The sequence below is a fragment of the Hymenobacter cellulosivorans genome (assembly GCF_022919135.1).
GTDB lineage: Bacteria > Bacteroidota > Bacteroidia > Cytophagales > Hymenobacteraceae > Hymenobacter > Hymenobacter cellulosivorans.
The window spans coordinates 5810386-5922743 of the sequence record NZ_CP095049.1 but is presented as its reverse complement, the minus strand read 5'-3'; the positions used below and the strand labels follow the sequence as shown (position 1 = coordinate 5922743).

Below are 112358 nucleotides of genomic sequence, written 5' to 3'. Positions count from 1 at the left end.
AATCAGGGTCACGGCCCGGGTGTCGCTGGGCTCAAAGTAAATTTCGCGCAGCTGCCGCACGCTGGCTTGCACCAGGCCCGACATCACCCGCACGGAATCTTCGGAAATGGCCGCCGGAGCCGCGGCCGTGGACTGCTGGGCCTGGGCCGCCAAAGGGCCCGACAGTAGGCCGCCAAACAGGAGTACTCGAAAAAAGGGACGCATTGGGAGAATCAGAGAATAAGAATCGAAAACGGTTCAACGAATACCAGACGGGCTATTTGGCGGGCTTAATAACGAGTACTTCCCCCAACTTCACGTTGGTGTCAGCCTTGTTATTCCACTCCATCACCTGCTTGATGCTCACGCCATACTTGCGGGCAATGCCATACAGCGACTCGCCGGTTACCACCGTGTGGTTCACCGAGGCCACCGTCGTAGCCGAGGCTACCTCCGCCGTGGTGGTAGCGGAGCTGCTCAGCGCGGCGGCGGGGGGCGTCACCAGTAGCACTTGCCCCAGGCGCAACGCAGGACTGGCGGGTAAATTGTTCCAGGCAATCAGGTCGGCGGGGCGCAGGCCATACTTGCGGGCCACGGCATAGAGCGTTTCCCCTTTTTGCACGGTGTGCTGGCCGTTAGCCGGTACCGGTTCCACGGCGGTGCTCGTCGTTGGTACTGGAGAGGCGGAAGGCAAAGGGCGGGTGGCGGTGCTGGCGGGTGGGGCCGCGGGTTGGGTGGCCGGAGCAGAGGGCTTGGTCGGTGCGGTTGCGGCTGGAGTGGTAGTAGTCACCGGTGCCGGGGCTGGTTTAGGAGCTGCTGGCGTCGCTTTTGCGGGCTCCGCCGCTACGGTTCCTTCCACGGGTTCGTCGGCTACGGCAGCAGCGGTGGGCAAGGGCTTTTTAGGCTGCTGGACAATGAAGTCGTCCTTGGGTGCGGGCTTGGCAGCGGTGGCCTGGGGCAGTTCGTTCAGGTTTTCCATGTGGTCATCCGTCACACTGTCGGCCTGGGTGACCAGGGTTTTGTCGGCATTGGTCGTAGCCGAATCTGTGGCGTCTTCCAGAATCCGATTGGCAGCGGCCGTGGCGCCCGTGTAGGGCTCGGCTTCGTCCTTCACCTTTTCCTTTTTACGGGCGGGCTTGGCGGAAGCAGCGGTGGCTGGTGCCTGTTGCGAGGTTCGTTCGAAGGCGGCCAGGGCGGCGGCATCGTCGCTCTTGGCGTACTCAATGGCTACTTCCTTGGGGCGGGTATGCTGCAGCCACAGAATGCGGCCGGGGCGCAATTCCTCGTTGCGGGGCATGCGGTTTTTGCTCCAGATGGCCTTGGCCCGCACCCCGTATTTCTGCGAAACAGTGGCTACACTCTCGCCCGCCTGAGCCACATGGTATTCCACGGCAGCCTTGTCGCGCTTCTTCTGCACGAAGTAGGGCTGGCCCACCACGATGTTGTCGAAGGCGAACAGGTCGTTGTACTGCATGAACTTGCGCATCTTCATGCCAGCACGCTCGGCCAGGCTTTCCTTGGTGTCGCCGGGCAGGGCAATGATGGCGCGCAGGCCGTTGACTTGCACAAACTCGGCGTTCTGCGGATCGGGTGTGGGCTCGTGTAGGAGCTGGCCCGCGGCGGCCGTCTTCTGCTGAGCGGCCATGGCCGTGAGTTGCAGCGGGTCCGTGACGGGTACCAGAATCGTGTAGGCTTTGTCCAGCGGCACGGGGCCGTCGTTGAGCAGCCAGCGGTTGTGTTTGGCTAGCTCGGCGGGGCTGGTTTGCAAAGAGGCCGCCAGAGCCGAGAGCTGCTGCCCGGCCGCCGCCGGAAATTCGGCCAGCAGCATGGGGGGCTTGGGGTTTTGGCCGCAGGCGGGCTCGAAGGCTACTTTGTGGGCCAGAAAGGTCAGAATGTAGGTGTGGGTCTGCTCCGTGACTTCCATCTCGGTGGCCCCTGGGTCAGTAGGCAGGGTGTAGGGCTTGGCGCCGGTCAAACCCAGGTTGTAGCTGAGCAGGGTGTTGAGCCAGTTGCGGAACGTGTTGTTGTTGCGCAGAAAATACTTGGCTGCCGCCCGCGTCGAGGCCACAATGTGCTTACGCTCGTCCACCACGTCGTTGACCACCACGCCCAGCTCCGTCGCCGACTCCCGCTTGAACTGCCAGTAGCCCACCGCGTCGTGGATAGACTGCGCTTCGCCCTGCAGGCCGCTTTCCTGAAGCACCAGGTAGCGAAAATCCAGGGGCACACCTTCGGTTTGAAACACCCGGTCGATGAGGGGGAAGTGGGCGTCGGCCAGGTTTACGCGGGCCTGAAACGAGGGCTGGTAGCGCCGGATGGCGTCCACTTTTTGTTGGACGGCGGCCCGGCCTCCATCGGTGAGGCGCAGGTGCAGACCGGCAAAATACAGGTCCGCGGGGACCGTCACGCTCTGGGCCGCGGCCAGCAGAGGCAGCAGGCAGAGCAGCGTGAGTATAAGTCGTTTCATAAGAGGCAAACACGGCCATTCTGGCTTCAATCCTACTGAGGACCAGCGCCGACCGTGTACAAAGTAGGCGAAAAAACGCTGGATGCGGCAGCAAAAGCCGTAAAAATGCTCATTTTTCAGGCTGTAGTTCCTTCTTTCAACGGACCGCCAGCGTTGGCCGGTACAAAATTCCGGCAGCAAAAACCCGAACGGGGCCGCCGCTTTTATTAAGCCGCAACCCCATTCGGGCTCTGTTTTTTCTGGGAACAAGTAGAGACGCTTAGCCGCCAAATCCGCTGCCGGGTCCACCACCGCCCCCGGGCGGACGGCCCCCGGGAATGCCGCCAGGAGGGCCAAACGGCCGGTTTCCGTCGCGTGGAGCATCAGTAGGGGCCGCGCCGGAGCCATTGAAGTTGCGCAGGTTGTAGGTAAACATCACCATGAAGTAGCGCTGCAGGATGTTGGTGCGCACGTCCTCGGTATAGGCGTCAGTGATGTTGCGCTGAATGCTGTTGTTCTGGGCCAGCAAATCGAAGGCGTAGAGGCGGATTTCGGCCTGCTGCTTGGGGAGCAGCTTTTTGCCCAGGCTGGCGTTCCAGAGCACGAAGTTCTGGTTGTAGCCGGCCGTCAGACCCGAGAAAGCCACGTGGTTCACTTCCGACTGTAAGGTCACACCCTTGAGCAGAATCCAGTTTAGGCGCAGCGTGGTATTCTGGCGGAAATACTGGCTATTGCTCTGGCTCTGCACCGTGTTGCGGGCATAGGTCTGGCTGGAGTTCGACGAGAGAGTGAAGTCCAGTTCAGGGCTGATGTTGCTGCTCAGCACGGCGCCCGCGCTGAAGTTGGGTGAGCGGTTATAGTTCAGCACCCCGTTCACGAAGCCCGGCGTCTGGCTGAAAGTAGCCCCGGCATTCAGGTTCAGGTTCGACTTGATGAGCTTCAGCGGCAGGGTGTAGTTGGCAAAGGAGCGGAGCGAATATTGGTTGTTCAGGTTGACGGGCCGGATAATGGTACCCCCGGCGGGCACTACCACGCTGGTGCCGTCGATGGCCGTGGGCTGGCGCACAACGGTCGTGCTGTTGGCAATGGAGTTGTTGGTAAACGAGCCGCCAATCAGGGCAAAGAAGGAGCGCGAGGTTTCGGGCTGCGACGAAGAGTAGCGCAGAAACAGGTTGTGCGAGTATTCCTGGGCCAAGTCGGGGTTACCGGTCCGGATCTGAAGCTGGTTGGAGTTATTGACCACGGCCTGCAGCTGGTTGATGCTCGGGTTCTGGGTCCGGGTCTGGTAGTTCAGGCGCAGGTTCTGGTTGCGCGAGAATTTGTATTGCAGCGTGGCGTTGGGCAGAATGCTGGTGAAGGGCCGGTCGGTGGTGGCTACCTGCGGAAACTCCTGCTCGTTGTGCAGCTTGGCATACTGGAACGACGAGCCCACGGCCCATTCCAGCTTCTCGAACTGGTAGCGGTAAGTCAAGCCCGCGGCGTTGGTGACGTAGCGGCTGGTAAACACGTTGCTGAGCTGTTCGTCCAGCTCGCGCTGCTCTCCGCTGAGCAGGTTGTAGGTTTTCTTGTCCGAGTCGTTGGGCGAGTAGTTCAGCGTGTAGTTGAGCTGGAGCTGGCTTTTCAGGCTGATGGGCTCGGTGTAATTGGCCGAGCCGTTCCAGGTCCACCCGATCTGGTCGAGGCGGGAGTACTGGTTGGTTTGGGTTAGCCGGGCCTCGGGGCGGAAGGTGTAGTCGAAGTTGTCGGAATACAGGTAATTATCCGCGTCCCGGTCGTTATAGGTTGTGTTCAGGCCCAGCGAGAAGGTCCGGCCACGCTTGGCGAAGCGGTGGCGGTAGAGCAGCTGGTTAGCGAAGGTAATGCCGTTCTGGGCCGAGTTGTAGCGGCTTAGGTTGGCGCTCTGCACGCTGTCGGGCACGTCGGAAAAGCCGCTCAGAAAGGTATTGCCGTCGAGGTTACTGTCGCTCGAATTCTTCTGCATCGTGAAGCGCGGCTGCCACAGAATGGAGTTGGCGCTGTCGATTTTGTAGTCGAGGCGCAGGTTGAAGCGGTTGTTGATGTTGCGGGACGAGGCGTCCGATACTTCGTCGTAGCCCAGCGTCCGGTCCCGGGTCAGCACATTATACAGGCGGTTGGTGCTGCTGTTGGAGTTGTTGTCGCTCAGGTTGAAGAAGTAGCTGGCCTGCAGGTCTACTTTTTTGCCCCAGGTATCGGAGAAGTTCAGGCCTACGGCGTGGGTCGTGGAAATGCCGCTGGCTTGGTTTACCAGGAAATTGCCCGCGTTGCCGCCGCCCTGCTGCCCACCACCGCCCCGGTTGCCGCCCGGGCCGCCCCGGGCCCCGCCTTGTCCGCCCCGGCCGCCGCCCCCGCCCTGGGCCGAGGTGCCGATAACGCCCAGCAAGTCGTCGGTGCCGAAGTTTTGCTGGTTGACGTTGTTGGACTGGGCCACGATGGAAAAGCGCTGGGCACCCTTGAACGAGTTTAAGTTGCCGCTGACCTGGTACTTGCCGTCGGAGAGGGTTTTGCTGCCGCTGCTGGGGCCGTAGCCGGCCACGATGCGCCCAAACTGCCCGTTGCGGAAGTTGGGCTTGGTTACGATGTTGATGGTTTTCTCGGTGTTGCCGTCGTTGAAGCCCGTGAACTGCGACTGGTCGCTGCGGCGGTCAAACACCTGGATTTTGTCGATGGCCTCGGCCGGCAGGTTTTTCAGCACGGCGTCCGGGTCGCTGCCAAAGAATTCCTTGCCATCCACGGTGATGCGCTGCACCTGCTCGCCCTGAGCCTGTACTTTGCCATCCTGCACCACCACGCCGGGCATTTTGGTAATTAGGTCCTGGGCGTTGGCGTCGGGGTTGGTTTTAAAGGCCCGGGAATCGTACTGGGTCGTGTCGCCTTTCTGCACAGCCGCCGCGGCCTGGCCCACCACTTCCACGCCCTTGAGCTTTACTTGGCTGGTAGCCAGCGTGAGGGCGCCCAGGGCCACGGGGGCATTGGTAACTTCGACCGGGCGCCGCAGCGTGACGTAGCCCAGGAAAGAGGCCGTCAGGATGTAGCGGCCGGGCGCGGCAGCCACCGAAAAGCTGCCCGTGGGGTCTACGGCGGTGCCGGTTTTGGCCGAGTCGGGCAGGCGCACCAACAGCACGTTGGCCCCAATCAGCGGCGACTGGTCGGTAATGTCGACCACGCGGCCGGACACGGGGTAAGTTTGTGCCAATCCGGGAAGTGCCCCGAGCAAAAACAACAGCAGTACAGTTACTTTTCTCATCATCTATTGAGCCTGAAGCTCAATAGACGGGGCTTAAGGGCAAATGTTTAATGGCCCTCGGGAAAATTATCGTTTGCGTACCATCAGCAGTCCGTCGCGCAGGGGCAGAAACACGTTTTCCACCCGCTCATCCTGCTGCACGAAGTCGTTGAAAGCCCGCACGGCGTGGGCATCCTTATCGGCTGGCTTCAGCAGATAAGAAGGCAAAGCTTTGCCGCTCCACAACACGTTGTCAATCAGGATAAAGCCGCCGGCGCGCACCTGGGGCAGCACCAGCTCGTAGTAGCGCGCATTGTTGATTTTGTCGGCGTCGATGAATACCAAATCCCAGTTTTCACGCAACGTAGCCAGCACGGCCGTAGCGTCGCCGATGTGCAGGTGAATCCGCTCGGTAAGACCGGCTTCAGCCACGTAGCGCCGAATGCGGGCCTCCAGCTCGGGGTTTTGCTCTACGGTATGTAGCTCGCCGTCGGGTAGCAGGCCTTCGGCCAAACACAGGGCTGAGTAGCCGGTAAACGTACCCAGCTCGAGCACGCGCCGGGGCCGCACCATATGGCTGAGCATGCTCAGTACCCGGCCCTGCAAATGGCCCGAGAGCATGCGCGGAGCCAGTACCTGCACGTGGGTTTCGCGGTTGAGGCGGCGCAGCAGCTCGGGTTCGGGCGAAGAATGGGTTTCGGCGTAGGCCTGCAGTTCGTCGGGATGCACGGAGAGAAAAGGTAAATTCAAAGAAATCAGGAATCGGTGGCCGCTGCCAGAGCCAGGCGGCGGCGCAGCACGGCAGCAGCCACCAGAATGCCGACCAACCCGGCGCTCATGCCCGTTACCAGCACCGAGTTGGCATCGAAGGGCCAGATATGGGCCGAGTAAATCATAAACGGCCCCCAGAGCAGCACCAGCACGGCCCCGGTGGCCAGCCAGAATGTAAACCGGGTGCGGGTAGGCGGCAGCGGCGGCGTGGGCCGGGCCGGCAGTTGCAGCACATACCACAGAATGCTGCCCAGCCCGATAAACGTGCTGACATACTGCAAAAACTGGTAGAGCGGCCAATTCAGTTTAAAGCCCGGCATTACCTGCCGCAGCCAGGCCCAGTGCATTACCACCAGCCCGTCGTCGTGGGTAAACCAGTCCCAGAAAATGTGCGACAGGCAGCCTAGCACCGCGCCCAGCAGCACCGGACCGGAAACCAGCCGCCGCCAGGGCCAGGGCCCGCCGGTGAGCGGCAGCAGACGGGAGCGAAACATCGTAGGCAGGCACTGCACCAGCGGCACCTTCACCAGATTGTGAAACAGCCCGGCAAAGAGCAGTACCAGGGGCAAATCCATCCAGAAAATCCCTAGCCAGGTGTGCCCGTAGATACCGTCGGGCCGCAGGCGCAGAAAGTACTCGAAGTCGGGAGCCATGGCACCCAGCACCAGGGCCGTAGCCGACAGCCGGCGGTGCCCGGCACGGAGCAACGGTAGAATCAGGGCCGGATGGGCGGGCGTAAACGGCATGCCGCTAGCGGTTCAGAAAAGGAAGTAAGCAACCAGACTGCAAATAACGACAAAGCAAGTCAGGCGCTATGCTTCTGCGGGCAAGGGTTGCAGGGTAAATAGCCAGATGAAGAAGCCCGACCGGCCCCGTACGTACTGTGCCGCCGTAACCTGGTACAGCCCCTCGTAGCGGTACACCAGCGTGTCATCCTCGGCCGCAACCTTGTGCAGCACCCGCACTGGCAGCTGGGTTTCCAGACTTTTATGAAACGCCTGGTTGCGGGGCGTCAGCTCCTGGTCGGCCACTTGATGGCCGGTTTTCGGGTCCCGGCTGCCGTGCCCGGCATAGAGAATCTGGTCTTCGCCAAACACGTCATCCTCGTATTGTCCCGCCAGCACAATCGAGTCGACGCCCTCGGCGGGGGTGCCGCTCACGCCCGCCCGCAGCGGCCGGTGCACGCCCGCCGCACTCAGCGCCAGCCGCGAAGCAAAGGTGTCGCCGGGCCGGTAGGTATTTACATGACCAAAAACGCGCATAGACTACTGGGAGGAATGTACTTGAATGTGGAAAATGTGAAGGAATGTGTCATTGCGAGGCGCAGCCGTGGCAATCCCTCCTTTGCTAGTGACAAACATCCTTTTACCAGAAAGCCCTTTCTCGTTGTGCACGGGAAAGGGCTTTTCACTTTAGGGAGCTCCGTACATTTTAGAGGACGGATTGCCACGGCTGCGCCTCGCAATGACAGAAAGACAACTTACCAGTTCACTAGTTCATCATCTCGCCTATTCCGGCAGATACTGCAGCACGCTCAGGTTGTCTTCGCGCAGCACGTCGTTGGCCAGGTCGCGGAGCTGCTCAGCGGTGATTTGGCGGATTTGACCGAAGACTTCGTTGATGGATTCTACCCGGTTCAGGTCCAGGGTGCTTTTGCCCAGCAGCTGCATCATGCCGCTGTTGCTTTCCTCCGACATAGCCAGCTGACCCATGAGCTGCTCTTTCACTACGTGCAGCTGGTTGGTGGTCAAGGTTTTCTCGCGCAGCAGCTTGAGCTCTTTATTGACCAACGAAATCGTGCGGGCCACCTGTTTTTTCTCGGTGCCGAAGTAAATGCCGAATAGGCCCGTATCGGTGTAGGGGCTGTAGGTCGAGTCGATAGTGTACACCAGGCCGTACTTTTCGCGCACGGCCAGATTCAGGCGGGAGTTCATGCCCGGGCCACCGAGCAGGTTGTTGAGCATGAAAAACGGAATCCGGCGCGCGTCGCCAATGGCGTAGGCCGGCCCGCCGATAATGCAGTGGGCCTGATTGATGGGCTTGCGCTCGGTTAGCTCTACCTGCTGGAAGGCCGTGAAGGGCGTGCGGGGCCGGGCGCCCAGCTTGGCCGAAATCGGGGCCAGGTACTTATCGGCCAGGCGCTTTACTTCCTTGAACGGCAGGTTGCTCACCGAGCTGAAGGCCAGCCGGTCGGTGCGCACGTTGTCGGCCAGAAACCGGTAGAAATCCTGCTGTTGGAAGCCCGACACACTCTCGCGGGTGCCCAGAATGTTGTGGCCCAGGGAATGGTTGGGGAAAATCACGTCGTCGAAGTCGTCCACAATGGCGTCTTCGGGCGCATCTTGATACATGCTCATTTCCTCCAGAATCACGCCGCGCTCCTTCTCGATTTCCTTTTCCGGAAACACCGAGTTGAACGTCAGGTCGGTCAGTAGCTCGAAGGCCCGCTCGAAATGGGTGCTGAGCAGCGAGGCGTAAAAGCAGATTTTCTCCTTCGTCGTATAGGCGTTCAGCTCCCCGCCCACGGTTTCGAGGCGGTTCAGGATATGAAAGCTCTTGCGCTTTTCGGTGCCTTTGAACGCCATGTGCTCCCAGAAGTGAGCCAGCCCGAGCTGGTGCGGCTTCTCGTCGCGGGAGCCAATGTCCAGCAGAAAGCCGCAGTGCGCTATCTTGGTGTGCAGTACTTGTTTATGCAGAACCCGAATGCCGTTGGGCAACTCGTAGAGGTCGTAATCAGACATTGAAGAAGGTCTTGGAGACTAGGAACCGGCCACCCGAAAAAGGTCCGGCCGGAAAAGATACTAACCAGCAAGCCACGCCGCTGGTTTCATCCCGGCAAAGGTAGATTGTTAATGGGCGGAGTTAATGTGAGAAGTGTGGTTGACTGTGGGGTGAATGTGCAAAATGAGAGGAATATGTCCCTGCGAGGCATAGCCATTCCGCGCCAGGAGGCATTCTTCACAGTTCTCACGTTCAATTACATTCGCACATTAAAAACTTTCTGCTTCAGCCAGGGCGCTGAGCAATTGGCTGGTTTCGATGCCGTGGGCGCAGTGAAAGTGGTTGAGGGGGCATTTGCGGTAGCCGTGCAAACCGCAGGGCTTGCAGGCTAGCTCCTCGGGCAGCTCTACTACTCTCGAAAACGGGCTCAGCGGGCCAAACCCGAAAAACGGGACTGTAGAGCAGTAGATGGCACAGGTCGGGGCGCCCTGGGCCGAGCACAGGTGCATGGGAGCCGAGTCGTTGACGTAGTTCAGCACAGCCCCGCGCATCAACGCCGCCGAAGCCAGTAAGGACAGCTTCCCCGCCAGATTCACCACTCCAGCCCGCCCGCTGGCCTCCAGCAGCGCCTCGCACTCGGCTACATCGGGTGGGCCGCCGATGAGAAAAACAGTATACTTCGGCGGCAGGGCCCGTAGCAGCTTCAGCCACTGCTCCCTGGGGAACTGCTTGGTAAACCATACCGACGTGGGCGCAATGCACAGGTAGGGCCCGCCCTGGGCCAGCTCGGCAGCCTGCGCGGCGGCGGCTTCGTCCTGGGCGGTGGGGTAGAGGCGGGGCGGGGTCAGGGGCCCATCGTAGGCTGGGTCGAGCAGGTGCAGATTGCGTGACACCTCGTGCACGCCCGCCCCGATGACGTGCGGGATAGAGCGGGTAAAGCGGAAGGAAAACGGGTTCTTGTCGAAGCCCACCCGCTCGGGGGCGCCCGAAAACGCCGTCAGAAAGCCCGTGGAAGCAAAGCGCTGCAGGGTGATGACGCGCTGGTAGTTGGCCCCGCGGATTTGTTGCAGCAGCTGCCACAGCCCGCGGTACTTGTCCTTTTTCTTGTCCCAAATCAGGACTTGGCGCACGTGGGGGTGGTCTTTTACTAGGCCCTCATTGCCCTTGCGCACCAGAAAGTCGACGGGCGTGTCGGGCTCCGTCGCGTGTAGGCGCTCCAGCAGGGCCGTAGCCAGAATAACGTCGCCGATGAAGGCAGTTTGAATGAGCAGAACGGCGCGGCGGGCAACTGGATGGGACATAGACAAGTAGCAATCTGCAAAGATACCGCGCCCCGGCCCCGGTGCAAATGCCCGGCGGCTACCAGATTTGCATTCCCCGTTTTCAGCCCCCGTGTGGGCATTCTCTTTAACTTGCAGCCGACCCGCCGCCGGTGGGTCTTTGATTCGCACTCTAACCTCATCCCATGCGTTACGGCCCCATCGATCCGCAGCTTTTTATTCAGAATCGCCGCAATTTCGTTCAGCAGCTGCCCCAGGCGTCGCTGGCCATTTTCCACTCCAACGACGTGATGCCGACCAACGCCGACGGCACCATGGCCTTTCGCCAGAACAACGACCTGTTCTACCTCTCTGGTGTCGATCAGGAAGAAAGCATCCTGGTAATTTTCCCCGACGCCAAGCTGCCCCAGTACCGCGAAATCCTGTTCCTAAAGGAAACCAGTGAGCATATCTTGGTCTGGGAAGGCTACAAGCTGACCAAGGACGACGCCCGGGCCCAGTCGGGGGTGCGCACCATCATGTGGCTCGACTCGTTCGAAACCGTGCTGCCGGCTCTGATGAACGAGGCCGAAAACGTGTACCTCAATTCCAATGAACATATCCGGGCCGTGGTGGAGGTGGAAACCCGCGACGCCCGCCTCGGTACAAAGCTGCGCGCCCAGTACCCGCTGCACCAGTACCGTCGCGTGGCGCCCATCATGCATCAGCTGCGCGCTATCAAGAGCGAGGAGGAAATTCGGCTGATGCGCGAAGCCGCCGATATTACCGAAAAAGCGTTTCGCCGCCTGCTCGGGTTTGTGCAGCCCGGGGTGTGGGAATACGAGATTGAAGCCGAAATTCTGCATGAGTTCGTGCGCAACCGCAGCCGTGGCCCGGCCTACGGCAGCATCATTGCCTCGGGTGCCAACGCTTGCATTCTGCACTATGTAAGCAACGACCGGGAGTGCAACGACGGCGACGTGCTGCTGATGGACTTCGGTGCCGAGTTTGCTAACTACGCCGCCGACCTGTCGCGCTCCATCCCCGTGAACGGCACCTTCACCAAGCGCCAGCGCGATGTGTACGAGGCCGTGCTGCGCGTTATGAAACACGCCACCTCCCGCCTGGTGGCCGGCAACAACATCGAGGATTACCACGCCGAAGTGGGCCGCACGATGGAGCAGGAGCTTATCAAGCTCGATTTGCTCAACGAGAATGACGTCAAGAACCAGGACCCGGCCGCCCCGCTCTACAAGAAATACTTCATGCACGGCACCAGCCACTACCTGGGCCTCGACGTGCATGATGTGGGCGCCAAGTACCGCGTGTTTGAGCCCGGCATGGTGTATACCTGCGAGCCGGGCATCTACATCCGGGAGGAAGGCCTGGGCATCCGCCTCGAAAACGACATTCTCATCACCAAAACCGGCAACGAGGATTTGATGAAGAACATCCCGCTCGAAGCCGACGACATCGAGCGCCTGATGCGCGAAGCCCGACGCTAGATTTTGGCTATTGCCAGCATTGGGTCCACAAGAGCCGCCCGTACTCCGGGCGGCTCTTTTTGCGTTTATAACTTCCTTGAAAAATTAAAATATAGGGATTTGTTACAAAAAAGATGCGCGGCCCGGAGTCCTTGAAAAGCAGGTAGAAAGGAGGACGCCAGGGGCCTTTTTGGCGAAAAAGCAGCTGGGCAGGACAACCTTCTCGCATTCGAAAAGTATAGTTCGGTACCTATGTTTGCGGCGTCGCGCCAGTTTGCGACCCTGCTAACTGGCGTTTTTGTCACCCAAATCCGTTCTCATGAAACGTTCTCTAACCTCTTCTCTCGCCCTGGGACTGACGCTGCTGGCGGCGGCCCCCGATGGGCACGCGCAGACGGCTGACCGCAAAACGGCCATCAGCCTGTACGGCAGCGCGTATCAGTATAAGGGTAGCCTCGGCTCCGACTTCTGGAACTGGAGCAACAACCAGTATGGTCCCGGCATCAGCATCAACCGCTACCTCACGCCCGGCCTCGACCTGGGCCTGCAGGGTGCTTATGTAGAATTGAAGGGCACCCAGAGCGCCGCCACGTTTTTCAATACCAACGTGGTGAACGTGAACCTGGCCCTCAAGCTGAAGCTTAACAACGGCTGGGCCCTGAAGGAAGACGCCCGCATTCAGCCCTACCTGCTCGTAGCCCCGGGCATTGCCTACACCAGCCGCGAAGGCTTGGTGCGCGGCGGCCGCATTGATGAGGATAAGACGTATTTCGACGCGTTTGGCGCGGCTGGTATCAACTTCCGCCTCAGCGACGCCGTGGGCTTGTTTGTGCAGACCGGCCAGCACATTCCGCTGAACGCCAACCTAGATGGGGAGCCAATTCGCGACGATAACAAAATTGATGACCGCTACCTGCAGCACACTGTAGGTCTGACTGTAGCTTTCGGCAAAGCCAAGGATACGGACGGTGACGGCGTATCTGACCGCAAAGACAAATGCCCTGACACGCCCACCGGTGTGGCCGTAGATGAGAAAGGCTGCCCGCTTGATGGCGACGGCGACGGTGTTCCAGATTACCAGGACAAGTGCCCCACCGAGAAGGGCCTGACCACGCTGGAAGGCTGCCCCGACCGTGACAACGACGGTGTGCGCGACGGCGACGACGCCTGCCCCGATACCCCCGGTACGGCCCAGATGCGCGGCTGCCCCGATACGGACAAGGACGGCGTAGCTGACCCCAACGATAAGTGCCCCGACACGCCCGCCGGTACGCAGGTAGATGCCAACGGCTGCCCGCTGGTGCTCGACCAGGACAACGACGGGGTGCTCGACAACGTGGATAAGTGCCCCAACACCCCGGCCGGTACCCGCGTGGATGCCAACGGCTGCCCCTTGGTAGTTGACCCCGCCCTGCGGAAGCTGGAAGTGCCCGTGCGCTTCAAAACCAACAGCACCGTCATCGAGCGTAGCTCGTACCCGGCCCTGAACAAGATGGTCGAAGCGCTGAAGACGCGCCCCGAGTACGGTATCCGCATCATCGGCCACGCCGACAGCCGCGGCACCGACGAGTACAACCAGGGTCTGTCGGAGCGCCGCGCCGAGTCGGTGAAGCGTTACTTCACTGGCAAACAGGTCGAAGGCAGCCGCGTCGTGACCGAAGGCCGTGGCGAGGGTGAACCCGCCGCGCCGAACACCTCGAAAGACGGCATGTCGAAAAACCGCCGCGTCGAGTTCAAGTTCGAGTTCTTCGCGCTGCCGCAGCCTTCCATGTAATTCTGGCTTGCTGCTACAGTTAAAAGGGCCTCACCGACTGGTGAGGCCCTTTTTTTATGGACTAAGGTTTAGCCGAGGAGCTCTGGAGCTCCGCTATTTTCTGCCGGGCTTCGGGGAGGTCCTGAAGGCGCAGGGCAGCGGTGTAGTACTGCAGGGCTTTGGCCTTGTCGTTGCGCGCTTCGTAGTAAGCGGCTAGGCTGGTGTGGGCATTATAGCTCTGTGGGTAGTTTTTGAGGTTGAACTGGAAAAACTGGTACGCCTTATCCCAGAGCTTTTGCTGCATGTAGCCCCAGGCATACATATTCAGGGTTTCCTCCGGCGGTAGCACCGTGTAACCATACTGCTGCGGAACCTGTGCGTAATGCCGCTGCACGGCCGCCACTGTGAAGCTTGGGTCGGTGATGGAAGTAGGCAGGGCTAATTGCTTATGCTGGAAAAAGGCGTGCAGCGCATTGTATTCGGTCAGGAGCGACACGGAGAAGTGAGTTTCGCGGGGATAATATTTCCACTGCCACGCCAAGGCACCCGGTTTCCGTCTCCGCAGCAGGTCAACCAAGGCCAGGTTGGTGCGGGTGTGCCGCGTGCTGCCGGTAGTATCGCGCCGAACCTGGGTGGTATCAAGGCCAGGCTTTTCGGTGTGGGCCACGGCCAGAAACAGCTTTTGCCCGGTAAACTTGTGCTGCTGCATGGCGGCTTCCAGCTTCTTCAGCACCAGGGTATTGTCCCACCACAGGCTGGGCTCAATGGCTAGGTATGCATTAAATAGCTTGGGCTTGGTTGCCAGCGTGTTTAACACGGCCAAGCCGCCCAGGGAGTGGCCTACCAGCAGCCGGTAGGGCACCGTGGGATACTTCGCGTCGATATAGGGCAGCAACTCGGTTTCCAGAAACGCCAAGAATTTTTCACCGCCGCCCGACGAGCTTAGCGTGCGGTCTTCGGCCCCGTTCCAGCGCTTGGTCGAGTGCGTGGGCGTCAGGTCACGGGTGCGGGTGGGGTAAGGATGCGGAATCCCGACGACTATCATTTCCGGGCAAACGCCCAGGCCATTCACGGTGCTAAGCTGCTGATTCAGGGCCGTGACGTACGGGAAATGCCAGTCGCCATCCAGCAAGAAAAGCACGGGGTAGCGCTTGGGCGCGTAGCCGGGTTCGGCTGGCGCAGGTGGCACGTAGATCCAGATGCCGCGCTTTTCCTGAAGCACCTTCGAAGTCAGGCTGTCGATATGGCCGATTTCGATTTTGTTTCCCTGAGCCCGGGCCGTGTTTAGGCCCAAGAAGAGCAGTAATAGCAGCCAGCCTAGTTGTACTTTCCAAGTCATAAGTCTTAATGGTTATAGAGGCGCAATACTTGCGCTAATTCAACATTAGGAAGATAAAGTACAGCACATAACGGCATCGTTAGATTTTGCCGCTCCTGGCTGTAGTGCCACAAAAAAAGGCCGCCCGGTAATCGGGCGGCCTTTTTCAGGACTAGAGACAAGAATCTATTTGGACAGCTCCCCGCTGACGCTGGGCAGGAATTTTACCAGCTTATTGACCTGGTCTTGGGTGAAGTCGCCGGAAATGGCCACGAGCATAAACGACTCGGGGGCACCCTGCACGTTGCCGGTAGCCACTACTTCCTTCACCTTATCACCCTGCTGCCGGGTCGAGTAGCGCATCACCGTGGTGCCTGCCTCCGCCGTGACGGGCAGAGGCGTGTACCGCTCATTGGCCAGCAAACCGTCTACCTCCTTGGTCAGGCCCTCGGCCACCAGCTCGCGAGCACTATTCGACGTGGGAGAGAAGGTAAGCACCTTCACGCTGCGCACCGACGATATGGCCTGGGTCAGTTCGTTGTCGCCGCCCAGGTTGCCCAGTTTCAGGAGCAGCAGGCGGGTGGTCAGGCCCGCCGACCAGTCGGTAGCTTTGAAGCCGGAGCGGTTTTCGTATTTGTTGAAGAATTCGGCCACGGTGCGGGCGGGAGTGCCCGGGCCACTGGTGCGGCAGCTGCTGGCGGCCAGCAACACCACAAGTACCCACAGGGTCAGGAGTCGGTTTTTCATAGCGTAAAAAAAGGCAAAAAGAACAAAGTGCCCTCTCCATACGCAGCCCCGGCCCAGCTGTTGGCTTTAATCGAAATCTACCGTATTGATAAAGAAGACATCCCGGCCGCTCCAGTTGGGTGCCCGCACGTGCTGGTAGCCGAAGGCCAGGAAGCGGCCGCCGTACCAGGCCAGTACATCGGACTGGCTGGTGCTGGTCGGCTTTTCCTTAAGGCCCGGCTTAAGCGTGGTGAGCACCTGCACATGCAGGTCGTTGGGTGAGGCGGCCGTGCGGTCCACGATTTTGTAGCGAATGTCGTGGTCATCGATATACGCCAGGGCGTAGCGGCGGCCGTCGGCCAGGGGCCGGACGCGCACAGTTTCCTGGAGGGTGTAGCGCTCCACGTCTTTCAGAACGAAGGTGTTATCCCACAAGAGGTTGCCGCGCCGGTCGAAGCCGCAGATGATGGCATGCGTGGTACGGTAGCCATCCAGGTTGCGCGGCGCTCCCGCAAAGGCAAAGCCATAGTTGTTGTAGCGGTAGTGCGGAACGTAGATTTCAGCTACCAGCACGTAGCCCTCGGAGCTGGGCAACAAGTCGTGCATGAGCAGGCGGTAGTGCAGGCGAAACTCGCGGTCGGCGGCCAGGCGGCGGGCACCGCGCTGCCGCAGCCGGGCCTGCCGGTTGGGACTCATAAAATCGAAGAAGTGCTTCAGGTTCAGAAAGTCGTAGAAGCGCAACGACGGCCGGGTACCGCTGGGCGTCAGGGGCTGGGTGAGGTCGGTGGCAAACAGGCCCTGGGAATAGCGTATGTCGCGCAGGGCGTAGGTGCCCGTCATCAGCCGGCTGGTAGAGTCGCCGGGGCTGAGCTGGGCCGTAAGCAGGCTGCGGTTGCTTTCGGCTTGCACAAACTCGCTGCGCAGCAGCTTGCCCTGGGGCGAAATCTGCTTAACCTGCAGCCGGGATTTTACCCCATTGTTCTGGCTCACCACAAACTTCACCTGGTTGGCGATGGAGTCGGCCTTGAAAGTAAGCTGATTTTCCAGGGGCTCGTATACCGTCGGCAGAAACTGAAACTCGCCCGACTGCAGCTTAAGCAGTAGCACCGTGAGGTGTTGCTCTACTTGCACCGTGACGAACAGGTTGCCTTCCAGGGCCTGCACGCCGTATATGGAGTGGGGCAGCTTGGTGTCGTAGGTAGTGGTCCTAATTTCGCCCGTGCGGCTGTTCAGGGCCGCAATCCAGAGTTTGGAACTCAAATAGCCATCCTGGTACAGGGCATAAACCGTGGTGCCTTCGTTGCAGATTTCGGCCAGATTAAACCGTTCGGGCACTTCCAGTGGCTTTTCCCAACGGGTGTTGAGTTCCTTATCCAGCTTCTGAAACTTAAAGGTGCTAGGGCCGACAACCTTGGCGTCGCGCTCGATGAGCAGCACCACGCTGCTGTCTTCGGGAATAGCCAGCACCTGCACGTCACTGGTGTAAGACTGTAGGGGCAGCTCCATGCGGGTTGTTTGGCGGGGAGCATCCACAGGTGCTTGCTGGGCCCCGGCCCGGCCCGGCAGCAAACTCCAGAGTAGCAGAAGCAGACAGAGTAGGGGTTGTTTCATAGTCGGTGAGGTGCGGCCTGCCCGTGACGGCAGCAGCACATGGAAGATACGAGGAAGGCTACAGATAGTCACGTCCTGTGTGCAAACTGATGCACAAGCCGGCGCTTTTCCACACAACACCCCGCGTCGGATTTTCTGTTCACCGCCACAAAAAAGCCTGGCCACCTCTAAAGGCACCAGGCTTAGTCAGGTATAACCTGCCGAAGTTAGCTGCCGAGCTCCAGCAGGATGTCAAACTCCTCGGGCCGCAGCGGCATCACGCTCAGGCGCGACTGGCGCAGCAGGCCAATCTGGGTCAGGCGGCTGTCTTGCTTGATCTGGGCCAGGGTGACGGGCCGGGGCAGGGCCTGCTGGGGGCGCAGCTCCACGGCCACCCAGCCGCTGCCGGCTTCGGCGGTAGCGTCGGGGGCGGCAGCGGCACTCACCTCGGCAATGCCTACCACGGCCTTTTCGGTCATGCTGTGGTAAAACAGCACCAAGTCGCCGGGCTGCATCTGCTGCAGGCAGTTGCGGGCCTGAAAGTTGCGCACCCCGGTCCAGTCGGTGCGGCCGTCGCGGGTGAAGTCGAGCCAGGAATAGGCGCTGGGTTCTGATTTTACGAGCCAGTAATTCATGAAAGCAAAGCGGAAAGCAAATGGAAAAGCCCGGCAAAAGAAGACTGAAAAAACTTCAGTTCAGCTTTTGCCGGGCTTTTTATCCTAATCGGGCCGCGGGTTACTCGACCCGACGAATTTTAAGGATGTCGTTTTCCAGGGACACCACCTGCAAACCGTAGCTGTTGCTTTGGCCGCTGGGCGTGATGCGGAACGTCTGGTTGCCCACCAGCAGCCACCGGCCCGGGTACACGGCCACCCCGTCGGTCGGCGAGGGGCCGCGCCCGATGAATACGCCGTCGGCCTCGAACCGGAAGCCGTTGCGGGGCCAGGAAGCCGGGAAGGTTGCCGTTTCGGGCCGGAATACCTTGATGTCGCTGCCGGGCTGCTCTTCCTCCCACGATTCGAGCCAGCCCCGGCCCTGAATCTGGGCTTCAAACGTAGTCTGGCTTACGACGGGAGCCGCCGTGTCGGATTCTTTATCACAGCTGCCGAGCAGCAAGGGTAGAGCTAATAAGAAGGCGAGGCGACGCAGCATTGGATAACGTAGGAAAACCAGGAATATAGATCAGATGGTATAAAGGACCCTAAGGTTGCATGTCGGGCGTTATTCAACGCGTTTTACTTTGAGCACGCCATTCTCCAGGGACACGATTTCGAGCTTGTAGTCGGGGTCCTTTTTGTCGTCGAGGCTGATGCGCACGACGTTGGAGCCTTCGGATTTCCACTGTCCTTTGCGGCCTTCCAGCCCGTCGGTGGGGGCAATGTCGTACTGGGTAAACAGCCCGTTGTGGTCGAACTGGAACCCTGTCCGGCCGCGGGAAGGCGGAAATGCGTAGGTGTTGGGGCGGTACACACGCACCTCACCCTGGTCTTCCTCGTGGGCGTGCAGCCAGGTGCCTTCCAGGCGCTTGAGCTCGGGCGACGAGGCGCGGGAGTTGGTATTGCAGGTACCGGCCAACAAAAACAAACTCATAGAAGCCAACAACAGCAGGACGCGCATACCAAGCAAAGGAAAGTTGAACAAAAGGTCGTCCGGGCCCGGAAATGGCCCGTAGGAGCGAATGTACGACTTTGGCCCGTACCTTTGGTGGGCCGCTGCTCCTAGGGTTTAGTTGTTAGGTGTTGGTTACTCGTTGTCCGTTTCGGCAGTTGAGCAAACCAGCTAACAACTGACCACTACCAACTAGCAATTAAAAATCAAGTGGATAACCGCGCCCTCATCCGTGCCTTTCGCCTCGCCGCGTCGCTCATGGAGCTGCACGACGAAAACCCGTTCAAAATCCGTGCTTACGAAGGCACGGCCGCTACCTTGGAGCGCCTGGAGCTGCCCGTGGCCGACATGGACCGCACCGGCCTGCCCGACCGGACCGGCCTGAGTAAGACGGCCGCCGCCAAAGTGGCCGAAATGCTCGATACGGGCACGTTTGAGGAGTTGCGCAAGCTGCTGGAAATAACGCCGCCCGGGGTGGTCGAAATGCTCAACATCAAAGGCATCGGGCCCAAGAAAATCCGGGTACTGTGGCGGGAGCTGGGTGTGGAAAGCCCCGAGCAGCTGCGCGACGCCGCCGAGCGGGATGAAGTAAGCAAGCTCAAAGGCTTCGGCAAAAAGACCCAGGATACGATTCTGGCCGCCCTGGAATTCAATCAGGAAAGCCAAGGCAAGGTGCTCTACCCACAGGCCGAGGAGTTGGCCGACGACCTGGCCCGCCGCCTGCGCGAAACCCTGCGCACCGACTCGGTAGCCGTGGCCGGAGAAGTGCGCCGCCGCCTCGAAATCGTGGAAACCGTAACGCTGGTAGCCGCCACGGCCCAGCCCCGGCAGGCCCACGAGCTGCTAAACGCCCTGGACGGCCTCACCGCTGATGCCCGGCGTTCCGGCCCGTTTGCCTGGCGCGGCACAGCTACGGCTTCGGGCGTCAAAGTTGAGGTGTACCTGGTCAGCAAGGAAGACTTTGTCAACCAGCTGTTCCTGCACTCGGCCGCCGAAGCCCACTTGTCAGAACCTCTGGCCGACCCGCGGGCCGGCTCGTTGCGGCAACTGGTGAAGCGGGAGAAGTTCTACCAGGAAACGGCCATTTACGAGAAGGCCGGTTTGCAGTACGTGGAGCCCGAGCTGCGCGAAGGCCTCGGCGAAGTGGCCCTGGCCCAGGAGAAAAAGCTGCCCGCGCTGCTCACCGACGAAGATCTGCGCGGCTCCTTGCACAACCACAGCACCTACTCCGACGGGGCCCACACCCTGCGCCAGATGGCCGAGTTCCTGCGCGACCAGGGCTACGAGTACCTCGGTATTTGCGACCATTCGCAGGCAGCCCACTACGCCAATGGCCTCAGCCCCGAGCGGGTGCGGCAGCAGCAGCGCGAAATCGACCAGCTCAACCAGGAGCTGGCCCCGTTCCGCATCTTCAAAGGCATCGAGAGCGACATTCTCGGCGATGGCAACCTGGACTACTCCAACAACGTGCTCGAGTCGTTCGACTTCATCGTGGCCTCGGTGCACAGCAACCTGCGCATGGACGAGCGCAAAGCCACCGAGCGGTTGTTGCGGGCCATTGCCAACCCGTATACCACCATGTTGGGTCACCCCACGGGCCGGCTCTTGCTGCGGCGTGAAGGCTACCCCATCAACCATAAAGCCATTATCGACGCCTGCGCCCAGCACGGGGTTATTATCGAAATCAACTCCAACCCCTGGCGCCTGGATCTGGACTGGCGCTGGGTGCGCTACGCCCTCGACCAGGGCGTGAAGCTCAGCATCAACCCCGATGCCCACCATACTGACGGCTACGCCGACATGCGCTACGGCGTAATGATGGGCCGCAAGGGTGGTCTGACCAAGGACATGACCTTCAATGCCCTGAGTGCCGAGGAAATGGCGGCGTACTTTGCCGAGCGCAAAGCCAACATCAAGCCGCCCCTGGAATACAAAGACTCCCTGTTTGGGTAATAGCCTGGGCTGCCTTGGTTGGGCAGCCGTGAGTAGCTCCTATGAAGATTCTGGTTCTGCGCTTTTCCTCCATCGGCGACATTGTGCTGACGACGCCCGTGGTGCGGGCCCTAAAGCAGCAGGTGCCTGGCGCCCAGGTGCACTATTGTACCAAGCCCGCCTACCGCAGCATCATCGAGCCCAACCCGTACGTGGACAAGGCGCACTACCTCACCGGTTCCCTGGCCGAGCTGGTAGCCGAACTCAAGCAGGAGCAGTTCGACTTCGTGGTGGATTTGCACAACAACCTGCGCACCAGTATTCTGAAGCTGCGCCTGGGCGTCAAGTCGGCCAGCTTTGATAAGCTTAACTGGCAGAAGTGGCTGCTGGTCAATGCCAAGATGGACGTCTTGCCCCGGGTGCATATTGTGGAGCGCTATTTGGCTGCCGCTGCCCCGTTGGGCGTGCAAGACGACCGGCAGGGCTTGGATTACTTCATTCCGCCCCAGGACGAAGTTGACCTGGCTACGCTGCCGGCCGGATTTCAGCGCGGCTACGTGGCCTTCGCCATCGGGGCCCAGCATGCTACCAAGCGTCTGCCCACCGAGCGAATCATTGAGCTCTGCGCCCAACTCGGCCGCCCCGTCGTGCTGCTCGGTGGCCCCGAAGACGAAAGCACCGGCCACATCGTGGAGCAGGCTCTGGAAAACTCCCCGACTTACAATCTTGCCACCGCACCGGTTTACAACGCCTGCGGGCGGTATTCGCTGAATCAGTCGGCCTCCCTGGTGCGGCAAGCCCAACTGGTCGTCAGCCACGATACGGGTCTGATGCACATTGCCGCGGCCTTTCGCAAGGAAATATTCAGCGTGTGGGGCAATACCGTGCCCGAGTTTGGCATGTACCCGTATCGTACCGAGTTCAGAGTGCTGGAAGTGCCTGGCCTGCCGTGCCGGCCCTGCTCCAAAATCGGCTACGCCAAGTGCCCACAGGGACATTTCCGGTGCATGCGCGACATTCGCTTCGACCTTGATCTGCCGCCTACCCACGACGGCCGGTAGTCGGGCGCAGGGCCGGGCGGGGTAAAGTATGCGGAATTACCTATCTTTTCTCTTCGAAGCCCGGCAGTAGTTGCGGGCCGCAGCTAAAAGCACATTTTATGTTACTTGACAAACACGTGCTGGTGCGCGTTGGCGCCGATGCCCTGCAGGCGGATGTGCAGGCCGGACGTCACACCTATATCATTGATGAGCCCGTGGAAGTAGGCGGGCAGGACCACGGCCCTACGCCCTACGATTTGTTGCTGAGTGCCCTGGGGGCCTGCACCGCCATTACGCTACGCCTCTACGCCAATCAGAAAAAGTGGCCACTGGAGGCTGTTGAAGTGCGCCTAAGCCACCAGCGCGTACACGAGCACGACTGCGAAAAGTGCGAAGAGGCGGGCCAAATGCTCGAAGAAGTAACTAAGGAGCTGCGGTTGCTGGGGCCTCTGACGGAAGAGCAGCGCCAGCGCCTGGAAGTCATTTCCCAGAAGTGCCCGGTGCAGAAAACCCTGATGAGCGGCCTGCGCATTGTCACCCGCCTCGTGCCCGAAACCGAATTCCTGTCTTCTTAATTTTTGCTACAGTTATGGCTCTTTGTCAACATCTTTCCGCCCTGGAAACCCTGATTCCAGCCGCCGACTACAGCTGCCCCGAGTGCGTAGCCCAAGGCGACACCTGGGTGCACCTGCGCGTGTGCCAGAGCTGCGGCCACGTCGGCTGCTGCGACCAATCGAAAAACAAGCACGCCACCAAGCATTTTCAGGCATCCCAGCACCCCGTCATTATTTCGGCCGAGCCCGGCGAGCAGTGGGCTTGGTGCTACCAAGACCAGGCTATGGCGGAATACTAACCTGCAACCATCCCAGTCACAGCTGGTTAGCCACCTTACCAACAAGCCCCTGCTAAAATCCTAGCAGGGGCTTGTTGGTAAGGTGGCTACGGAAGTCTGGTACTAACCGATTTTGCTAAAGCCGCAGTAGCTGTGCAGCACTTCCGGCAGATGAATACCATCTTCGGCCTGGTTGTTTTCCAGCAAAGCCGCCACAATGCGGGGCAACGCCAGGGCCGAGCCGTTGAGCGTGTGCAGCAACTGCATTTTGCCTCCCTCGCCGCGGTAGCGCAGCTTGAGGCGGTTGGCCTGGTAGGTTTCGAAGTTCGAGGCCGAGCTTACTTCCAGCCACCGGCCCTGGGCCGCACTCCACACTTCCAGGTCGAAGGTCAGGGCTGAGGTGAAGCCCATGTCGCCGCCGCAGAGGCGTAGCACGCGGTAGGGGAGGCCCAGCTTTTGCAGCAGGCCTTCGATGTGGGCCACCATGCCTTCCAGGGCCTCGTAGCTTTTCTCGGGCTCGGTAATCTGCACGATTTCCACCTTGTCGAACTGGTGCAGGCGGTTGAGGCCGCGCACGTGGGCACCCCAGGAGCCGGCTTCGCGGCGGAAGCAAGGCGTATAGCCGGCATTGCGGATCGGGAGCTGGTCGCCAGCAATGATTTCGTTGCGGTAGAGGTTGGTAATAGGCACCTCGGCCGTCGGAATCAGGTATAGGTCGTCGGCCGTGGAGTGGTACATCTGGCCTTCCTTGTCGGGCAGCTGGCCCGTGCCGTAGCCGCTGGCCTCATTTACCAGAATCGGGGGCTGAATTTCGGTGTAGCCGGCGTTGCGGGCTTCGTCCAGGAAAAAATTGATTAGGGCACGCTGCAAGCGGGCCCCCTGGCCTTTGTATACCGGAAATCCCGCGCCGGTAATCTTGTTGCCCAGGGCGAAGTCGATGATGTCGTACTGCTCAATCAGCTCCCAGTGGGGCTTGGCACCGGCGGCCAGTTCGGGCTTGGTGCCTACTTCGCGCACTACCTCGTTGTCGTCGGCCGAGCGGCCCTCGGGCACGCTGCTGTGCGGGATGTTGGGTAGCTTGTAGAGCATCTGCTGCAAGCCTTCTTCCACCTGCACGAGTTCGTCGGAGTGGGCCTTGGTGAGTTGCTTGAGCTCGGCAGTGCGGGCCTTTAGGGTTTCGGCCCCGGCCTTGTCGCCGCTTTTCATTAGCCCCCCGATTTGCCGGGCTAGGTCGTTGGCTTCGGCCTGGGCTTGGTCGTGCTCAGTTTGCAGCTGCTTGCGGCGCTGGTCGAGGCTGAGAATGGCGGAAACGTCGGCCTCCGCGGTTTTATAGTGTCTTTTAGCCAGGCCAGCCAGGACCAGCTCGGTATTGTCTCGCAGAACAGAAACTTGCAGCATAAGGCAGAAAACGCGGTTTTGAACAAAAGCAAAAGTAGGTTTTTTTACATAGGCTTTCGGATAAAAACACGATTGGAGCCCGAGTGCAACCCAAAACCGGATTTGCCGGTAAGCAATACCGTCGATGCTCCAGGACTGTATCTGCAGGGTCGGCAAACTACTTGAAAGAGCTTCGCACCAATCAGGTAAAAAAAATGTATCCCATTTGGCGGTTCGGGCGTATTACGCTAACATTGCGTAAGCAAGCCGGCCGCTGATGCCGGGCCCGCAGTCAGTTTCTATTGCGCACGGCCCGATTTATCTCCAGCGCCTCCCCCTCCTAATTACCCCGTTTCATTCCGAACTACTGTGCTTCGCGCCGCCTTGCGGCTGCTTTTGCTGCCCGGATTGGCCTGTGTTGCTTTGTGTCGGTTGCTCCGCCCGTTTTTTCTCCCAGTTTTAGTGTATGTACAATATTGAAGAGTTGAAGGACCGTTTGCTTTCTGAACTGAAGGAAATAGCGGAAGAACTGAACGTCGGTAACTTCAAAAAACTCAGCAAGCAGGATCTGATTTATAAGATTCTCGATCAGCAGGCCATCACGCCCGCCGACAAGCTCCCCAAAAAAGTGAAAACCGGGGACGACAAGCCCGTAGCGGCTGCGCCTCTCGCTTTCTCCGATGTAGCCGTGGCTACGGCTGCGCCCGAGCTGCCCGCGCCGGTAGCCGTAGCGCCGGCCCCGGCCCGCACCAATTCCCGCGCTCCGCGTACTACGCCGCCCCGCCGCGATAATGGCGTAGCCCGTGCTACGGCTGCCGCGGCTGCTCCTATAGTAGCGGCTGCGCCTGAGCCTGCTGCGCCGGCCGCCGTGGAAGCCGCCGTAGCCGAGCCCGCCGGTGTCGCTCCCGAATCGGCAGCCCGCCCTATCAAGCCTTACCAACGCCCTGAGCGCCGCAGCCGCTCCGAAGCCCGCAACCGGGCCGAAGAAGCGCCGGAAGCTGTAGCGGCTCCGGAAGCTGAAGAACAAAATAATGCAACTGCGGAAGTTGCCGCCCCTGCCCCCGCGGAGGTTGCTGTGGAAGCTGCTCCGGCTGCTACCGAAACGACCGTAGCACCGGCCCCGATTGTATTTCGTGAGCCGCGTCCCGAGCAGCCTAATGGGCAGCCCCGGGAGGCACGCGAAGTCCGGGAAGATGGCCGCGAGCCCCGCAACTTCCGGGAAAACCGGGAGCCCCGCGAAAACCGCGAGCCGCGGGAACCTCGCACCGATGCCCCCCGCGAACCGCGTACGGATGCGCCCCGGGAAGCCCGGGAGTACCGCGCTGATGCTCCCCGTGAAGGACGGGAGGCCCGCGAAAATCGTGACCAGCGGGAGCCCCGGGCTCTGCGCGACACCCCTCGCGAGCTGCGGGAGCCCCGCCCCGAGCGGGAGGGTCGTGAAGGCCGCCGCGAAGACCGGTTTGCCGCCCGCGACCAGCAGCGGCAGTTGCGGCAGAGTGGCGAACAGCGCCAGGCCGGCGAGCCCCGCCCCCAGGGTGAGCAAGCCCAGCAGCGCCCCCGCAACGATTTCGACATTGTCATTCCCAGCGAAGGCACCTTAGAAATGATGCCCGACGGCGGCTACGGCTTCCTGCGGTCCCCGTTCTACAATTATCTGGCTTCGCCCGACGACATTTACGTGGCACCCCAGCAGGTGAAGCAATTCGCGCTGAAGGCCGGTGACACGGTAAAATGCACGATACGGCCGCCGCGGGAAGGGGAGAAGTACTTCGCCCTGGTAGGCGTGGAAGGCATCAACGGCCGCACGCTAGAAGAAGCCCGGGACCGTATCCCATTTACTAACCTGACTCCGCTGTTTGCCGAGGAGCGCCTGAAGCTTTCGACCAAGTCGAGCCAGCTCAGCACCCGAATTCTGGACTTGTTTGCCCCCATCGGTAAAGGTCAGCGCGGCTTGATTGTGGCCCAGCCTAAAACCGGTAAAACGGTGCTGCTGCAGGAAATTGCCAACTCAATTTCCGAAAACCACCCCGAGGTCTACCTCATCATTCTGCTAATTGATGAGCGCCCGGAAGAAGTCACGGATATGGCCCGCTCGGTGAAAGCCGAAGTGCTGAGCTCCACCTTCGACGAAACGGCCGACCGCCACGTGAAAATTGCCAGCATCGCCCTGGAAAAGGCCAAGCGCCTCGTAGAGTGCGGGCACGACGTGGTAATTTTGCTCGACTCGATTACCCGCCTGGCCCGCGCCTACAACACGGTGCAGCCCGCTTCAGGCAAAATCCTGTCGGGTGGTGTGGACGCCAATGCCCTGCACAAGCCCAAGCGCTTCTTCGGTGCGGCTCGCAACGTGGAGAATGGCGGCTCGCTGACCATTATTGCTACGGCCCTGATTGAAACCGGCTCCAAGATGGATGAGGTTATCTTTGAGGAATTCAAGGGGACCGGCAACATGGAACTGCAGCTGGACCGCAAGCTGGCCAACAAGCGCATCTTCCCGGCCATCGACGTACCGGCTTCCGGCACCCGCCGTGAAGACCTGCTCATGAACCGCGACGAACTGAACCGCATCTGGGTGCTGCGTAAATTTATGGCCGACATGACCGCCTCGGAGGCCATGGAGTTCCTGAAAGACCGCATGAAAGGTACCAAGGACAACGAAGAGTTCCTGATGTCGATGAACGGCTAAGCCGGAATTGATGTAAAACGCAAAGGCCAGTGAAACGAGGTTTCACTGGCCTTTGCGTTTTATCGATGGTAAACATTTGCCTTCCTTTGCTGGTCTTACCGCTTTTGCTGCAAACCTTATGGAACAAACGCCCGACCTGCCCGAAATCCTCTACATCTTCGACCCACTCTGCGGCTGGTGCTACGGCATGAGCCCGGTGATAGAGCGTATCCAAAACGAGTTTGCCGGCCGCCTGACCGTGTCGGTGCTGAGCGGAGGCATGGTGACGGGCGAGAATGTCGGCCCGATTCGTCAGGACTGGGACTACATCAGCGTGGCCCTGGAGCAGGTGGAGAAAGTGGCCGGCGTCGAGTTTGGGCGGGCTTTCCGGGAGTTGGGCGCCGAGGGCAGCCGCAGGCAGGACTCTGAGCCGCCGAGCCGGGCCCTGACCGTTTTCCGCCAGCTCGACCCCTACAACCAAACGGCCAGCTTTGCCCACGCATTGCAGCAGGCCTATTTCGGGGAAGGCAAAGACCTCAACGACCCGGACACCTACGCCGTGCTGGCTGCCGATTTTGGCTTGAATGTGGCCGAGTTTCAGCGGCGTTGGGCCTTGCCCGAAACCGCCCAGGCTACGCGCCAGGAGTTTGCAGCCGTGGGCCGTATCGGGGTACAAGGATTTCCCACGACCATTCTGCGCGTCGGCAACCAGGGCTACCTGCTGGCCCGCGGCTTCATGCCTTACGACGCCTTCACCAGCAGCGTGGAGCAGGCGCTGCAGCAGGCCCAGGAAGAAGGAGCTAAGTAAACCGGCCGGAAAAGCGGCTTAGCTGCCGAAGCCGGGCAGGTGCACCACTTGTTTTTTGAGCGGCGACCAAACGATGCGCTTCCGGTCTTCCTTGCCGACCAGATACTGAAAGCTGACCGCGTCGGGGCGCTGGCGCAGGTCGTCCCAGGTGGGGCGGTCCAGTTCGCCGGGGGAGTAGGTTTCCTTAGGGCCCACAGCAGGCTTGCGGAAGTTAGGTTCTGCGAAGAAGGTGTCGAGGCGGCGACGCACGAAGGCTTCGCGCTCGGCCTGGGTAGCGGTGGCCGTTTTCATTTCGTACACCATGGAGGCCTCCAGGTCGCTGGGACTGAGCATTTCGCGGAAAATAACCTGGCCCGCGGCATCAGTAATGGTGATTGAAACCTCGCCGTTGAGCACCGAAGCGCCCCGGAGCACAGCCGTAAACTGGTCGGGAGAGCCGGGAGCCGAAAACACGTGCCGGGTGCGCACCACTTTTAGCGTATCCGACTGGGCCGTAACACTGCGGGCCCGGGTGGTATCCATCGGCTCGGCGGCCGTGGCTACAGAGTCGGTGGTGACTGCCGCGCCGCTGTTCTGCGACGAATCGGTGGTGGAGCAGGAGGCTGCGGCGAATAATAGCAGGGAGGCAAAAGTAGCGTAGCGCATCGTTTTCAAGGTTTTTATCCGCCCAAATACGTAGCGCAGAGCGGTAGTGTTGAGTTAACGGTGGCAGCTAGGCTACTATTATCAGCTAGCAGCGCCCAGAAAAACATCAGCATAAAGGCCGCGCTCAGGCACAACGACGACACCTGGTTCATGCGCATCGTATGCTCGAAGTCAGCAGCGGCGGGGCTGTGCCACACGGCCCAGGCCCAGCGCCCAAACAGCACGATGACCGGCCCGGTAGCCACCAGAAAAATTAGCAGATTACGGAGCTCGTCGCGCTGCCAATAGGTGAAAGCCAGCAGCAGCGCCCCGCTCAGCAAACCCACGGCGGCAAAGACAAAGGTGCCGCGCAGCCCCAGCCACAAGCTCAGCGTCAGGTCGCCCCGCTGCCGGTCTTCCTGGTGCTGATAGACCTGGGTAAGCGGGTAAGACCCGCAGAGGAACAGCGTGCTGACCAAGGCCAGCAGCAGATTGGTGGGCTCTAGAATAGCCGATGAATCGGCTCCGGCACCCACTTGGGTCATAAGAAATGTGTAGGCTCCCTGAAACACCACCACCACGAACGTGCTCAGAAACGGGTATTTCTTGAGCCGGATACCCTCATAGCTGTAGGCTTTCGAAATCAGCAGATACACCGCCACCAGGGCCGCAAACAGCGGCGACAGGAGCCAGCCGCCCAGCACGGCCAGCGCGTCGAAGAGCCACACCAGGTGAATCAGCTCCTCAGAAACCTTGGGCGGCTGCTTGAGCCCGCCGATACTGCCTTCGTCCCGGTCGTAGTAGGAGTTATAGCCGTTCGAAGCCGGATAGGCTAGCAGGTGCAGCACGATGAACACGCCCAGGGCCCGGACTCCATCCACAGCCCGGGGCAGCGCGCTCAGTCCAAACCAGTAGACGGGCATCAGGTACACGGAAAAGGGAATGCGCAGCAAGGGCAGCGCCCGGCGGTAAGCAAGCAGCATGGGGCAAATGTAGGTTTTAGGCGGGTACTGGCTTTACCGGGGCCGGCCAATCAGGTAGGTTACCTCCGGGCCCCAACTATGCCGCACCTTTCCTGCCTGCCAGACGAAGCGCCCCTCGGGGTCGGCGCGGTGGGCCAGGGCCAGCAGCTGCTCGGGTGGGTACATGCGCAGAATCGACACGGTGCCGTCCCAGATGGTAAAGAGCGGAATAAGCGGAATCAGGTAAGTGAAGACCAGTCGGCCCAGGCTGAAGGGGCGGATAAAGGGCGTAATCAGCAGCTGAGCCACGGGCAGCACCGTCCAGGCCAGCAGAATTTCCAGCCAGTGCTTGCCTGCGCCTTCAAAGACGCCAATGCCCGCGTTTTGGCGGACGGCATCGGCCAGCAGGGCTTGGGCGGCGGTGGGGGAGAAGTGGTGAAAGGCGGAAAATATCGTGCGGAAACCCGTCAGCGGCGGGGGCACGGCCAAGGCATCCACCGGAGCTGGTTCAAAGTCAATGGCTGGGGCGTTGCGCTGGGCCAGTAGCTGCCAGGCCGCAGGCTGGGGGTACAAATCGGTGAGCGTAACGCGCAACTCCCGTAGCTCCGGATACTGCCGCAACGCTAGCGTGACACCCTCGGTGCCGCCCCCGGCCCCAGCGCCCAGCTCCACCAGCCGCTGCTGCCCGGTGGCTTGTAGCGCCTCGCGCAGCAGCGGCACGATGGGCTGATACGTATCCAGGGCGCTGATCATGAAGCGCAGGTAGTCCATCATGCCCGCCCGGATGATGCCGGGAAACCAGGGTAGGTCCTCAAATTCGAATAACTGAAGGCGCAGGCGCATGAGGAAGTGTTAGGAAGAAGATGCGGAGCGCAGGTAGTTACGGTTCGCCCAGAGCGTAACCAGGTAGGCAGCCAGAATCCAGGGCCGGCAAACCTCGAATGCCCAGTACAAACTCACATCGAATAATTCCGACCATGCTGCCCGCACGTAGGGTACGGGTAAAAATGCACTCAGGGTTATGCCCGTCAGCAGCAGAAGCCAGCGTTGCCAGGGCCGCCAGTGTTGGGCATAGTTGTATAACACCTCAAGCGTCAGCAACAGGATAGAGGCTACGGGCCAGGAGAATTGCAGGGCCATAGCAAACTGAAAGGCCATATCTGTCAGCAATGTCTTTAGTGCCTCTGCTAGCGAAGGCTGTTCGGCGCTGCTATCCGGGAGGGTTACTGATAAAGGTATCCACAGCAGGGCTCCAACTACCATAATGAGCAGATACTGGCCGAGCGTGGCAAGCAGCAGCCGGCTCAGTGAATGCCAAGAACTAGCAGAGGACTGGGCCAAGTATTGCATAGGGTCTATAAAGAATTGAAAAATGTTGGGTATGAAGTCTTGCAATATATCGTTTGTCTAGTAGCTTTGCATTACAAAGTGCTCTGAAAGACATGAAGCCAGCTACCGATCCACTTGCTCAACTCACCGAGATTCGCGCCATCATGGAGCGGTCTTCCCGCTTTTTGTCGCTCAGTGGCCTGTCGGGAGTGGGAGCAGGAGTGGTGGCCCTGGCTGGTACTGGTTTGGGGCACTGGTATTTGCAAACCCACTATGGCGACCAGGGCTTTCTGCGCCTAGTGGAAGGCTCCACGGCCGAGCGGCAGGCGGCTTACCCTTTTCTGCTGGGCCTGGCCATTGGCATGATTGGGCTGGCTTTGCTGGTGGCCTTCTACTTTACCCACCGCCGGGCCACCCAGGAAGGCCGGACTCTGTGGGATGCGCCGGCGCGCCGGTTGCTGCTTAGCCTGGCGTTGCCGCTGGTGGCCGGGGGCTTGTTCTGCACCGGGTTGTATATTCGCGGCGCGGCGTCGTTCGTGGTGCCGGGCTTGCTGTTGTTTTACGGCCTGGCCCTGCTCAACGCCAGCAAATACACCCTTGATGAAATCCGGCTGCTGGGCCTGACTCAGATGGCTCTGGGCCTGGTAGCAATCCTGCTGCCCGGCTGGGGCCTGATTTTCTTCGCTCTGGGCTTTGGGCTGGGCCATATCGGCTACGGCTTACTCATGTATAACCGCTACGAACGGGCGCCTCGGCCTACGCTGTGAAACACCTCATCCATACGCTCAATAAGGCTTTCGACAACCGGGTGCGGTTGGGCGTCATGGCAGTGCTCATGGCCAATGAATCCGTGAGCTTTAATGAGCTGAAAGACGCCCTCGACCTGACCGACGGCAACTTAGCCAGCCACGTGTCGGCCCTGGAAAAAGCGGGCTACGTGCTGGTCAACAAGCAGTTTGTGGGCAAGAAGCCCAATACCACTTACCAGGCTTCCACAGAGGGCAAATCGGCGTTTCAGGACCACCTGACGGCCCTCGAAAAATTACTGCGCGGGTCCGCGTAGTTTTTTTGCCTTCGCACTTTGTAATTCAAAGTTCTTTTAAAAAAATAACCTAACATGACGACGCTAACCTCCGCAGCGGCCCAATGGCCGGCTGCTGGCCACTCGGCAACCCGGCCGTTTCCCCTCACTGCCCTGCAGAAGCTGCTGCTGCCGGTGGGCGCCATCCTGTTCGACGTGCTGTTCTGGCAGGAGCGCATGGCCCTGAATATGCTGCTCTACACCGTATTTGTGGTAGGGGGCGTGTTAGCCAGTCTGCCCCGACACGCGGCGGTGTGGCGCTCGGGCTACTTCTGGCTCACGCTTGGTGGCACCGTGCTCAGCGCCCTGATGGTGGCCGTGTACGGGTCGGGCGCGGCCCAACTGAGTGCAGTGGCTTCCTTGGCAGTTTGGCTGGGCTACGTCAATCAGGGCCATTTGAAGCTGGTGGGCTACGCCCTGCTCACGGGGCTCGGTAACCTGCTGCCGGCCGTGCAGCGCCTAGCCCAAATGGTACGCCTGCCCCACAACCTGGACGGCCGTCTGAACCGCACGCGCTACTACGGCCGTTTGCTGGTAGTGCCATTGGCCGCGCTGCTGGTGTTTCACGTGCTGTTTGCCATTGCCAACCCGAAGTATAACGACCTGGCAGGCCGAATCCTGGATGCCATTGGTGAAGTCCTGGACCAGCTCTTCGCCTGGCCATCGGTGCTGCACCTGCTGTTTTTCGGGCTGGGTCTGGTACTCACTGCCGGGGCCATTTTCATCATCCCGGTGCATTACTTCGCCGATCAGGAGTCGCGCTTTGGGGAGTTTGTGCGCCGGAGCCGGGACCAGGTAGCGTCCTTTGCCGTGCGCCGCCCTGATTTTCGCACCAAATCGTTTGGGGTACTGGATTTGCGCCGCGAATACCTGATGGCCCTGAGCTTGATTGGCTTGGTCAACGTGCTGCTGCTGGTCGTCAACGTCATTGATATTCGCTGGATCTGGTTTGGCTTCGTGCCGGCCAAGGGCTTCGACCTCACGCAGTTTGTGCACGAGGGCACCTACGTACTGATTCTGAGCATTCTGGTTGCCATGGGTATCGTGCTGTGGTTTTTTCGCCGCAACCTGAATTTCTACCAGCCGGGCCTGCCCTTGCTGCGCCGCGCCGCCACGGTGTGGGTACTGCAAAACGCAGTACTGGCCATATCGGTGGGGCTGCGCAACTACTATTATATTCAATACACCGGCCTGGCTTACAAGCGCATCGGAGTGTATGGCTTTCTACTGCTGACTTTCTTCGGGCTGGCTACTGTGCTGCTCAAAATCTGGCAGCGCCGCTCGGCGTATGCGCTGTTTCGCCTCAATGCCCTGGCCGCTTATGCCGTGATGGTGCTGCTGGCCTGCGGCAACTGGGAAATCTGGATTGCCCGCTACAACCTGCAGGCCCGCTTTGCCGAAATTGACTACGGCTTCCTGCTCGACATGCCCGACCGGGTGTTGCCCGAGCTGGCGGCTCATAAGGCCTTGCTCACGGGCCGGCGCCTGGTACAGGAAAACAACTACAGCACCTGGGTGCCGCTGCCCGCAGCCGAGGCCCAGCAGCAGCTGGAGCGCCGCATCCTGGAGTTCCAGTCGCGGCAAAGCATGCGCCACTGGCCCAGCTATACCTGGGCCGACTACCGGGCTTACCAGGAGCTGAGCCGCCGTGAATAGCCTCTGGAACCAGGCAACGGCCCAAGCCGCCCGGCACTGTCTGCACTCCGTGGCTCTGACGGTGGGAGTTGTGGCCGGCTGGAGGACCCTGTTTAGCCTGGGGCTGGCGGTGGGCATCGAGCAAAACCTGGGCGAAATCCTGGCCCTGCTCAGCTTTCTGGCCATCCACCTGCTCATCTGGAAATACGGCGTGTTTCGGCAGTGGCGCCGGATCAGCCCGCATCTGCCCCAGGCGGCTTGGTGGCTGTTCGGGCTCAGCCTGATCTGGAACGTGGCTCTAGTAGGCTTTCAGTTGTTCAGCATCCTGCTCATGATTCTTGGCCTAGCCCTGGCCCTCGACAATTCCCCGCCTACCCCAGGCTACTACTAAACCCGCGGCACTGCCTTCGCCACCTTCCTAGGTAATTTCCCCAAGCCTTCCCTCATGAATCCACTTGCTCAATTCGGGCTTAGCCTGCTGCTGGTGCTGCTCTGCGTGGGCGGCGTGCTGGTGCTGGCCCTCGTGCTGGCCTGGCAAGAGCGGGCCGCCGCCCCCGACGTGCGCCGGCAGCGCCTGCTGTATCTGGTACTGCCCGTAGCCAGCGCCGTGCTGGCCCTGCTGCTCGGGTCCGTGTTTTTGCTCATGACCATTTGGTCGCCCCAGGGCCCCGACATTCTGGCTAGCCTGTAACGGACTTTCCTTTTTCATCTATCTACATCATGCCTATAACCATAACCGCAGCCCCGCCGGCCGACCTATCCGTTACGAGCCGCTGGCTGGCCGGGGCCCAGCAAACCAAAGACACGCTGACCATCATCGGCATGAACGTTCTGCTCGTGTTTGGGCTGCTCTGCGGTATCGCCATCCCCGGCTTAGTGCTCTATTTTCTGCGCTGGAAACTGGTACGTGGCAAAGGCCGTCGGCAATCAGCTCTTACCCATTGGGGTATTACGCTGGCTCACGAGTTCTGCTGCGTGCTGCTGTTTATGTCGACGGACATGCAAAATGAGCTACACGAGTGGGGTGCCGGCTTGGCGGTAGGCTACGGAATAGGTTGCCTGATCAGCCTAGCCGGGTTACTGGAAACCTGGCAGCATTCTTCTCCCGCTACCAATTCGCCTTACTAATGGAGTACTCGGTTATCCGCCCAAAAAGTATGAAAACGCTCAGCAATTCACCCCTGAAATGGCCTTCTGCGGGCCGTAGCCTCGGTATTCTGGTAGCCGTAGTAGCCGTGCTCTGGCTGTGGCTGCAGCTGCCCGACTTCTACCGGGCCGGCCACAGCGCCTCCGAAACCGGGCAGTGGCTCACCGAACTGGTTTACAACGACTGGACGGCCCTAGCCCTGATGCTGGGGGCCAACGTTCTGGTGGCTCGCTATACCACTGCGCCCATGTGGCGGCTGGGCCACAGCATTGAGCTGCAGGGCATGCGCGGGGCTTTCGTTTTTGTACTAGGAATGCTGTTTCACTTGGTGGTGGCCGGCTGCGGGGTGGCAGTGCTGGTGCTGGGCAGCGGCTGGCTCGAAACCGGAGCATGAGTGCCGTGCTGCGCTTGGGTCAGCTGCTGCTGCGCGTAATTCCGCAGCGGCTGTGGTGGGTGCTTGGTGCTCTGGTTTTTGGCCTGATGAATATGGTCTTTAGCTCCGAAGTGTGGCCTAATACACCATTGGCCAGCCGATTTTTCACGGCTTGGACGGTGGGCTGCGGAGTGCTGTTCACGGGTGGCATGGCGGATGGCCGATGAAGTAGACAGCTTTTTCTGGAAGGCTCTGTGGCGCTTGGCGGCCATCGGCAGCTACGGTGGGGCTGCACTGGTGAGTTTGCTGGCCTTCATTGGGCTGCTGCTGAAGCTGTAACAACCGGCGTGGGCTGCCACCGGCAAGCCGCTCAAGTTTCCTGGTTTTCCATTTGCCTTTCACCAGTCCTTGTCAGGCGAGCGGCAGCGCGTGCCACTTGCCCTCCGGCCAATGTCCCCTGGGCAGAGGGCATTGTCGCCCCCGCTGATTTCCTTAGCTTACGGCCTCCCACCGTTTTGCCCCACCGCATGGCCCGTACCGCGCTGCTCCTTCTTCTGTTTCTGGCCCTGGTTATTGAGCTGGCCCTTACCATCGGTGGCTTTGCGGCGCCGGATGTGGTGCTGAACAAATTTGGTGTAACCGCCACCGCCGACACCCGCTTTATGGCCTTCGCCCTGGCCTGGCTGCTACTGTTCGTTTCATTGGTTGCTGCCGTGGCGCTGTGGCAGGTGTGGCAGCGGCAGCCCCACTACGCCACGCTGTGCTACCTGCTGGGAGTGTGGTGGATAGGTATCGGGCTGGGCCTGTACCTCGGCTACGGCCGCCTCGACAACCTGCTGCTGGATACGGGCAAAGGCCTGCTCATCGTGCTGGCTACCTGGCGCAGTCGGCGGGCGGCGGAGCTGGGCCGTGCTGCCCAGCCCGTGCAAATAGCTACTATGTAATGGCACTGGCCGCTTATCGGGCCGCCGCTAACTGGTATATTTGCACTTCAGTTGCCGGGAGCTCAGGCTCCTCCTGACTATATCTGTCCCGAATGTCCGCTTCCGAACAACCGAAACCCACCCCGACCACCGTTCCCAAGCGCCGCTGGCCCAACCTCGTTTCGCGGGCCATGTGGGGTGTTTTTGTGGTGTCGGTCGGCGTTTTTCTGCTGTATCCCATCCTGGTAAAAAGCAATTTCCTGTTCTTGTTTGGCAAGTCGCCGAGCCTGGAGGAAATGGAAAGCCCCAAAGTAGAGCAGGCTTCCGAGCTCTACACCGCCGACGGGGTGCTGCTGGGCAAATACTTTCGGGAAAACCGCTCCCCGGTGCCGTTCAACCAGATTTCGCCGGTGCTGGTTAAGGCCTTGGTTGCCACTGAGGACATCCGCTTTTATGAGCATTCGGGCATCGACCTCACGGCTTTGGCCCGGGCTGTGGCCGGCGGCGGCCGCAACGGCGGCGGCTCGACCATCACCCAACAGCTGGCCAAAAACCTCTACAAAACCCGCCGCGGCGAGCGGGGCGTGCTCGGCCATATTCCCATCGTCAGCACCCTGATCAGCAAAACCAAGGAGTGGCTGACGGCCGTAGAGCTGGAAAAGCGCTACACCAAGGAAGAAATTCTGCGGATGTACCTCAACACCGTGGAATACGGTTCCCAGGCCTTCGGTATCAAAGTCGCGGCTAAAACCTTTTTCAATACTTCGCCCGACAGCCTCAAGCCCGAAGAGGCCGCCATGCTGGTGGGCATGCTCAACAATCCCACAGCCTTCAACCCGCGCTTTCACCCCGAAACGGCCCGCAAGCGCCGCAACTTGGTGCTGGAACGCATGGGCCAGGCCGGCGTACTGACGGCCAAAGCCACCGACTCGCTCCAACAGCAGCCCATTGCCCTGCAGTACCGGGTCGAGAAGCACATCGACGGGCCCGACACGTATTTCCGGGGGGCCGTCAGCCAGTTCGTAAATAAGTGGTGCGAGGCCAACGGCTACGACATGTACCGCGACGGGCTAAAAATTTACACCACCATTGACTCCCGCATGCAGGCCCACGCCGAGGACGCCGTGCAGGACCGCATGAAAAAGCTGCAGCAGCAGTTCGACCGGTTCTGGCGCAACCGCGGCGGCAACCCCTGGGTAGATGATGAGGGCAAGGAAATTCCCGGCTTTATCGAAACCCAGATCAAGCGTACCGAGCTCTACAAGGAGCTGGCCAAACGCTACCAGGGCCAGCCTGCCCGCCTCGACTCGGCCCTACACGCCAAGCGTCCGATGAAGGTCTTTACCTGGAAAGGCGACGGCGACACCACGCTGGTCCTTTCCCCCCTCGACTCGCTGGCCTACTACAAGCACTTCCTGCACGCGGGCATGATGACCATGGACCCCTTCACGGGTCACGTCAAGGCCTGGGTGGGTGGCATCAACTACCGCTTCTTTAAGTATGACCATGTGAAGCAGGGCCGCCGCCAAGCAGGTTCTACCTTCAAGCCCTTCGTCTACCTCACCGCCCTCGACAACGGCTACACACCCTGCGACCGAATCCGGGACCAGCGTGTAACTATTAAGTACGTTGAAAACGGCAAGGACATGGAGTGGCAGCCCGACAACGTGACCCGGGAGTACACCGGCATCAACATGACGCTGCGCCACGCCATGGCCCGCTCGGTCAACTCCGTCACGGCGCAGCTCACGGAGAAAGTGGGGTGGGAGAACGTGGCTAAGTACGCCCACAAAGTCGGTATTCAGAGCCCCTTACTGCCGGTGCCCAGCATCGGCTTGGGCTCGGGTGGCGACGTGAACGTGTACGAAATGGTGGACGCCTACAGCACCTTCGTCAACAATGGCTTTCAGAGCGAACCCCAATTTATTACCCGCATCGAAGACCGCAACGGCAACGTCATCAAGCAATTCGACCCCAAGCAGAAGCGCGCGATTCCCTCCGAAACAGCTTGGTTGATGCTCTATATGCTGCGCGGCGGCATGGACGAACCCGGCGGCACCTCGCAAGCCCTGTGGGAGTACGACCTCTGGAAAAAAGACAATCAGATTGGCGGCAAAACCGGCACCACTTCCAACTACTCCGACGGCTGGTACATGGGCGTCACCAAGGACCTCGTGACCGGCGTTTGGGTGGGCGGTGAAGACCGCAGTATTCACTTCTACGGTTCCCAGCAGGGCGAAGGCGGCCGGATGGCTCTGCCCATCTTTGGCACCTACATGGAAAAGCTTTATAAGGATAAAGAGCTTGATATTACCATGGGACCCTTCCCGCGGCCGGCCAGCAAAATCACCAAAAAGTACATCTGTGTGTCAGAGTCGGAGCCGCGTCGCCGCCGCGAAGAAGCCGTAGATACTATTGCCACCGACAACCTGCTCGAGCAGCTCAATACCCAAGGCGCTGCTATTCCCGACAGTATTAAGCTCTAGCCGTTAAGAGAATAGCCTCGATCAGCCTCGGGAAGCCCGACTAAACCAGAACGGCGCCGCAAGCAAGACCAGCAGGCCCAGGGAAAGCAGCTGGAATGAGGCGCGCCAGAAAGCTGAACCCGTCAGGGGCTGGTGCGGGTTGTGCGAATTGCTCCAGGCAATAAACGCATCGGCAATGGGCAGCTGACCCAGTAGGTAATACTTGCCAGTGGCTCCGTGCCAGGGCAGGCCAAAGGCTTCTATACTATTGCGCAAGCCTACGGCCGTGGTGGTGTCGCCAAAGCGCTGCATCGTGCGCCGGCCTACCAAGGAAGCCGCTCCGCCTACGCCCCAGATAACCGGCCCCGAATCAATATCCTCTACGGGTGCCATTCCGCGCGCGGCCTCCTGGAGTCCGGGCAACCCCAGCCGGCTGGTCAGAAACAGGGCTCGGTAGCGCCGAAAGTGGGGCTGGGCATAGCCTGAGTCAATTTCGCACAGGAAGTTAAGTAGCTGACTTTGCGACGAGCCCCGCGCCGCTTCCAGGACCGCTCCCGTGCTGGCCTTGGCCTCGTGCGGAATCAGCCCATTCTTATCCAGATGGTCGTCAACCGTCTTCAGCCAGTGCTGAATAAGCGGCCGGTAGCTTGATGGTTGAAACCGGTCGTGCCAAGCCAGAGCTGCTACACCCATTACCCCGTCGGCGGGCCAGACAGCCCCGGCATACGATTCGAGGTAAGGGGTTGAACTGCGCTCCAACGCATTGGCAATTAGCGCGCACTGCTGGTTGAAATGGCGTACGTCGGCCGAGTCTCGCTCAGCTGCTGGCAAAGCGGCCAAGTAGCGCCCCAGCACGTAGGCCGACCAGCCTTGGTAAAAGGCGCCCCGCGGCAGGGGCAGCTCCTCGTCAAAAATGGACTGCGCTACCGGGGACTGAATTTCCCCCAGGGCCCAGCGGGCTTCTGTCCGGGCTTCCCGGCCTAGCGTGGAGTTGGGCGCTACGTGCGGGAGCAGCTCAATCCAGGTCAGGGCGTACAGGGAATTGAGGTAGACAAACCCTTCCGGATACAGCTGCTGCATACGCTCCCCGGCTTGCTTTTCATGAAGCTCCTGGCGCAGAAACTGCAATTGCTGCACTACTTCCTCATCGACGGGCTGCCGCCGGGGCGAGTAGAAAAGCTGGTAATTCAGATACGCTAGCGTAGTCAGAAGCAGTCCGGACAGGCATTTTGCCAAGCCCCGCACGCCGCTACTCTTTCCCGTAGAACGACTCCAGGGCTGGCTTCAAATCCGGATACTCGAAACGGAAGCCCGTACCAAGCACCTTAGCGGCACTAACCCGCTGGGAAGCCAGAATAATCTCGCTCATCTCGCCAAGGACGAGTTTCAAACCGAAAGCTGGCACTTTGGGCAGCACCAGGGGGCGGTGCATTACCTCGGCCAATGCTTCCGTAAAGGCCTTGTTGGTTACTGGGTTCGGGGCCACGCCGTTGTACACGCCCTGCCACTGGGGCTCTTCCAGGGCCTGAATAAACAGCCGGCACACGTCGTCGAGGTGAATCCAGGACATGTACTGCTTGCCTGAGCCCAGCGGTGCCCCAGCCATTAGCTTGATGGGCCGTGCCATGGGCGGCAAAGCGCCACCCTGATTGCTGAGCACGATACCGATGCGGATGATAACCGTTCGGATACCCATATCCTGCACTGGCTGCACGGCCATTTCCCACTGGTGAGCCACGTCAGCCAGAAAATCGTCGGCTGGGGCGGGCGGCGTTTCCTCGTTCACCAACCGGTCGGCGCTGTCGCCGTAAATGCCGATGGCCGACGCCGAAACGAAGGTACGCACGTGGTGGTGGCCTTTCTCCAACTCCCGGGTCAGCAGCGCCGTACCGCCCAGGCGGCTGGTCATAATGTCGCGTTTGCGCTCGTCCGTCCACTTGCCCTCCGACACGCTGGAGCCAGCCAGATTGATAATGTAGTCGGCGTAGGGCACGGCCGCTTCGTCAATGGAACCGTGCTGCGGGTCCCAACGGAAACTGCGGTAGCGGCTCTGGCTGGGCGTACGGCTGAGCAGGGCTACTTCGTACCCCGCGTCAATCAGCATTTCGGCCAGGCGGGTACCAATCAGGCCGGTACCCCCCGTAATGAGAACTTTTCGGGACATTGTATGGAGCGCTAATAGCCGGAAAGCTACTGAAGTTGGGCTGGAGTAAGCAGAAAAACAGGCCGCAAGCTACTTCTTAATAGTCAAGGGTGTACCAGGGTTACTTACCCAGCAGCCGCAAAAACTCGGCTCGCAGGGCCTGGTCCTCCTTGAACAAGCCCCCGTATTCGGCCGTCAGGGTGCTGCTGCTCGTGTCGTTTACCCCACGGCTCATCACGCAGAGGTGGTCGGCCTCAAGCAGCACGGCTACGTTTTCGGTCTGCAGGGAATGCTTCAGCTCTTCGGCAATCTGGCGGGTAAGGCGCTCCTGCACCTGGGGGCGCCGGGCGTAGTACTGCACCACCCGGTTTAGCTTCGAGAGGCCTACCACATGTTCGCCGGGCAGATACGCCACATGCGCCTTGCCTATAATCGGGACGAAGTGATGCTCGCAGCACGAAAAAACGGTAATGTCCTTCTCCACCAGCATCTGCTGGTAGCCGTAGCGGTTGTCGAACAGCTTTACCTCGGGCCGGTGCTGGGGGTCGAGGCCGCGAAACCACTCCTGCACGTACATCTTGGCCACCCGACGCGGCGTCCCTTTCAGACTATCATCGGTCAGGTCGAGGCCTAGCAGGTGCATGATTTCGCGGAAGTGCCCGGCGATGCCGTCAATCTTCTCGTCCTCCGACAAGGCAAAGGCATCGGGGCGGAGCGGAGTGCGCAGGTCGGGCGACAAGTGAGCATCGGCCGGCCCGAAGCTGTGCGCGGCCGCAGCCGCTGACACGGAATTATCCATGGTATTCAACAAAGTTGCGGTCCGTTTCATAGAGCGTGACCGACAGGGCGAGGTGGGGCTCAACGTGAGCCCGCAGCCGGTTCCAGATCACGACAGCAATATTCTCGGCCGTAGGGTTAAGCTCGCGAAAGTCCTCGGTATCGAGATTCAGATTTCGGTGGTCAAAGGTATCCAGAATCTCGCGTTTGATCAGGTCGCTGAGCCGCTTCAGATCATACACGTAACCCGTGGCCTCATCTACCGGCCCGGTCAGGCGCACCGTGACCTCATAGTTATGCCCGTGATAGTTAGGGTTATTGCACTTGCCAAATACTCGGGCATTGTGCTCATCGCTCCACGCCGGATTATGAAGGCGGTGGGCGGCGTTGAAATGTTCAGTTCGGCCAACAGTTACATGCATAGAGTCTTTGAACTGGTAATACGGGCTTTTGTTTTGGTTTCCAAATAGATTACGCGGTTTTTATGGCAGGACGCAGTTTTACTTATTCATGGTTTAAGAATACAGGATTTGAATTTTGGTAATATTAGATAGTCCCTATCCAATAAAATGAATATTCTCCAAAAAAAATCAAGTCTGCGTGCGTCAACATCAGGGGAGTCTGGTTAAATTTGGTGAGTTGGATTCCTCCGGCGGAGTCCACACCACCTTTTGTAAACTCTTTCTCTTTTAACTTTTTCATTTCACTATGAAACCAGGCGTACTCCTCTCTCTGCTACTGATGCTGTTGCTATCGGTGACTGGCTACGCGCAGAAATCGCCCGTAGATGAAACAGACATGGCCATCAAGGGTATCCCCCGTAAAGGCCAGCGTGTTACCATCCAGCTGGACAGCAAGCGTGTTGATGATTCTTGGCAGAAAATGCTGAACGAGAAATTCGGCAGCAAGTTCAAGTCGGACAAAGGTGTCTACACCATGGACGGCGTTGTTATCGAAGATATCTCCAAAACGCCGATCCGCGTGATCAGCAAAGTAGACGCTACCCCCACCGGTACCACCGTATGGTGGTCGATTGACTTGGGCAACGCTTACTTGAGCAAAGATGCTACCCCCGTGCAGTGGAAAGCTTCGGAGAAATACCTGAAGGACTTCGCCCGCATGCTTTACCGTGAAGACTTGGCCGTACAGGTCTCGGAAGCTGAAAAGGCTCTCGTTTCTTCGCAGAACAACCACATGGCCGTTATCAACAAAGCTGACGCCATCAAGAAAGACATTGAGAAGAACAAGCTGAAGAAGCAGGAAATCCAGCAGCAGCTGGCCCAGAACGCCGCTGAACTGCTCCAGTACAACAACCTGGTCGACATGAACCTGAAAGAGCAGGAAGCTGCCCGCGCCGACATTGTCAACATGCGCGTAGCTCTGGAAGCTGTAAAGGAGCGCATGAACAAGATTGAGTAGTATACCCTACTCCTCCAACAAAAAAGCCCGGTCGAGCAATTCGACCGGGCTTTTTTGTTGGGGCTGGTTGTAACGGGCTGAATTATTTCAGGGCTTGGTGTACCTGCTGGTCGGCGGCCTTTTCGTCTTTCCAGCCCACCAACCGAACCTCGCCCAGCCGGCCCTGGTGCTGAAACCACTGGCCTACTGCTTCCTTGGCGCCAGGAAACTGCTTTACCAAAGATTTCCACGACGTGATGCCGGGCAAGATCTGCTGGCTAGGGCGGGCCGGTACTGCTACCACCACTTGCTCCAGCACACCATTGTCGTCGAGGGTAAGCAGGCCGATGGGCAGTACTTCTACCACCGTGCCTTCGGGTTGGGTTTCGGCCAGAATCAGGGCTTGCAGGGGAGCGTTGGTGCTTTCCAGGCGTGTGCCCGGAATAAAACCCTGGTTGCCGGGGCAGGGCAGAAACTCAACCACGTGGTCGAGGCCGGCCCGCCGCACGGGCAGAAAGTCTTTTTTGGCGGCGTCGTAGCGCTGGGCGTGGTTGCTGCCTGCGGGTACTTCCACTACCACTTGCAGCAGCTTGCGTTCGGGCGAAAACGTGGGCAGCTCGGCATAGTTGGGCTGGCAGCTGCTCAGCCCCAGGCTACCCAGACCCACGATAAAACTCCCGAACGCAAACCGCATAGGCAAGTAATTACTCAGCGAGATATTTATTGAGAAGCTGGAACGGGTTGGCCTGATCCAGGCGCAAAACGAAGCGAATCCGGTCCGTAAAGTCCTTGCGGCTGCTGGGCAGGCCGTCGGCGTACTGCGAGCCGGCTACGGGCAGATACAACTGGAATATATCACGAATCACGGGCAGTACCAAGCCCGCGTCGTAATAGAGGCGCTGGCTGCTGATTTTGCCATCTAGCTGAAACCGCTCATCGGTAGCACCAAAGTCGGCAAATACGGCCAGACGCGTCACGGGTAAATCGGCCTGCAGGTTCAGAGTGCTCAGCCATTTCTGGCTGTATACCGGCAGAAATGCTTTGAACGCACCGTCCCGGTCGTCGGTCTGGTGTACTTGGGCGGTCAGGGCGTGCGAGATTTGCTGACGGTCCAGGAAAGCCGTCTGGCGGCGGTAGTCGGGGCTGCCGCTCAGGCCCATGACGAAGTCCGAGGAACTGTCGAGGAATCGGCCCCCAAACAGGCGCACGTTGACCCGCTTTTTGGGCGAATAAAACCGCTCATAGGCGGCCGAGGCCCGCAGGAGCACGGCGTTGGTCGAGTTGGTTTCCTGCGAAATGGTGGACGTCAGCTGGTTGAGCTCAACGTGGGCGCTCCACTTCTGCAGGGCATTGCCGCCGGTCACGGCATACTCCCCAGTCTGGATGCTCATCGTTTCATTGCCGCGGTCCTGCAGGCGCACGGCCGTGTTGGCCAGCCGAATGGTGTGCTGGGGGCCGTTGAAGCCCGAGAAAGGCAACTTCAGCGTCAGGCTAGGCTCCACCTTGAAGTAGCGCTCGAAGCGTTGCAGCGTCAGTCCCGTTTCGATCTGGCGTACCACGGAGTTGGGCAACACGCTCAGTGTTACGTTGGCAATGCCATTGAGCTCGTTACGGTTGAAGCTATACATAGGCATCAGCAGGTAGTTCAGGTTTTTGCGCACCAGCGGGTTGTTGTAAAACGCGGCGCCCAGCATGAACTTGTCGGAGGTGTTGGCCCCAATCACCGGTGCCCAGTTGATGGTCGACCGGTCCCAGCGCTCCACACTAGCCAGGGGCTTGAGCCCGATAGGCTCGAAGCGGCGCAAGGAGCCGCTGACTTTCATCCGGTCGTCGCGGCGGTTGAGCTGGGGTGTCAGGTAGTTGGCGTCCACTACCACGGCTGCGACGCCTTCTTTGCGGAAGTTGACCTGGGCTTCATCCTGCTCGTCTTCGGTGCTGATAACGTTGGTCCACTGGGTTTCGAGCACCTTGCCCTGGGCATCCACGGTGCTCACGGGCACGGCAAACGGTGCAGGCGAGTCATTGCGGACCAGTACCTTCACCTGCGTATCGGTCACCTGGATGTCGGACACGGCTGCGTCGTAGCGGTGGGTGTTTTGCAGCATGTCCTTGAAAAACCAGTCGAGCTGCTGCCCGGTGGATGTCTCAAAGACGGCCTGCATGTCTTCGGGGTAGGGGTGGCGGAACTGCCACTGGTCGTAATAGGCGTGCATGGCCTTGTCGAACGGCTCCTGTCCCAGGTAGCCAGCCAGGTACTTAAACAGGTTTGCCGTTTTCAGGTACACGATAAAGCCGTAGTTGCCTTTGCCGTACGTATCGGCACGCGGGCCAGCTACCGGCTGGTCGAGGCCCCGGCTGGCCGCAGCCTGGTAGGGCACCTGGCTCAGGGCCGAGTTAGGCAATCCGTCGATGCCGAGCTTGGTCGTGAGTCCTTTGGTCTTGAGAATGCCGCTAAACATGCCGCCCTGCGGGTCGTCGCGCTCCGTCAGACGGGCGTCCACGTAGGAGTTCACGCCTTCGTCGAGCCAAGCGTGGTCCCGCTCATTGGAGCCTAGAATGCCGTAGAACCAGTTGTGGCCCACCTCGTGGGTAATGGCTGAAGGCATCGTTACGGTTACCATCGGGTACTCCATGCCCGAGCCGGCACTCAGGGCTCCATCCACGGCCGTAGCAGCCGAATACGGATATTCCCCCACCCACTGCGAGTAATAGGTCAGCGCGTCGTTTACGTCCTGCAGGCCTTTTACCCACTTGTCGGCGTCCGAATTGGTAAAGAGCACCCAGGAAGTCACCTGCCGGCCCGAGGGCAGCGTGACGCCGCTCTTGAGCACGTTAAAACGCTTATCGGCAAACCAGGCGAAGTCGTGGACACGGTCCTGCACATAACGTAGGGTCTTGGTTTCCGCCGACGAAGCCGGGAAGGACAGGTCCTTGCCAAAGTCGGCTGCGGTTTTCTTCAGCGCCGTGGCTTCGGCCAGCTTATCTAGGCGCTGCTGCTCATCGGGGTTTTGCAGCACGCCGGTGGCTCCGACGGTGTAGTTGGCTGGCAGCGTGATACGCACATCGAAGGAGCCAAACTCGGAGTAGAACTCGCCCTGGTCGAGGTAAGGCATCTGGTGCCAGCCTTTGCGGTCATACACGGCCGGCTTGGGGTACCACTGGGTTATCTGGTAAGACTGCTCGACGTGGCCGAAGCGGGAAAATGAGTCCGGAATCTTGACGTGGAAAGGCGTCGAAATCGTGGCTTTGGCCCCGGGTGGCAGGGGCTCGGGCAGAATCAGCTTGGCCATGTCCGGATTTTCGGGGTCGTAGGCCAGCTGGGCGCTTTGGCCGTTTACCTTGAAATCGAGCTGGTCGATGTAGCCGCGCTGGGCGTCTTTGGCAAACTGGAACTTGCGGCTCCCGTTGCGCAGCTGCTGCTTGGCAAAGGCCGTGCTGTTGTCTTTGTAGGCGTTGGGCCAGAGGTGAAACCAGATAAAGGTGAGCTGATCGGGCGAGTTGTTGGTGTACTGCAGCTCCTCGGTACCTCGGAGCTCGTGCTGCTTATCGTCGAGGGTTACGTCGATGGAATAGTTGGCTTCCTGCTGCCAATACCCTTTCGGAGCCGGACTTTGCTGGGCAACAGCCAGGAAGGGAAGGGCGAGCAGAGCAGCGCCGGTAAATACTTTTTTCATGAAGGAGAGCAGGGTAGAAAGGAAACGGTAGCGAAAGTACGTTTTCGAGCCGGAAAAGCTGCGTCACCACCAACCTCGGCGGCGCTAGGCCGTTAAGTCTACCCAAAGTACCGCTCACCCTTACCGCCAAAACCCCGCTACTATGGAAAAGAAAGAAGTGCAACACCAGGTTCATTTGGATGCCGCCACGAATATGCTCACCGGCAACCTGCAGGAAGTAGCTTCCCACGCCGGGTTCGACAACGTGCTGCAACGCTGGATTCAAGACCTCAAAGACGCCGATAATCCCGAGCTGCACCAACTCATTGTTGATATGCAGGAGCTCAAGGCCCATTTCGGCTCGGGCACCTACGATAAGAACGTCATCGGCCGCCTGCTGGGTCGTCTGGGCGAGAATACCATCAAGTCGGCCGTCTTTGCCGACGGTAACACCAAGCCCCGGGTAGAGCAGCTCGGTGAAGCATTGCTGGCTGCTGCCAAACAAGTACAGCACCCGCAGGCCAGCGCCGAGCAGGATCTGCAGAACAATAACCAGCAAAATAGCTAAACCAGCTTCTGCTGAATTGGCTTAAACGCTAAAAGCAAAAAGCCGGCTCCCGTAAAGGAGCCGGCTTTTGTACTTCTAAAGAGAAGCGGGGATTAACCGCGACGCTCTTTGATTTTGGCAGCTTTGCCCGACAGGCCACGCAGGTAGAACAGACGAGCGCGACGTACTTTGCCGCGGCGCACCAGCTCGATCTTGTCGATGTTGGGCGACAGCAGGGGGAAAATACGCTCGGTACCGATCTGGTTCGAGATTTTGCGCACGGTGAAGGTTTCGCCGTTGGTGCTGGCGTTTTTGCGCTGGATAACAACACCCTGGAACTGCTGAATGCGCTCCTTGTTGCCCTCGCGGATTTTCACGTGGACGTTAACGGTGTCGCCGGCGGCGAAAACAGGGAAGCTGGCGCGGCGCTCCTGGGACTCCTGCTGGATAAAATCGAGTAATACGCTCATGGCTGGAAAAACTTGAAAAAGGACGGCGCCGCCGCCCAAGGGGTTTCGCTTAAAGAGGCGCAAATATAGCGCTCTGTTTTGATGATTACAAATGGCAGGAATTGTTCCGTAGTGGATTATGAAACTGCGGAAGGCTTTACGGCGCAAAAACCAACATTCAGCTCATTAACCACTTAACAATTTTATTCTGCCAGTAAGTCGGGGCGGCGCTGACGCGTCCGTTCCACGGCTTGCTCGTGGCGCCAGGTCTCTACCAGCGGCGTGTTGCCGGAGAGTAGAATATCAGGCACCTTTTCGCCCCGCCATTCCGCAGGACGAGTGTACACGGGTGGGGCTAGCAGGTTGTCCTGAAACGAGTCGCTCAGGGCCGACTCCTCGTTGCCGAGTACACCCGGCAAGAGCCGCACCACGGCGTCTACCAGAATAGCAGCTCCCAGCTCGCCCCCGCTTAGCACATAGTCGCCCACGCTGATTTCGTGGGTGATATAGGCCTTGCGAATCCGCTCGTCCACGCCCTTGTAGTGGCCGCAGAGAATGAGCAGGTTGCCCGCCAATGAAAGCCGGTTGACCAAGGGCTGGCGCAAGGTCTCGCCATCGGGCGTCATGTAGATGACGGCGTCGTAGCGGCGCTCGGCCAGCAGCTCGTCGAAGCAAGCGGCAATGGGCTCGACCCGCAGAACCATACCGGCTCCGCCGCCGAACACGTAGTCGTCAATCTGCCCGTGCTTGTTGATGGCGTAGCGCCGCAAATCGTGCACGTGAATTTCAGCCAAGCCTTTTTCCTGGGCCCGCTTCACGATGGAAACGGCGAAAGGGCTGGTCAGCAATTCGGGCTGGCAGGTGACGATATCAAGGCGCATGGCAGCTTACTTCTGGTCTTCTTGCTCCTCGTCCGTGTCGGGACCATCGAATTCGTCGGGCTCGTCCCGCTCCCGGGAGGCTGGGCTCAGGTACACGTCGAGCAGGCCTTCAGGAAGGTTCACGTAGAGCTTTTTCTCGGCCTGGTCGGCGCGGGAAACCAGTTCGTCCACCACCGGTACCAATACTTCCTTGCCCTTGTAGCGCATGCCCATCAAATCCTGCTGGGGCATCTCGTAGAAGGTTTCCACGGTACCCAGCTCGCCTAGCACGGCATCGACTACGGTGTAGCCAATCACGTCGTGGAAGTAGAACTGGTCGTCTTCCAGCTCGGGTAGCTCGGCCAGCGGGCGGTAGAGCTTAGCGTTGCGCAGAGGTTCGGCGGCTTCTATCGAGTCGATGCCGGTGAGCTTGAGCAGGGCCCGGTCGTCGGCCTGGGGCTGGAGCTTGTCCACGCCATAGGGCACGAGTTTACCGGGCTTGCCGGGCAGCTCCAAGTACACCGATTTCAGGCCGCGGTACTCATCCAGGTCGGCTACGTCCATGAAGGCCACTACAAAGCCCTTCAGGCCGTGCGTTTTGCCCAGAGAGCCCAGCAAATAGCAGTCGTCGATAGTCATGCGAAAGGGGAGAAGTAAGGTCAAAAAAGTAGGGAGCCTGAAAGCTGCGCCGCTTGGGCACCACACTTCCAAACTCCCTGACTCTGGGGCTAACGCTTAGGCGCCGGCTTCCTCGGTGCCTTCGGTCGAAGCAGCAGCTTCGGTCGTTTCACCTTCGGCAGCTTCAGCAGCGGGGGCGGCTACGGGCGTATTTTTGATACGCAGAGCCTCGGCGCGAGCTTCTTTCACTTTGGTCTCAGCAGCCAGGGCAGCCTTGCGGGCTTCATCCTTAGCCGAGCCCAGCGAAGTGCGCTTGCCTTCGATTTTAGCGTCTTTCTGCTCTTTCCAGGCAGTGAAACGCTCGTCGGCTACGTCCTGCGAGATGGCACCTTTGATAACACCCAGCTGCAGGTGCTTGCGGTAGAGAACACCACGGTAAGAGAGCATAGCGCGCACCGTGTCGGTGGGCTGAGCACCCTTCATGATCCAGTCGAAAGCTTTGTCGCCGTCGAAGTTGATGGATGCAGGGTTGGTGTTGGGGTCGTAGGTACCGATTTTCTCGATGAAACGGCCGTCGCGAGGGGCGCGGGCGTCAGCTACTACGATGTCAAATTGAGCGGCCTTTTTGCGGCCACGACGGGCGAGGCGGATTTTAACTGCCATAAACCGGGTTGGTTAAGCGACGCAACTCGTGCGTCTGGTTGAAAATGAGGTGCAAAGGTAGGGAAAATAATGTGCGAAATATGGAGAATGTGAATAATGTGCTAATTCTTGATGAGCTGATGCGTGGTGGGTGGAGCACGTGAGAAATAAGGTAAACAGTTCATTGCGAGCTTGCGAAGCAATCTGCTCTCTGAAATGTGCTGAGTGGCCTAAAGTGAAAAGCCCTTTCCTGTTCGATACAGGAAAGGGCTTTCTGGTAAAAGAGCGGTTGTCTCCAGCAAAGGACGGGTGGCCACGGCTGCGCCTCGCAAGAGGGAGTATTACGCGGCGGCTTGCAGTTTCTGGGCAGTTACTTTCCGCTTTATTTTGATGACACCGGCTTTGTCCAAGGTCCAGATAACCGAGTACGTGGGGTCAAACTCCCACCACTTCACGCCGAAGTTGACGCGCATGGGCAGCTTGTGGTGGTTGTTCTGAAACAGCTCCCCAAAGGCCAGGAAGTCCAGGGCCAGGGTGTTCTTGCTGTGGTCGTGGTTGTCGAAGTTCTGGTAGCCGTACTTGTGGCCGCCCCAGTTGACGATAGCGCCGTGGATGGGACCCATCAGGAAGTGAATCGGCAGCAGCAAGAACATCCACCAGGCGGTGGCAAACTGCACGTAGAACAGTACGTAGAGCGTACCCCAGGCCACGCGGGAGTACCATTTGTCGCCCAGGTTTTCGATGAGGGACCACTCGGGGTAGTCGCCTTCGAACCGCTCGGCCGCGGCGTAGTTGCGGTTCAGCACATCGTTATAGATGTTCTTGGTCTTCCACATCATGCTGAAGGCATTCGACGAAAACAGGGGCGAATGCGGGTCCATTTCCGTGTCGGAGTAGGCGTGGTGCATGCGGTGCAGCAGCGCGTAGGCCCGGGGCGACAGGAACGAGGAGCCCTGGCAGATGTAGGTGAAGAGAAAGAAGAACCGCTCCCAGAATTTGTTCATCGTGAACATCTTGTGGGCGGCGTAGCGGTGCAGATAGAACGTCTGCGTGAAGAGCGACAGGTAGTAGTGCGCTACAAAGAAAATAAGTATCGGCATGGGCCAGAAAAATTAGGGACGCTCCAGAGAAGGCGGCAGCAAACTGCCCGCACAAACCCAACGGTTGGCTATAAGTTCACATTTGCCAACACAAACCTACGGCCACACTAACGGGCGGTCAATTATTTGACCCAAAACGCCAAAATCTTATTCAGGTACCGCCGTAAGAGCTGAGGGTAAGCCGAGTTAGGTAGTGCTACGCCAACGTCACCAGTAACTTCTAGACCGTGTAGAAGGTTTGGGCGGCTTCCCAGTGCGCCATTTCGGGCACCGGCGCCCGGAAGCACATAGCCTCTTTGGTAACGGGATGCTCAAACTCCAGCTGCCGGGCGTGCAAAGCAATGCTGACGTCGGGCAGGGGAGCCAAGAAGCCGTATTTCACGTCGCCGACGATGGGTGTGCCCAGGCCGGTAGCCAGCTGCACCCGAATCTGGTGAGGGCGGCCGGTAATAGGGTTTACTTGGATCAGAAATCGGTTGCCAGCCTGGCCCAGCACCTGGTAATCCAGGTCGGCCTTCAGGCCCTGGGGGTGCATTTTGGGGTAGGCCTTGGTCACGTTGCGGATCGGGTCTTTCACCAGCCAGTGGGTCAGGTGGCCGCTGTTGGGCTCGGGGCACTTCCCGACCAGGGCCCAATAGGTTTTGTGCACCTTGTTGTCACGGAACATTTCGTTCAGCCGGCTTAGGGCCTTGCTGGTTTTGGCCAGGGCCACGACGCCGCTCACGGGCCGGTCGAGGCGGTGCGCTACACCCACGAAGGCCGCGCCGGGCTTTTTGTACTTAAACCGGAGGTATTCCGCGGCCTTCACCGACAGCGGCTCATCCCCGGTATTGTCGCCCTGCACCAGCACCCCGGCGGGCTTGTTGATGATGAGCAAGTGGTTGTCTTCGAACAGAATTTCTTTCTGCTCCGACCAAATATTAGGACGATTCACTGGAGTGGCAATTAAGAACGATGCAGGATGAAGTAAGCAGCATGGCCATCAACGTTTGAAACCCGAGGCAACACAACCAGCTACTTCATCCTGCATCATTCTTCTTTCTTGATTGAATTAGTATGCTTCCTCGGCGCTGGGGAAATCGTGGCTTTTTACGTCCTGCACGTAGCGCGTCACGGCGTCGTGCATCAGGTCGGCCAGCTCGGCGTAGCGGCGCAGGAAGCGGGGCTTAAACTCCTTGGTGATGCCCAGCATGTCGTGCACCACCAACACCTGGCCGTCCACGTCGGGGCCGGCACCGATACCGATAACGGGAATGGAGAGCTTTTCGGCTACCTGTTTGGCCAAGCTCGACGGAATTTTTTCAAGCACCAGGGCGAAGCAGCCCAAATCCTGGAGCAACTGGGCGTCTTCGATAAGCTTCTGGGCTTCGGCTTCTTCCTTGGCCCGCACCGTGTACGTGCCAAACTTGTAAATACTCTGGGGCGTGAGGCCCAAATGGCCCATAACCGGAATACCAGCCGTCAGAATCCGGGTAATGGACTCCTTGATTTCGGCCCCGCCTTCGAGCTTGATGGAGTGGGCCCCCGATTCTTTCATGATGCGGATAGCCGAGCGCAGCGCCTCCGACGAGTTGCCTTGGTAGGAGCCAAAGGGCATATCGACCACGACCAAGGCCCGCTTCACGGCCCGCACCACGCTTTGGGCGTGGTAAATCATTTGGTCCAGGGTGATGGGCAGCGTCGTTTCGTGGCCCGCCATTACGTTAGAAGCCGAGTCGCCGACCAGCAGCACGTCGATGCCCGCCCCGTCGAGGATGGTGGCCATCGAAAAGTCGTAGGCGGTGAGCATCGAAATCTTTTCTCCCCGCCGTTTCATGGCCAGGAGTTGATGCGTGGTAACGAGCTTAACTTCTTTGTGCTGCGACATCAGAGAGGACTGCTAAAGCGGAAGGGGAAGAATAAGGGCAAAGCTGCGGATTTTTTGCCAGAACCAGCTACTGCGGGTCGGCAGCCCAGGTGGGAGTCCAGGCCGCAAAGTCCGGCGGAGCACGTCTAAACCCGGGGGCGGCCCACGAAAAAGCCGCCCGCCTCCTTCATAGTGAAGAGACGGGCGGCGCGTGGAGTTGCGTTCTGATTAACGGTTCCAGAAGCTGCGGTTGCGGTTGAGCTTCAGGTCCTGCAACAACGACGACTTGGCCGAAATCGTCACGCCGTAGCCCCGGAACTCGCCAAAGGGAGCCCAGTACCCCGAGATTTGCCAGCAGTGCAGGTCGCGGTAAAAATCCAGGTTCGGGGCCACTGGGCGCTTGCTGATAAAGTCATAGCTGGTGCTGTAGCCAAACCGGAAGTTGGGCGTGAGCTTCACCGAGCCATTGACCTGCAGTGCGGCTGAGGTGATAGGCCGGGGCCGCACGTAGAAGCGGCGGGTCGGGATTGGGCCCGGGTCGACATAACGAACGGCAAAGCTCGTCGTCAGCTCCCAGGGAATGTCGAAGTCGACGTACTCCTCGTAGGGATTGATTTGATTGGGTGAGCCCAGCGTGTTAGTCGGGGCCACGTCGCGCTTCACAGTCGACTTCTTTTTGCCCTGGGCCGGGTTGAACTGGTAGTTAAGCGAGAAGTCGGCGAAGGCCAGGCGGGCCAGGCGGCGGTTGGGCTGGTCCAGCAAGAACCGGTCGATAGCCCGGCCGGTGGAGTCGCGCTGGTAGAATTCGAAGCTGGCATTGGCAATCACACTCACCTTGCGGGCAATTTGGGTGTGAAACGACATGGACAGCGGCGCCAGGTTCAGCGAGTCGGCAGCCAGGTTGTAAGTGGTGCCCAGGTCAAGGCCGTCAATCAGGCTTACTTTCTCGAAGGGCGTCGTGCCGGTCGTGTCGTTGTTGTTGCGCACCTTCATTTCCACCTGGTTGTTTACCGCGAAGGAAATGACGCTGGCCCGGATGCTGTTGGGAGTCGAGTAAATGAAGTTGTTGTAGCGCGAGAAGCTCACCGGGTTCAGAATCCGCCCCCTTTGCTTATCGCGCACGTTGTAGGGTTGACCCTGGCTGTTGGTCAAGGCGTTCAGTTCGACTGGATTAACCCAGTTAAGGCTGCTGCGCCCGGTGTAATCGGGCGAATAGCTAAAGCTGACGCTGGGCGCAATCTTGTGGCGGATAGCCTGAATCTTATGGGTGCCTTTGCGGACCAGCGTCCCGTAGATATTGGTGCTCATGCTCACGCCCGCCGACTGTTCCGATACTACGTTGAAGCCGCGCACGGTGTCGATGCGAACGGCCTGGGCGGCCTGGTTGTAGGAATACCGGAGGCGCTGACCAAACCAGTACTGCTGGTAGCGCACCGAAGGCTGCACAATGATGTGCTTGAGTACGGGGTAGCTACCCAGCGAAATCTGGAAGTTGTGCTGCATGCCGTTGCGGGCATTGCGCAGAAAGGGCCGCAGGTTGGAAAAGCGTACCGGAATCACGCTGCCCTCGTTGGTGCCTCCGAGCAGGGGCAGCCCATTCGCCAGGGAGCGGGCGGCTACCTGATTGCTCAGCTCATTGCGGGCCTGCAGGTCGTAGCTGATGGAGAACTGCTCGTAAAAGCGGCCCTGGGGAGCCAGCCCAAACCACTCATACGGGTACTGCCGGGCCACACCCACCGACAGGTTGGGCAGGGTAAAGGTCATGATGCCGCTCGTGGTCTGGCTCTGGGTGAGCTGCACGTTGTAGTTGACCGGCGAGTTGCGAATCGTTTTGGAGTACTGAACCGTCGAGTTGAAGGCCGCCGCCAAGTAGCGCCGCGGGTCGTAACTGTTCTGCCGGTTGAAGTCGGGGCTACCCGCGGCCACGCTGGCCGAGAACCGGCCGCCGCCGGGTCGGGGCGTAGGCGTGTGGTTCCAGTTGACCCACAGCGTGCGGGCCGAGCGGGGCCGGCGGTACTCCAGGTTGGTATTAACTGAGGTCGAAGGCAGAATAATATCCGGGGGGCGCGAGCTGTAGGAGAAGTTCAGCAGGCCCGTATAGGAGTAGCGCTTCAGGTATTGCGTCTCGGCCATCAGGTTGTAGCCCCCAAAGGAGTTGCCGACGCCCGAGTAGATGTCGCCGGTCAGGCGCACGCCGATGTTGTCGTTGACTACCCAGTAGTAGCCGCCGTTGCGCAGGGCAAAGCCCCGGTCCGAGGTTTGGCCGAAAGTGGGAAACAGCAGGCCCGAGGCCCGGCTTTTGCCCGGGGTCGGGAAGTAGCCAAATAGGAAGCCCAGCGGCGTAGGAATGTCACCGATAACCATGTTGAAAGGCCCGGTCACTACTTTCTCCCGCGGAATGACCTTCATCTTGGTAGCATTGATGAAGAAGTGCGGGTGCTCCAGGTTACAGGTGGTGTAGCGCCCGTTGCGGCCGAAGATTTCGTTCAGCTCGTTTTTCTTGATGGTTTCGGCGTGCAGGTAACCCTCGCCCTGTTGGGTTACGGCCTCGGCAATCTTGCCCCGCTTGGTTTTGAAGTTGTAATTGATGCGGCCCGCGGTGTAGGTGCCGCCCCCGTCTTTGAATACGGGCCGGCCCACGACTTTACCGGTCGTATCGGCGGCGCCTTCGGCCGTGAGCAGGTTGCTGCTGTAGTCGACGGTGATGCGCTGGGCCTGCAGGTCCATGTCGCCGTAGTCGATGCTGGACTTGTTGTAGAGCCGGGCCACCTTATTCTGGACTTCAAACCGAATCGAGTCCTTGGCCGAATATTTAATGGTGGTTTCAATGTCGCCCTTGGGCCGGGCCGCCACCCGCAGCGAGTCGGCGGTGCGGCTGGTATCGGTGGCGGCCAGCAGGCGGCGGGTACGGGTCGTGTCGGTGCCCACGGCAGAAGGCCGGCCCGCACCCGCTGGGGCGCTTAGGCCGGGTACGCCAGCTGGGGCCGGAACCCTGGCCCGGCGTTGGGCCCAGGCCGTGGAACTACTGTGGAGCCAGAGCGCAGCCACCAGTACTAAAAGGGGCCAGGCACGGCGGTAAAGACGGAAAGCAGACAGGATAGACAGCGTAGACAGGGCCACGTGGTTTTTATCGTTTATTTTGTGGCTGTTTGCAAAGGTAACGGGTAGCTGCCCCAACTAACGAACTCCGTGCGGAATATTGTCGCTCTTTGCCTGTCGGGTCTGCTTTTTCTTTCGGGCTCGTCGGGCGCCGTGGTTCCGGGTGCGCCCGGCGTGCCCCGGCCCAAGTATCATCTGCGCACCGTTGTGCTCGATGCCGGTCACGGTGGAAAGGACCGTGGCTGCACCGGCGTGAAGGCCCGGGAGGCCGACGTGTCCCTGAAAATCATTCTGGAGCTAGGCAAAATCATCGAGGAGAATATGCCCGACGTGAAGGTGGTTTACACCCGCAAGACCGACGTGTTTGTCGAGCTGGCCGACCGCGCCGGGGTGGCCAACAAGCACGGGGCCGACCTCTTCATCTCGGTACACTGCAACGCCAGCGTTCCGTCGGCTTTCGGCACCGAAGTCTGGACCATGGGGCCGCACAAGACGGAGATGAACCTGTCGGTGGCCAAGCGGGAAAACGCCGTAATTCTGCAGGAGGACAACTATCAGGAGCGCTACAGCGGCTTCGACCCGACCTCACCCCAGAGCCACATCTTATTTTCGCTCTACCAGAGCGCCCACATGGTCAACAGCCTGCGCTTTGCCCAGCAGGTCGACCGGCAGTTTCGCACGACTGTCAAGCGGCATTCGCGCGGGGTCAAGCAGGCCGGGTTTCTGGTGCTCTGGAAATCCACCATGCCCTCGGTGCTGATTGAAGCAGGCTTCCTGACCAACCGTACGGAGGAGCAGTATCTAAACGATAAGTCCGGGCAAACGTATATGGCCTCGGGCATCTACCGGGCTTTCCGGGATTATAAAACCGAATTGGAAGCCATGAATGGAGAATAAGCCGGCTTCAATCCACTTTGTATTGAGTTAGCGTTATTACCTGCCCGTTACACCCTCAAGATCAGACGCAACGTGTCGAAAGAAATTAAAGTAGCCCTGCTGGGCATCGTTGCCCTAGCAGCCTTATATATCGGGTTCAACTTCCTGAAAGGCAGCAACCTGCTGTCCTCCGACCGAACCTATTTCGCCAAGTATGACAACGTGGATGGTTTGACCGTGGGCAACCCGGTTATCCTCAACGGCATCAAGGTCGGGCAGGTCAAGAACATGGAGCTGCTGCCCGAAGACCGGAACCGCATCCGCGTGTCGTTGGAGCTGCAGAAGGGCATCATGGTAGGCGACTCCACGGTAGCCAGCCTTTCGGGCTCCTTGCTGGGCAGCAAGACCATTACCCTGTTTCTGGGCAAGAACTCGAAGGTCTACGAAGGGGGAGAGGAGCTCAAGTCCTACACCGTAGCCAGCATCACCGACGCCTTCCAGGCCAAAGCCCTGCCTGTGCTCGGCACCGTCGACTCAACGCTGATGAAGGTCAACGGCTTTCTGAGCAAGGAAGCCAAGGTAAGCCTGCAGGCCACGCTGCTCAACGCCCAGGGCTCGACAGAGGCCCTGAAAAACCTGCTGATTATGAATCAGCGCAACATCAACCAGATTACGACCAACATGGCCAAGCTCACGGCTGAGCTGAACAAGACCAGCACCAAGTTTGACCGGATTGCCTCCAACTTCTCCCAACTGAGCGACTCGCTGAAAAACGCCCCGGTAGGTCCGGCCATGCGCAAGCTCAACGCCACTATGACCGAGGCGCAAAGCTCGATGACGGCCCTCAACAAGGCCATGACCGACCAGAAAGGCTCCCTGGGCAAGCTCATCAACAACGACTCGCTCTACACCAACCTCAACGCCACGGCCGCCAGCTCCAACGCCTTGCTCGTGGATTTGAAAGCCAACCCCAAGCGCTACGTGCACTTCTCGGTGTTTGGCGGGGGCGGCAAGGACAAGACCAAAAAGGAAACGACCAAGAAAGCCGACGGCGAAATCAAAGTGGAGGAAAAGAAGGTAGAAACCACCCCCTCTATCGGCGCCACCGACTCCACGGTAAAATAGCCTGACTACCATCGTAGCGCGAAGCCGCCGCTTCGCGCTACTTGCTTACCTTTGAATCCGCCTCCCCAAGGCGGATTTTTTTATGCACTCACGGTGAATGAGCGAATGAGTGAGTTGGTTGTTTAACTCGGGCCACCTGCGCGGTTTGAACCACACTTCACTCATTCGCTCATTCATTCATTCACTCCCACCTCCCCACCCACGATGAACCTTGAATTCAACAAGAACGAAGACAGCATTAAGCAGCTTACTTTTCAACTTTCCCAGCGCCTGAAGAAGGTGCAGCTCGGCGGCGGCGAGAAGCGCATTGAGGCCCATAAGGCTAAGGGCAAGCTCACGGCCCGGGAAAGAATTGCGTATCTGATTGACAAGGATTCCCAGACGGTCGAAATCGGCGCCTTTGCCGGTGAGGGAATGTACAAGGAGGAGGGAGGCTGCCCCTCGGGCGGCGTGGTGGTCGTTATCGGCTACGTGCAGGGCCGGCAGTGCGTGATTGTGGCCAACGACGCCACGGTAAAAGCCGGGGCCTGGTTTCCGATTACGGCCAAGAAAAACCTGCGGGCCCAGGAAATCAGCATCGAAAACAAGCTGCCCATTATCTACCTCGTCGACTCGGCCGGGGTGTACCTGCCGATGCAGGACGAAATCTTCCCCGATAAGGAGCACTTCGGCCGCATCTTCCGCAACAATGCCGTGATGAGCTCCATGGGCATCGTGCAACTGGCCGCTATTATGGGCCCCTGCGTGGCTGGTGGTGCCTACTTGCCGATTATGTCCGACGAAGCTATGATTGTGGACGGCACCGGCTCGGTATTCCTGGCGGGTTCCTACCTGGTGAAGTCGGCCATTGGTGAGAGTATCGACAACGAGACGCTGGGCGGTGCTACCACTCACTCCGAAATTTCGGGCGTGACGGACTACAAGTTTGCCACCGATGAGGAGTGCCTCGACCATATCCGCAACATCTTCGACAAGCTCGGCGCCAACCCCACGGCCGGCTTCTCGCGCAAAGCGCCCGTGGCCCCGGCCAAGGACGAGAAGGAAATCCTGGGTTTGCTGCCCGCCGACCGGGTGAAGCCCTACGACATGATGGACATCATCGAGCGGCTGGTTGACAACTCGGAGTTTGAGCCCTACAAGGACCTTTACGGGCAGACGCTGATCTGCGGGCTGGCCCGCATCGACGGCTGGGCCGTGGGCATCGTGGCCAATCAGCGCAAAATCGTCAAGACCAAGAAGGGGGCTATGCAGATGGGCGGGGTTATCTACTCCGACTCGGCCGACAAAGCCGCGCGCTTTATCATGAACTGCAACCAGAAGAAGATTCCGCTGGTATTCCTGCACGACGTGTCGGGCTTTATGGTGGGCTCCCAATCCGAGCACGGCGGCATTATCAAGGATGGGGCGAAAATGGTGAATGCCATGAGTAACTCGGTGGTGCCTAAGTTCTCGGTTATCATCGGCAACAGCTACGGGGCCGGCAACTACGCCATGTGCGGCAAGGCCTACGACCCCCGCCTCATCGTGGCCTGGCCCACGGCCCAGTTGGCCGTAATGAGCGGCGCGGCAGCGGCCAACACGCTGCTCCAGATTCAGGTGGCTTCGCTCAAAGCCAAGGGCGAGGAAATCACGCCCGAAGCCGAAAAGGAACTGCTGGACCGCATCAAGGCCAAGTACGATGAGCAACTCTCGCCGTACTACGCCGCTGCCCGCCTCTGGGTCGACGCCGTCATCGACCCGCTCGAAACCCGCAAGGTGATTTCCGAAGGCATTAGCATGGCCAACCACGCGCCCATTGAGAAGCAGTACAACGTGGGCGTGATTCAGGTGTAAAAGTAAATCTTCAAAACGTTAGTTATGCAAAACGAAGAAGTGATTAGACAGGAGGCAAAAGACTTCTATCATAATGAGATAGAATATGCACGCAGAAGCGAAGCAATTAATGATTTTCATGCAATTAAGAACCGTTTACTGGATTTTTATTCGCCTGAGAATAAAGCTCTTTTCTTAGATGAAATAAGCAATCTTGTTATGAGTTCATTGCAAAAGCATAGAGATGATAAGCATGGAGGAAAGCCTGGTATAGACTGTGGGTATGAGAAAAAGCCTGTGAAGCTTCTGTTCTATATACAGCAAGAAGTAGAGACTTTACCTATCGTAGCACATCAGAAAAATGCTGCTAATGCAAAACAAGAGAGAAAAAAAGTATTCATAAGTTATAGTCATTTAGATAAAGATTATTTGAACGACATACAGAGGCATTTTAAGCCTTTTCTGAGCCAAATTGACTTTTGGGATGATACAAAAATACTTCCTGGTCAGAAGTGGAAGAATGAGATAAGAAAAGCAATAGATGATAGTAAAGTAGCAATCTTACTTGTCAGCACAGATTTTTTAGGTTCTGATTTTATTTCAACTAACGAATTGCCTCCACTTCTTCAAGCAGCAGAGGAAAGCGGAGCAGTTATTCTGATCGTTATTTTAAAGCCATGCCTTTTTGAGGAGTTTGACGCCTTGAATCAATATCAAGCAATGAACCCTCCAAGCAGGCCTATTGTAAAAATGGAAGACTTTGAGAAAGAAGAACTATACGTAAACTTAGTTAGACAAACAAAGAGAATACTGAAAGGAGAGTAATTACCGGCCCGCCGCAACGCCCGTTGCGGCGGGCCGCTTTGGTTACAGAAAGAAAATTGCAAACTCATGCAGGACTTCCGTATGCTAGAAATTGACAAGACTGCCTTTCAGAATAATCTGTTGCTGACACAACAGTACTGTGAGTTGCAGTTGGCTAACACAGAGAAAAACCACGCTTCAATTTTGAGGAGTATCAACCCCATTATAAATGACGAGCTGGTCTTTGGTTTCAATTTTATAACCAGTTACGATTACCAATCCATTGGGATTGATATACCCGAACTCTACGTCTATACTTTCCACTCGAAATGGACGACAGACCCTTTTTCTGTTCCTATTGATTCCGTTGTTAACAATCTGTTTGCCGAGCAACTGAAGCATAAGGCTGCTTTGGGTATTGCAGGCAGTTCGCAATGTGAAGGCAGGATTTTGGCCGTTCGGATATGGGACACGATTGTTGACGGGGCCACGCAGGGCGAATCGAGGGGCTTTATGGACGAATACGATTTTCCGCCGGTAGACACCTGGTTTTACAAAGCCAGCACCGCAGACGATGCAATTCTATTTGCCTGGATTCCCAAACAGTTTATTTGGCTGGTCGATCAGGCAATTGCGGTGAATGTGCCCGATATGATGGGGTGGTTTGAAAAAGAGTATCCTGAAGACTATACGCGGGTTATGGGGTAAAATACCCGTGTAGTAGCGGATAACCCCGGCCCGCTGCAACACCCGTTGCGGCGGGCCGCTCTTGTTTCCGGGGCCGTGTTGGCTTCTACTCCGGCTTGGTAACAGCGGCTTCTAGTCGGCCTTGGTAAAAGAACCTCTTTATTTTCCCTGGGTCATATACTTCTAGTAGTATACGACCCTGCTTATCTTTCGAAAGACGTATACTGCTAGAAGTATATGACCGGCCTGTTAGTAGCAGGGTCGTATACGTGCCACTGTATAGTTAGCCCAGTTCTATGCCTAGTGTTCCTGCTGATTATCAACCCGCCGAGTTCAGCCTGACGGCCGCCGTGCGGGCCCACTTGGGAGTATCGACGCGGCAACTGGGCCGCTACCTAGGAGTAACGGCGGGGTTTGTTTCGCACATAGAAGTCGGGCGGCGGGGGCTGTCGGCGGCCCGGTTGCCACGCCTGCTCTGGCTCAGCCACCTGCTGCCCCCGCCCCTGGGGCAGGGGCAACCGGCAGTGCCCGGCCCGGCCTTGTTCGAGCCGCTGGCCCCGCTGCCTGCCCCCGATGAGCTGTTGCCGGCTTGGCCCGCCTCGGCCCCCGAACCGGCCGCCGAGGCCTTGCGGAGCCGCCTGCGCGAGTGTCGGCTGCTGCTGCTCACGCACGGGGAGGAGCTGGCCCGGTTGCAGGGGCGGGCCACCCAGCTGGCTCATCGGCGGTGGGGGTTGGCCCAGCTCCGGGCCGTGGCCCCACCCGCCGACCCAGATGAGGCCGCGCACTATGCCCGGTGGCTGGCTGAGCTGGCCGATGACCTGGCCCGGGAGGAGCCAAGTCCGGCTACCGCAGCGGCCTACCTGGTACTGCGGGCCCGCGTGGCCGGGCTGCGGGCCGAAGTGGCGGCGTTGGCCGCTGGCTAGCTCCTTGCCTAAAGGCGCTTGGCTTGACCCCACCCAGTTGCTCGGCTAGGCCGAGTGACCAGTACGCTTGAGCAGCTGTGCTGCGCCCGGGGCCGCGCCAGTAGAACAACCTGACGGCGCGGGACGCTCGCGGCACAGCCACGCGGGTATAGGCATCATTCGGCCTAGTCGAGCAACTGCGAAACCCATCAGGTACTACCTGCTAGCCTAGCCCACCGCAGTTCCCGTTGCGGCGGGCCGCTGTGGTTTTGGCCGCCCGCTTACGACTACCCCGAACAAATGGCCCGCTGAGTAAAGCAACTTCGGCCTTTTCAACAAAGTACCTCGCTGCCGGGTGGTTTACCTTTGTGCTGTTGATACGCTTTGCAACCTGACCAACTGCTAACCACTACGCCCCATGCCCAAGCAACTAAACCACCATGCCGAAATGGTCGTCGTGTGTAGCGGCGACGTGCGCTACGGCGGGGAGCTAATCTACGAAGACCACCTTCTGGTCAGGGTGCTGGCCGGGGAGCTGAGAGTGGTGCTGGCCGACCGCACCCTCATCTGCGGGGAAGGCGACACGGTGCTGTTGCCCCGCAGGCAGCTCGCCACGCTGATCAAGTATCCCAAAGACGGCACTGCCTATCGGGCCGTAATCATGAAGCTGTCCATGGCCAGCGTGCGGGCCTACTACGCGCAGCATCCGGCCAGGGCCACGGGGCCGGCTGCCCCAGGCGTGCTGCTGTTCCCGCAAAGCCCGCTGTTGCAGAGCCTGTTCGCCTCCTTGCTGCCCTACCTGGAACTAGAGCAGACGCTGCCGGAAAAGCTGCTGGCGCTCAAGGTAGCCGAGGTAATCGAGATACTGCGCAGCCTCAGCCTCAGCAGCGACGCGGTGCTGGCCGACTTTGCCGAGCCGGGCAAGCTGAACCTGGTCGAGTTTATGGAGGCCAACTACATGTTCAACCTGCCCCTGGCTTCCTTTAGCTACCTCACCGGCCGCAGCCTGACTACGTTTAAGCGGGACTTTCACAAAGCCTTTCAACTCAGCCCCCAGCGCTGGCTCACCCAAAAACGCCTGGCCCTGGCCCATTACCAGCTCTCGGAAAAGAAACGCAAGCCCGTGGAGCTCTACCTGGAAGTCGGCTTCGAGAATCTGGCGCACTTCTCCTATGCCTTCAAAAAGCACTTTGGGTACCCGCCCACGGCCCTGACCGGGCCCGGGAGTGCCCCCGTTGGTAGCCAGTAGCGCTGTCCCCGTAAGCCGGGTTTCTTCGGCTCTCTCCACCTTCCTCTTCACGCTTTACTAGGCCCTTGTTCGGGCCTGGCCGGTAGGGCTGTGCCCTTACCGAAGTAGTCCGGCCGGAAGGTCTCGGCCGGGTAGTTTCTCTTTTTACTTACCCATACTTCACCCCATGAAATCAGCCTTAGTAACCGGCGCCAACAAAGGCATCGGCCTGGAAGTCGCCAAACTACTCGCCCAGCACGGGTTTTTCGTTTACCTCGGCAGCCGCAACCTGGAGAGCGGACAAGCCGCCGCCCAGCAGCTCAACGCCCTCGGGCTCACCACTGTCGAAGCCGTGCAGCTGGACGTCACCAATCCTGAGTCCATCCAAGCGGCCCGCCGGGCGGTAGGCCAGAAAACGCCCGTACTGGATGTGTTAATCAACAATGCCGGCATTAGCGGGGGCATGGTGCAGCCGGCATTGCAGGCCACGCTGGCGCAGTTTCGGGACGTATTCGAAACCAACGTGTTCGGCGTGGCCGGCGTCACGCAGGCGTTTATCGACCTGCTGGAAAAGGCTCCCGCGCCGCGCATCGTCAACGTGAGTACTGCTATGGCCTCGCTGTCGTCGTACGCCGACCTGGACAACGAGGCGCTGGACTACCGGTTTCCGGTGTATCAGTCGTCGAAAGCGGCTTTGAACATGTACACCATCAACCTGGCCCACGCCCTGCGCGGCACGGCCTTTAAAGTGAATGCCGTGTGCCCGGGCTACACCAAAACCGACTTCACCGGCCACCAAGGCACCAGCACGGTCGAGGAAGCCGGGCAGCGCATCGTCAAATACGCCCTGATTGGGCCCGACGGACCCACCGGCAAGTACTTCAGCGAGGAATACTTCCCCGCCCCGGCCACCTGTCCGTGGTAGGAGCGTTTGTGGCTGCTACCGGAGCCCGGTTGCTTTCCGAAGGTGCTACCCAGCACTACCTCCTCTCGGGTACCGCCCGGTAACCTGGTCGCCCGAACAGGAAGTGGAGTGACACAAGTGAAATATTTTTTTCGATTGTGTCACTCCACTTCCTGCTTTCGTGAAAGTCCACTTCACGGCTGCTCATTTACCTTTGCCCGGCCAACCACCAAGGCCCACAGGCCTGAGTACGACGAATGCAAAGAAGATTGCGGCAGCAGGCCCGCCGGGTAAAGCTGATTATTTACGAGGAAACCCTCTTCGACTACAAAGAGCACATCTGGACGTTTCTGGGCTCCTTTATCGGTATTGGCCTCATTGGCCTGCTGAACAGCTACGTGCTGGAGCGCACCGACACGCTGTGGATAATTGGTTCGTTCGGGGCAACCTCCGTTCTACTGTACGGCCATATCAACTCGCCGCTGGCTCAGCCGCGCAACCTCATTGGTGGCCACCTGATTGGCGCATTTATCGGCGTCACGGTGCAGAAGCTGGTGGGAGGGGAGCTGTGGCTAGCTGCGGCCCTAGCCGTGTCATTAACCATCGTGGCCATGCAGATGACCAAGACCCTGCACCCACCCGGTGGCGCTACTGCCCTCGTGGCTAACATCGGCTCGGCCCAGCTCAAGGCGCTCGGCTACTGGTATATGCTCATGCCGGTGCTGACGGGCGTCGTTATTCTGTTGCTGGTGGCCCTGGTGTTCAACAATATCACGGCCACGCGCAGCTACCCGCGCAACAAGGATTGGTATAAGATCTGGCGCCGCCGCTACGTGTAGCAAAGCTGACGGCTGGTAGCCGCATTCCCAAACCAATACTTCCTGCTGTATGCCTGCTAACCTATCCTTATCGGTATGTTGCGGCCTGAATACTATTGTACATGTATGAGCAATTTCCCGGTGTATGGACTCATTGCCATTGGGGTATTTGTCCTGACGCAGTATCTGGCAAAAGCCTCGAAGCACGCGCCCGGCCAGGATGCCGAGGGTCATATCCTCGTGCTGATGCCGGGCTTCTTCCGGCTCCTGGGTCTGTTTTCGTGCGCTATCGGGCTGGGTTTGCTGTTGTGGGCCCTCTTCGAGCATAACCCGGATGATATGGGCCTCCAACTTCTGCTGGCGGCTATGTTTGGGGGTATGGGCCTGTACTTGCTGCTGAGCTGGTACGGGGGGCGGCTTACGCTCACGCCGGAGGGCATCTGGCGCCAATCTATGCTGGGCCAGCCGCACCTGCTACGCTGGGAGGCCATCCAGACTGTCCGCTTTAGTGCCTTTAGCATGGCAGTACAGGTATCGGACGGAAAACGGCAGGTCAAGTGCTACACCTACTCGGTGGGGGCCAACCAGCTGGTAGAGGAGCTCACCCGGCACCTGGGCCGTTCACGGGCCGAGTTGGGTATTCCCAACTTCTAGCGCGCAGTGGCCGCTGAGCTACTAGAGGCGTCCGGCCGCGCAGCCCGCGGGCAAAGCCAGTCTGAAATGGGCATAACTCCGCTACTTCCCGTATAGCCTTCATCCTATACCCGAAGATTATGGCGAAGAAAACTGTCTCCGAAATTATTGTCGATACCCTAATTGCCGCCGGCGTAAAGCGCGTCTACGGCGTGGTCGGCGACTCGCTTAACGGCATTACCGACGTTATCCGGGCCCGGGAGGGTATTGAGTGGATTCATGTGCGCAATGAGGAAGCCGGGGCCTTTGCCGCCGGCGCCGAAGCCCATGTGACGGGCAGCCTAGCCGTGTGCGCCGGTTCCTGCGGCCCCGGCAACACCCATTTGCTCAACGGCCTCTACGACTGCCACCGCAGCCGGGTGCCGGTGCTGGCCATTGCCGCCCAGATTCCCAGCGTCGAAATTGGCAGCCAGTACTTCCAGGAAACCCATCCCGAGCTCACCTTCAAGGAATGCAGCGCCTACTGTGAGCTGATTGGCCACGCTGACCAGACCGTGCGCTGCACCGAAATTGCCATCCAGACGGCCCTGACCCAGCGCGGGGTGGCGGTGCTGGTCGTGCCCGGCGACATTAGCCACCAATCAGTAGAGACGCCTGAGCCGCGGCTGCCGGTGCTGCGCAGCAAGCCCACGCTGGTGCCCGGCATCGAGGAGCTGCGGGCCGCTGCTGACCTACTCAATACCAGTGATAAGGTGACCATTATGGCCGGCGCCGGCTGCGCCCAGGCTCACGCCGAACTATTGCAGGTGGCCGAAATGCTGGGTGCGCCGGTGGTTCATGCCCTGCGCGGTAAAGAGTACGTAGAGCCCAACAACCCCTACGACGTGGGTATGAGTGGCCTGCTGGGCTTCACCTCCGGCTACGAGGCCCTGATGGCCGCTGACGCCATGCTCATGCTCGGCACCGACTTTCCCTACGTCCAGTTTCTGCCCCAGGAAGCCCGCACCGTCCAGATTGACCTGCGCGGCGAGCATATCGGCCGTCGCGCCCGGGTCGAAGTAGGCCTTGTCGGCGACGTAGCTGCTACGCTGCAGGCTCTGCTGCCCTTGCTGAATCATAAGTCGGACCGCCGCCACCTGGAGAAGTCTCTGGACCACTACCGCGAAGCCCGCCAAGACCTCGACGAGCTGGCTGTAGGTGAACCCGGCGACGCGAGCATGCACCCACAGTACGTGGCCCGCTTACTCAATGAGCAGGCCGCCGAGGACGCTATTTTCACCTGCGACGTAGGCACCCCTACCATCTGGGCCGCTCGGTACTTGCAGTTCAACGGCAAGCGCCGCCTTATCGGCTCTTTCAACCACGGCAGTATGGCCAACGCCATGCCCCAGGCCCTGGGCGCTCAGCTGGCCTTTCCCGGCCGCCAGGTTATTGCCCTGGCTGGCGACGGGGGCTTTGCCATGCTCATGGGCGAGCTGCTGACGCTGAAGCAGCTCAAGACCCCGGTTAAAATTGTCATTTTCAACAACAACAGCCTGGCCTTCGTGGAATTGGAAATGAAGGCCTCGGGCATCCTGCACTACGGCACCGATTTGGAGAATCCCAACTTCGCCGCCCTGGCCGAAGCGGCTGGCATCCGTGGCATCCGCGTCACGGACCCCGCCGAGTTGCCTACCGCCCTAGCTGCAATGCTGGCCCACCCCGGCCCGGTTATTTTGGATGCCGTGGTGAAGCGCACCGAGTTGTCGATGCCGCCCACCATTCAGAAAGAGCAGGTGCTGGGCTTCAGCCTCTACACGCTTAAAGCCATTATGAGTGGCCGTGGCGACGAAGTGCTGGAGCTGGCCAAAACCAACCTGCTACGGTAAGGCAGGGGAGTGGACAGAACGTCTTCCGGATATAGGGAGACACCTTGCCCAAGTCGTCTGTCATCCTGAGCATTTCGCGCATGAAGCGGCGACGAAGGACCTACCCCCACCTACCCCAGCAAGGTCGATGCCGACGTGTAAAAGCCTTTTACCAAGGACGTGGTGAATGGCTTTTCACTTTGCATAAGCTTAGGCAGAACGTAGAAGAAGGTACTTCGCAGGCTCAGGATGACAAACAAAGGACGCGTACTGCTTTTCCTGCCCCAACGAAACCCTGTGCCAGCCGTTGTTGCAACAAAACAAGTCCTGATCTTCCCCTTGCCCCGGAATTGAACAATATTCCCCCGGATATATGTTAATTCCCGGCAGCCGACGGCGGCCAAACCGCCTCGGTTGCTTTTATTTGCTCTTCTCCGCATATCGGTGGCTTCGCGCTGCCCGCTCACGCATCCATGACCAACAAAGAAATTAAAGCCCTCATTTCCCTGCTGGACGATCCGGAAATTGCCCCGCAGATTCAGGACCGGATCCAGACGCTGGGGGAAAGTATTATCCCGTTTTTAGAAGAATCGTGGGAGGAAAGTCTCGACCCGCAGCAGCAGCAGCGCCTCGAAGACCTGATTCACAACCTGCAGTTTGAAGGCCTGCAGCAGCGCCTGCGCGTGTGGCGCGACTCGGGCGGCGAAAACCTGCTCGAAGGCATGTGGCTGCTTAATTCCTACCAGTACCCTGATGCCGACCTGCAGGCCCTGAACCGCGCCATCGAGCAGCTGCGCTTCGAAGTCTGGACCCTGCTGCGCCCCGATATGCACCCCGCCGACCAGGTGCAGGTCCTAAACCACGTGCTGTTTCGCAACCATAAGTTTGCGGCCAACACCCAGAATTTTCACTCGCCAGCTAACTCCATGCTCCACCTGGTGCTGGAAACCCGCCGCGGCAACCCGCTTACCCTCTGCGTAATCTATCTGCTGGTCGCTCAGCGACTGGAACTGCCCATCTACGGGGTGAATCTGCCTAACCTGTTTGTGCTCACCTTTCAGCCCCAGGACAAAACCTTTCCAGCCTTCTACATCAACTGCTACAACCGCGGCCTGATTCTCTCGCGCACCGACATTGAGCACTATGTAGCCCAGCTGAACCTGTCGTCCAATGACATTTTCTTCGAGCCCTGTTCCCACCTCGACATCGTGCGCCGGGCCCTGCGCAACCTGATGCTGAGCTTCGAAAAGATGCAAGAGCCCGCCAAAGCCGCCGAAGTAAGCAAGCTCCTGGCCATCCTCACCGACGAAAGCGGCAACGTGACGGACGGCGAAACGGGAGCCGAAGACGACGAGGAGTAAGCCGGTCCTTCTTAGCCAAAGATTCTAGAAACCCATGTCCTTGCGAGGAACGAAGCAAGGATATGGGTTTCTAATGTAAAAAGCCCTAACGCCTGCTCTGGCGTTAGGGCTTTCTGGTGAAAGAGCGTATATCACGAGCAGAGGGCGGATGGCTTCAGCCTCGCAAGAACAAGCGTCAGGCTACGGCTTTTTAATCAAACAGCCGGCGGCGCGCTTATCGGGGATGCCGGCGGGGCGGCCAGCCAGGAGGTTATCCAGCACCTGGGCCAGGTATTTTTCCTTGGCGTAGGCTTCCACCTGAGCATTGTCGTCAATGGCACCTTTGTAGCGAATCACGAAGCCAGTTCCGGCGGGCACGAGCACCACGGCTTCGGGCGTTTTGGTGGCACCCAGCAGGGTGCTTACCTTCTGACCTTCGTCGGTGAGGTAAGGATAATCCTCGCCGCCGGTGGTTTTCATCTTGAGCTTCTCGGCATCGGCCGCGTCGGCGGTAGCCTCCAGGTTGATGGGCGTATTAATGAACAGGAACTGCACGCCCCGGCCGCTGTAGGCCGAGTTTAGGGCATTCAGCCGGCTCTGGTAAAGCTTGGAAAAGGCGCAGTTGGGGTTCACGAACACTACCACCACAGCCTTGTTTTTGGCGTAGCTGCTGAGCGTTACCGTCGCATTGGTGGGACTTTGCAGGCTAAAGTCGCTGACCGAGCGGCCATCCTGAGCGCGGGCTACCCCTACGGCAAGAGCGGAAAAAACTAGGGCTACGGCAGCAATAAGGGAAATTCGGCGAAAGGTCATGTACGGGGGCGAAAGTCAGAAGGAGGGAGGCCGCGCGTCTTCCACGCAGTAGGTCAGCACGTAGTCGGGGGCAGGGCGCTGGTAGTGAATCTGGTGTTGGCTGCGGGAGTTTTCTAGCAGCAGGTGCCCCGTCAACACACCTGCCTCCCGCAGCTCAAACGGGTTGAGCCGAATTTGCTCTTTGAACACCAGGCCCCGGCGGCTATGCAGCTTATAGAGCGTCTCTTTGGCACTCCAATAGAGACTATGTTTAGCTACATCGTCGCCGGTGTTGGCTAGCTCGTCTTTCGATAAAAACCTGGGAGCCAACAATTGCGCTTTGGTGCGAATCAGTTCAATATCTGTGCCAACGCGGCCGCGAGTAGCCACGATGCCCGCCAGCCACTGGCCCGAGTGCGACAACGAAACTGCGTAATCAGGTAGCTGCTCGAAGTAAGGACGGCCGTTTTCGTCGTTGCGCAGCACGGCCCGGGCCTCGGGGTTTACCTGCGCGAGCAAGGCGTGGGCCAAAGCCCGGCCACCCAGCCACTGCAAGGTGCGGGCTTCGTCGCGGGTTGTGGGCTGCAATTGGCTGTATAGTTCGGGTCGGGGTACCTGGCTTAGTAAGTCGGCGGGCTGCTCCGTCAGGTGCCACAAGCCCAGCAGGGCATGGTCGGAAAGCGGCGTGACGGAGTGCAGGGGCATAAACCAATATACGTGGGGTAAGGCCGGGTCAGACTTTGGGCCGCAATAAATAAAAAGGCCGTTGATAAAAGCAGGCCATAGGATAACGTGGTGCGGGCGGAGTCTGCACGGGTCGTCAAAACTGGCGTATTTTTGCCCTAAATCCTAACCCAAGCTCATGCCGCTGCTGTATCGTCCGGAGGTTCACAAACTTGCCACCCTGAGCGGCCACCACGACTGCGTGTACGCCCTGACCGGCGACCCGGCGCAGCCTATCATCTACTCGGCCGGCTCCGATGGCTTTGTGGTCGCCTGGAACACCGACCAGCCCGAGCGGGACGGCGAACTGGTAGCCCGGGTCGAAAACTCGGTGTACGCCCTGCATTACGTGTCCGGCCGCCATCTGCTGCTGATTGGGCACAATTTTCAGGGCGTGCAGGTCATCGACTTAGAGCAGAAAAAGCTGGTTCACGCCACGGCTTTGCCGCCCATGGCCATCTTCGATATTGCTTATTCCGCGCCGCGGCAGCGCATTTACGTGGCCCTGGCCGATGGCACGCTGGCTGTGCTGCACGCCCAGGATTTTCGGCTGCTGCACCTGCTGCGGCTCTCCGAGAAAAGTTTGCGCTGCCTGGCCCTGCACGAGGAGCGCAACGAGCTGGCCGTGGGTGGCAGCGACCAACTGATTCGGGTGCTGGACGCCGATACGCTAACCGTGAAATACACCCTGGAAGGCTCGACCAACTCGGTGTTTACGGCCACGTATTCGCCCGATGGGCGCTGGCTGCTCACGGCCGGCCGCGACGCCCACCTGCGCATTTGGGACGTGGCCAACGACTACCGGGAGCAGCAGACCATTATTGCCCACCTGTTTGCCATCAACCACGTGGCCTACAGCCCCGACGGGCAGTTTTTTGCCACCTGTAGCATGGACAAATCCATCAAGCTCTGGGAGGCCGACAGCTTCCGCCTGCTGCGCGTGCTCGACAAGGCCCGGCACGCCGGCCACGGCACTTCGGTCAACAAGTTATTTTGGTCCGGACCGCGGAAACGGCTAGTTTCGTGTAGCGACGACCGAAGTCTTGCGGTTTGGCAACTGGTGCAGAGTAGCTAGGAGTGAGGCCCGCAGTTGTGCATTAACCAGTACCGCCGCGGGCCGCGCTCCGGCCATTTTTCCCGCTTCCGGCGGTTCCTTTCTTCTTCCTTTGTACTCCCATGAAAATTACCGCCCTCGATATTCGGCAAAAAACCTTTGAAAAGGCCTTCCGCGGCCTCAACAAAGAAGAAGTAGAAGCCTTCCTGGTGACCTTGTCGCAGCAGTGGGAGCGAATGGGTGACGAAAACCGGGAGCTGCGCCTCAAGCTGGAGCACGCCACCCAGGAAGTAAGCAAGATGCGGGAAGTGGAAACCTCCCTCTACCGTACCCTCAAAACGGCCGAAGACACCGGCAACAGCATTACCGAGCAGGCCCAGCGCGAGGCTGAGCTGCGGGTGCGCGAAGCCCAGCTCAAGGCCGAGCAGATTCTGGCCGATGCCCGCCAGAAAGCCCGGCAGGTAGTGGACGATGCCTATAAGCAAGCTGAGCGCACGGTAGGCGAAATGAAAACGGAAGTAAACGGCCTGGGCCAGGAGTGCCAGCGCCTGGAAGGCCAGCTCGAAAGCCTCGTGCGGGATTTACAGCGCCTGGCCAACGACACCATCGACAAGGTAGAGAAAGTGAAAGCTCGGCCGAAAACCGAGGCGGCCGCCATCCTTTCCCGGGCGGCCAGCGTAAAGGTGAGTAAACCTGATTCCTCACCCGAAACCGATACTGCCATGTACGTAGGCTCTGCTTCCACCTCTTCCGTAGCCGCCGTAGCGGGTGCCACTGCTGCCACTGCCGGCGGCGTAGCCCTGCGCGACACGCCCGCCGCCCGCCCCATCGGGCCGCAGCCTGGCAGCTACAATCCCAAACCCGGGCAGCAGCCCGACCCAGGTGCCCCGGCCCAAACGCCCGGCCCCGACATCGAGCCCAACCGCACGCCCAACGAAAACCCCGGTCACGTAGACCCTTCGCGCATTTATAACCCTGAGCCGGCCCGTGTGCCCGACCCCACCGGTCCGCGCATCGAGCCCACCGCCCCAGACATCCAGCCCATTGGCCCTGGTCACCCCGAAATCACCCAGCCTTCGCCTTCCACGCACCCGGGCATGGCTGCTACAGCTGCCGAGAAGTCGTTCTTCGACGAAATCTAGACCACGGGTTCGACGGATTTTGTAGCCGATTATGGGAAAGCCTGCCTCTTGGGGCGGGCTTTCTTTTTATGAGGTTTCTTGCCCGTATCTTTTCTCCACTCAGCCTCATCAGTGAGGGAAGTTTATAACCCACCGTTTCACAATTTCACTACCTCACCACATGGGCCAGATTGCACTGGAAGGAATGGAGTTTTTTGCCTACCATGGCTTTTTCGAGGAAGAACAGAAACTCGGTAACCGCTACACCGTCGATTTGTACATTGGTACCGACCTGCACGCCGCCGGCACTTCCGACAACCTGGACACGACGGTGAATTACGTGGAGCTCTACGGTCTTGTGCGGGAGGAAATGGCCGTTTCGGCGCGGCTGCTGGAACACGTGGGCCACCGGATTCTGGACCGGGTGCTCGGGCAGTTTGCCCAGGTGAAATCGGTGAAGGTGAGCGTAGCCAAGCACAACCCGCCGTTTGGGGGCGTCTGCGCCCGGTCGCGCGTGACGATGAAGCGCAAGCGGGCCAAGGGGTAACTGTACTCTGGTTGGGTAAAAGTTAACCAGGAAAAAACAGCTTTGCTGCTGGTTTTCCTGGTTGTGGAACTTAATGAATGGCGTTTAATTGGGTGGCATCACGTTGGTAATAAGCCGTTAAACAATGGGTTTAGTCAGGTTTCGCGTTACCAGGAAGTGGTGCCTTAACTAGATATACGAAATAAATCGTAGGTAAAATTTGCATCTACGATTCACTTCGTATATGTTTGATGTACGAAGTAGTTCGTATCAAGCAAAGCACCCCATTATGAGTAAGGCATCCCTTCCCAAACCCACCGAATCGGAACTCGAAATTTTGCAGGTACTCTGGCAGCATGGCCCGAGCACCGTCCGGTTCGTGAACGACGAACTTAGCCAGAAGCGCGAAGTAGGCTACACCACCACGCTGAAGCTGTTGCAGCTCATGCTCGATAAGGGCCTCGTGCTGCGCGACGACGACAGCCGCACCCACGTGTACCGCGCCGCCGTGCGGGAAGAGGAAACCCAGAGCCAGCTGCTCGACCGGTTTGTGGAAGCCGCCTTCGGGGGCTCGGCCATGAAGCTGGTCATGCAGGCTTTAGGCAACCGCCGCACATCCAAAGAGGAGCTACGCCAGATCCGGACGCTGCTCAACGAAATCGAACAGGACAAACCCGAAACTGAGAAAGGAGGCCCCGATGAACTGGCTTGAGAATACCTTGACGCCGGAACTGGTCCGGGCTGTGGGCTGGACAATTGTGCACTCCCTGTGGCAGGGAGCCATTGTCGGCTTGGCGTTGGTGGGGCTGTTGCTGGTGCTGCGCCGGCACTCAGCTCAGGTGCGCTACAACGTGGCCGGCTTGGCCCTGGTGATTATGCTCGGGCTGGCGCTGGTTACGTTTGGGCGGCACTACGCCCTGGCCCTGACGGCAAAAACACCCGTGGCAGCCGCTTCAGCTGCCACACCGGCCGCCTCAGCAGCTTCGCTGACTCTGTTGGCCCCAGCTGCGGCATCCTCGGCCGTAGTTGCCGAGCAGTCAGTGTCGCTGCTCGAAACCGGCCGGCAGTACTTCGACCAGCACTTGCCCCTGATAGTGGCGGCCTGGTTTCTGGGCTTGCTGGCCATGACGCTGCGCATGCTCGGCGGCCTGGCCTACGTACAGCGCCTGCGCCACTACCGCGTCGAGCCGCTGTCGGAGCAGTGGAACGAGCGGTTTAAGGCCCTGGCCGCCCGTGCCGGCATCAAGCGCACCGTGACCCTGCTGGAGTCGGCGCTGGTGAAGGCCCCGCTGGTGGCCGGTCACCTCAAGCCGGTGATTCTGTTGCCCCTGGGCACCGTTATGGGGTTGAGCCAGGCCCAGCTGGAAGCCATTCTGGCCCACGAACTGGCCCACATTGCCCGCCGCGACTATTTGATGAACATCCTGCAGTCGGTGGCCGAAATCCTGTTTTTCTACCATCCCGCCGCCTGGTTTATTACGGCCTGTATGCGCACGGAGCGCGAAAATTGCTGCGACGACGAAGCCACGGCCATCTGCGGCGACCCGCTGACGCTGGCTAAAGCCCTGGCTGCTCTGGCCGAAATGGGGCAAAATGTGTACCCTACGCCCCGCCTGGCTTTGTCGGCTGTGGGCCCCGATGGGTCGTTGCTGGGCCGCATCCGGCGGCTAGTACAGCGCCGCGCTGCGCCCACCTTCTCGGAAGGCTTCATGGCAGCACTGGTGGTAGTGGGTGGTCTGGCTTTGATTGGGCTGACGACCGTAGTAGCCATGGCCAACCCGCGGCCCTGGCCCGAGCGTGCCAAGGAACTCGTTGGTGCCGTTTTTGGCCCCGAAAATAGCATGTGGGCTAAGAGTCTGCCTGCATTCCAGACGGCTACTGCACCCGCCGCGCCCATCGGCGACGATGATGACAAGAAAAAGCGCAAGTCGAAGAGCAAGGACGACAAGCACGTAGTAATTGTGCGCGATGCCCAAGAAGGGCAGGTGATGCGCCGGGGCAAAGACGGGGGCACCGTAGTAGTGAAGCGCGACAAGAAAGGCCGTGTAACCGAACTCTACGTGGACGGACAGCGCATCGATATGGAAGAAGCCACTGCTAAGCCCAAAGCCAAGGCCAACACCACCGAAATCATCCGCCTGGCCCCAAGCAGCCGCACGGCGCGCCGCTCGGGTTCTAACTCAAACTTCAATTTCGATTTCGACTCTCACAACTTCGGTATGTCGGCCCGCGACCAAGAGGAGCTGCGCAGCTCGATGCAGCGCCTGGAGCAGGATCTGGCCCGCAGCGGCGACGAAATCCGGCGGGCCCGCACCTACGTGCTGGCCGACGGCAACCGCGTGGAAATCCGTGCCGGCAAAGACGCCAGCATTGCCAACGACCGAATAGCTGCCAAGGCTCTGCAGGAAGCCGAAAGCTCGCTGCGCGAAGCCGAACGCAATGAAACGGATGCCAGAGCCCGGGAAAAAATCCGGGAGGAGCTGGACCGCGTGCGGGAGCGGCGCGACGAACTGCGCGAGCGGCAGCAGGAGGCCAATGAGGCCGCCCGGGAGCGGCAAGAAGCCGACCGCGAGCGGCAGCAGGCCGAGCGCGAACGGCAGCAAGCCGAGCGGGAAGTGCGCCAGGCCGAACGGGAACGGGCCCAGGCTGAGCGCGAACGAGCCCGCGCCATTCGGGAGGAGCAGAGCCGCAAAGTAGAGGAAGCCATGATTGATGAGCTGGAGAAGGACAAGCTCATCAAGGATAAGAAGTACTTCCAACTGGTGCTGAAGGGCAATGAAATGGTAGTCGATGGGCAGAAGCAGTCCGAAGCCGTAGCGGCCAAGTACCGCAAACTGTTTGAGGACGGCACCGGCCGTACCATCGGCTCCACGGGTTCGGTGGTGTTCAGCAACACTGGCAACGACAGAAACCGCATCTACTCCAACACTACCAGTAGCTCCAGCGACATGCCTACTCCGCCCGCGCCGCCGGCTCCTCCCCGGGCCCCGAAGGCCCCGCGTAGCAGCAGCCTGGCGCCGGTTCCTCCGGTGCCCCCCACGCCACCCCGCGCACCCCGTGCCCCGCGCAACGTGAAGGTCAACTCGGTGGCCCTGGGTGAGCAGCTGCGCAAAGACGGCCTGATTGACGCCAATTCCCGCTCGTATCAGTTTCAGCTCAACCCCTCGGGCATGACGGTGAACGGGCAGCGGCAGCCGGAGGAAACGGCCAAGCGTTACCGGGAGCTGCTCGGCAAAACCGACGGCAAAAACTTCAACATGGACGTCGTTATTACCGAATAAAACGATGTTCCGGAAAAAAGGCCTGCCAGCTGGCAGGCCTTTTTTTGTGGCTTTCCCCGCTGCCCTGAGCAACCATTCGGCATCGGCTATCATCTATCACACTCTCTCCCACATCTTCATTCTGCGTTCATGTTTTTACGTGTCCTCCTCGGTTGTTTTTTAGGAATGCTCACGTATTCGGCTACTGCGCAAACGCCCGCCGCAGAAACGCCTGCGCCCACTGCCGCTGCGGTGCCGGCGCCCAAAAAGCACCTGCAGGCCCTGCGCATCACGACCCCCGTAAAGCTGGACGGGGTGTTGGACGAGGAAAGCTGGCAGCAAGCTCCCATTGCCACCGACTTTATTCAGAACCGGCCTAACCCCGGCCCGCCCGAAAAGCACAAAACCGAGGTGCGCGTGCTCTACGACGATGCCAACATCTACGTGGGCGCCGTGATGCACGACGTGGCCGCCGACTCCATCATGCGGGAGCTAACCGCGCGCGACAACTTCGGCAACACCGACTTTATCGGGATTTTTCTGGATACCTACCATGACAAGCTCAACGGCTACGGCTTTTTCGTGACCACCGGCGGGGTGCAGATGGACGCCCGCTACTCGCCCGCCAGTGGCGAAGACTTCAACTGGAATGCCGTCTGGGACTCGCGCACCAGCGTGAAAGGCACCGACTGGTACGCCGAAATGCGGATTCCGTACTCAGCTATCCGCTTCAGCAAAACAGCCGAGCAGGTGTGGGGCCTCAACTTTATGCGGCAGCGCAAGCGCGACAACCAGGCCTTTTTCTGGAACGAGGTAAAGCCCGCCGTGGATGGCTTCGTGAACCAGTGGGGTACGCTTGAAGGCCTGCGCGACATTGAGCCCCCGCTGCGCCTTTCGCTCACGCCCTACATTTCGGGCTACGTCAACCACAACCCGCTCAACGAAGAAGGCACGCGCCGCACCACCACCAGCTTCAACGGTGGGGCCGACGTGAAGTGGGGCATCAACGAAAGCTTCACCCTGGACGCTACGCTGGTACCCGACTTCGGACAAGTGCAGAGCGACAACCAAGTTCTGAACCTCTCACCCTTCGAGGTGCAGTTTGCCGAAAACCGACAGTTCTTTACTGAAGGCACCGAGCTCTTCAGCAAGGGCAATCTGTTTTACTCCCGTCGGGTGGGGGCCACACCCATCGGCTTCTATAATGTGGAGGCTGGCGACAACGAGAAAATTGTGCGCAACCCGGCGGAAACCCGCTTGCTGAACGCCACTAAGGTCTCGGGCCGCACGAGCAAGGGGCTGGGCGTGGGCGTGTTCAATGCCGTAAGCAACGACGTGTACGCCACGATTCGGAACACGGAAACGGGGGAGGAGCGCCAGGAGCTAACCCAGCCCTTCAGCAACTACAACATTGCCGTGCTCGACCAGAGTTTGAAAAACAACTCCTACGTCTCGCTCATCAACACCAACGTGACGCGCTTTGGGCGTACTTACGACGCCAACGTGACGGGCGGCCTGTTTCGCTTCGCCAACAAGAAAAACTCCTACGCCGTGGATGGCCGCCTGGTGTACTCGCGCCGCCGCGGCTACCTGTTCCATGACGAAGAGCAGGTCGACGACCAGGACGGCTACAAGTACCAGGTGGGGGTAAGCAAAATCAGCGGCAGCTTCACCTGGGGCCTCAACCAGGGCATTGAGTCGCACACTTACAACCCCAACGACTTGGGCATTCTGTTCGGCAACAACAATATTTCCCAGGGCATTTATGGCAACTACAACCATTACAAGCCCTTCTGGAAGGTTAATAACTTCTATTCCTACTTCGGCCTCGACCAGTCGTACCTCTACAAGCCCACGCTCTACCAGAAAACCAACCTCTACGGCGGAGCCAACACTACCTTTACCAAAAGCTTCATTACGGTCGGCTTCGACTTCGATGTGAACCCAGTGAACCGGGATTATTACGAGCCCCGGGTGGAGCCGCTGGGCGAGTACTATGTGCGAGTGCCAGCCAACGGCAATTTCGGCGCCTTTGCCTCGTCGGACTACCGCAAGAAGCTGGCCCTGGATATGAACGCGGGGGTGCGAGTGTATGAGGAAGACGACCGGTTTGAGCGGCCCCGCCGTTTGGGCATCGGGTTTGGCTTCTCGCCGCGCTACCGCGTCAGCAACAAGCTCAACTTCCGCTACAGCCTCGACTGGAGCACTAACCGCAACCAGATTGGCTACGTGAACCCCTCCAGCGGCGACGACGGCAGCCTGAGCAGCGACTACCCCGAGGACAAGAAGATTCTGGATGAGTTTCCCAACGCCATTCTGCTCGGCCGCCGCCGCGTCGTGACGGTGTCGAACGTGCTGCAAGGGGCTTATACCTTCACCAACCGCATGTCCTTGACCATTCGCACCCGCCACTATACCAGCACGGTGCGCTACCTGGGCTTTGCCCGCCTGGCCCCAGGCGGCGAGGAAACGGCGGTAGACTACCAGCGCAACCGCGACAATACCTTCAACGCCTTCAACATCGATGCGGTATACTCGTGGTGGTTTGCGCCCGGCTCCCAGATCAGCATCGTCTGGAAAAACGCCGGCTCCACTTTTCTCCAGGCCAATCAAGCCACACCGCTGTACTTCGACAACCTGAGCAACACCATCAATACCCCGCACAACAACTCGGTGTCGGTGAAAATCCTGTACTACCTGGATTACCTGGCCATTCGGCCCCGCCGGGCCTAGCCTGACCAACTGAACTTATTGACAAGGAGCCTGCCCGAAAGGACAGGCTCCTTTTTTGCGGCGTACCTTTAGAGTTACCAGGCAAGGCGACTTTCGGACAAACTCAACTCTGGCTCACTTGCCTGCCCGAGTGCCACCACACACTGTCCTTAGCACTACTTATCAGATTGAAACGATGCAGCTGGGTTCTATAGCCTTATTGGTCCGCGCCTACGACGAAGCGCTGGCCTATTACGTCGGAGTGCTGGGCTTCCGGCTTCTGGAAGATACCGACCTGGGCGCCGGCAAACGGTGGGTCCGCATTGCACCCCACGGCGCCGAAACCGGGCTGCTGCTGGCCCTGGCCCGCGGAGAAGCCCAGCAAAAAGCCATTGGCAACCAGAGCGGCGGCCGGGTCTTCCTATTTCTGCATACGACCAGCTTCTGGGCCGACTACCACCGCCTGCAAGGCCGGGGCGTGCAGTTTTTGGAAGAACCACGCCAGGAAAGCTACGGCCTTGTCGTCGTCTTTGCCGACGTCTACGGCAACAAGTGGGACCTGCTCGAAGTGCCGCTTGGGCTGTAAGTCCAGTCGTTCCGTTTTAGGAACTAACTGAACGAAAGCCGCCGCTCCTTACTCCACGTGCCGAATCTCGCCGGCGCCGTACTGCTGCACGTCCGTGAGGAGGGCCGGGCCGGCGTAGTGAATATAGCCGGCGCCCATGTGCGAGAGGTTAATGGTTTGCTCGGCGTAAAGGTCCAGGTTGCCGGCTCCCAGGTTGCGCAGGCGTAGGTGTTGGGCCAGCAGCTCCCGGGTGTTGATGTAGCCGTCTGCTGCATTCTTGATTTGCACTTCCCCCGCGGTGCCGCTGAGGGTCACATTGCCGTGGCAGGCCATGTTTACGGTAAGCGCCGGCGCTTCGAGCTGCAGCGTGGTGTCGCCGTGGGAATGAATTTTGACCTCTAACGGGCCCGAGGCCACCAGCGTATTGCCGCTGCGCACGTTGCCGTGGCAGGCGCAATAGAGCGTGTCGAGCTGGCGCAGATGCACTGTCACGCGCAGCTCGGTGAAAGCCGGGGCCCGGAGCTTATTTTCACTCGTGACGTAGAGCGTGCGGCCCGAATTGACGACCTCCAGGTGCTCCAGCAGGTTGTCGTCGGCTTCCACCACGACTTTTTCTTCGGCCCCGTACAGGAGCTCTACAGTGCCGTGCACGCTCAGGTGCAGGCGGGTAAATGAGGAAACGGGATAGTCGCGGCTGACCAGCACGCCGCTGCCTTTGACTTGCATCATCTGACGAAGTTGTTTAAATGAGGGCATTGAAAGTTGGGTTAGCAGGGCTAGTCAGGTAGTGGTTCGCAATGGTAGCCACTTTCCCGCAAAACCGCCGCTACGGTATGCACATCGAGCCACTGGCCGGGGGTATGCACGCGCAGCACCCGGTCACAGTCGTCGAGGTCGAAGCTGATGCGGGCTGCAGAAGGCAAGCGCGCCAGCAAGTGTCCGCGCAGCTCGGCCGCCGCTACGGGGCAATTGACAGTAGTGCGAAAAACTTCCAGGTCCAGCATCAGAAATGGTAAGCGCGGGGCTTGAAAAACTATAGCCGCGCCAACAATGCAAAGGTGCGGCCTGCCGCAGCGGCCGACGTTATAGAAATGGGAGTCAGACTTATAGAATCGGGATTTTTGATTCCTGTCAGGAGCTTGCCCAAGCCTAGCCCGATGTTCCAGTCAACGAAACCGGCCCGGTTTGCCCCCGGGCTTAGCCGCAAATTCCGGGAGCTATAACTCAAGCTCCCGGAACTGTAACCCAATCCAGGCTTTTCACCAGCAGCTTTGCAGGAGTAGCTGGCCGCTCAGCACAACCGACAACCCGGGTCAGCTGGTGGCAGCACCGTTGCGGCAACAGCGGCAGGGCCTGCTGACGACGGTATTGCCGCAAACATTTATCTTCACTCCATGCCCCTGGAAGTCCGCGCCGCTGCTGATAACACCCTGATGCACGCCAACAACCACGTGGCCCAGGACTTCGATGTGCCCGAGCTGGTGGAGCAAACCGGCGAGCTGGAATTTGCCGCCGGCCGCGGTACGCTCACGCACTGGTACTTCGACGGTATCCGGCTCAGTCATGCCCGCTGGCACTTCCGGGAATATACCACCCAGGAATGGCGCTCCGAGCTTGATGTAGTACATCTGCAATTCAATCTGCGGGGGCGCGTCATTATCGAGCACCAGCCCCAGGGCCGGCCGCTGATTATGGGCTCTTACCAGCACAACCTCATGTATTGGCCGGGCTTCGCGGGCACCAGCCGCAACGAGGAGCTGGAAACCGAAACCTTTATGGTGCAGTTTACCCGAGCGGCTTTCCTGCGCCTGAGCGGGCAGGGCAATGAGGTACTGCGCCGTTTCGGCGAGCGGGTGCTCGAAGGTCAGCCCGTGGTGCTGGGCGAGCAAAGCCTAACCGTGGGCCTGGCCTTGCACAATGCCATTCGGGCAGTGCTGAACTGCCGCTTTCAGGGGCCGCTCAAGAAGCTTTTCCTGTACTCTAAAGCCCTCGAAATCCTGGTGCTACAGGCTGAGGCCTTTGAGCGGCACCAACCGGCGCGCTTCGCCCGCACCGAGTACGACCAGGAACGCCTACTCTTTGCCCGCGACTACCTCATTCAGCACCTGCACCTGCCGCCTTCTTTGCCCGAACTGGCCCGCATTGCCGGTCTCAACGAGTTCAAACTCAAGAAGGGCTTCAAGGAAATGTTTGGCCAAACGGTGTTCAGCTACCTGGCCGACTACCGCCTAGCCGAGGCCGAGGCCCAACTGATTGAAGGTCGCAAAACGGCCAGTGAGCTGGCCTTCGAGCTGGGTTACTCCTCGCTGCAACACTTCAGCGCGGCTTTTAAGAAAAAATTTGGCGTGAGCCCGCGCCGGGCCCGCTAAGGGTTTCCCGCGCCTGACTTTCGCCGTGCCGTGCTTACAGGCCCAGCAGCTCGGCCGCGGCTCCAAAGGCCGATTTGCTGCCCTCAATGACCTGCTGACGCAGCGCCGGGAGCTGCTCCTGCACGTTGGCCTTGGCATAAAACTGTTCTTCCAGCCCCTGGCGGATTGCCTCGTAGAGCCAGTGCAAATTCTGCTCCTGCCGCCGCCGCTGAAAGTAGCCGCTCTGCTGGGTTTGCTGCACGTACTGCTCCACCACCTGCCACACCTCCGGCACGCCCTGGCCCGTGAGAGCCGAGCTGACCGTGACCTTGGGGTTCCAGCCCGAGGGAGCCAAGGGGAACAGGTGCAGGGCGTTCTGGTACTCGCGGCGGGCCAGCTTGGCAGCCGTTTCGTTCTGGCCGTCGGCCTTCGTGATGGTTACCGCGTCGGCCATTTCCATAATGCCCTTCTTAATGCCTTGCAGCTCGTCGCCGGCCCCGGCCAGCATCAGCAGCAGGAAGAAGTCGACCATGCCGTGCACGGCGGTTTCGCTCTGGCCCACGCCCACGGTTTCGATGAAGATGACGTCGTGGCCAGCGGCTTCGCACAGAATCATGGCTTCGCGAGTGCTCCGCGTGACGCCGCCCAGGCTGCGGCCCGCCGGTGAAGGCCGGATGTACGCCTGCTCCTGGGCTGCCAGCTGGTTCATGCGGGTTTTGTCGCCGAGGATGCTGCCGCCGCTGCGCTGGCTCGTGGGGTCGACGGCCAGCACGGCCAGGCGCTTCCCTTGCCGGAGCAGCTCCAGACCCAGGGCTTCGATAAACGTGCTTTTGCCCACGCCCGGCACGCCCGTGATGCCCACCCGCACCGAGCGGCCGGCGTGGGGCAGTACTTGGTCGAGGACCTGTTGGGCCAGGTGCTGGTCGGAGGGCAGGGTGCTTTCCACCAGCGTAATGGCCCGGCTCAGCACCATGCGGTTGCCGGCCAGGATGCCGGCGGCGTACTCGTCAACAGAAAAGCGCTTGGCCAAGGGAAAAGAGATTTTGCAAGAAAGCCCGCCGCGCTAAGCCGCAGCAGGCACTAGTCGGCTACCTTTGCCGTTCGAGAACTACGGCTGGCCCGCAAAATAGGTGGCTCCAGCCACACTTTTGCCAGACTCAGCGAAGGTAGTGCCCTTTGCGTATGATAAAGCGGTTGGCTTCAATAGCTTGCCGCTCATTTGTCACTGACTCCTCACCAGCAAACTGCCCCCGTGAAAAATACTCGTCTTGCCTTGCTAACTGGTTTGGGGCTGCTGGCTGCCACCAGCCTGCGCGCCCAGAGTGAGCTAAGCTCCTTCTCCATCGTGGGGCGGGGCGGCGTTGCCAACAGCTTCGCCAGCGACTACCAAGCCATCGGCATCAACCCGGCCAACATGGCCCGCATGAACAACGCGGTAGTGGCCTTTTCTATCGGCGAGGGCGGCGTGGGCGTCAGCTCGGCCTCCTTGACGCGCAGCCAGCTGTCGAAATTCTTGCGCAACTCCAACCAGACCCTGACCAAAGCCGACAAGCTGGAGCTGGCCCGGGCTTTCACCTCCGACAATACGCTCAACTTCAACGCCGACGTGACGACGGTGGCCGTATCGGCCTCGTTTCCGGTGCTGGGCAGCTTTGCCTTCAGCAACCGGCAGCGCCTGGCGGGCCACATGGCGCTAAATCAGAACGCGGCCGAAATCATGTTTCTGGGCCAGGAAGCCCCGATTTACGCCAACTATAATCCCACTACCTCGCCGCTCATAACGGAGTCGTTGGCCGGCACCCAGTTTCAGGGCACCTGGTACAACGAGTTCAACTTCGCTTTTGCCCGCCGCCTCGTTACGCTGCCCTTGTTCCGGCTTTCGGGCGGCGTGGGTTACCGCTACATTCAGGGCGTGGGTATCGTGGACGTGCGCGTCGAGCCGGGCAAAATCGAGGCTTACAGCGCTATGTCTCCCCTGTTCGACATTGATTACGGCAAGGTGGTCAACAACACGTCCTTTAATCTGCAGGAGCGGGGCAACGGCCTGCAGCCGGTAGGCAAGGGCAACGGCTTCGATTTGGGCCTAGCCATGGAAGCCGGTAAAATGCTGCGCGCCAGCCTCTCGGTCACCGACCTGGGCCACATGACCTGGGAGGGCAACCTGCTGACGGCCTCCGACCAGAAGCTCAAAAAGCTCCGCTCCAACGGCGTCGACAACTACGACTTCCTGAGCGAGGCCACCAAGATTTTTGCCTCAGGCACCGACAGCGTATTAGTCTATCAGCCCAGTCAGGAGCACCGGGCCGAGCTGCCCACCAAGCTGCGCGCCGGGGCCAGCCTGCGCGTCACTGACCGCCTGGAAATGGGCCTCGACGTGACTTTGCCGCTGAACGAAGTGGCCGGCAACATTACGAGCCCGTTCGTGGGTGCCGGCATCGACTTCAAGCCCAATAAATACATCCGCCTGAGTAGTGGCGTGGCAGGCGGTGCCGGCTACGGGTTTGCCTTGCCCCTGGGCGTGGCGTTTACCACCAATATCTACGAGTTCGGCGTCAGTACCCGCGACTTGCCCGGCCTGCTGGCCGATAAGAACCCCTACGCCTCGGTGGCCGCCGGCTTCGTGCGGTTCCGCTTCGGCGAAATCAAGGACTAGCGGCTGAGTGTAGGACGGTGAAAGGTGGCGTGCTGCATCAGCTCTAATCTCTCCTCTGTCTAAGTGATAATAATTATTAAATGTAGAAAGCCCTTTACCACGCTGGTGGTAAAGGGCTTTTTTACGTTGATAAGTTGCTTCAGTGGGGTAGGCGAGGCAGGTCCTCTAGCTGCGCCTCAGGATGACAGCCGATGGTAAACTGCCATGTAACATGGGACCTGCTTTACCGCACGAAAACGGGCAGGCCGAGCTTGCTGCGCCGGCCGCCCAGCTTCAGGCCGTCATCTACGTAGTTGCAGGCTTTGCCAGCGGCGTTGGGGTCCTGGATAACGCCCAGGAACGGGTTGTCTTCGCGGGCCACGTAGATTTTGCCATCAATACCGAGCTGCAGGGCGCCGATTTTGCGGTTAGCCGAGGTGCCCACTTTCACCGCGTTATCCTTGCTTTTGGTGGCAAGGTCAAATTGCCAGACTTCGGCCTGCCCGCCGCCCTTGCCGTTGCAGGTGCCGTAGAGCTTGGTGCCATCGGGTGAGAACTCCACGCCGTAGGCCTCCTCGTAGGTGCCAAACTGCCGCGGGTTACTGACCTTACCCGTGGTGTTGTCGAAGTCGAATACCTCAAATTTGTTGCTTTCCCGCCACAGGGCCGAGGCAATTTTGCGGCCGTCGGGCGAGAACTTGATGCAGCCAATAGCATTGCGGCCGGGGCCGGCATTCATGCTGCCCACATTGCTCAGAATTGGTTTGGTTTCCACGCCCTCGGGCGTCACCAGGTACGAGACGAAGGCGTTGGAATTCCAGCGGTGGCCGACCACCCAGATGTCGCGGCCGTTTTTGTGCTTCACGGCGGCCAGCTTCTCGGCCACCGGCGAAATCAGCAGCATGTTGGCCCGGGGCACGTCGCCGAAGCCGCCCTCCCGGGTCATGTCGACCACGGAGTAGCGCATACCATTCTTGCCACCCTGGGGCGCGGTGGTGAAGATGTAAAACACGTTGCCGCTACCGGGGTCGGGTACGATGAGGGCGCTCTGGGCGCTGGATTTGCTGCCCATCAACCCTTTGCCGTTGAGCATGACCTGGTGCTTGCGGTTGTAGACCACTTCGCCATCGGTGTAGAACAGCAGCTGACCTTGCTGGTTGGTGGCTACTGCGCTGCCTTCGTAGGTAGTCATTTTGCCGTCGAGCAGTGGGGTAGGAGCAGCGGTGCCGGAAAACTTCAGGCCCGCTTGGCCGCCAAAGTACCAGATGGACTGCTCACCCTGAGCGCGGGCGGGAGCAGATGCGGCCAAAGAGGCCAGGAAAAGTAGAAAAAAGGACAGACGTTTCATAGACGTGGAGCTGTACGCAGCCTAAAGGTTAGGGGCTACGCACCGGCAAAATAGGAATTGAAATCCGTGCCAAAGTATGCAGCCCTGAACTTAGCAGGGGCCGTAGCTGGTAGCGGTGGTCTTGGCGCAAGATATGCCGCAACCCAATTTGTAAGAGCCACGCAACCTATGGGGCCCGAGTCCGGTCATCGGGGTGCTAAGCAGGGGCTGAGTCCGGACCGCCCACCCGTATTTCTCATGTTGCTACCTCCCGTTTTTTATGGTCAAGACCTTATGTACCTATGCCCTGGGCTCCCTGCTGCTGGGGGCCGCCGCTTGCAGCTCCAAGGACGCTGAGCCGCAGCCTGAGGGGGGCGTGACTCGCACCGACGAGTTTGTGAGTGCCAAAGCCGACGGCCAGTACGTCGACTGCCAGGACGTGTACCGCCGCAACGGTACCGTGCCGGATACCTTGTTCAACGGCTACCAGAACTTCTGGATCAGCAGCACCCAGCGGCTGCAGCAAATCGACATTATGCGCCTGGAAAACGGGGGTACAGCCAGTTCGAAGTACTTTATGCTCATCTTCGGCAACGTGGACCTGGATGCGCTGACGGTTCCGACCGAGTTCAACTCTGCCGATCGGACCAAGTGGGCTTCGATTGGCTTCGGCGACTATTCCAGCACCCAAGGCCCGGTATCCGGCCCCGACCCTAATCGGTACGGCGGCTCGACCCTGACCAAGGACGGCCCGGTCGTGAAGATTCTCAGCAAAGACAATGATATTTTGGTCGGCACTTTCCGCGGGCCAGTTCTCAACTCCGCCAATCAAGTGAAAACCCTTACCGAGGGCCAGTTTCGAATTAAGCTCCTGCGCAAAACGCGCCCGTAGCGCCGCTCTTTCTGCACTACCTGTTGCACCAACGCGCGTGAACCGCGCCGCGAAAACCCCGCCTGAGCAGCCTGCCCGGGTGGGGTTTTTAGCTTACCGCTAGTGCCCTAACCTTCCCTAAATATCCCACTCCCCGGCCAGCAGCCGCGGAATCAGGGGGTGAATAATCCGGTAGCTGGCGCCCCAGAGCTGGTAGGGCCCCACCCGGTAATAATCGACCAGCATCCGTTGCTCCCAGCCCGGCAGCTGCCACCATTCCTGCGCGTGGGTAGCCGGGTCGGCCAGGGTACGCAGGCTGATTTCGAGCACCTCGGCAATTTCGGGCTGCTGGCACCACCACGTGGCGGGCCGGCGGATACTGGCCAGAAACGGCGTAATGTGGAAGCCGCCGGTGAAAGTGCTCAGCGCCGGTAAGGGCAGCAACACCCGGATGTCCTCGGGTTTGAGGCCCACTTCCTCCTCGGCCTCGCGCAGGGCCGTAGCCAGCAAGGACTCATCTTCCGGGTCGCGCTTGCCACCGGGAAACGCCAGCTGCCCGCCGTGAATACCCCGCTCCCCGCGCCGTACCAGCACCAGTTGCAGCTCCCCGGCCGCGTCGCGGTACACGGGCACGATTACGGCAGATTCACGCAGGGGCGGCAGGGCAGGATTCATGGCGGCAAGATAACAGCCGGCCGGCCATCCGGTTCGTGGCTCTGGCCTGGGGCAGCAGTAAGCGCGCTTCCCAAGCAGGCATTTGAGCAGCTCTTCCTGGGTAGGACTTCATCTTACTACGGCTCCTTTGCGGTTTTACCCAGGGCGGCTTTAGGGCAGAAACGAGGAGGGCGAGGCTTGGTCCATCAGGCCGCTCCCGACGCTTCTTTTAACGGTGGGGTGCTATGGGCCCGGGCAAACTGGCTGGGGGACTGGCCGACCAGTTTCTTAAAGGTGGTATTAAACGTGGTTTTAGAGCTAAAGCCGGCTTCATAAGCTACGCCCAGCATGTTCAAATGCCGATGCTGATCAGAAAGAAGCAGGCGTTTGGCTTCTTCAACCCGGTACTCATTGATGAACTGGAAGAAGTTCTGACCAAACCCGTGGTTGAGCAGATACGACAGCTCATGGGAAGAAAGCTCCAAGTGCCGGGCCAGATCGGGTAAGCCCAGGTTGGCCTCCAGAAACAGCTTTTCGCGCTGCATCAACTGCCCTAGCTTCTCTTTTAGGGATTTAACTTGGTGGGGAAGAAGTCGGGGTGGGGCCGTTTTTTCGGCTGTGGCCGGCTGCTGGAGTAAGTCGTCGAGTTCGGCAGCTTCTGGCTCTGGAAAATCGAAGACTTCGGGCTGGCGAAGCGAGAAGTAGCTCAGCCCGTACACGGCCACCAGAAATAACCAGGGCGTTAGCATCAGAATAAAGGGGAGGCGGAAGAACAATTCATTGAGCCAGAGCCCTACCATAAAAATCAGGCTCAACAAAAAATATTTCATCCAGTTCAGATCAATACGGTCGGGCGAGGAAGCAAACCGCGGGACGTTCTGCTGATGACGCAGTAAGTGGAGGTAGGAAGCTACCCAATAGCCCAGGATTTGGAGCTTGACGGCATAAAACATGAATTGACCCAGCACAGCAGAGAAGGCGCTTTGGGCAGGAAAGTGCCCGTGCAGAATAGCTCGTTTTTCTTCGGCAGTCTGCAGCAGGAAAGGCAGCATATACAGTAGAAACAGCAAGGCGGGAATAAGGTGCAGCAGGTCCTTCGGGTGCCCTCTCCGGTCGGGCGAAGTGAAATGCACAATACTGAGGTAGAGCGCCGGGGCCATAGCCAGCCGGGTTAGCTCAGTAAGCCCGAGCAGATGCGGGTAAGCCGGGTAGATGCGGGTGGCAGGTAACACCCGATCCAACAACAGACAGGCAAAGCAGAAGAGAAAAAAGCTAAGCCACTGGTTAGCCAGCGTATTTACTTTTCTAGCATTCGTAGCCGTTAGAAAAGCCAGTAGAAAAAGGCTGCCAGCAGTAAGTATGTAAATAAAATTCATGCAGTGTGATTTAAGTGGTGATTAGAAATAAATAGCCGAGTAACGCAATTGGTTTTGCCTGCTGAACCGGAGCACATAAAGCAACGCAGGTCGTTCAGAATATTATAAGTGGATAGGTCTTTTTTGCGCGGTGGTAAATTATGTATATCCTCTCTGGCAAAGCGTGCCAACCGAAATGAAAGATGTCGGCAATGGTAGGGAGCTGTTGGGCCGCTGCCGGCAAGGCTCTGGGTTCGAAGGTTTGCCTTACTGCGGTTGCGCAAAGCCTACTTATAGCGCTCAGGGCGTTACTTGTCTTAAGTATTTGATAAACAGACATTATTCAGGGGAGGTGTTAGGCTGTGTGCCAGGGCAAAGGTAAGGGTGAGGCTGCCGCCGCATGTTCGGATGGATACAGTCGAACGCTCCGAGTTTTGAAAGATGGGTGGGTGGATAGAGCCGAGCGACGTTGGTAACGAGGCTATCTACATTTATTCTCGCGCTTTGAGCAGCTCTTGCCGGGCCAATGCAATTCATCCACCATTTATATTCTTTTACCTCCATGCGAAAACGCGTCTGCCTAATTCTTTTGCTGCTAACTTTTTGTAGTCATTTAGTCCCGGCGCAGCAAAACCATCCGTCGGCTACTTTGACTGAATTACTGGCTGAGATTGAAACAGTGATGCAGCAGGAGCATATGCCAGGGCTAATGCTGTCCATGGTCGTAAAAGACTCGGTCGTGTTTTCGGGTGGGCTGGGAGTATCCGTGGTGGAGACCAGGAAAAAGGTGGATGGCAAAACACTATTTCATGTAAGCTCCATCACCAAAATGTTTACCGCCTTAGGCATCCTCAAGCTGGTCGAAGAGAAAAAGCTGCACCTCCAGGATAAGCTCCGCGACCTTGCCCCCGAAGTACCTTATCAAAATGCCTGGGAGGCTACTCACCCGGTGCGGGTCGTGAATTTGCTAGAGCACTCCACGGGTTTCGATGATGTGCACCTGAACCAGGTCTACAACGCCACCGCTACCGACCTGACGGGGCTAGCGGCAGTCAACCTGTACCGGAGCAGCCTCGCGACCCGCTGGAAGCCCGGCCTAGCCAGCTCTTATGCCAGTCCCAACTACACCATTCTGGGCTACCTGCTTGAAAAGTACTCGGGCCAGCCTTGGAGCCAGTACATGCATCAGGCGGTACTTAGCCCCCTGGGTATGCAGCATTCGGATGTAAACCTAAGAATCAGAGATGAGCAGCCGTACGCCCGCGGATACCGCTTCGCCGATGGGACGTATATTTCGTTTCCCTTCTTTGTGCCGGCCGGCAACGGCGCGGCCGGGGCCTTGCATACCTGCGCCAATGACATGACCCGTTACCTGCGGTTTCTGCTCAACCACGGGCAAACCAACGGCAGGCCCTGGCTGGCTCCCAAGTATCTCGACACGATGGAAACCATACATAGCACCGCCGCCGCCAGAGCCGGCCTGCAGGTGGGCTATGCCCTCGGCAACCTGACGTTCTACCGGCATCCTAAAGCCGATTTTCGGGGCCATACTGGTTTAGGAGACGGATTTGCCTCCCTGGTCAATTATGACCGGCGCCGCGGCGTAGGCTATGCCATTGCCAACAACGGGGGCCGGGGCATGTGGCGGATTTCGGTGCTGATAGAAGATTTTCTGACCAAGGATTTTCCTGCTATTGCCCCCGGCGTAACTGGTCGGCAAACCACTCCACCCGTGCCCGAGGCTTACCTGGGTTACTACACGCCTGTGAACGTCTGGAGTGAGCAATGGGGCTTTTTGCAGCGGCTTACCGGTGGGCTGCGGCTTACTACGCAGGGGCAGGGTAAGTTGCTGCTCAAGCCGCTGCTGGGACCCGCAGATACATTGGAGTGGGTGGAAGGTACCTTATTCAGAGCCCGGCAAGAGCACCAAGCTTCGGTTGTTCTGGGCTCTACTGATGATGGAACTGCCTTTTTGCAGGCTCACAACACCCACCAGTATTATGAGCAAACATCGTATCTGCCCATCCTGATGCAGCAAATCTTGCTGGGTTTGTCGGGGCTGGCCATGGGGCTGGCTGTGGTTGGACTCGCGGGTTGGCCATTGTTAGTTGGGTTCAAACGGGTTGGTCGGAATCTATTGCTGCTGGGCCTACTGCCTGGGCTGGCAGTTAGCGCCGGCCTGCTGGCGTTTCGGGTGCTAACCGTTACGGACTACGAAAACCGGGTAGCCTTCAATTCCATCAACTTCACCTCGCTCACTATCTTTTGGGCTTCCTTAGGCTTTGGAGTCCTGGCCATTGCCGGCTTGGTGCTCCTGATCCGGCAATGGTCGCAGCTCCCGCAAGCCTGGCTGCGGGGCGTGCTGGCCTTTACTAGCTTTTTTCTGGTTTATTTGACCATCATGTTCCTGGTCCACGGCTGGATCGGCCTTCGGGTCTGGGCTTTATAAGTGACTTGTGGGTATACCTACTGCTTTCTACCGGCCCCAATGTAACCCTGGGGAAGGCAGAAAGCGGCTCCACGAACTGCTTAGGGCGAATGTGAGAACCATCGAAACTAGCTCTGCAACACTAAAAGAGTATTCACTAGCCGTTCTATGGACTCTTGCAGGGGCTACTGCTACGCCAATGCCTCTCCCGGAGCCAGCGGCCCTAACCACGTTACCGGTCAATTCTACCCTATTAATCGACTATACTTTCATCAATGTTGTCTAGAATCTTATGCGTGGTATTGCTGCTGGCACTTCCGCTGACCAGCTTGGGCCAAGCCTACCAGAGCTCCAATGGCTTCTTTTTTCTGCCTGAAGTTGACGTGGCTCAGTTTCAGGGCCGGCCCTACCGCTACCAGGTCAGCGTACGCTACCAGCCCGCCGATACCACGGCCAAAGTAGGCGTGTGGGCCATGCAGGTAGGCAAGAATGAGTACGATTTCAAGCAGCGTGACTACCCGACCCAAACCATTCGCCCAAACGAGTGGCAGACCAACACGATTCAGGGCCAGATTAGGCCTGGGGTGCGGCGGCTGTGGTTTTACTCGACTTTGGCCGGTAACGGCACTTTCTGGTTTGATAACCTCACCCTGCAAGTGCAGCAGCCCAATGGCACTTGGCAGCCGGTGCCCATTAAAAACGGAGATTTTGAGCACTCGGCCACCCCGCTGGCGGGCTACGAAATGGCCGATAAAGTCTTGCCCGCAGGCGTTGTGGCGGCCCTGGCTCCCGGGCAGGGCCCCGACCAGAGTCAGGCCCTGCGCATCACCATGACTGGGGCACGCTGGTGAAAGTGCCCCCGCAGTACGGCCGCAACGCTGCCGCCGGCAAGTACTGCCAAGTGCCGGGCGTGAAGCTCTACTACGAAACCTACGGGAGCGGGGAGCCGCTCTTGCTGCTGCACGGCAACGGCGAGTCCATCAATTCCTTCCGGAGCCAGATTGAGGCCCTGTCCGCCCACTTTCGGGTTATTGCCGTCGATACCCGGGCCCAGGGCAAAAGCGTGGATACCCTGACGAAGGTGCTAACCTACGAGCTGTTTGCCGCCGATATGAAAGCCCTGCTCGACAGTCTGCACCTGCCCAAGGCCCATGTGCTGGGCTGGAGCGACGGAGGCAACACGGGCCTTATAATGGCGCTGCGCTACCCGAGCTACGTGCACAAGCTCGTCACGATGGCAGCCAACCTGTTCCCGACCACCGAAGCTGTAGATGCCAAAATGCTCCGCCAATCGGAACAGGCCCGGCAGATGCTGCTGAAAAAGGGCGACGCGGCCAACGCCCGCCTGCTGACGCTGGTGCTCACCGAGCCCCACCTGAGCTATGAGCAGTTAAAGGCTATTCAGGCGCCTACTCTGGTCCTGGCCGGGGAAAAGGACATCATCAAGCAAGCCCATACCTTGGCCATCGGGTCCCACATTCCGGGGGCGCAAACCGTAATTCTACCCGGTGCCACGCATTACGCCCCCCAGCAGAAGGCTGCTTTGTTCAACGAGACGGTTCTGCGCTTTCTAACGGGAAGTAACGCAGCCTTCCCAAAATAGCCAACCGTATCGTTGAGCCTTGGTAGCTTGCCAATCTTCGCCAATCTTTCAGCCCTTCGGAAATGGACGTACAGCCGTTATATGGAACCTTGCGGCAGCGCCGCCGTCCTGAGGACGTGGCCGAGCTGCTACTGCCCGTGTTGGAAGGCCGACTCTCGCCCGCCGAACTGACGACCTTGCGCCAGGCCGCTGCCCACTCCCTGCGGCGCGGCGTGTGGCAGTACACCGCCATGCTGCAAACCTTCCGGCAGCCGGTGGGGGCCAGCCGGCAAGTGCAGACGGCCGCCGAGCTATTCGACATGGTACCGGCCCCGGCCCTGCGCTACGAAGAGGCCGGGGAGGTAGAGGCTTTCTTACAGGAAGTAAATCCGCTGATCGGCAAAACCGTGGGGCGCAACAACTACCGCACCGACCGCCTGGACCGGGCTGCGCGGGAGGCCCAGGGCCTTGATTTGTCGAAGCGGCAGTACAACAAGCGCTTCCGCGCGGTGCGGCACCTGGAGGAAAAGCTGCTGACCATGCTGGCCGAGCAGCGCAAGGTGCAATTCGAGCAGATAGCCAAAAGTGGCTTGGCCCACACGCTCAGCTACGAGGAGTTTGCGCAAGACGTGGATAGCGCCGCTTTTATAGCCTACTACACCGCCCGCTGCAACCTGCGCAGCGAGTTTACCATCAGTGGCCAGCAGCGGCCCTACGACCAGGTAGCCGACATGCTGTTTCGCCGCTGTGCCGGCCGTAAGCCGTCTGCTATTGCCGGGTGGCTCGGCGCCGCCGCGGTTCCGGCGAGTCCTTCAGCCAACTGGTGGGCCATTGCGCACGTGTACCCCGCACCAGAAGTGCTGGCCGCCCTGAACAGTCAGCAGCAGGGCGAGCTGCTCGGGCGCTGGACAACCCTGCTCCACGAAATGGCTACCTACTTAGGCCACATCTGGGCCCGGAACACCTTTGCGCGCGAAACGATGGTAGTGAAGCAGGGGGATGATTCCTCGACCTGGAATGCGGCGGCCGGCTCCTGGAACAAGGCCCGGGATGCATGGATGAACCTGCTCTACGCCCTAGGAATGGAGTTTGTGCTGGAAGAAATGTGCTTTGGCAAGGCCCTGCGCCTGATGGCCGCCGACGTAGTGGCCTGGCACTACAGCGCGGGGCAGAAGCTGGACCCCAACACCCAGGTGTGGGCCACTTTGCCACTGCCCTGGGAAGTGTTTGCCGGTACTGCCCGCTGCACCCGGGCGCAGGTGGAGCTGGCTTGTCAGCAAGCCGGATTAGACCCGCTGAAATCGGGGTGGCTGGCGCCGCGCCCGCACGGGGTAGTGCCTTTTCGGCCCACCCCCGAGCTGGTGCATGGTGTGAGCGTGGCCAATCCGTATCTTGCCACCGTCTTGAAGCGCCACCGCTATTTTTCCGGTAAGCCCACCCGGCCCCTCGGCCCGGAAGCTGCCGGCAACTCCTAGCGGACCGGTCGCGCAAAAGGATGAGGTAGTTCAGTGGAAGAACATCCGGCTCTACCCGGTTGGCCGCAGGTTCGAATCCTGTCCTCATCCCACACTCTGGTATAGCTCAGTGGAAGAGCGCCCGGCTCTCGGTCCGGGTGGCCGCAGGTTCGAGCCCTGCTGCCAGAGCCTGAACAGATACCTCCCGCTACTTTCATCGGAGGCGGTACCGCGCCCGAGGCTGTAAGTTATTTGCTGCTTTCTGTTTCGGATGAGCTGGGCACCTTCAGCAGTATTAAAAAGCCACTTCCTGCTTCTTTATGACCGTAAGGACGAGCCGTACCGTTCTGGCAAATTGCGGGTTGCTACTGCTGGCCTTCGGCTGCCAACCTGGTACCACAGAGTCGAAACGCCCGCAGGTATATGACTACTCGGTCAGCGTGGAAGAAACGGCCATGTCGCAACCGCAGACAATTCTAACCGTCGAGACCGGGGAGTCTGTGTCGAATAAGTACTACTGGGGCCAGGCCCACGCGTACCTGTTTATCTACTCGCAGATTTATCCGGTGGAGGCCAAAAGCGCGAATGAATACCCCCGGGTGCGGATGGTGCCCCAGGATACGCTGGCTGTCGTCTTAAACCGGCACCAAACCGATACTATCTATTATCTGGCTCGCCGGGTGTTTGCCCCGCCCCAGCAGCCCGCCCTGCGCGACAGTCTGCCGCCGCCAAGATTTTACCAGATGCACGATACCGACCCTTACCTGGTGGTGAGGCTGCGGCCAACCTGGTATAGCGGTCCAACCTACGAATGCACGGGCTACCAGGAAGAAAGCCCGGCCAGCTATGCGCTACGGGACTATCTGCTTACACTACGGCCAAAGCCGCTGAAGCGCCCGCAGTAACGCTGAGTTAGTAGCCGCACTGGCAGTCCTTTGTACTGCTGCTAAACACTACCACCGGGCCGCAGTTGTACTTTCCATAAAACCTAACCAGGGCAATGACAACGCTTCCACTGGAGCAACCAGTACCCGTGTATTCTTTCGCGCCGCAGCCGGTAGCCAGCGGGAGCCAGTCATTTCAGCTGATTCGCTCGGCAGGCGCCCTGGCCTACCGGTCCGATATGCTGCGGCCCCACCGCAAGGACTATTACGTGCTGGTGTTCGTGCAGCGCGGGGGCTGCCGGCACTGGGTGGATATGACGCCCTACCTGCTAAAGAATAATGCCTTTTACTTCACCGTGCCGGGCCAGGTAATGGTGAAAGAGGAGCCGCGCCCCATGTGGGGAACCAGCCTGGTATTTACCCGGGAATTTCTGGCTTTGCAGCCCGCTTCCCTGGCGCAGCTTCCTCTGCTGCTCAATCCTCAGCAAGGCCATGAGCTGTTGCTTACTGCGGCCGATGTCGCCTTTGTGGAAGATACGCTGGCCAAACTCGAAGCTGAGTACAACACTCCCGGCGAGTGGCAGCACCCCATGCTGACGGCCCACCTGACGGTACTACTGACCTACCTCAGCCGGCTCTATACCCAGCAGTTTCCCGGCGGGGAGCCCACGGCCGACCGGCTGCTGCTGCAACAGTACCGGGCCCGGATTGAGGAGAACTTCCGCGAGCTGCACGAGGTAGGCGCCTATGCCCGTCTGCTCCATATTTCGGCCGGCCACCTGAGCGAGGTCATCAAGGCGCAAAGCGGCAAGCCGGCCAGTGCCCATATCCAGGAGCGGCTGGTGCTCGAAGCCCGCCGCCTGCTGTTTCACACTCCGCAGTCGGTCAAGGAAATTGCCTTCGAGCTGGGCTTTGCCGATGCATCCTACTTCAGCCGCTTCTTCAAGCACCAGACCGGCCATACCCCGGCCGAGTTCCGCAGCAGCCGGGAAATGTACCCGTGATACCGCAGCCTGTCCTGCAATGCCGGTCAGAGGGCCCGGTAGCTTTGTGACATGAAAAAAGCCCTCATTACCGGCGCCAATAAAAGCATTGGCTTCGAAACTGCCCGGCAACTGCTACGCGCCGGCTATTATGTGTACCTCGGCAGCCGCGACCTGGCCAACGGCCAGCAGGCCGTGGCCCAGCTGCACGCCGAAGGACTCACCCAGGTAGAGCCCGTACAGCTCGACGTGGCCGATGTGGCCTCCGTCAGTGCCGCCCGCCAGACCATTGGGAAAAAAACCGACGTGCTCGACGTGCTCATCAACAATGCCGGCATCAATGGCGGAATGCCCCAGGGTGCCCTGGTAGCCGAACTCAGCTCCTTTAAGCGGGTCTTCGACACCAACTACTTCGGCGTCATTGCCGTCACCCAGGCCTTTATCGACCTGCTGCGACAGTCACCCGCGCCCAACATCGTCAACGTCAGCTCCAGCGCCGGCTCGCTCACCCTGCAAAGCGACCCTAGCTGGAAGTACTACGCCCACAAAGGGGCCGTGTACTCGCCCTCCAAGTCGGCCCTGAACATGTACACGCTCACGCTGGCCTATGAGCTGCGCGACACGCCCTTCAAAGTGAATGCCGTGGACCCGGGTTTTGTCGCTACCGACTTCAACCACCACCGCGGCACCGGCACCGTGCAGGAAGCCGGGGCCCGGGTTGCCAGGCTCGCCCTGCTGGGCCCCGACGGCCCGACCGGCAAGTTCTTTAGTGAGGAAACCAACCCGGAAACCGGCGAAATAGCCTGGTAAACCCGAGGCCACTACTGAAGACTATGAAAGCAGTCCAATTTTCCGAGCACGGTGCCGCCGAGGTGCTGCAGCTGGTCGACTTGCCCACGCCCCAGCCGGGCGCGGGCCAGGTGCTGATTAAAGTCGCTGCCAGCGGGGTAAACTACGCCGACATCTGGCAGCGCCAAGGCCTCAGCCCCAAGCCCCTGCCGCTGCCCTACGTGGCCGGTTACGAGGTGGCGGGCACGATTGAAGCCTTGGCAGAAGGAGTAACCAACGTGCAAGTAGGCCAGCGGGTCATGGCGATGCTGCCTAGCGGGGGCTACGCCGAGTATGCCGTAGCTTCCGCCGCCCAGGTTATTCCTTTGCCCGCAGAGCTGGGTTATGCCGAGGCCACAGCCCTGCTGGCCCAGGGGCCCACGGCTGTAGGGCTGCTCAATACCGGTTTGTATGCCTCGGTGCTGGTGCTGGCCGCCGCCGGAGGCGTGGGCTCTATGCTGGTGCAGGTAGCCAAAAACCGGGGCCAGCAAGTAATTGCCGCCGTAGGCAGCGAAGCAAAGAAGGCTTGGGTACAGGCCCTCGGGGCCGAGGCCGTGGTGAGCTACGCCGAGGCCGACTGGGTGCAGCAGGTGCGTGCTGTTACGGCTGGGCAAGGGGTAGCGGCTGTATTCGATGCCGTTGGCGGGCAGGTGGGCACAGAGGCCCTGCAAGTCTTGGGTGCCGGAGGAACTGCCGTTATCTACGGAGCGGCCTCGGGCGAGCCAACTAAACTCGATGCGCAACAGCTCATCGGGCAAATGCAGGTGGTGCGGGGCTATACAGTGTTTGGCGAGTTGGGCAGGTTAGGGGAGTATACCCAAGAGCTGCTAGACTACTTCCGGGCCGGTCAGTTGCAGCTACCCGTGCAAACCTACCCGGTGACCAAGGCGCCGGCCGCGCACCGCGACCTGGAAGCCCGCCGGACCCAAGGCAAAGTGGTACTGCTGTTTGAGTAGTGGGTAGAACGGAATACGGGTTTCTACTGTCGTCCTACCAGCCAGCTAGTGCTTTGCGCAGGCGCCGATGAAACACCGCCAGCTGCCCCGAATACTGGGGAAGCATTTTTTCCAAAGAATCCGAACTGGCGGCATCGTACACGGTTTCTGCAAACTCAAACTCTGAGAGGTGGTAGGTCAATCCTGCCGCCGTGGGAGTTAGGCGAACCGTGTACCACACGCTCCAGATAAGCAAGTCATACACTGAGTCCACTACGCCGGTGTGGTCGGGGGTGTACGTTAAAGAGCCCAGGTAGGCTATAGTAGGCTGCCCGGCAAAAGTAGCGGCTAAGGTATCAGGCTTACCGAGTCGGCCTGAGTTTCCTGCAGTCAGCTTCGCCAGATACCACCGTTTGACCAAGGCTTGTTGCTGCGGTAAGGTCGGCCTGGGCGTAGGCCAGGGTAGTACCCCGGTAAACTCTACCCGGCCGGTGGTTGGGTGGCGGGGCCAGGCGGGTGTTTGCTGCGCGGAGCCTGTCGCCGGAAGCAAGATCAGCAGAAAAGGGAGCAAGCAAAGCAAAAACCAACGGATGTTCATAAGGCAAAATACAGAGCTTGATTGACAAACTCAGCTAAGGCGGCTGCTTGGATGGTGCCTGTTAAGAAGTGCACCCGCAGTAAACAGACACTGTATTTTGACTTGCGTCAACGGGGCTATGCTAGTGAGCATAGGCCCGTTGTTTTTGGGTTCCCTAATGCAGCCGGAACGCAGTTCAGCGTAATTTTACCTCTTTACCAGATGAAGGCCCCGCCCGCCATGAACCGTTTCGACCGGATTACTGCCATCCTGATCCAGCTGCAAGCCAAGCGCATCGTGACCGGGCCTAGTATGGCCGAGCAATTTGGCGTGAGTCTGCGCACAATTTACCGGGACCTGCGCACCCTGGAGCAGGCCGGTGTGCCGCTGTTTGGGGAGCCTCGGGTGGGCTATTCCCTGGCCGAGGGCTACCGCCTGCCTCCCGTCATGTTTTCGCGCGAAGAAGCCACGGCCCTGCTCACAGCCGAAAAGCTGGCCGCCCGCCTCACCGACACGCCCACCGCCCAACTCAGCGGGGCAGCTATGGACAAGGTGCGGGCCGTGCTCCGCCGTCCCGACCGGGACCACCTCGCCACACTCAGCCCCCACATTCAGGTGCTGGGTCCGGCCGGGCCAGGCAGTCAGCTGAACATGTACCAACAGCTGGTGCTGGCCGTGACGACACAAGGCGTGGTGCGCCTGCGCTACCAGGCCGGCGACACCGACGCGCCCACCACCCGCGACATCGAGCCCATCGGTCTGTACCTGGGCCGGCAGTGGCACGTGGTGGCGTATTGCCGGCTGCGGCAGGCGTTCCGCGACTTTCGCCTCGACCGGGTGCAGGACCTGGGCCTGACGGGGGAGATGTTTGCGGCCCGCCCCGAAACCTTGCAACACTACTGGGCCGCCGAGGCCACCCGCCGCCCCCGGGAAAAGGTGGTGGTGCGCCTGCGGGCGGCAGCCAGCATGCCCGCCGCGGTGCAGCAGCTACACGATACCAAGCGGCAGTACGGCTGGGCCCACGAGCAGCCTCTGCCCGATGGCAGCCTGGAAATGACCTTCCTCGTGGGCTCGTTGCCCTACGTGGCGGCCTGGCTGCTACCCTACGCCGGGGCAGTGACCATCGTGGAGCCCGCGGCGCTGCGGCAGGAGCTGCGCGAGCTGGCCCAAAAAGCCCAGCATTTTTTTGGAGCGCCTGAATAAATGCTGACATAAGGCTGTCAGAGAGGGCGGCAACTTTTGTGGAGTCAAGCAGCAATTGTGCTTGTTAAACCCTCAATTGTTACCGTATGCAGCCTTTTTCGCTGAACATTCCCCAAGCCACCCTCGACGACCTAAAGTCCCGCCTAGCCAACACCCGCTGGCCCGCCGACTCTGCCCGTACTGACTGGCAACTCGGCACCAGTCCCGCCTACCTGCGCGAGCTAGCCGACTATTGGCTGCACCGCTTCGACTGGCGGCAGCAGGAAGCCCGGCTCAACCAGTTTGCCCACTTCCGCACGAGCATTGACGGCACCGAGCTGCACTTCATCCACGAGCGGGGCCGTGGGCCCCGGCCGCTGCCCTTACTGCTGGGCCATGGCTGGCCCGACTCGTTTGCCTCTTTTGCCAAGCTGATTCCGCTGCTCACTGACCCCGCCGCCCACGGGGGCCGGGCCGAAGACGCCTTCGACGTGGTGGTGCCCAGCCTCCCCGGCTTCGGATTTTCGGCCCCACTGCCGCCCACGGGCTCCTTTATGGGCCAAACGGCGGCTCGGTTCCGGCAGCTCATGACCGACACGCTGGGCTACCCGCGCTACGCCGTCCATGGCAGCGACGTTGGGAGCGGAGTAGCCGAGCGCCTGGCCCTGGATTTTCCCCACGACCTGCTGGGGCTGCACATGACTGGGGTGCCTTACATGCGCTTATTTGTGCCGCCCACCGACCCCTCGGCCGAGGAACAAGCCTTCCTCGGGGCTAGTCAGCAGTGGATGATGCAGGAAGCGGCCTACAGCATGGTGCAAGGCGGCAAGCCCGATACCCTGGCCCCGGCCCTGCAGGACTCGCCCACCGGCCTGGCCGCCTGGATAGTGGAGAAGTTCCGGACCTGGAGCGACTGTTGCGGCAACCTGGAAACCTGCTTCACCAAGGACGAGCTGCTGACCAACCTGACCATCTACTGGGCTACCGAAACCATCGGCTCGTCGTTCGTGCCCTACCACCAGGCCGACGCGGTACCCCAGGGCCTGGGTGCGCCCCGCATCGAGGTGCCTACCGGCTTTGTGCTGTTTGCCCAAGACCTGCTGCCGGCGCCCCGGGCCTTTGCCGAGCGCTTCTACAACGTGCAGCACTGGACCGAGTACCCCCACGGTGGCCACTTCGCAGCCCTCGAACAGCCAGAAGCCCTGGCCGAAAGCCTGCGCACCTTTTTCCGCCCCCTGCGCTAATTCTGCTTACTCAAATACTGCTTTTTCCGATGAATAACCTCTTTAATTCCGCCGACGCGGCCGGCATCATTACCCGTCTTGAAGCCCTGCCGGGTACGGCCCAGCGGCAATGGGGCACCATGCAGGTGGCTCAGATGCTGGCTCACTGCACCGCCTCCCTCGAAACAGCCATGGGCCTGAATTCTCCGAAAAAGGTATCCTTCCTGATGCGCCTCATGGGCTCGATGATGAAATCCGGCATCGTAAGCAGCAAGCCCATGCCCAAAAACAGCCCCACCGACAAGCTCTACATCATTACCGACGCCCGCAACTTTGACCAAGAAAAGGCTTTGGTTATCGAACGAATCAAGGCTTTTTCGGCTGGTGGTCCGGCCCGGTGCACCACCCAGCCCCAGGTCTTTTTCGGCCCGATGACGCCCCAGGAGTGGGCCATCATGCAGTGGAAACACTTCGACCACCATCTGCGGCAATTTGGGGCTTGAGACGCTCGATTAGTAGTATTTCGGTAAGTACTTAACACCTGTGAAAGTAATAAAAGGCCCGTGCGATTCGCACGGGCCTTTTTGGTGAGCTCATAGGCTGAGCTACTTTTGCGCGACTCCCCGAATCATGATGGTGCCCGGAGGCCTTTTCGTGGTATCCAGTTTAGCTTTTGCCAGCTGGATAGTTACCAGGGCCTGGGACGTAGTGGCTGATGCCGGAATGACTTGTAGCTGCCCAACTGCTTCGGGGATAATGCGCAAGGTTTTCTGCTGTGCCCCGTCGAGTAGCTGGCCGTTGATTACCACCCGAAACGGAGACTTGGCACCGTGCTGACGCCCTAGCCGGGCAAAGGACGTGCTGCCGACCTTTCCGTCGTAGGTTATTGCAATAATACCAGTGGAAGCTAAACCTCTGAGTAAGGCGGGGGTGTCCTGGTCGTCATTACTTTTGTAGACGACCACACTTTTAAGCTTGGTAACGTCGAGGCCCGACATCCCCCCGTTGGCAATGATGGTTGAGTTTACGATGCATAAAGGTTCCGGAATGCGTTTTGGAGCGTTACTAGCGGATGCAGCTTGCCCGTAGCTTACCAGGGCGCAAGCGTGCAAGCAACTAATAAGCAGCAGCCGGAACAGGTGAGTTTGCATAGTGAACAAGCAGTAAAATAGAGAGTCTGGCAGGAAGTAGAAGGCAGGTAGTGGAATAAATGTAAGCTTATTTCAGAAGTAAAATGCTTATAGCCAGTAGACTTGACTACCGCACCACGTACTGGCCGGTAGCTTCTACTGCCACGTTGGGCAACGTCAGATGCTCATCGAACTGGGCGAAACCGGGCCGCAGGCTTTGCCAGAACGCGTAGTGCTTGCTGCCCAGGGCCCGCTCCAGGTTCTGGGTGGTCAGCTCGAAGGGGAAAATGTGAATCTGCATGTCCTGCTGGCCGGCGCAACGGGCTTCCAGGGCCAGTAGGTACACTTCCTGAATACAGTCGTCGGTGATGGGAAGGCAGCCAACTGTCACGTTGGAGCCGTGCACGAAGATATGGCTGCCTGGCTTGGGGCCACCCAGGGCCCGGTCGGAGGCGTTGGGGTAATCCAGACCCAACGACATGTAGTAGGTGCTGATGGGGTTGAACCGGTCGATGCGGTAGAAGCCTTCGGGTACCTGGTTGTCGCCCTCGGCGCGTTTGGGGCCCAGGGTGCCCGAGGTGCCGGCCACGCGGTAGGTGCGCAGCAACTGAAACGTACCCTCGCCCTGGTTGCGCGCCCAGGCCTCAAAGCGCCGCCCCGATTTGAATACCCGGAAGAATACCTCCAGTCGGGTGGGGTCAATTTTGCGGCTGCGCAGCAGTAGTTGCAGTTGGGGCCACTTAGTGGCGTAGGCCAGTTGCACGCGGGGATAGGTGAGCTGGTACTCGCGCAGGGCCGATTTAGGCGGGTACGCCGCGGCCAGCAGCAGAAAGCAGGCCGCCAAAAGCAAGGTTCGCATAGGGGAGGAGCCCAGCTGGCCGAATAGGATAAAGCCGGGGCAAGCTGGGCTGGAAGAACGACGGCCCAGTTATAGAAAGTATGCTATATAGAAGAAATTTTCCGGGCTTTCGCCACCATCCGCAGCGACGCAAAACCAGACTGGCTGCGCTGCTTTCGGGCCGGGTGCGTATGCAGCTTGGCTCACCTTGCTTCTCTTGTATGGCTTCTTTTCCGTACCAGCCCGACGTACTGGGCCCCGATTTTGAACAGCACCGCATCAGCCAGGCTTCCGACTACGAAGGTCCGGTCGTCTGCACGCTGGTGCGGCTGCGCGAGCAGGTCCCGAGTCCGCGGGCGGTGCTCTACGTGCACGGCTTTACCGACTACTTCTTCCAGCGCGACATGGCTTTGGAGTTTCGTCGCCACGGTTTCCGCTTCTACGCACTGGATTTGCGCAAATACGGCCGTTCCTGGCTGCCTCACCAAACGGCCAACAACGTGCGCGACTTGGCAGAATATTACGCCGACCTCGACGCGGCGCTGGCCATTATGCGGGCCGAAGGCAGCACCACTGTCGTGCTTAGCGGCCACTCCACCGGCGGCCTGATTGCGGCCCTTTACGCCCACGACAGAGCGCCCCGCACCCAGTTAGCCGCACTGTTTTTGAACAGCCCGTTTCTGGACATGCACCAAAACTGGCTTAACCGCAACGTAGGAGTCCCGCTGGCGGCGCGGCTGGGGCGCGTGGCCCCCGATATTCAGTTGCCAGCCAACCTGCCTACCGAGTACGGGCGCAGTCTGCACCGGCAGTACCTGGGCGAGTGGGAGTATAACCTGGCCTGGAAGCCGATAGAGGTATTTCCCGTGAAGCTGGGCTGGTTGCGAGCCATTCATGCCGGGCACCGTCGCGTGGCCCGGGGCTTGAGCGTTCCGCAGCCCATCCTGGTCTTGCACTCCGATAAGACCGTGACCCAACCGGGCTGGAGTGAGCAGTATTTCCAGGCCGACGGCGTGCTCAACGTGCGCCATATCCGGGAGCTGAGCCCACAGCTGGGCCCACGCGTAACGGTGCAGGCCATTCCGGGCGGCATCCACGACCTAGTTCTTTCGCGCCCGGCCGTGCGGGCTCAGGTGTATCAGGTGCTGTTTGAGTGGCTGGCCACCGTGCTGCCCGATCCAGGCCAAGCCGGGTAGCACGGTATGCCATGCTTCAACTTTGCTCAGTATAACCAACCCTGAGAATCCACAGACCTGCTCTTCGCCAGTGGCGGCTCAGCCTGCACTTATAGCATCGGTAGCAGCGGCCGGGGTAGCGCCGACTACGCGGCTGCGCCGCTCCAGCAGCACCGTGTCGCGCCAGATGCCGCGCAACTGCCCGATTTTCTCCCGGCGGCCTACCAGCCGAAAGCCCGCCGCCTCGTGTAAGCGGAGGCTGGCCGTATTTTCGGGGAAAATACCCGCCTGCAGCGTCCACATGCCCTGGGCTTCTGACTCGGCTATCAAGGCCGCCAGCAACTGCCGACCCAGGCCCTGCCCCGAGCTTCGGCGGCTATATACACGCTTACTTCGCCCACGCCGCCGTACACGCAGCGCCCCGATACCGGCGACAGGGCCGCCCAGCCCAGCACCCGCCCGGCACCATCCAGTGCTACCAGACGGCAGTGATTCAGATGGCCCTGGTCCCATTCGTCCCAGCCCGGCGCCGCGGTTTGAAACGTAGCGTTGCCCGTGGCCAGACCAGCTTCATAAATAGCTTTGGCCTCGGGCCAGTGAGCGGCGGTAAAGGGTACAAGGGTCATGGCAGGAGAGAAGCGGTTGGCAGATTGGAACAAGAAATCTAATAAGCTCGCCGCAGCATGTCGGCATATTCGTTAGGTAAAGCAGAGTTTTCCACGGCTTGCGCGGCTTTTTCCACGTCGTAGGCCACGCGCACCAGCTCCGAGCGGATATTGTGCGGGTCGGTGAGGGAAGTATGCTCGTCGAGGTGCAGCAGTTGGTAGGCCGCACGCGGGTCGCCGTCCTTGGGCTTGCCCACCGAGCCAATGTTCAGGGCGTGGCGGTACCGCGTTTCACCCTTGTGCTGGTAGGCAAACGTGCGGTGAAAAGGCTTGTGGGTGTGACCAAAGAGCAGAATATCGGCCGAAGCATCCTCCAAAACCCGCAAAAAGCTGTTCTCGGGCCGGTCCTCAAACAGATACTCATTGATTTTGCGCGGCGAGCCATGTACCAGCAGCAGACTGAGCGTGCAAGGCTCCTGGTCGAAATCCAGGCGGATGTGCTTGGGCAGGTGGCACAGGTAGCGCCGCTCAGTAGGGCCCACTACGGCGTTGGTAAAGGCAATGCTTTGCGCGCCCAGGGCCTTTTCGGCGTCGGTTTTGTAGGCGCATCCGCAGTTGTCGCTGCCCAAACCAATGCCCTGGTCGTAGTTGCCGGCCAGGGTGGGAATACCGCGGCGGCGGACTTCATTCACCACTTCGTTGGGCCAGGGCGCGTAGCCCACCAGGTCGCCGAGGCAGAAAACCATATCGGGGCGGCGCTGGTCGAGGTCGGCCAGCACGGCTTCCAGGGCCGGAAGATTGCCGTGTACGTCCGAGAAAAAAGCCAGGGTCATGAGCAGCAGAGTAAGGGAAGGTTGATAAGCCCGGTGGGGCGGCTTTTAGCGGACCGCCCCACCGGGTCAGCTCGTTCTAGCAGCACCCGCCGCCCGGGGCGCAGCCAGCTACCTGTAGCTGGGGCAGGGCCTGCAACTCGGTCGGAATACCGCAGGCATCCTGGGCCAGGCAGGCCGTTTGCTTGGCAGTCAGGATGAAATCCTTGCCGTCGAAGGCCAGGCCAAACTTGCCGATGGTGGCCTGCTGGTACTCTACCTCGATGTCGAGGTCTTCTGAGCCCAGAATTTTCTCCGACAGGTTCAGAATGTGCAGAAACTTCTGGGGTGCCAGGCGGTGGTCGTAGTCGCCGGCTTCCCAGAGCTGGAAGTTGGCCACCGTTTCCTGCCGCTCGGTTCCGCCGCAGTCAATAAAATGCTTGCTCACCAGGCCTACTTCCGTCACGTGAAAGTGAGAGGGCAGGTAGTCGCCGCTAGGCAACCGGAAATTGACGGCGTCAAGCCCGGCCAGGTGCTGCTTCATTTCGGAGATTTTCATAGTCTTGAAGAAGTGGAGTGAAGGATGGGAAAGTGCTGGAGTAGTAGCCGACTAGCAGGCGCAGGCATCGGCCGGGCCGCAGGCCGGGTTGGCCGTAGCCACCTCGAAAAAGGCCGCGAACTGCTGCCGGACTTGCCCGAGTAGCTCCGTGTTGAGGCAGTAGCACACGGTCAGCCCGTCGATTTCGCCCTGAATTAGGTTCAGCGCCTTAAGCTCCTGCAGGTGCTGCGACACGGTAGTGCGCGACAAGGGTAGCTCGGCGGCAATGTCGCCGGAAATGCAGGTTTGCTTGGCCGCCAACAGTTGAATAATAGCCACCCGCGCCGGGTGAGCCAAGGCTTTGGCCATACGGGCCAGCTGCTGCTGGTCGGCGGTGAAGTCGGCGGCTTTCGAGTAAGTCATGTTAAGCTATGAAGTATGACGTAAATATACGACATAGTTTGAAAGTGGTATTATCAGCCCCAATTTTTATTCTGTTCCTTCCATTTACGGGCCTTTACCGGAGCTAGCAGATTGCACCAGATAGAGAATATAGACCTTGGCAGATGAAAAGAAGCCGCTCAGCTAAAAGCTCGGCAATAGAACTCTAATAGGTGTCTCTTTGGAGAGTAATAAGGCGCTGGCAGTCAGCGCTACATCCGTTCTCCTCTCGTTCTCTACCGCCTTTTGCTATGCGCACTTCTGTGTTCCGCCGGATTTCTTCTTTCGTAGCCGTGTTGCTGCTGCTGTGTATGTCGCTGAGCGCCCTGGCCGATACGCCTTACCAGCGCGCCCGGCAGCGGGGCCGCCGCTACGTGCACCGGCCCGTCTACAAGCAGTATCAGGGGCCGGTTCGTCACCGCGGCGGCCTACTGGCGCTATTCCGCTAGCAGAAGGCGGAAAGCTGTTCGGGGCACCAGAAATTAAATGGCTGGGCTATAGCGCCATCCGGTGGGGTTCGTTATTTTAAGGCTTTTCTTGAACGAATCCAGGTATGCAGGATTATTACCGCCTTCTGGGAGTGGACGTTACCGCTTCGGCGGCCGAAATTGAGCAAGCCTACCAGCGCCAGAAAAACCGCCTGAGCCGCCGCACCGCCGACCCGGCCATGCAGGCCCGGCTGCGGGAGGTGCATACCGGCTACGAAATTCTGGCCCACCCGGGCCGGCGCCTCGCTTACAACGTGCTGCTGGCCCAGGAGCCCCTGCCCGAGCTGCCGCCCGACCCCATGGCCCAGCTGATGGCGCGCTACGCCCCCGCGGCCCGCTGGCTCAACGCAGCTCTGGTGGCCTTCTGCTTGCTGCTGGCCCTCGACTGGGCATTACCCGGGCAAGAGTTTGCCGGCGAAACGGTGCTGATCCGCCAGATTGTGTCGGTATCGGCGGCGGCTTCCGACCCGCAGATGGCCTACGACGTAACTACGCCCCGCACCGCGTTCCGGGTGCCCAGCCGCTACGGCCACCGCGTCCGGAAGGGTATGCGGGTAACAGTCAGCCAAACGCCACTGCTGGGGGTAGTGCGCCGCATCAGCGCTCCGCCCACCGCACCGGGCGAGCCTGCCATTTTTAAAGCCTCGGGCGGCAATATCTACGGCTCGTTTAGCCCGCTGCTTGGGGTGCTGCTGGTAGTAGCCACGCTGGGTGTGCTGCCGGGCCGCTCCCCCGAAATGCGCGTCAATACGGCAGTGGTGGGCTTTTTGCTGGCCGTAGTAGCCCTGGTCGTGCTGATCTGGTTTTAGAAGAAGTGCAGGATGGCCAGTCCCATAAAAAAGGCCTCCTGTTGCTGGGAGGCCTTTTTTATGTAGTAACGAGCTCCACAGTTAGGCAATGCTGCGAATCACGCCGCCGTCGACCCGCACGGAGGCGCCGTTGGTAGCGGCGGCCAGGGGGCTGGCCAAATAGGCCACCATCGTAGCAACTTCGTCGGGGGTAGCAAAACGTTGCAGCAACGACGATGGGCGGGCATTCTGGAAAAAGTCGTGCTCTGCTTCCTCCTTGGTTTTGCCCGCGGCCGAGAGCTTGGCCAGAAACTCCTGCACGCCTTCCGAAGCCGTGGGGCCGGGCAGTACCGAGTTGACGGTGACGTTGGTGCCTTTGGTTAGCTCGGCCAGGCCGCGGGCCACACCCAGTTGCGCCGTTTTGGTGGTACCGTAGTGAATCATTTCCTCTGGAATCTGCAGGCCTGATTCGCTGGAAATGAACAGAATCCGGCCCCAGTTCTGGGCCAGCATCAAGGGGAAATACTGGCGGGAAAGCCGTACGCCGCTCAGCACGTTGACCTCGAAAAAGCGTAGCCATTCCTCGTCGGTGATGTTGGCGAAGGGCCGGGGCTCGAAAATGCCTACGTTGTTGACCAGGATATCCACCGTGGGCACTTCCCGCAGCAGGTTCTGGATTTCTTCGGCCTTGCCAAAGTCGACGGCGACGCCCCGCACCCGGGCCTGAGGCGTAGCGGCCAGAATAGCGGCCCGGGCCTCCTCGATACGGGCTGTGGTGCGCCCAGTCAGGATGACTTCGGCGCCCTCGGCGGCCAGCCGCTGCGCAATTGCCAGCCCGATGCCGGCCGTGGAGCCGGTAACCAGCGCCAGTTTATTGGTGAGTTGTAAATCCATGTCAGAAGAAAAGTAGCAGGCTAAATTCCCTCCTTAACCAGCCAGAACCGGTTTTGTCTTTGCCGCGCAACCCGCTCGGGCAGAAGTATTACGGCTTCAGCCCAAAAATCAGAAGCCGTGCGGCGGAGTCGGCAACTCGCCGCACGGCTCCAACCTGGGCCGGCTAGTAGCCCGTTAGCGCACGGTCACGAGCTGGGTCGTAACCTGCTGGTTGTGCTCCAGGTTGAGCACGTACAGGCCGCTGGGCAGGCCGGCAGTATCGAATGTCGCGTCGGTGGTGGTGCCAGCCGTGCTGCGCAGGGTTTGTTGGGCCACGATGCGCCCGAACGGGTTCAGCAGCGTGGCTTTCCAGTTTTGGTCGGCGGCCGGAGCCTGAATGCGGAGCGTAAAGCGGCCTTGCACCGGATTGGGGAATACGCTCGTCACCAGCGCGGTAGGTGAGCTGACCTGGCAGGAAGGCCGACCGTCGGCATTGTCGAGGCGGGCCAGGTAGCAGGCCGTGGCCGGATTGTTAGTTGTGTAGGGCCCAAACTGACAACTACCGGTGGCAATGCCGGCCGTGTATACCGTGTTGCGCTCGTCCAGAACCAGGCTGCTGCCGGTGCTGCTGCCGGGGCCGCCAACGAGCGTGGTGCGCGCCACTTGCCCATTGGCTTGCAGCTGGGTAATAAACGCCTGTCCGTTGGCTTGGGAGCCGGTCAGGTAGGCCCGGCCTGCCGCCTTGTCGACGGCAATATCGGTTGGGAAGTCGTAGTTGGGGCCGCCCAGAGCCGTAGCCCACTCTACCTGGCCCTGCCGGGTATAGCGCGTAACGAAAATGTCGGCGCTGCCGGTGCTGGTCAGGGTGGTGGCTCCGAAGGTGGTGCTGCCACTAAAGCTGTCGGCCAGGTACACTTTGCCGGCGGCATCGGTGCCCAGGCTGCGCCCGTCCCCGGAGCCGGCCGGGGCCAGGGCCCACCGCAGCTGCCCTTGGGCCGCATCGAAGCGTAGCAAAAACAGGTTGCTGTCCGAGTTGGCGGGTTGCAGCGTGGTGCCGTCGACGGTGAGTGTGGAGAAAAAACTGCCGCTGACGTAGCAGTTGCCAGCCCCATCGACGGCGGTAGCCCGGCCCGTGCTGGGGGCGTAGGTATCGGCGGGGGCGTCCCATACTTTGGCCCAGCGCACCGTGCCCTGGGGGCTGTAGCTGGCCAGAAATGCCTTATTCTGCCGGTTGCTGAAGCTGCGGTTGCCAAAGCGCACGGTAGTTCCACTCACGGAGCCCGTCACGAAGCTGTTGCCGCCCTGGTCCACGGCCACCGACCAGCCCCGGCTCGGGACGGTATTTCGGTCGGGAGCCGTACCACTGACCTGCTGCACCCAGCTTACCGCACCTGCCGGGTTGATTTTGAGTAGCAGCACGTCGTCGGTATCCGGGCTTTGCGACGTGAGTTGACTGTTGCGACCGTAGCTGAGCGTACCCCGGAAAGAGCCCGTTACGAAGCAGTTGCCGCTGCGGTCAACGGCCAGGCTGGTGGGCAGCACATCGTCGCTGACGTTGAGCTGGGTGGTTTGCGTTACCTGGCCGTTGGGGTTGAGGCGGGCAACATAAAGGCAGCGGCCGGGGCTGGTCAGCAGGCGGTTGCCGAGCTGCAGCCGGTTGTCAAACAAGCCAGTTACGTAGATCTGGCTGGTAGAGGAACCAGCTAGGTCAACCACGGAATTGACGCCTTCCACGGTACGCAGCCAGCTCCAGGTTGGAGTTTGGGCAAGGCCAGCGGGGGCAGTCAGCAGGAAAAAGGTGAGGGCGAGAAAGAGTTGTTTCATAGCAGCGCGAAGCGGATGGGAAATGAGAGAAATGGGTAGGAAATGAAAGGGTAAAGGCAAAGCGGAAAGCAGGGCCGCAACCGGCCGCCCGCAGACTTGGCTGAAGAAAGGGAAGGGACCGGGGGCGAAAACCCACTGGTGGTCCGGCTAGAAGGTATGTGGCAGAAAAGGATAGGGCTGCCCGGCGCTAACCCAAAATAAGGTGCATACCCGCTCCAGTAGCGGGTGAATTATCTGATAAAGCGTTAACAATCTGCTCTCTACTCAATTGCAGGTAACACGGCTCTTGCTACCTGTCGACCAACCTTCCGATTTTAACTTCCCGGAGCTTGGTACTACGATCCAACGGCTTGTTCTTAAAATGGAAGTTATTAAATCTTATTAATAATTGGTATTGTTCAATAGAAAAGAATTTTTGCTTGAGCTTCGTTGCCCGTAGGTGGCTCTTCTATATTCCAGGTCTGGTCCAGGGCTCTTCTGCGTACCCAGCCCTTAGGTATAATTACTCTTGCGCTAATTCAGCTACAACCGACCCACGTCCAGCGTTTGTCCGGCTTGCAGCGCGTGAATGGTCACGGCATCGGTGGGCTTTAGGTGCTGCTGCAACTGCTCGGGCGTGCCGACCAGCGAAGCAAAGGTGCCGTAGTGAAAAGGCACCACGTGGCGCACCTGCAGTAGCCGGGCTGCCACCGCTGCCTCCCGCGGACCCATCGTGTACCGGTCGCCGATGGGCAGCAGGGCCACCGTGGGCTGGTAAAGCTCGGCCAAGAGGCCCATGTCGCCGAACAGGGCCGTGTCGCCGGCGGCGTAGATTACCGTATTGTCCGACAAGGCCAGGATGTAGCCCACAGCCTCGTGCTGAAAGCCGGTTTTGTTACCCGGCAAATCGACGTGAGCCGCGTGGTGAGCCACGGTCATCGTCAGGCGTACATCCAGCAGGCTAATGCCGCCGCCCACGTTCATGGGCTCAAACTGCTCGGCGGGCACTCCCTGCTCATAGAGGTAGAAGCGCACCGGCGCCGGCGCGACGATCCGGGCCCCGGTGCGGGCCAGCAGCGCCGGCAGCTCGGGGTCGAAATGGTCGTCGTGGCCGTGGGTGATGAGCACCAGGTCGGCGCGCTCGGGTGCCCGCAGCTCGGCCGGCACGTAGGGGTTGCCAGTCAGCCACGGGTCGAGCAGAATGATACGGCCCTCGGGCGTGGTGATGCGGAAGCTGGCGTGTCCCAGCAGTTGCAACTGCGAATAAGTAAGCATACGGGTTCGGTTTGGAGCCTAAAACTAGGTGAGCTGAGCCCGGAAGCAAGCCGTTTGGTGGCAGTGAGGAGGAAAAGAAAGGGTGACTAGTGAAATCCGCTAGCCGTTTTCTGCCGGGTTTGTGGCTAGGGGGATGCAATATATTGTACCACCTTTGTGGTTCACCTTGTTACTTGCCGCGGTTATGTTTCCGTTGTTCTCTTCGTCCCGCATAGCCTTGGCTATCCTGGGCCTGGCTGCTCTACCTGCCCAGGCCCAAGTGGCTCCAACCTGGAATGCTTTGCTGCGGGCCTACCCCCTTAACTCAAGCAGTATCGGGCAGACCCAACGAGTTGCCGTGGCTCCCGATGGTAACCCGCTGGCCAGTGGCACCTTTGTGGGGCACCTCACTATTGGCGGCGTCACCCTCTCCACGCCTGGTGGCAGCCAGGGCGTCCAGATGTTTCTGGTCCGCCTCAATCCCGACGGCACTCTAGCCTGGAGCCAGCAGGGAAGCAGCAGCTCCAGCCAGGACGACCAGCGTACCCATGTCAGTGTTGATGCGGCGGGCAACAGCTTCTTCAGCGGCAACTTCCGGGGGCGGCTTGGGTTTGGCACTACAGCCCTCACGTCGGCGCCCGCCGCATTGTCGGAAGTATTCGTGCGTAAGTATGATGCCCAGGGCAACTTGCTGTGGTCGCGCACCGGAGGGCTAACTACCGGAGGAGTTTTGGGCAATATTGCCACTGCCGTTGATGCCAGTGGCAATGTCCTGGTGACGGGAACTTACAGCGGCACCGACCTGAGCTTTGGCTCGACTACCAAGATTTCCAGCCCTGACCAAGCTGTGTTCCTGGCCAAATTCAACTCGGCGGGCACCTTGCAGTGGCTACGCCAGGATGGAGGCAATAACCGGGGTGGAGCGTACGTGTGGGACCTTGGTACCGATGCGGCAGGCAACACGGTTATGGTCGGCGACTTCTTTAGCCATAGTACTTTCGGGAGCGTTACGCTAACTCCGCTTGAAGGAGCAAGCTTCATGGCCCAGGATATTTTCGTCGTCAAATACAGCCCCCAAGGCACTGTACTGTGGGCTAAGCAAGCGGGAGGCCTCTTCGTCGACGCAGGCCGTGGTATTGCCGTGACCGGTGATGGCCAAATAGCCATTAGTGGTGCCACCGACAATGAGAGTGCCTACCTCGCGCGCTTCGATGGGCAAGGCAACCGGCTCTGGGAGCGAAAAATGGTTCCTGTCGCTACCGGCACGGGGGTAGGCCAGGCCGTGGCTTTTAATAGCCGGGGCCACCTCTTCGTGACGGGTACTTTCAAAAAGGGGCTTGTAGTGGGCCCTACCACTCTGAGCACCGGCCGCAATAGTACGAACTTGTTTTTGGCGCAGT

110 protein-coding genes and 2 tRNA genes (2 of these 112 only partly in view) are annotated in these 112358 nt (G+C 59.7%); 60 read left to right on the top strand and 52 right to left on the bottom strand.

Features of this window, described 5'->3' with window-relative positions; translation table 11 throughout:
* The 8 genes from MUN80_RS25095 to MUN80_RS25060 all read right to left on the bottom strand — a co-directional run.
* A protein-coding gene (locus tag MUN80_RS25095) for a LysM peptidoglycan-binding domain-containing protein (protein WP_244717614.1) crosses the window boundary here: on the bottom strand, positions 1-204 show its beginning. 660 nt of this gene lie to the left of the window's left edge; 204 of the gene's 864 nt are visible here — the first part of the coding sequence; the start codon lies at positions 202-204; the stop codon falls past the left edge of the window.
* 52 nt (positions 205-256) lie between these two features.
* Positions 257-2446, bottom strand: a complete 2190-nt coding sequence (locus tag MUN80_RS25090; protein ID WP_244717611.1) for a LysM peptidoglycan-binding domain-containing protein — start codon at positions 2444-2446, stop codon at positions 257-259.
* Between the two features lie 259 nt (positions 2447-2705).
* Entirely contained in the window at positions 2706-5639 is a 2934-nt protein-coding gene (locus tag MUN80_RS25085) for an outer membrane beta-barrel protein (RefSeq protein ID WP_244717608.1), read from the bottom strand.
* 117 nt (positions 5640-5756) lie between these two features.
* Positions 5757-6398 carry an O-methyltransferase gene (locus MUN80_RS25080; RefSeq protein WP_244717605.1) on the bottom strand — a complete coding sequence of 214 codons (642 nt, stop codon included), beginning with the start codon at positions 6396-6398 and terminating at the stop codon, positions 5757-5759.
* A gap of 26 nt (positions 6399-6424) precedes the next feature.
* Positions 6425-7186, bottom strand: coding sequence for a DUF4184 family protein (locus tag MUN80_RS25075; protein ID WP_244717603.1), 762 nt, complete (start codon positions 7184-7186; stop codon positions 6425-6427).
* Between the two features lie 66 nt (positions 7187-7252).
* Complete coding sequence (locus MUN80_RS25070) at positions 7253-7702, bottom strand: YDG/SRA domain-containing protein (protein WP_244717600.1); 450 nt, start codon at positions 7700-7702, stop codon at positions 7253-7255.
* A gap of 246 nt (positions 7703-7948) precedes the next feature.
* Entirely contained in the window at positions 7949-9181 is a 1233-nt protein-coding gene (locus MUN80_RS25065; RefSeq protein ID WP_244717597.1) for a M16 family metallopeptidase, read from the bottom strand.
* Positions 9182-9430: 249 nt separating this feature from the next.
* The gene (locus MUN80_RS25060) at positions 9431-10462 is read right to left on the bottom strand and encodes a glycosyltransferase family 9 protein (protein WP_244717594.1); all 1032 of its coding nucleotides are present in this window, start codon (positions 10460-10462) and stop codon (positions 9431-9433) included.
* 164 nt (positions 10463-10626) lie between these two features.
* On the opposite strand from MUN80_RS25060, the gene MUN80_RS25055 reads away from it, so the two are divergent.
* Complete coding sequence (locus MUN80_RS25055; protein ID WP_244717591.1) at positions 10627-11925, top strand: aminopeptidase P N-terminal domain-containing protein; 1299 nt, start codon at positions 10627-10629, stop codon at positions 11923-11925.
* A gap of 298 nt (positions 11926-12223) precedes the next feature.
* A complete protein-coding gene (locus tag MUN80_RS25050) occupies positions 12224-13678 on the top strand; it encodes an OmpA family protein (RefSeq protein WP_244717588.1) in 1455 nt (484 codons plus the stop codon).
* 61 nt (positions 13679-13739) lie between these two features.
* Here MUN80_RS25050 and MUN80_RS25045 read toward each other — a convergent pair whose 3' ends face one another.
* The 6 genes from MUN80_RS25045 to MUN80_RS25020 form a co-directional block, all read right to left on the bottom strand.
* Positions 13740-14996 carry an alpha/beta hydrolase-fold protein gene (locus MUN80_RS25045; RefSeq protein WP_244717585.1) on the bottom strand — a complete coding sequence of 419 codons (1257 nt, stop codon included), beginning with the start codon at positions 14994-14996 and terminating at the stop codon, positions 13740-13742.
* 165 nt (positions 14997-15161) lie between these two features.
* Entirely contained in the window at positions 15162-15722 is a 561-nt protein-coding gene (locus MUN80_RS25040) for a DUF4252 domain-containing protein (RefSeq protein ID WP_244717583.1), read from the bottom strand.
* A 66-nt stretch (positions 15723-15788) separates the two neighbouring features.
* The gene (locus MUN80_RS25035; RefSeq protein WP_244717581.1) at positions 15789-17312 is read right to left on the bottom strand and encodes a hypothetical protein; all 1524 of its coding nucleotides are present in this window, start codon (positions 17310-17312) and stop codon (positions 15789-15791) included.
* A gap of 206 nt (positions 17313-17518) precedes the next feature.
* Entirely contained in the window at positions 17519-17926 is a 408-nt protein-coding gene (locus MUN80_RS25030) for an EVE domain-containing protein (RefSeq protein WP_244717578.1), read from the bottom strand.
* Between the two features lie 100 nt (positions 17927-18026).
* Positions 18027-18443, bottom strand: a complete 417-nt coding sequence (locus MUN80_RS25025) for a hypothetical protein (RefSeq protein ID WP_244717576.1) — start codon at positions 18441-18443, stop codon at positions 18027-18029.
* Positions 18444-18512: 69 nt separating this feature from the next.
* Positions 18513-18908 carry a hypothetical protein gene (locus MUN80_RS25020; RefSeq protein WP_244717573.1) on the bottom strand — a complete coding sequence of 132 codons (396 nt, stop codon included), beginning with the start codon at positions 18906-18908 and terminating at the stop codon, positions 18513-18515.
* Between the two features lie 201 nt (positions 18909-19109).
* Here MUN80_RS25020 and MUN80_RS25015 point away from each other — a divergent pair, with 201 nt between their 5' ends.
* The 4 genes from MUN80_RS25015 to MUN80_RS25000 all read left to right on the top strand — a co-directional run bounded on the left by MUN80_RS25015 (position 19110) and on the right by MUN80_RS25000 (position 22724).
* On the top strand, positions 19110-20852 hold the full coding sequence (locus MUN80_RS25015) for a DNA polymerase/3'-5' exonuclease PolX (RefSeq protein ID WP_244717570.1): 1743 nt from the start codon (positions 19110-19112) through the stop codon (positions 20850-20852).
* Positions 20853-20893: 41 nt separating this feature from the next.
* On the top strand, positions 20894-21892 hold the full coding sequence (locus MUN80_RS25010) for a glycosyltransferase family 9 protein (RefSeq protein WP_244717567.1): 999 nt from the start codon (positions 20894-20896) through the stop codon (positions 21890-21892).
* Between the two features lie 98 nt (positions 21893-21990).
* Positions 21991-22446 carry an OsmC family protein gene (locus MUN80_RS25005; protein ID WP_244717564.1) on the top strand — a complete coding sequence of 152 codons (456 nt, stop codon included), beginning with the start codon at positions 21991-21993 and terminating at the stop codon, positions 22444-22446.
* A gap of 14 nt (positions 22447-22460) precedes the next feature.
* Positions 22461-22724 carry a UBP-type zinc finger domain-containing protein gene (locus MUN80_RS25000; protein WP_244717561.1) on the top strand — a complete coding sequence of 88 codons (264 nt, stop codon included), beginning with the start codon at positions 22461-22463 and terminating at the stop codon, positions 22722-22724.
* A 102-nt stretch (positions 22725-22826) separates the two neighbouring features.
* Here MUN80_RS25000 and serS read toward each other — a convergent pair whose 3' ends face one another.
* On the bottom strand, positions 22827-24101 hold the full coding sequence (gene serS, locus MUN80_RS24995) for a serine--tRNA ligase (protein ID WP_244717558.1): 1275 nt from the start codon (positions 24099-24101) through the stop codon (positions 22827-22829).
* 445 nt (positions 24102-24546) lie between these two features.
* Here serS and rho point away from each other — a divergent pair, with 445 nt between their 5' ends.
* A complete protein-coding gene (gene rho, locus MUN80_RS24990; RefSeq protein WP_244717555.1) occupies positions 24547-26766 on the top strand; it encodes a transcription termination factor Rho in 2220 nt (739 codons plus the stop codon).
* A 118-nt stretch (positions 26767-26884) separates the two neighbouring features.
* A complete protein-coding gene (locus MUN80_RS24985) occupies positions 26885-27553 on the top strand; it encodes a DsbA family protein (protein WP_244717553.1) in 669 nt (222 codons plus the stop codon).
* Between the two features lie 18 nt (positions 27554-27571).
* Here MUN80_RS24985 and MUN80_RS24980 read toward each other — a convergent pair whose 3' ends face one another.
* The 4 genes from MUN80_RS24980 to MUN80_RS24965 are packed head-to-tail and all read right to left on the bottom strand — an operon-like array spanning position 27572 to position 30297.
* Complete coding sequence (locus MUN80_RS24980; RefSeq protein ID WP_244717550.1) at positions 27572-28198, bottom strand: hypothetical protein; 627 nt, start codon at positions 28196-28198, stop codon at positions 27572-27574.
* 14 nt (positions 28199-28212) lie between these two features.
* Positions 28213-29160, bottom strand: a complete 948-nt coding sequence (locus tag MUN80_RS24975; protein WP_244717547.1) for a UbiA family prenyltransferase — start codon at positions 29158-29160, stop codon at positions 28213-28215.
* A 33-nt stretch (positions 29161-29193) separates the two neighbouring features.
* Positions 29194-29982 carry a class I SAM-dependent methyltransferase gene (locus MUN80_RS24970; RefSeq protein WP_244717544.1) on the bottom strand — a complete coding sequence of 263 codons (789 nt, stop codon included), beginning with the start codon at positions 29980-29982 and terminating at the stop codon, positions 29194-29196.
* Between the two features lie 9 nt (positions 29983-29991).
* The gene (locus tag MUN80_RS24965) at positions 29992-30297 is read right to left on the bottom strand and encodes a hypothetical protein (protein WP_244717541.1); all 306 of its coding nucleotides are present in this window, start codon (positions 30295-30297) and stop codon (positions 29992-29994) included.
* A 284-nt stretch (positions 30298-30581) separates the two neighbouring features.
* Here MUN80_RS24965 and MUN80_RS24960 point away from each other — a divergent pair, with 284 nt between their 5' ends.
* The 11 genes from MUN80_RS24960 (at position 30582) to MUN80_RS24915 (ending at position 38113) form a co-directional block, all read left to right on the top strand.
* A complete protein-coding gene (locus MUN80_RS24960; RefSeq protein ID WP_244717538.1) occupies positions 30582-31235 on the top strand; it encodes a hypothetical protein in 654 nt (217 codons plus the stop codon).
* Positions 31232-31531, top strand: coding sequence for a winged helix-turn-helix domain-containing protein (locus MUN80_RS24955; RefSeq protein ID WP_244717535.1), 300 nt, complete (start codon positions 31232-31234; stop codon positions 31529-31531). The genes MUN80_RS24960 and MUN80_RS24955 overlap by 4 nt, the downstream gene beginning before the upstream one ends.
* Before the next feature lie 54 nt (positions 31532-31585).
* The gene (locus MUN80_RS24950; protein ID WP_244717533.1) at positions 31586-33205 is read left to right on the top strand and encodes a DUF4153 domain-containing protein; all 1620 of its coding nucleotides are present in this window, start codon (positions 31586-31588) and stop codon (positions 33203-33205) included.
* Positions 33198-33575 carry a hypothetical protein gene (locus MUN80_RS24945; RefSeq protein WP_244717530.1) on the top strand — a complete coding sequence of 126 codons (378 nt, stop codon included), beginning with the start codon at positions 33198-33200 and terminating at the stop codon, positions 33573-33575. Before MUN80_RS24950 ends, MUN80_RS24945 begins: the two co-directional genes overlap by 8 nt.
* Positions 33576-33629: 54 nt before the next feature.
* Complete coding sequence (locus MUN80_RS24940) at positions 33630-33875, top strand: hypothetical protein (RefSeq protein WP_244717527.1); 246 nt, start codon at positions 33630-33632, stop codon at positions 33873-33875.
* 29 nt (positions 33876-33904) lie between these two features.
* Complete coding sequence (locus MUN80_RS24935) at positions 33905-34312, top strand: hypothetical protein (protein WP_244717524.1); 408 nt, start codon at positions 33905-33907, stop codon at positions 34310-34312.
* Between the two features lie 29 nt (positions 34313-34341).
* The gene (locus MUN80_RS24930) at positions 34342-34725 is read left to right on the top strand and encodes a hypothetical protein (protein ID WP_244717521.1); all 384 of its coding nucleotides are present in this window, start codon (positions 34342-34344) and stop codon (positions 34723-34725) included.
* On the top strand, positions 34722-34931 hold the full coding sequence (locus MUN80_RS24925) for a hypothetical protein (RefSeq protein ID WP_244717518.1): 210 nt from the start codon (positions 34722-34724) through the stop codon (positions 34929-34931). Before MUN80_RS24930 ends, MUN80_RS24925 begins: the two co-directional genes overlap by 4 nt.
* Entirely contained in the window at positions 34921-35043 is a 123-nt protein-coding gene (locus tag MUN80_RS26065; RefSeq protein ID WP_262922029.1) for a hypothetical protein, read from the top strand. The genes MUN80_RS24925 and MUN80_RS26065 overlap by 11 nt, the downstream gene beginning before the upstream one ends.
* A gap of 188 nt (positions 35044-35231) precedes the next feature.
* A complete protein-coding gene (locus MUN80_RS24920; protein WP_244717515.1) occupies positions 35232-35648 on the top strand; it encodes a hypothetical protein in 417 nt (138 codons plus the stop codon).
* 92 nt (positions 35649-35740) lie between these two features.
* Positions 35741-38113, top strand: a complete 2373-nt coding sequence (locus MUN80_RS24915) for a transglycosylase domain-containing protein (protein ID WP_244717512.1) — start codon at positions 35741-35743, stop codon at positions 38111-38113.
* Positions 38114-38134: 21 nt separating this feature from the next.
* Here MUN80_RS24915 and MUN80_RS24910 read toward each other — a convergent pair whose 3' ends face one another.
* From MUN80_RS24910 to MUN80_RS24895, 4 genes are all read right to left on the bottom strand, one after another.
* On the bottom strand, positions 38135-39328 hold the full coding sequence (locus tag MUN80_RS24910) for a hypothetical protein (protein ID WP_244717510.1): 1194 nt from the start codon (positions 39326-39328) through the stop codon (positions 38135-38137).
* A gap of 13 nt (positions 39329-39341) precedes the next feature.
* Positions 39342-40256: a TIGR01777 family oxidoreductase gene (locus MUN80_RS24905; protein WP_244717507.1), complete on the bottom strand. Its 915-nt coding sequence runs from the start codon at positions 40254-40256 to the stop codon at positions 39342-39344.
* 100 nt (positions 40257-40356) lie between these two features.
* A complete protein-coding gene (gene folE, locus MUN80_RS24900) occupies positions 40357-41034 on the bottom strand; it encodes a GTP cyclohydrolase I FolE (RefSeq protein ID WP_244717504.1) in 678 nt (225 codons plus the stop codon).
* A complete protein-coding gene (locus MUN80_RS24895) occupies positions 41027-41434 on the bottom strand; it encodes a 6-pyruvoyl trahydropterin synthase family protein (RefSeq protein ID WP_244717501.1) in 408 nt (135 codons plus the stop codon). The genes folE and MUN80_RS24895 overlap by 8 nt, the downstream gene beginning before the upstream one ends.
* Positions 41435-41720: 286 nt before the next feature.
* Between MUN80_RS24895 and MUN80_RS24890 the strand changes: the two genes are divergently transcribed.
* Positions 41721-42431, top strand: a complete 711-nt coding sequence (locus MUN80_RS24890; RefSeq protein WP_244717498.1) for a DNA repair ATPase — start codon at positions 41721-41723, stop codon at positions 42429-42431.
* 82 nt (positions 42432-42513) lie between these two features.
* On the opposite strand, the gene MUN80_RS24885 is transcribed toward MUN80_RS24890, so the two are convergent.
* Positions 42514-43104 carry an inorganic diphosphatase gene (locus MUN80_RS24885; RefSeq protein ID WP_244717496.1) on the bottom strand — a complete coding sequence of 197 codons (591 nt, stop codon included), beginning with the start codon at positions 43102-43104 and terminating at the stop codon, positions 42514-42516.
* A gap of 10 nt (positions 43105-43114) precedes the next feature.
* Complete coding sequence (locus MUN80_RS24880; RefSeq protein ID WP_244717494.1) at positions 43115-46084, bottom strand: M1 family metallopeptidase; 2970 nt, start codon at positions 46082-46084, stop codon at positions 43115-43117.
* A 142-nt stretch (positions 46085-46226) separates the two neighbouring features.
* Between MUN80_RS24880 and MUN80_RS24875 the strand changes: the two genes are divergently transcribed.
* On the top strand, positions 46227-46631 hold the full coding sequence (locus tag MUN80_RS24875) for a hypothetical protein (protein ID WP_244717492.1): 405 nt from the start codon (positions 46227-46229) through the stop codon (positions 46629-46631).
* A 92-nt stretch (positions 46632-46723) separates the two neighbouring features.
* On the opposite strand, the gene rplS is transcribed toward MUN80_RS24875, so the two are convergent.
* The 8 genes from rplS to MUN80_RS24835 all read right to left on the bottom strand — a co-directional run bounded on the left by rplS (position 46724) and on the right by MUN80_RS24835 (position 55173).
* A complete protein-coding gene (gene rplS, locus MUN80_RS24870; RefSeq protein WP_100337626.1) occupies positions 46724-47080 on the bottom strand; it encodes a 50S ribosomal protein L19 in 357 nt (118 codons plus the stop codon).
* Positions 47081-47262: 182 nt separating this feature from the next.
* Entirely contained in the window at positions 47263-47940 is a 678-nt protein-coding gene (gene trmD, locus MUN80_RS24865; RefSeq protein WP_244717490.1) for a tRNA (guanosine(37)-N1)-methyltransferase TrmD, read from the bottom strand.
* A 6-nt stretch (positions 47941-47946) separates the two neighbouring features.
* Positions 47947-48558 (bottom strand): ribosome maturation factor RimM, encoded by a 612-nt coding sequence (rimM, locus tag MUN80_RS24860; RefSeq protein ID WP_244717488.1) that lies wholly within the window; start codon positions 48556-48558, stop codon positions 47947-47949.
* 96 nt (positions 48559-48654) lie between these two features.
* Positions 48655-49200, bottom strand: a complete 546-nt coding sequence (locus tag MUN80_RS24855) for a 30S ribosomal protein S16 (RefSeq protein WP_244675560.1) — start codon at positions 49198-49200, stop codon at positions 48655-48657.
* A 320-nt stretch (positions 49201-49520) separates the two neighbouring features.
* On the bottom strand, positions 49521-50279 hold the full coding sequence (locus MUN80_RS24850; protein WP_244717486.1) for an acyl-CoA desaturase: 759 nt from the start codon (positions 50277-50279) through the stop codon (positions 49521-49523).
* Between the two features lie 220 nt (positions 50280-50499).
* Positions 50500-51213: an RluA family pseudouridine synthase gene (locus MUN80_RS24845; protein ID WP_244717484.1), complete on the bottom strand. Its 714-nt coding sequence runs from the start codon at positions 51211-51213 to the stop codon at positions 50500-50502.
* Positions 51214-51330: 117 nt separating this feature from the next.
* Positions 51331-52146 (bottom strand): 3-methyl-2-oxobutanoate hydroxymethyltransferase, encoded by an 816-nt coding sequence (gene panB, locus MUN80_RS24840; RefSeq protein ID WP_244717482.1) that lies wholly within the window; start codon positions 52144-52146, stop codon positions 51331-51333.
* Positions 52147-52353: 207 nt separating this feature from the next.
* Positions 52354-55173: a putative LPS assembly protein LptD gene (locus tag MUN80_RS24835; RefSeq protein WP_244717479.1), complete on the bottom strand. Its 2820-nt coding sequence runs from the start codon at positions 55171-55173 to the stop codon at positions 52354-52356.
* A 141-nt stretch (positions 55174-55314) separates the two neighbouring features.
* On the opposite strand from MUN80_RS24835, the gene MUN80_RS24830 reads away from it, so the two are divergent.
* The 12 genes from MUN80_RS24830 to MUN80_RS24775 all read left to right on the top strand — a co-directional run bounded on the left by MUN80_RS24830 (position 55315) and on the right by MUN80_RS24775 (position 68221).
* A complete protein-coding gene (locus MUN80_RS24830) occupies positions 55315-56121 on the top strand; it encodes an N-acetylmuramoyl-L-alanine amidase family protein (protein ID WP_244717477.1) in 807 nt (268 codons plus the stop codon).
* A 72-nt stretch (positions 56122-56193) separates the two neighbouring features.
* Positions 56194-57225, top strand: coding sequence for an MlaD family protein (locus MUN80_RS24825; protein WP_244717474.1), 1032 nt, complete (start codon positions 56194-56196; stop codon positions 57223-57225).
* A gap of 204 nt (positions 57226-57429) precedes the next feature.
* The gene (locus MUN80_RS24820; protein WP_244717472.1) at positions 57430-59058 is read left to right on the top strand and encodes an acyl-CoA carboxylase subunit beta; all 1629 of its coding nucleotides are present in this window, start codon (positions 57430-57432) and stop codon (positions 59056-59058) included.
* Between the two features lie 24 nt (positions 59059-59082).
* Positions 59083-59862 carry a toll/interleukin-1 receptor domain-containing protein gene (locus MUN80_RS24815; RefSeq protein WP_244717470.1) on the top strand — a complete coding sequence of 260 codons (780 nt, stop codon included), beginning with the start codon at positions 59083-59085 and terminating at the stop codon, positions 59860-59862.
* A gap of 66 nt (positions 59863-59928) precedes the next feature.
* Positions 59929-60549: a hypothetical protein gene (locus tag MUN80_RS24810; protein WP_244717468.1), complete on the top strand. Its 621-nt coding sequence runs from the start codon at positions 59929-59931 to the stop codon at positions 60547-60549.
* Between the two features lie 275 nt (positions 60550-60824).
* Positions 60825-61451: a helix-turn-helix domain-containing protein gene (locus MUN80_RS24805; RefSeq protein ID WP_244717466.1), complete on the top strand. Its 627-nt coding sequence runs from the start codon at positions 60825-60827 to the stop codon at positions 61449-61451.
* A gap of 397 nt (positions 61452-61848) precedes the next feature.
* Positions 61849-62679, top strand: coding sequence for a helix-turn-helix domain-containing protein (locus MUN80_RS24800; RefSeq protein ID WP_244717464.1), 831 nt, complete (start codon positions 61849-61851; stop codon positions 62677-62679).
* A 166-nt stretch (positions 62680-62845) separates the two neighbouring features.
* Positions 62846-63583, top strand: a complete 738-nt coding sequence (locus MUN80_RS24795) for an SDR family oxidoreductase (protein ID WP_244717462.1) — start codon at positions 62846-62848, stop codon at positions 63581-63583.
* A 236-nt stretch (positions 63584-63819) separates the two neighbouring features.
* Positions 63820-64401 carry an HPP family protein gene (locus MUN80_RS24790; RefSeq protein ID WP_244717460.1) on the top strand — a complete coding sequence of 194 codons (582 nt, stop codon included), beginning with the start codon at positions 63820-63822 and terminating at the stop codon, positions 64399-64401.
* A gap of 105 nt (positions 64402-64506) precedes the next feature.
* Entirely contained in the window at positions 64507-65034 is a 528-nt protein-coding gene (locus MUN80_RS24785) for a PH domain-containing protein (protein WP_244717458.1), read from the top strand.
* A 119-nt stretch (positions 65035-65153) separates the two neighbouring features.
* On the top strand, positions 65154-66881 hold the full coding sequence (gene poxB, locus MUN80_RS24780) for a ubiquinone-dependent pyruvate dehydrogenase (protein ID WP_244717455.1): 1728 nt from the start codon (positions 65154-65156) through the stop codon (positions 66879-66881).
* Positions 66882-67333: 452 nt separating this feature from the next.
* A complete protein-coding gene (locus tag MUN80_RS24775) occupies positions 67334-68221 on the top strand; it encodes a transglutaminase-like domain-containing protein (RefSeq protein WP_244717453.1) in 888 nt (295 codons plus the stop codon).
* 180 nt (positions 68222-68401) lie between these two features.
* On the opposite strand, the gene MUN80_RS24770 is transcribed toward MUN80_RS24775, so the two are convergent.
* Positions 68402-69013, bottom strand: coding sequence for a redoxin domain-containing protein (locus MUN80_RS24770; protein WP_244717451.1), 612 nt, complete (start codon positions 69011-69013; stop codon positions 68402-68404).
* A 15-nt stretch (positions 69014-69028) separates the two neighbouring features.
* Positions 69029-69697, bottom strand: coding sequence for a 4'-phosphopantetheinyl transferase superfamily protein (locus tag MUN80_RS24765; RefSeq protein ID WP_244717449.1), 669 nt, complete (start codon positions 69695-69697; stop codon positions 69029-69031).
* Positions 69698-69854: 157 nt separating this feature from the next.
* Here MUN80_RS24765 and MUN80_RS24760 point away from each other — a divergent pair, with 157 nt between their 5' ends.
* The 7 genes from MUN80_RS24760 (at position 69855) to MUN80_RS24730 (ending at position 78974) form a co-directional block, all read left to right on the top strand.
* Positions 69855-70790 (top strand): WD40 repeat domain-containing protein, encoded by a 936-nt coding sequence (locus MUN80_RS24760; RefSeq protein ID WP_244717447.1) that lies wholly within the window; start codon positions 69855-69857, stop codon positions 70788-70790.
* Between the two features lie 101 nt (positions 70791-70891).
* Positions 70892-71911 (top strand): DivIVA domain-containing protein, encoded by a 1020-nt coding sequence (locus MUN80_RS24755; RefSeq protein ID WP_244717445.1) that lies wholly within the window; start codon positions 70892-70894, stop codon positions 71909-71911.
* Between the two features lie 160 nt (positions 71912-72071).
* A complete protein-coding gene (gene folB / locus MUN80_RS24750) occupies positions 72072-72437 on the top strand; it encodes a dihydroneopterin aldolase (protein ID WP_244717443.1) in 366 nt (121 codons plus the stop codon).
* Positions 72438-72705: 268 nt separating this feature from the next.
* Positions 72706-73128: a BlaI/MecI/CopY family transcriptional regulator gene (locus MUN80_RS24745; RefSeq protein ID WP_244717441.1), complete on the top strand. Its 423-nt coding sequence runs from the start codon at positions 72706-72708 to the stop codon at positions 73126-73128.
* Positions 73129-73135: 7 nt separating this feature from the next.
* Positions 73136-75697 carry a M56 family metallopeptidase gene (locus MUN80_RS24740; protein WP_244717439.1) on the top strand — a complete coding sequence of 854 codons (2562 nt, stop codon included), beginning with the start codon at positions 73136-73138 and terminating at the stop codon, positions 75695-75697.
* A 165-nt stretch (positions 75698-75862) separates the two neighbouring features.
* The gene (locus MUN80_RS24735) at positions 75863-78409 is read left to right on the top strand and encodes a DUF5916 domain-containing protein (protein ID WP_244717437.1); all 2547 of its coding nucleotides are present in this window, start codon (positions 75863-75865) and stop codon (positions 78407-78409) included.
* Between the two features lie 130 nt (positions 78410-78539).
* The gene (locus MUN80_RS24730; RefSeq protein ID WP_311136257.1) at positions 78540-78974 is read left to right on the top strand and encodes a VOC family protein; all 435 of its coding nucleotides are present in this window, start codon (positions 78540-78542) and stop codon (positions 78972-78974) included.
* Positions 78975-79022: 48 nt separating this feature from the next.
* On the opposite strand, the gene MUN80_RS24725 is transcribed toward MUN80_RS24730, so the two are convergent.
* The gene (locus MUN80_RS24725) at positions 79023-79682 is read right to left on the bottom strand and encodes a head GIN domain-containing protein (RefSeq protein WP_244717435.1); all 660 of its coding nucleotides are present in this window, start codon (positions 79680-79682) and stop codon (positions 79023-79025) included.
* Between the two features lie 47 nt (positions 79683-79729).
* Positions 79730-79957: a hypothetical protein gene (locus MUN80_RS24720; RefSeq protein WP_244717433.1), complete on the bottom strand. Its 228-nt coding sequence runs from the start codon at positions 79955-79957 to the stop codon at positions 79730-79732.
* Positions 79958-80347: 390 nt separating this feature from the next.
* Between MUN80_RS24720 and MUN80_RS24715 the strand changes: the two genes are divergently transcribed.
* The gene (locus MUN80_RS24715; RefSeq protein WP_244717430.1) at positions 80348-81322 is read left to right on the top strand and encodes a helix-turn-helix transcriptional regulator; all 975 of its coding nucleotides are present in this window, start codon (positions 80348-80350) and stop codon (positions 81320-81322) included.
* A gap of 34 nt (positions 81323-81356) precedes the next feature.
* Here the strand turns inward: MUN80_RS24715 and meaB are convergent, their stop codons facing one another.
* Entirely contained in the window at positions 81357-82331 is a 975-nt protein-coding gene (meaB, locus tag MUN80_RS24710) for a methylmalonyl Co-A mutase-associated GTPase MeaB (RefSeq protein WP_244717427.1), read from the bottom strand.
* Positions 82332-82553: 222 nt separating this feature from the next.
* On the opposite strand from meaB, the gene MUN80_RS24705 reads away from it, so the two are divergent.
* On the top strand, positions 82554-83954 hold the full coding sequence (locus MUN80_RS24705) for a DUF5723 family protein (protein ID WP_244717424.1): 1401 nt from the start codon (positions 82554-82556) through the stop codon (positions 83952-83954).
* A 223-nt stretch (positions 83955-84177) separates the two neighbouring features.
* Here MUN80_RS24705 and MUN80_RS24700 read toward each other — a convergent pair whose 3' ends face one another.
* On the bottom strand, positions 84178-85281 hold the full coding sequence (locus tag MUN80_RS24700) for a hypothetical protein (RefSeq protein WP_244717421.1): 1104 nt from the start codon (positions 85279-85281) through the stop codon (positions 84178-84180).
* Between the two features lie 259 nt (positions 85282-85540).
* Here MUN80_RS24700 and MUN80_RS24695 point away from each other — a divergent pair, with 259 nt between their 5' ends.
* Positions 85541-86152, top strand: a complete 612-nt coding sequence (locus MUN80_RS24695; RefSeq protein WP_244717418.1) for a hypothetical protein — start codon at positions 85541-85543, stop codon at positions 86150-86152.
* A 117-nt stretch (positions 86153-86269) separates the two neighbouring features.
* On the opposite strand, the gene MUN80_RS24690 is transcribed toward MUN80_RS24695, so the two are convergent.
* Entirely contained in the window at positions 86270-86806 is a 537-nt protein-coding gene (locus MUN80_RS24690) for an NUDIX hydrolase (RefSeq protein ID WP_244717416.1), read from the bottom strand.
* A gap of 185 nt (positions 86807-86991) precedes the next feature.
* Positions 86992-88017: a helix-turn-helix domain-containing protein gene (locus tag MUN80_RS24685; RefSeq protein ID WP_244724960.1), complete on the bottom strand. Its 1026-nt coding sequence runs from the start codon at positions 88015-88017 to the stop codon at positions 86992-86994.
* 649 nt (positions 88018-88666) lie between these two features.
* Between MUN80_RS24685 and MUN80_RS24680 the strand changes: the two genes are divergently transcribed.
* The 10 genes from MUN80_RS24680 (at position 88667) to MUN80_RS24635 (ending at position 97255) form a co-directional block, all read left to right on the top strand.
* On the top strand, positions 88667-90589 hold the full coding sequence (locus MUN80_RS24680; protein ID WP_311136256.1) for a serine hydrolase domain-containing protein: 1923 nt from the start codon (positions 88667-88669) through the stop codon (positions 90587-90589).
* A 254-nt stretch (positions 90590-90843) separates the two neighbouring features.
* Positions 90844-91419 carry a hypothetical protein gene (locus tag MUN80_RS24675; protein WP_244717413.1) on the top strand — a complete coding sequence of 192 codons (576 nt, stop codon included), beginning with the start codon at positions 90844-90846 and terminating at the stop codon, positions 91417-91419.
* A complete protein-coding gene (locus tag MUN80_RS24670) occupies positions 91416-92171 on the top strand; it encodes an alpha/beta fold hydrolase (protein ID WP_244717410.1) in 756 nt (251 codons plus the stop codon). Before MUN80_RS24675 ends, MUN80_RS24670 begins: the two co-directional genes overlap by 4 nt.
* 62 nt (positions 92172-92233) lie before the next feature.
* Complete coding sequence (locus MUN80_RS24665; protein ID WP_244717407.1) at positions 92234-93625, top strand: hypothetical protein; 1392 nt, start codon at positions 92234-92236, stop codon at positions 93623-93625.
* 19 nt (positions 93626-93644) lie between these two features.
* Positions 93645-93715 (top strand) — tRNA-OTHER (locus MUN80_RS24660).
* A gap of 5 nt (positions 93716-93720) precedes the next feature.
* A tRNA-Glu gene (locus tag MUN80_RS24655) sits at positions 93721-93793 on the top strand.
* A gap of 131 nt (positions 93794-93924) precedes the next feature.
* Positions 93925-94509 carry a hypothetical protein gene (locus MUN80_RS24650; RefSeq protein ID WP_244717404.1) on the top strand — a complete coding sequence of 195 codons (585 nt, stop codon included), beginning with the start codon at positions 93925-93927 and terminating at the stop codon, positions 94507-94509.
* A 95-nt stretch (positions 94510-94604) separates the two neighbouring features.
* The gene (locus MUN80_RS24645) at positions 94605-95492 is read left to right on the top strand and encodes a helix-turn-helix domain-containing protein (protein WP_244717402.1); all 888 of its coding nucleotides are present in this window, start codon (positions 94605-94607) and stop codon (positions 95490-95492) included.
* 51 nt (positions 95493-95543) lie between these two features.
* A complete protein-coding gene (locus MUN80_RS24640; RefSeq protein ID WP_244717399.1) occupies positions 95544-96281 on the top strand; it encodes an SDR family oxidoreductase in 738 nt (245 codons plus the stop codon).
* A 23-nt stretch (positions 96282-96304) separates the two neighbouring features.
* The gene (locus MUN80_RS24635) at positions 96305-97255 is read left to right on the top strand and encodes a quinone oxidoreductase family protein (protein WP_244717397.1); all 951 of its coding nucleotides are present in this window, start codon (positions 96305-96307) and stop codon (positions 97253-97255) included.
* 34 nt (positions 97256-97289) lie between these two features.
* Here MUN80_RS24635 and MUN80_RS24630 read toward each other — a convergent pair whose 3' ends face one another.
* Positions 97290-97784 (bottom strand): hypothetical protein, encoded by a 495-nt coding sequence (locus tag MUN80_RS24630; RefSeq protein ID WP_244717394.1) that lies wholly within the window; start codon positions 97782-97784, stop codon positions 97290-97292.
* A gap of 249 nt (positions 97785-98033) precedes the next feature.
* Between MUN80_RS24630 and MUN80_RS24625 the strand changes: the two genes are divergently transcribed.
* The 3 genes from MUN80_RS24625 (at position 98034) to MUN80_RS24615 (ending at position 100719) form a co-directional block, all read left to right on the top strand.
* Complete coding sequence (locus MUN80_RS24625; protein ID WP_244717391.1) at positions 98034-99014, top strand: helix-turn-helix transcriptional regulator; 981 nt, start codon at positions 98034-98036, stop codon at positions 99012-99014.
* Between the two features lie 86 nt (positions 99015-99100).
* The gene (locus tag MUN80_RS24620; RefSeq protein WP_244717388.1) at positions 99101-100237 is read left to right on the top strand and encodes an epoxide hydrolase family protein; all 1137 of its coding nucleotides are present in this window, start codon (positions 99101-99103) and stop codon (positions 100235-100237) included.
* Between the two features lie 29 nt (positions 100238-100266).
* The gene (locus tag MUN80_RS24615) at positions 100267-100719 is read left to right on the top strand and encodes a DUF1569 domain-containing protein (protein ID WP_244717385.1); all 453 of its coding nucleotides are present in this window, start codon (positions 100267-100269) and stop codon (positions 100717-100719) included.
* Between the two features lie 102 nt (positions 100720-100821).
* Here the strand turns inward: MUN80_RS24615 and MUN80_RS24610 are convergent, their stop codons facing one another.
* Together MUN80_RS24610 and MUN80_RS24605 are read right to left on the bottom strand one after the other, a co-directional pair.
* Positions 100822-101367 (bottom strand): hypothetical protein, encoded by a 546-nt coding sequence (locus tag MUN80_RS24610; protein ID WP_244717382.1) that lies wholly within the window; start codon positions 101365-101367, stop codon positions 100822-100824.
* Between the two features lie 106 nt (positions 101368-101473).
* The gene (locus MUN80_RS24605; RefSeq protein ID WP_244717380.1) at positions 101474-102205 is read right to left on the bottom strand and encodes a L,D-transpeptidase family protein; all 732 of its coding nucleotides are present in this window, start codon (positions 102203-102205) and stop codon (positions 101474-101476) included.
* Between the two features lie 200 nt (positions 102206-102405).
* On the opposite strand from MUN80_RS24605, the gene MUN80_RS24600 reads away from it, so the two are divergent.
* Positions 102406-103380: an alpha/beta hydrolase gene (locus MUN80_RS24600; RefSeq protein ID WP_244717377.1), complete on the top strand. Its 975-nt coding sequence runs from the start codon at positions 102406-102408 to the stop codon at positions 103378-103380.
* 78 nt (positions 103381-103458) lie between these two features.
* Here MUN80_RS24600 and MUN80_RS24595 read toward each other — a convergent pair whose 3' ends face one another.
* From MUN80_RS24595 to MUN80_RS24575, 5 genes are all read right to left on the bottom strand, one after another.
* Positions 103459-103689, bottom strand: a complete 231-nt coding sequence (locus tag MUN80_RS24595) for a GNAT family N-acetyltransferase (protein ID WP_375373972.1) — start codon at positions 103687-103689, stop codon at positions 103459-103461.
* Positions 103686-103985 (bottom strand): GNAT family N-acetyltransferase, encoded by a 300-nt coding sequence (locus tag MUN80_RS24590; RefSeq protein ID WP_244724971.1) that lies wholly within the window; start codon positions 103983-103985, stop codon positions 103686-103688. Before MUN80_RS24590 ends, MUN80_RS24595 begins: the two co-directional genes overlap by 4 nt.
* A 38-nt stretch (positions 103986-104023) precedes the next feature.
* The gene (locus MUN80_RS24585) at positions 104024-104797 is read right to left on the bottom strand and encodes a metallophosphoesterase family protein (RefSeq protein WP_244717374.1); all 774 of its coding nucleotides are present in this window, start codon (positions 104795-104797) and stop codon (positions 104024-104026) included.
* 76 nt (positions 104798-104873) lie between these two features.
* Complete coding sequence (locus MUN80_RS24580) at positions 104874-105332, bottom strand: DUF6428 family protein (RefSeq protein WP_244717371.1); 459 nt, start codon at positions 105330-105332, stop codon at positions 104874-104876.
* 51 nt (positions 105333-105383) lie between these two features.
* Positions 105384-105734, bottom strand: a complete 351-nt coding sequence (locus tag MUN80_RS24575) for an ArsR/SmtB family transcription factor (RefSeq protein WP_244717368.1) — start codon at positions 105732-105734, stop codon at positions 105384-105386.
* Positions 105735-106003: 269 nt separating this feature from the next.
* Here MUN80_RS24575 and MUN80_RS24570 point away from each other — a divergent pair, with 269 nt between their 5' ends.
* Positions 106004-106201, top strand: a complete 198-nt coding sequence (locus MUN80_RS24570; RefSeq protein ID WP_244717365.1) for a hypothetical protein — start codon at positions 106004-106006, stop codon at positions 106199-106201.
* A gap of 104 nt (positions 106202-106305) precedes the next feature.
* A complete protein-coding gene (locus MUN80_RS24565) occupies positions 106306-107049 on the top strand; it encodes a J domain-containing protein (protein ID WP_244717363.1) in 744 nt (247 codons plus the stop codon).
* An 81-nt stretch (positions 107050-107130) separates the two neighbouring features.
* On the opposite strand, the gene MUN80_RS24560 is transcribed toward MUN80_RS24565, so the two are convergent.
* From MUN80_RS24560 to MUN80_RS24550, 3 genes are all read right to left on the bottom strand, one after another.
* On the bottom strand, positions 107131-107922 hold the full coding sequence (locus tag MUN80_RS24560) for an SDR family NAD(P)-dependent oxidoreductase (protein ID WP_244717360.1): 792 nt from the start codon (positions 107920-107922) through the stop codon (positions 107131-107133).
* Between the two features lie 174 nt (positions 107923-108096).
* Entirely contained in the window at positions 108097-109725 is a 1629-nt protein-coding gene (locus MUN80_RS24555) for a T9SS type A sorting domain-containing protein (protein WP_244717357.1), read from the bottom strand.
* Between the two features lie 522 nt (positions 109726-110247).
* Positions 110248-110979 carry a metal-dependent hydrolase gene (locus tag MUN80_RS24550; protein WP_244717354.1) on the bottom strand — a complete coding sequence of 244 codons (732 nt, stop codon included), beginning with the start codon at positions 110977-110979 and terminating at the stop codon, positions 110248-110250.
* 184 nt (positions 110980-111163) lie between these two features.
* On the opposite strand from MUN80_RS24550, the gene MUN80_RS24545 reads away from it, so the two are divergent.
* Positions 111164-112358: the 5' portion of a T9SS type A sorting domain-containing protein gene (locus tag MUN80_RS24545; RefSeq protein WP_244717352.1), read on the top strand. The gene runs 482 nt beyond the window's last position; 1195 of the gene's 1677 nt are visible here — the first part of the coding sequence; the start codon lies at positions 111164-111166; its stop codon lies off the right edge, out of view.

What these genes read in the sequence shown, in the direction of transcription:
- MUN80_RS25090 (WP_244717611.1), bottom strand. Translation starts at nt 2,446, where the DNA reads ATGAAACGACTTATACTCACGCTGCTCTGCCTGCTGCCTCTGCTGGCC.
- MUN80_RS25075 (WP_244717603.1), bottom strand. Translation starts at nt 7,186, where the DNA reads ATGCCGTTTACGCCCGCCCATCCGGCCCTGATTCTACCGTTGCTCCGT.
- MUN80_RS25070 (WP_244717600.1), bottom strand. Translation starts at nt 7,702, where the DNA reads ATGCGCGTTTTTGGTCATGTAAATACCTACCGGCCCGGCGACACCTTT.
- MUN80_RS25065 (WP_244717597.1), bottom strand. Translation starts at nt 9,181, where the DNA reads ATGTCTGATTACGACCTCTACGAGTTGCCCAACGGCATTCGGGTTCTG.
- MUN80_RS25060 (WP_244717594.1), bottom strand. Translation starts at nt 10,462, where the DNA reads ATGTCCCATCCAGTTGCCCGCCGCGCCGTTCTGCTCATTCAAACTGCC.
- MUN80_RS25055 (WP_244717591.1), top strand. Translation starts at nt 10,627, where the DNA reads ATGCGTTACGGCCCCATCGATCCGCAGCTTTTTATTCAGAATCGCCGC.
- MUN80_RS25050 (WP_244717588.1), top strand. Translation starts at nt 12,224, where the DNA reads ATGAAACGTTCTCTAACCTCTTCTCTCGCCCTGGGACTGACGCTGCTG.
- MUN80_RS25045 (WP_244717585.1), bottom strand. Translation starts at nt 14,996, where the DNA reads ATGACTTGGAAAGTACAACTAGGCTGGCTGCTATTACTGCTCTTCTTG.
- MUN80_RS25040 (WP_244717583.1), bottom strand. Translation starts at nt 15,722, where the DNA reads ATGAAAAACCGACTCCTGACCCTGTGGGTACTTGTGGTGTTGCTGGCC.
- MUN80_RS25035 (WP_244717581.1), bottom strand. Translation starts at nt 17,312, where the DNA reads ATGAAACAACCCCTACTCTGTCTGCTTCTGCTACTCTGGAGTTTGCTG.
- MUN80_RS25030 (WP_244717578.1), bottom strand. Translation starts at nt 17,926, where the DNA reads ATGAATTACTGGCTCGTAAAATCAGAACCCAGCGCCTATTCCTGGCTC.
- MUN80_RS25025 (WP_244717576.1), bottom strand. Translation starts at nt 18,443, where the DNA reads ATGCTGCGTCGCCTCGCCTTCTTATTAGCTCTACCCTTGCTGCTCGGC.
- MUN80_RS25020 (WP_244717573.1), bottom strand. Translation starts at nt 18,908, where the DNA reads ATGCGCGTCCTGCTGTTGTTGGCTTCTATGAGTTTGTTTTTGTTGGCC.
- MUN80_RS25010 (WP_244717567.1), top strand. Translation starts at nt 20,894, where the DNA reads ATGAAGATTCTGGTTCTGCGCTTTTCCTCCATCGGCGACATTGTGCTG.
- MUN80_RS25005 (WP_244717564.1), top strand. Translation starts at nt 21,991, where the DNA reads ATGTTACTTGACAAACACGTGCTGGTGCGCGTTGGCGCCGATGCCCTG.
- MUN80_RS25000 (WP_244717561.1), top strand. Translation starts at nt 22,461, where the DNA reads ATGGCTCTTTGTCAACATCTTTCCGCCCTGGAAACCCTGATTCCAGCC.
- serS (WP_244717558.1), bottom strand. Translation starts at nt 24,101, where the DNA reads ATGCTGCAAGTTTCTGTTCTGCGAGACAATACCGAGCTGGTCCTGGCT.
- rho (WP_244717555.1), top strand. Translation starts at nt 24,547, where the DNA reads ATGTACAATATTGAAGAGTTGAAGGACCGTTTGCTTTCTGAACTGAAG.
- MUN80_RS24985 (WP_244717553.1), top strand. Translation starts at nt 26,885, where the DNA reads ATGGAACAAACGCCCGACCTGCCCGAAATCCTCTACATCTTCGACCCA.
- MUN80_RS24980 (WP_244717550.1), bottom strand. Translation starts at nt 28,198, where the DNA reads ATGCGCTACGCTACTTTTGCCTCCCTGCTATTATTCGCCGCAGCCTCC.
- MUN80_RS24975 (WP_244717547.1), bottom strand. Translation starts at nt 29,160, where the DNA reads ATGCTGCTTGCTTACCGCCGGGCGCTGCCCTTGCTGCGCATTCCCTTT.
- MUN80_RS24970 (WP_244717544.1), bottom strand. Translation starts at nt 29,982, where the DNA reads ATGCGCCTGCGCCTTCAGTTATTCGAATTTGAGGACCTACCCTGGTTT.
- MUN80_RS24965 (WP_244717541.1), bottom strand. Translation starts at nt 30,297, where the DNA reads ATGGCCTTTCAGTTTGCTATGGCCCTGCAATTCTCCTGGCCCGTAGCC.
- MUN80_RS24960 (WP_244717538.1), top strand. Translation starts at nt 30,582, where the DNA reads ATGAAGCCAGCTACCGATCCACTTGCTCAACTCACCGAGATTCGCGCC.
- MUN80_RS24950 (WP_244717533.1), top strand. Translation starts at nt 31,586, where the DNA reads ATGACGACGCTAACCTCCGCAGCGGCCCAATGGCCGGCTGCTGGCCAC.
- MUN80_RS24940 (WP_244717527.1), top strand. Translation starts at nt 33,630, where the DNA reads ATGAATCCACTTGCTCAATTCGGGCTTAGCCTGCTGCTGGTGCTGCTC.
- MUN80_RS24935 (WP_244717524.1), top strand. Translation starts at nt 33,905, where the DNA reads ATGCCTATAACCATAACCGCAGCCCCGCCGGCCGACCTATCCGTTACG.
- MUN80_RS24930 (WP_244717521.1), top strand. Translation starts at nt 34,342, where the DNA reads ATGAAAACGCTCAGCAATTCACCCCTGAAATGGCCTTCTGCGGGCCGT.
- MUN80_RS24925 (WP_244717518.1), top strand. Translation starts at nt 34,722, where the DNA reads ATGAGTGCCGTGCTGCGCTTGGGTCAGCTGCTGCTGCGCGTAATTCCG.
- MUN80_RS26065 (WP_262922029.1), top strand. Translation starts at nt 34,921, where the DNA reads ATGGCCGATGAAGTAGACAGCTTTTTCTGGAAGGCTCTGTGGCGCTTG.
- MUN80_RS24920 (WP_244717515.1), top strand. Translation starts at nt 35,232, where the DNA reads ATGGCCCGTACCGCGCTGCTCCTTCTTCTGTTTCTGGCCCTGGTTATT.
- MUN80_RS24915 (WP_244717512.1), top strand. Translation starts at nt 35,741, where the DNA reads ATGTCCGCTTCCGAACAACCGAAACCCACCCCGACCACCGTTCCCAAG.
- MUN80_RS24905 (WP_244717507.1), bottom strand. Translation starts at nt 40,256, where the DNA reads ATGTCCCGAAAAGTTCTCATTACGGGGGGTACCGGCCTGATTGGTACC.
- folE (WP_244717504.1), bottom strand. Translation starts at nt 41,034, where the DNA reads ATGGATAATTCCGTGTCAGCGGCTGCGGCCGCGCACAGCTTCGGGCCG.
- MUN80_RS24895 (WP_244717501.1), bottom strand. Translation starts at nt 41,434, where the DNA reads ATGCATGTAACTGTTGGCCGAACTGAACATTTCAACGCCGCCCACCGC.
- MUN80_RS24890 (WP_244717498.1), top strand. Translation starts at nt 41,721, where the DNA reads ATGAAACCAGGCGTACTCCTCTCTCTGCTACTGATGCTGTTGCTATCG.
- MUN80_RS24885 (WP_244717496.1), bottom strand. Translation starts at nt 43,104, where the DNA reads ATGCGGTTTGCGTTCGGGAGTTTTATCGTGGGTCTGGGTAGCCTGGGG.
- MUN80_RS24880 (WP_244717494.1), bottom strand. Translation starts at nt 46,084, where the DNA reads ATGAAAAAAGTATTTACCGGCGCTGCTCTGCTCGCCCTTCCCTTCCTG.
- MUN80_RS24875 (WP_244717492.1), top strand. Translation starts at nt 46,227, where the DNA reads ATGGAAAAGAAAGAAGTGCAACACCAGGTTCATTTGGATGCCGCCACG.
- rplS (WP_100337626.1), bottom strand. Translation starts at nt 47,080, where the DNA reads ATGAGCGTATTACTCGATTTTATCCAGCAGGAGTCCCAGGAGCGCCGC.
- trmD (WP_244717490.1), bottom strand. Translation starts at nt 47,940, where the DNA reads ATGCGCCTTGATATCGTCACCTGCCAGCCCGAATTGCTGACCAGCCCT.
- rimM (WP_244717488.1), bottom strand. Translation starts at nt 48,558, where the DNA reads ATGACTATCGACGACTGCTATTTGCTGGGCTCTCTGGGCAAAACGCAC.
- MUN80_RS24855 (WP_244675560.1), bottom strand. Translation starts at nt 49,200, where the DNA reads ATGGCAGTTAAAATCCGCCTCGCCCGTCGTGGCCGCAAAAAGGCCGCT.
- MUN80_RS24850 (WP_244717486.1), bottom strand. Translation starts at nt 50,279, where the DNA reads ATGCCGATACTTATTTTCTTTGTAGCGCACTACTACCTGTCGCTCTTC.
- panB (WP_244717482.1), bottom strand. Translation starts at nt 52,146, where the DNA reads ATGTCGCAGCACAAAGAAGTTAAGCTCGTTACCACGCATCAACTCCTG.
- MUN80_RS24820 (WP_244717472.1), top strand. Translation starts at nt 57,430, where the DNA reads ATGAACCTTGAATTCAACAAGAACGAAGACAGCATTAAGCAGCTTACT.
- MUN80_RS24815 (WP_244717470.1), top strand. Translation starts at nt 59,083, where the DNA reads ATGCAAAACGAAGAAGTGATTAGACAGGAGGCAAAAGACTTCTATCAT.
- MUN80_RS24810 (WP_244717468.1), top strand. Translation starts at nt 59,929, where the DNA reads ATGCAGGACTTCCGTATGCTAGAAATTGACAAGACTGCCTTTCAGAAT.
- MUN80_RS24805 (WP_244717466.1), top strand. Translation starts at nt 60,825, where the DNA reads ATGCCTAGTGTTCCTGCTGATTATCAACCCGCCGAGTTCAGCCTGACG.
- MUN80_RS24800 (WP_244717464.1), top strand. Translation starts at nt 61,849, where the DNA reads ATGCCCAAGCAACTAAACCACCATGCCGAAATGGTCGTCGTGTGTAGC.
- MUN80_RS24795 (WP_244717462.1), top strand. Translation starts at nt 62,846, where the DNA reads ATGAAATCAGCCTTAGTAACCGGCGCCAACAAAGGCATCGGCCTGGAA.
- MUN80_RS24790 (WP_244717460.1), top strand. Translation starts at nt 63,820, where the DNA reads ATGCAAAGAAGATTGCGGCAGCAGGCCCGCCGGGTAAAGCTGATTATT.
- MUN80_RS24785 (WP_244717458.1), top strand. Translation starts at nt 64,507, where the DNA reads ATGAGCAATTTCCCGGTGTATGGACTCATTGCCATTGGGGTATTTGTC.
- poxB (WP_244717455.1), top strand. Translation starts at nt 65,154, where the DNA reads ATGGCGAAGAAAACTGTCTCCGAAATTATTGTCGATACCCTAATTGCC.
- MUN80_RS24775 (WP_244717453.1), top strand. Translation starts at nt 67,334, where the DNA reads ATGACCAACAAAGAAATTAAAGCCCTCATTTCCCTGCTGGACGATCCG.
- MUN80_RS24770 (WP_244717451.1), bottom strand. Translation starts at nt 69,013, where the DNA reads ATGACCTTTCGCCGAATTTCCCTTATTGCTGCCGTAGCCCTAGTTTTT.
- MUN80_RS24765 (WP_244717449.1), bottom strand. Translation starts at nt 69,697, where the DNA reads ATGCCCCTGCACTCCGTCACGCCGCTTTCCGACCATGCCCTGCTGGGC.
- MUN80_RS24760 (WP_244717447.1), top strand. Translation starts at nt 69,855, where the DNA reads ATGCCGCTGCTGTATCGTCCGGAGGTTCACAAACTTGCCACCCTGAGC.
- MUN80_RS24755 (WP_244717445.1), top strand. Translation starts at nt 70,892, where the DNA reads ATGAAAATTACCGCCCTCGATATTCGGCAAAAAACCTTTGAAAAGGCC.
- folB (WP_244717443.1), top strand. Translation starts at nt 72,072, where the DNA reads ATGGGCCAGATTGCACTGGAAGGAATGGAGTTTTTTGCCTACCATGGC.
- MUN80_RS24745 (WP_244717441.1), top strand. Translation starts at nt 72,706, where the DNA reads ATGAGTAAGGCATCCCTTCCCAAACCCACCGAATCGGAACTCGAAATT.
- MUN80_RS24735 (WP_244717437.1), top strand. Translation starts at nt 75,863, where the DNA reads ATGCTCACGTATTCGGCTACTGCGCAAACGCCCGCCGCAGAAACGCCT.
- MUN80_RS24725 (WP_244717435.1), bottom strand. Translation starts at nt 79,682, where the DNA reads ATGATGCAAGTCAAAGGCAGCGGCGTGCTGGTCAGCCGCGACTATCCC.
- MUN80_RS24720 (WP_244717433.1), bottom strand. Translation starts at nt 79,957, where the DNA reads ATGCTGGACCTGGAAGTTTTTCGCACTACTGTCAATTGCCCCGTAGCG.
- MUN80_RS24715 (WP_244717430.1), top strand. Translation starts at nt 80,348, where the DNA reads ATGCCCCTGGAAGTCCGCGCCGCTGCTGATAACACCCTGATGCACGCC.
- MUN80_RS24700 (WP_244717421.1), bottom strand. Translation starts at nt 85,281, where the DNA reads ATGAAACGTCTGTCCTTTTTTCTACTTTTCCTGGCCTCTTTGGCCGCA.
- MUN80_RS24695 (WP_244717418.1), top strand. Translation starts at nt 85,541, where the DNA reads ATGGTCAAGACCTTATGTACCTATGCCCTGGGCTCCCTGCTGCTGGGG.
- MUN80_RS24690 (WP_244717416.1), bottom strand. Translation starts at nt 86,806, where the DNA reads ATGAATCCTGCCCTGCCGCCCCTGCGTGAATCTGCCGTAATCGTGCCC.
- MUN80_RS24680 (WP_311136256.1), top strand. Translation starts at nt 88,667, where the DNA reads ATGCAATTCATCCACCATTTATATTCTTTTACCTCCATGCGAAAACGC.
- MUN80_RS24675 (WP_244717413.1), top strand. Translation starts at nt 90,844, where the DNA reads ATGTTGTCTAGAATCTTATGCGTGGTATTGCTGCTGGCACTTCCGCTG.
- MUN80_RS24665 (WP_244717407.1), top strand. Translation starts at nt 92,234, where the DNA reads ATGGACGTACAGCCGTTATATGGAACCTTGCGGCAGCGCCGCCGTCCT.
- MUN80_RS24650 (WP_244717404.1), top strand. Translation starts at nt 93,925, where the DNA reads ATGACCGTAAGGACGAGCCGTACCGTTCTGGCAAATTGCGGGTTGCTA.
- MUN80_RS24645 (WP_244717402.1), top strand. Translation starts at nt 94,605, where the DNA reads ATGACAACGCTTCCACTGGAGCAACCAGTACCCGTGTATTCTTTCGCG.
- MUN80_RS24640 (WP_244717399.1), top strand. Translation starts at nt 95,544, where the DNA reads ATGAAAAAAGCCCTCATTACCGGCGCCAATAAAAGCATTGGCTTCGAA.
- MUN80_RS24635 (WP_244717397.1), top strand. Translation starts at nt 96,305, where the DNA reads ATGAAAGCAGTCCAATTTTCCGAGCACGGTGCCGCCGAGGTGCTGCAG.
- MUN80_RS24625 (WP_244717391.1), top strand. Translation starts at nt 98,034, where the DNA reads ATGAAGGCCCCGCCCGCCATGAACCGTTTCGACCGGATTACTGCCATC.
- MUN80_RS24620 (WP_244717388.1), top strand. Translation starts at nt 99,101, where the DNA reads ATGCAGCCTTTTTCGCTGAACATTCCCCAAGCCACCCTCGACGACCTA.
- MUN80_RS24615 (WP_244717385.1), top strand. Translation starts at nt 100,267, where the DNA reads ATGAATAACCTCTTTAATTCCGCCGACGCGGCCGGCATCATTACCCGT.
- MUN80_RS24610 (WP_244717382.1), bottom strand. Translation starts at nt 101,367, where the DNA reads ATGCAAACTCACCTGTTCCGGCTGCTGCTTATTAGTTGCTTGCACGCT.
- MUN80_RS24605 (WP_244717380.1), bottom strand. Translation starts at nt 102,205, where the DNA reads ATGCGAACCTTGCTTTTGGCGGCCTGCTTTCTGCTGCTGGCCGCGGCG.
- MUN80_RS24600 (WP_244717377.1), top strand. Translation starts at nt 102,406, where the DNA reads ATGGCTTCTTTTCCGTACCAGCCCGACGTACTGGGCCCCGATTTTGAA.
- MUN80_RS24590 (WP_244724971.1), bottom strand. Translation starts at nt 103,985, where the DNA reads ATGACCCTTGTACCCTTTACCGCCGCTCACTGGCCCGAGGCCAAAGCT.
- MUN80_RS24585 (WP_244717374.1), bottom strand. Translation starts at nt 104,797, where the DNA reads ATGACCCTGGCTTTTTTCTCGGACGTACACGGCAATCTTCCGGCCCTG.
- MUN80_RS24580 (WP_244717371.1), bottom strand. Translation starts at nt 105,332, where the DNA reads ATGAAAATCTCCGAAATGAAGCAGCACCTGGCCGGGCTTGACGCCGTC.
- MUN80_RS24575 (WP_244717368.1), bottom strand. Translation starts at nt 105,734, where the DNA reads ATGACTTACTCGAAAGCCGCCGACTTCACCGCCGACCAGCAGCAGCTG.
- MUN80_RS24570 (WP_244717365.1), top strand. Translation starts at nt 106,004, where the DNA reads ATGCGCACTTCTGTGTTCCGCCGGATTTCTTCTTTCGTAGCCGTGTTG.
- MUN80_RS24565 (WP_244717363.1), top strand. Translation starts at nt 106,306, where the DNA reads ATGCAGGATTATTACCGCCTTCTGGGAGTGGACGTTACCGCTTCGGCG.
- MUN80_RS24560 (WP_244717360.1), bottom strand. Translation starts at nt 107,922, where the DNA reads ATGGATTTACAACTCACCAATAAACTGGCGCTGGTTACCGGCTCCACG.
- MUN80_RS24555 (WP_244717357.1), bottom strand. Translation starts at nt 109,725, where the DNA reads ATGAAACAACTCTTTCTCGCCCTCACCTTTTTCCTGCTGACTGCCCCC.
- MUN80_RS24550 (WP_244717354.1), bottom strand. Translation starts at nt 110,979, where the DNA reads ATGCTTACTTATTCGCAGTTGCAACTGCTGGGACACGCCAGCTTCCGC.